This window comes from Nocardia terpenica, assembly GCF_013186535.1.
GTDB classification, from domain to species: Bacteria; Actinomycetota; Actinomycetes; order Mycobacteriales; family Mycobacteriaceae; genus Nocardia; species Nocardia terpenica.
Genome location: NZ_JABMCZ010000003.1, coordinates 502,737 through 618,079, shown reverse-complemented (window position 1 = coordinate 618,079; position 115,343 = coordinate 502,737). Strand labels below are relative to the sequence as shown.

At 68.4% G+C, this 115,343-nt stretch carries 97 protein-coding genes and 1 tRNA gene (2 of these 98 cut by a window edge); 32 read left to right on the top strand and 66 right to left on the bottom strand.

Features of this window, described 5'->3' with window-relative positions; genetic code table 11:
• A protein-coding gene (locus HPY32_RS24465; RefSeq protein ID WP_171983039.1) for a non-ribosomal peptide synthase/polyketide synthase crosses the window boundary here: on the bottom strand, positions 1-14,920 show its start. The gene continues 30,437 nt to the left of window position 1, outside the view; the window shows 14,920 of its 45,357 coding nt (coding positions 1-14,920); it begins with the start codon at positions 14,918-14,920; its stop codon lies beyond the left edge, outside the window.
• Positions 14,921-15,276: 356 nt separating this feature from the next.
• The gene (gene cobM, locus HPY32_RS24460) at positions 15,277-16,035 is read right to left on the bottom strand and encodes a precorrin-4 C(11)-methyltransferase (RefSeq protein WP_067593939.1); all 759 of its coding nucleotides are present in this window, start codon (positions 16,033-16,035) and stop codon (positions 15,277-15,279) included.
• A 333-nt stretch (positions 16,036-16,368) separates the two neighbouring features.
• On the opposite strand from cobM, the gene HPY32_RS24455 reads away from it, so the two are divergent.
• From HPY32_RS24455 to HPY32_RS24445, 3 genes are all read left to right on the top strand, one after another.
• Positions 16,369-17,235 carry a CE1 family esterase gene (locus HPY32_RS24455; protein WP_067593942.1) on the top strand — a complete coding sequence of 289 codons (867 nt, stop codon included), beginning with the start codon at positions 16,369-16,371 and terminating at the stop codon, positions 17,233-17,235.
• Between the two features lie 26 nt (positions 17,236-17,261).
• Positions 17,262-17,576, top strand: coding sequence for a YbhB/YbcL family Raf kinase inhibitor-like protein (locus HPY32_RS24450; RefSeq protein ID WP_067593945.1), 315 nt, complete (start codon positions 17,262-17,264; stop codon positions 17,574-17,576).
• A gap of 139 nt (positions 17,577-17,715) precedes the next feature.
• A complete protein-coding gene (locus tag HPY32_RS24445) occupies positions 17,716-19,044 on the top strand; it encodes an RNA-guided endonuclease InsQ/TnpB family protein (RefSeq protein WP_231951872.1) in 1,329 nt (442 codons plus the stop codon).
• Between the two features lie 26 nt (positions 19,045-19,070).
• Here HPY32_RS24445 and HPY32_RS24440 read toward each other — a convergent pair whose 3' ends face one another.
• Entirely contained in the window at positions 19,071-19,685 is a 615-nt protein-coding gene (locus HPY32_RS24440; protein ID WP_067593948.1) for a TetR/AcrR family transcriptional regulator C-terminal domain-containing protein, read from the bottom strand.
• A gap of 104 nt (positions 19,686-19,789) precedes the next feature.
• Between HPY32_RS24440 and HPY32_RS24435 the strand changes: the two genes are divergently transcribed.
• Both HPY32_RS24435 and HPY32_RS24430 read left to right on the top strand, forming a co-directional pair.
• Positions 19,790-20,761, top strand: a complete 972-nt coding sequence (locus HPY32_RS24435) for a PDR/VanB family oxidoreductase (protein WP_067596214.1) — start codon at positions 19,790-19,792, stop codon at positions 20,759-20,761.
• A gap of 10 nt (positions 20,762-20,771) precedes the next feature.
• Positions 20,772-21,431: an MSMEG_1061 family FMN-dependent PPOX-type flavoprotein gene (locus HPY32_RS24430; RefSeq protein ID WP_067593952.1), complete on the top strand. Its 660-nt coding sequence runs from the start codon at positions 20,772-20,774 to the stop codon at positions 21,429-21,431.
• Between the two features lie 4 nt (positions 21,432-21,435).
• Here HPY32_RS24430 and HPY32_RS24425 read toward each other — a convergent pair whose 3' ends face one another.
• Entirely contained in the window at positions 21,436-21,999 is a 564-nt protein-coding gene (locus HPY32_RS24425; protein ID WP_082871737.1) for a P-loop NTPase family protein, read from the bottom strand.
• 52 nt (positions 22,000-22,051) lie between these two features.
• On the opposite strand from HPY32_RS24425, the gene proS reads away from it, so the two are divergent.
• Both proS and HPY32_RS24415 read left to right on the top strand, forming a co-directional pair.
• Positions 22,052-23,491 carry a proline--tRNA ligase gene (gene proS, locus HPY32_RS24420; protein ID WP_067593954.1) on the top strand — a complete coding sequence of 480 codons (1,440 nt, stop codon included), beginning with the start codon at positions 22,052-22,054 and terminating at the stop codon, positions 23,489-23,491.
• A 100-nt stretch (positions 23,492-23,591) separates the two neighbouring features.
• Complete coding sequence (locus HPY32_RS24415; protein ID WP_067593957.1) at positions 23,592-24,065, top strand: flavodoxin family protein; 474 nt, start codon at positions 23,592-23,594, stop codon at positions 24,063-24,065.
• Here the strand turns inward: HPY32_RS24415 and HPY32_RS24410 are convergent.
• Complete coding sequence (locus HPY32_RS24410; protein ID WP_156674700.1) at positions 24,036-25,751, bottom strand: hypothetical protein; 1,716 nt, start codon at positions 25,749-25,751, stop codon at positions 24,036-24,038. The genes HPY32_RS24415 and HPY32_RS24410 overlap by 30 nt on opposite strands.
• Before the next feature lie 184 nt (positions 25,752-25,935).
• Between HPY32_RS24410 and HPY32_RS24405 the strand changes: the two genes are divergently transcribed.
• Both HPY32_RS24405 and HPY32_RS24400 read left to right on the top strand, forming a co-directional pair.
• Positions 25,936-26,892: a ribose-phosphate diphosphokinase gene (locus HPY32_RS24405; protein ID WP_216676366.1), complete on the top strand. Its 957-nt coding sequence runs from the start codon at positions 25,936-25,938 to the stop codon at positions 26,890-26,892.
• A complete protein-coding gene (locus HPY32_RS24400) occupies positions 26,889-27,485 on the top strand; it encodes a DinB family protein (RefSeq protein WP_067593963.1) in 597 nt (198 codons plus the stop codon). Before HPY32_RS24405 ends, HPY32_RS24400 begins: the two co-directional genes overlap by 4 nt.
• A 34-nt stretch (positions 27,486-27,519) precedes the next feature.
• On the opposite strand, the gene HPY32_RS24395 is transcribed toward HPY32_RS24400, so the two are convergent.
• The 3 genes from HPY32_RS24395 to HPY32_RS24385 form a co-directional block, all read right to left on the bottom strand.
• Positions 27,520-27,873 carry a nuclear transport factor 2 family protein gene (locus HPY32_RS24395; protein ID WP_197696596.1) on the bottom strand — a complete coding sequence of 118 codons (354 nt, stop codon included), beginning with the start codon at positions 27,871-27,873 and terminating at the stop codon, positions 27,520-27,522.
• 138 nt (positions 27,874-28,011) lie between these two features.
• On the bottom strand, positions 28,012-28,725 hold the full coding sequence (locus HPY32_RS24390; RefSeq protein ID WP_067593969.1) for a YqeB family protein: 714 nt from the start codon (positions 28,723-28,725) through the stop codon (positions 28,012-28,014).
• Positions 28,722-29,327 carry a TetR/AcrR family transcriptional regulator gene (locus HPY32_RS24385; protein ID WP_067593972.1) on the bottom strand — a complete coding sequence of 202 codons (606 nt, stop codon included), beginning with the start codon at positions 29,325-29,327 and terminating at the stop codon, positions 28,722-28,724. The genes HPY32_RS24390 and HPY32_RS24385 overlap by 4 nt, the downstream gene beginning before the upstream one ends.
• Before the next feature lie 163 nt (positions 29,328-29,490).
• Here HPY32_RS24385 and HPY32_RS24380 point away from each other — a divergent pair, with 163 nt between their 5' ends.
• The 3 genes from HPY32_RS24380 to HPY32_RS24370 all read left to right on the top strand — a co-directional run bounded on the left by HPY32_RS24380 (position 29,491) and on the right by HPY32_RS24370 (position 31,777).
• On the top strand, positions 29,491-30,807 hold the full coding sequence (locus tag HPY32_RS24380) for a S28 family serine protease (protein ID WP_067593976.1): 1,317 nt from the start codon (positions 29,491-29,493) through the stop codon (positions 30,805-30,807).
• Between the two features lie 221 nt (positions 30,808-31,028).
• A complete protein-coding gene (locus HPY32_RS24375) occupies positions 31,029-31,466 on the top strand; it encodes a GNAT family N-acetyltransferase (protein ID WP_067593979.1) in 438 nt (145 codons plus the stop codon).
• Between the two features lie 20 nt (positions 31,467-31,486).
• On the top strand, positions 31,487-31,777 hold the full coding sequence (locus HPY32_RS24370) for a DUF1330 domain-containing protein (RefSeq protein ID WP_067593982.1): 291 nt from the start codon (positions 31,487-31,489) through the stop codon (positions 31,775-31,777).
• A gap of 257 nt (positions 31,778-32,034) precedes the next feature.
• Here HPY32_RS24370 and HPY32_RS24365 read toward each other — a convergent pair whose 3' ends face one another.
• The 4 genes from HPY32_RS24365 to HPY32_RS24350 form a co-directional block, all read right to left on the bottom strand.
• On the bottom strand, positions 32,035-33,267 hold the full coding sequence (locus tag HPY32_RS24365; protein ID WP_067593985.1) for a PQQ-binding-like beta-propeller repeat protein: 1,233 nt from the start codon (positions 33,265-33,267) through the stop codon (positions 32,035-32,037).
• Positions 33,268-33,363: 96 nt separating this feature from the next.
• Entirely contained in the window at positions 33,364-33,789 is a 426-nt protein-coding gene (locus HPY32_RS24360) for a PPOX class F420-dependent oxidoreductase (RefSeq protein ID WP_067593988.1), read from the bottom strand.
• 116 nt (positions 33,790-33,905) lie between these two features.
• Positions 33,906-34,523: a response regulator transcription factor gene (locus tag HPY32_RS24355; protein ID WP_067593992.1), complete on the bottom strand. Its 618-nt coding sequence runs from the start codon at positions 34,521-34,523 to the stop codon at positions 33,906-33,908.
• Positions 34,520-35,668, bottom strand: coding sequence for a sensor histidine kinase (locus HPY32_RS24350; protein WP_067593996.1), 1,149 nt, complete (start codon positions 35,666-35,668; stop codon positions 34,520-34,522). The genes HPY32_RS24355 and HPY32_RS24350 overlap by 4 nt, the downstream gene beginning before the upstream one ends.
• Positions 35,669-35,798: 130 nt before the next feature.
• Between HPY32_RS24350 and HPY32_RS24345 the strand changes: the two genes are divergently transcribed.
• A complete protein-coding gene (locus tag HPY32_RS24345) occupies positions 35,799-36,848 on the top strand; it encodes an ABC transporter permease (RefSeq protein WP_067596217.1) in 1,050 nt (349 codons plus the stop codon).
• 26 nt (positions 36,849-36,874) lie between these two features.
• Positions 36,875-37,603: an ABC transporter ATP-binding protein gene (locus HPY32_RS24340; RefSeq protein WP_067593999.1), complete on the top strand. Its 729-nt coding sequence runs from the start codon at positions 36,875-36,877 to the stop codon at positions 37,601-37,603.
• A 77-nt stretch (positions 37,604-37,680) separates the two neighbouring features.
• On the opposite strand, the gene HPY32_RS24335 is transcribed toward HPY32_RS24340, so the two are convergent.
• From HPY32_RS24335 to HPY32_RS24310, 6 genes are all read right to left on the bottom strand, one after another.
• On the bottom strand, positions 37,681-39,651 hold the full coding sequence (locus HPY32_RS24335; RefSeq protein ID WP_067594002.1) for an acetoacetate--CoA ligase: 1,971 nt from the start codon (positions 39,649-39,651) through the stop codon (positions 37,681-37,683).
• A 61-nt stretch (positions 39,652-39,712) separates the two neighbouring features.
• Complete coding sequence (locus HPY32_RS24330; RefSeq protein WP_067594005.1) at positions 39,713-40,531, bottom strand: HpcH/HpaI aldolase/citrate lyase family protein; 819 nt, start codon at positions 40,529-40,531, stop codon at positions 39,713-39,715.
• The gene (locus HPY32_RS24325) at positions 40,528-41,016 is read right to left on the bottom strand and encodes a MaoC family dehydratase (protein ID WP_067594007.1); all 489 of its coding nucleotides are present in this window, start codon (positions 41,014-41,016) and stop codon (positions 40,528-40,530) included. Before HPY32_RS24325 ends, HPY32_RS24330 begins: the two co-directional genes overlap by 4 nt.
• Entirely contained in the window at positions 41,013-42,173 is a 1,161-nt protein-coding gene (locus HPY32_RS24320; RefSeq protein ID WP_067594010.1) for an acyl-CoA dehydrogenase family protein, read from the bottom strand. The genes HPY32_RS24325 and HPY32_RS24320 overlap by 4 nt, the downstream gene beginning before the upstream one ends.
• Entirely contained in the window at positions 42,170-44,209 is a 2,040-nt protein-coding gene (locus tag HPY32_RS24315; protein WP_067594012.1) for an acetyl-CoA carboxylase biotin carboxylase subunit, read from the bottom strand. The genes HPY32_RS24320 and HPY32_RS24315 overlap by 4 nt, the downstream gene beginning before the upstream one ends.
• Positions 44,210-44,215: 6 nt before the next feature.
• Entirely contained in the window at positions 44,216-45,793 is a 1,578-nt protein-coding gene (locus tag HPY32_RS24310; RefSeq protein WP_067594015.1) for a carboxyl transferase domain-containing protein, read from the bottom strand.
• A 94-nt stretch (positions 45,794-45,887) separates the two neighbouring features.
• Between HPY32_RS24310 and HPY32_RS24305 the strand changes: the two genes are divergently transcribed.
• Together HPY32_RS24305 and HPY32_RS24300 are read left to right on the top strand one after the other, a co-directional pair.
• Positions 45,888-46,481, top strand: a complete 594-nt coding sequence (locus HPY32_RS24305; RefSeq protein WP_067594018.1) for an SACE_7040 family transcriptional regulator — start codon at positions 45,888-45,890, stop codon at positions 46,479-46,481.
• Between the two features lie 245 nt (positions 46,482-46,726).
• The gene (locus tag HPY32_RS24300; RefSeq protein WP_253949912.1) at positions 46,727-48,736 is read left to right on the top strand and encodes a prolyl oligopeptidase family serine peptidase; all 2,010 of its coding nucleotides are present in this window, start codon (positions 46,727-46,729) and stop codon (positions 48,734-48,736) included.
• Here HPY32_RS24300 and HPY32_RS24295 read toward each other — a convergent pair whose 3' ends face one another.
• Positions 48,737-49,183, bottom strand: a complete 447-nt coding sequence (locus HPY32_RS24295) for an SRPBCC family protein (protein ID WP_067594021.1) — start codon at positions 49,181-49,183, stop codon at positions 48,737-48,739. It abuts the gene before it with no gap.
• Between the two features lie 197 nt (positions 49,184-49,380).
• On the bottom strand, positions 49,381-49,611 hold the full coding sequence (locus HPY32_RS24290) for a serine hydrolase (RefSeq protein ID WP_156674890.1): 231 nt from the start codon (positions 49,609-49,611) through the stop codon (positions 49,381-49,383).
• Positions 49,612-50,045: 434 nt separating this feature from the next.
• On the opposite strand from HPY32_RS24290, the gene HPY32_RS24285 reads away from it, so the two are divergent.
• A complete protein-coding gene (locus HPY32_RS24285) occupies positions 50,046-51,290 on the top strand; it encodes a TetR/AcrR family transcriptional regulator (RefSeq protein WP_067596218.1) in 1,245 nt (414 codons plus the stop codon).
• A 14-nt stretch (positions 51,291-51,304) separates the two neighbouring features.
• On the opposite strand, the gene HPY32_RS24280 is transcribed toward HPY32_RS24285, so the two are convergent.
• The 6 genes from HPY32_RS24280 to mftF all read right to left on the bottom strand — a co-directional run bounded on the left by HPY32_RS24280 (position 51,305) and on the right by mftF (position 59,068).
• Complete coding sequence (locus tag HPY32_RS24280) at positions 51,305-51,955, bottom strand: hypothetical protein (protein WP_067594025.1); 651 nt, start codon at positions 51,953-51,955, stop codon at positions 51,305-51,307.
• A gap of 156 nt (positions 51,956-52,111) precedes the next feature.
• Positions 52,112-54,256: a glycosyltransferase family 39 protein gene (locus tag HPY32_RS24275; protein WP_082871739.1), complete on the bottom strand. Its 2,145-nt coding sequence runs from the start codon at positions 54,254-54,256 to the stop codon at positions 52,112-52,114.
• Positions 54,257-54,572: 316 nt separating this feature from the next.
• Positions 54,573-55,283 carry an NUDIX hydrolase gene (locus HPY32_RS24270; RefSeq protein ID WP_067596219.1) on the bottom strand — a complete coding sequence of 237 codons (711 nt, stop codon included), beginning with the start codon at positions 55,281-55,283 and terminating at the stop codon, positions 54,573-54,575.
• 91 nt (positions 55,284-55,374) lie between these two features.
• A complete protein-coding gene (locus tag HPY32_RS24265) occupies positions 55,375-55,674 on the bottom strand; it encodes an antibiotic biosynthesis monooxygenase family protein (protein WP_231951875.1) in 300 nt (99 codons plus the stop codon).
• A gap of 489 nt (positions 55,675-56,163) precedes the next feature.
• Positions 56,164-57,528: a GAF domain-containing protein gene (locus HPY32_RS24260; RefSeq protein ID WP_067594033.1), complete on the bottom strand. Its 1,365-nt coding sequence runs from the start codon at positions 57,526-57,528 to the stop codon at positions 56,164-56,166.
• Between the two features lie 142 nt (positions 57,529-57,670).
• Positions 57,671-59,068 (bottom strand): mycofactocin biosynthesis glycosyltransferase MftF, encoded by a 1,398-nt coding sequence (gene mftF, locus HPY32_RS24255; protein WP_067594036.1) that lies wholly within the window; start codon positions 59,066-59,068, stop codon positions 57,671-57,673.
• A 383-nt stretch (positions 59,069-59,451) separates the two neighbouring features.
• Here mftF and mftR2 point away from each other — a divergent pair, with 383 nt between their 5' ends.
• The gene (mftR2, locus tag HPY32_RS24250) at positions 59,452-60,072 is read left to right on the top strand and encodes a mycofactocin system transcriptional regulator MftR2 (protein WP_082871740.1); all 621 of its coding nucleotides are present in this window, start codon (positions 59,452-59,454) and stop codon (positions 60,070-60,072) included.
• A gap of 38 nt (positions 60,073-60,110) precedes the next feature.
• Positions 60,111-61,166 carry a ferredoxin--NADP reductase gene (locus HPY32_RS24245; RefSeq protein WP_067594039.1) on the top strand — a complete coding sequence of 352 codons (1,056 nt, stop codon included), beginning with the start codon at positions 60,111-60,113 and terminating at the stop codon, positions 61,164-61,166.
• A 164-nt stretch (positions 61,167-61,330) separates the two neighbouring features.
• On the opposite strand, the gene HPY32_RS24240 is transcribed toward HPY32_RS24245, so the two are convergent.
• Both HPY32_RS24240 and HPY32_RS24235 read right to left on the bottom strand, forming a co-directional pair.
• A complete protein-coding gene (locus tag HPY32_RS24240) occupies positions 61,331-62,107 on the bottom strand; it encodes a glutamate racemase (protein ID WP_067594042.1) in 777 nt (258 codons plus the stop codon).
• A 33-nt stretch (positions 62,108-62,140) separates the two neighbouring features.
• Positions 62,141-63,328 carry an NAD(P)/FAD-dependent oxidoreductase gene (locus HPY32_RS24235; protein ID WP_231951877.1) on the bottom strand — a complete coding sequence of 396 codons (1,188 nt, stop codon included), beginning with the start codon at positions 63,326-63,328 and terminating at the stop codon, positions 62,141-62,143.
• Positions 63,329-63,491: 163 nt separating this feature from the next.
• Between HPY32_RS24235 and HPY32_RS24230 the strand changes: the two genes are divergently transcribed.
• Both HPY32_RS24230 and HPY32_RS24225 read left to right on the top strand, forming a co-directional pair.
• Positions 63,492-63,839, top strand: coding sequence for an SPW repeat protein (locus tag HPY32_RS24230; protein WP_067594045.1), 348 nt, complete (start codon positions 63,492-63,494; stop codon positions 63,837-63,839).
• Positions 63,839-64,468: a TetR/AcrR family transcriptional regulator gene (locus HPY32_RS24225; RefSeq protein ID WP_067594048.1), complete on the top strand. Its 630-nt coding sequence runs from the start codon at positions 63,839-63,841 to the stop codon at positions 64,466-64,468. The genes HPY32_RS24230 and HPY32_RS24225 overlap by 1 nt, the downstream gene beginning before the upstream one ends.
• A gap of 1 nt (position 64,469) precedes the next feature.
• Here HPY32_RS24225 and HPY32_RS24220 read toward each other — a convergent pair whose 3' ends face one another.
• Positions 64,470-65,954 carry an MFS transporter gene (locus tag HPY32_RS24220; RefSeq protein ID WP_231951879.1) on the bottom strand — a complete coding sequence of 495 codons (1,485 nt, stop codon included), beginning with the start codon at positions 65,952-65,954 and terminating at the stop codon, positions 64,470-64,472.
• A gap of 31 nt (positions 65,955-65,985) precedes the next feature.
• On the opposite strand from HPY32_RS24220, the gene HPY32_RS24215 reads away from it, so the two are divergent.
• Positions 65,986-67,020 carry an Lrp/AsnC family transcriptional regulator gene (locus tag HPY32_RS24215; protein WP_067594055.1) on the top strand — a complete coding sequence of 345 codons (1,035 nt, stop codon included), beginning with the start codon at positions 65,986-65,988 and terminating at the stop codon, positions 67,018-67,020.
• A 433-nt stretch (positions 67,021-67,453) separates the two neighbouring features.
• Entirely contained in the window at positions 67,454-69,316 is a 1,863-nt protein-coding gene (locus tag HPY32_RS24210) for a hypothetical protein (protein ID WP_067594058.1), read from the top strand.
• A 70-nt stretch (positions 69,317-69,386) separates the two neighbouring features.
• Here the strand turns inward: HPY32_RS24210 and tuf are convergent, their stop codons facing one another.
• The 7 genes from tuf to hppD form a co-directional block, all read right to left on the bottom strand.
• The gene (tuf, locus tag HPY32_RS24205; RefSeq protein WP_067594060.1) at positions 69,387-70,577 is read right to left on the bottom strand and encodes an elongation factor Tu; all 1,191 of its coding nucleotides are present in this window, start codon (positions 70,575-70,577) and stop codon (positions 69,387-69,389) included.
• Between the two features lie 97 nt (positions 70,578-70,674).
• Complete coding sequence (fusA, locus tag HPY32_RS24200) at positions 70,675-72,726, bottom strand: elongation factor G (RefSeq protein ID WP_216676454.1); 2,052 nt, start codon at positions 72,724-72,726, stop codon at positions 70,675-70,677.
• A 232-nt stretch (positions 72,727-72,958) separates the two neighbouring features.
• Positions 72,959-73,429 (bottom strand): 30S ribosomal protein S7, encoded by a 471-nt coding sequence (rpsG, locus tag HPY32_RS24195; RefSeq protein WP_067594068.1) that lies wholly within the window; start codon positions 73,427-73,429, stop codon positions 72,959-72,961.
• Positions 73,429-73,803 (bottom strand): 30S ribosomal protein S12, encoded by a 375-nt coding sequence (gene rpsL / locus HPY32_RS24190; RefSeq protein ID WP_014353064.1) that lies wholly within the window; start codon positions 73,801-73,803, stop codon positions 73,429-73,431. The genes rpsG and rpsL overlap by 1 nt, the downstream gene beginning before the upstream one ends.
• A 305-nt stretch (positions 73,804-74,108) precedes the next feature.
• Positions 74,109-74,639 (bottom strand): DUF3558 domain-containing protein, encoded by a 531-nt coding sequence (locus HPY32_RS24185; RefSeq protein ID WP_067594071.1) that lies wholly within the window; start codon positions 74,637-74,639, stop codon positions 74,109-74,111.
• 8 nt (positions 74,640-74,647) lie between these two features.
• Entirely contained in the window at positions 74,648-75,181 is a 534-nt protein-coding gene (locus HPY32_RS24180; RefSeq protein ID WP_067594074.1) for a DUF3558 domain-containing protein, read from the bottom strand.
• Positions 75,182-75,210: 29 nt separating this feature from the next.
• Positions 75,211-76,413: a 4-hydroxyphenylpyruvate dioxygenase gene (gene hppD, locus HPY32_RS24175; RefSeq protein WP_067594077.1), complete on the bottom strand. Its 1,203-nt coding sequence runs from the start codon at positions 76,411-76,413 to the stop codon at positions 75,211-75,213.
• Positions 76,414-76,549: 136 nt separating this feature from the next.
• Between hppD and HPY32_RS24170 the strand changes: the two genes are divergently transcribed.
• The gene (locus tag HPY32_RS24170; RefSeq protein ID WP_067594080.1) at positions 76,550-77,068 is read left to right on the top strand and encodes an Lrp/AsnC family transcriptional regulator; all 519 of its coding nucleotides are present in this window, start codon (positions 76,550-76,552) and stop codon (positions 77,066-77,068) included.
• Positions 77,069-77,238: 170 nt separating this feature from the next.
• On the opposite strand, the gene HPY32_RS24165 is transcribed toward HPY32_RS24170, so the two are convergent.
• Both HPY32_RS24165 and HPY32_RS24160 read right to left on the bottom strand, forming a co-directional pair.
• Complete coding sequence (locus tag HPY32_RS24165) at positions 77,239-78,198, bottom strand: phosphotransferase family protein (protein WP_082871742.1); 960 nt, start codon at positions 78,196-78,198, stop codon at positions 77,239-77,241.
• A 59-nt stretch (positions 78,199-78,257) separates the two neighbouring features.
• Entirely contained in the window at positions 78,258-79,232 is a 975-nt protein-coding gene (locus HPY32_RS24160; RefSeq protein WP_067594083.1) for an NADPH:quinone oxidoreductase family protein, read from the bottom strand.
• Between the two features lie 146 nt (positions 79,233-79,378).
• On the opposite strand from HPY32_RS24160, the gene HPY32_RS24155 reads away from it, so the two are divergent.
• The 3 genes from HPY32_RS24155 to HPY32_RS24145 all read left to right on the top strand — a co-directional run bounded on the left by HPY32_RS24155 (position 79,379) and on the right by HPY32_RS24145 (position 81,890).
• Positions 79,379-79,702, top strand: coding sequence for a hypothetical protein (locus HPY32_RS24155; protein WP_067594086.1), 324 nt, complete (start codon positions 79,379-79,381; stop codon positions 79,700-79,702).
• Complete coding sequence (locus HPY32_RS24150) at positions 79,699-80,955, top strand: transglycosylase SLT domain-containing protein (RefSeq protein ID WP_171983037.1); 1,257 nt, start codon at positions 79,699-79,701, stop codon at positions 80,953-80,955. The genes HPY32_RS24155 and HPY32_RS24150 overlap by 4 nt, the downstream gene beginning before the upstream one ends.
• Before the next feature lie 161 nt (positions 80,956-81,116).
• Positions 81,117-81,890: an acyl-[acyl-carrier-protein] thioesterase gene (locus HPY32_RS24145; RefSeq protein ID WP_067594095.1), complete on the top strand. Its 774-nt coding sequence runs from the start codon at positions 81,117-81,119 to the stop codon at positions 81,888-81,890.
• Between the two features lie 87 nt (positions 81,891-81,977).
• Here HPY32_RS24145 and HPY32_RS24140 read toward each other — a convergent pair whose 3' ends face one another.
• Positions 81,978-83,645: an FAD-dependent oxidoreductase gene (locus HPY32_RS24140; protein WP_067594098.1), complete on the bottom strand. Its 1,668-nt coding sequence runs from the start codon at positions 83,643-83,645 to the stop codon at positions 81,978-81,980.
• A gap of 116 nt (positions 83,646-83,761) precedes the next feature.
• Between HPY32_RS24140 and HPY32_RS24135 the strand changes: the two genes are divergently transcribed.
• The gene (locus HPY32_RS24135; RefSeq protein WP_067594101.1) at positions 83,762-84,253 is read left to right on the top strand and encodes a SixA phosphatase family protein; all 492 of its coding nucleotides are present in this window, start codon (positions 83,762-83,764) and stop codon (positions 84,251-84,253) included.
• Between the two features lie 50 nt (positions 84,254-84,303).
• Here HPY32_RS24135 and HPY32_RS24130 read toward each other — a convergent pair whose 3' ends face one another.
• Positions 84,304-84,504, bottom strand: coding sequence for a hypothetical protein (locus HPY32_RS24130; RefSeq protein ID WP_067594104.1), 201 nt, complete (start codon positions 84,502-84,504; stop codon positions 84,304-84,306).
• 103 nt (positions 84,505-84,607) lie between these two features.
• Here HPY32_RS24130 and HPY32_RS24125 point away from each other — a divergent pair, with 103 nt between their 5' ends.
• Positions 84,608-85,045, top strand: a complete 438-nt coding sequence (locus HPY32_RS24125; RefSeq protein ID WP_067594107.1) for a MerR family transcriptional regulator — start codon at positions 84,608-84,610, stop codon at positions 85,043-85,045.
• On the opposite strand, the gene HPY32_RS24120 is transcribed toward HPY32_RS24125, so the two are convergent.
• The 3 genes from HPY32_RS24120 to HPY32_RS24110 form a co-directional block, all read right to left on the bottom strand.
• A complete protein-coding gene (locus HPY32_RS24120) occupies positions 85,046-85,525 on the bottom strand; it encodes an NAD(P)-dependent oxidoreductase (protein WP_231951881.1) in 480 nt (159 codons plus the stop codon).
• Between the two features lie 100 nt (positions 85,526-85,625).
• Positions 85,626-86,384, bottom strand: coding sequence for a dioxygenase family protein (locus HPY32_RS24115; RefSeq protein ID WP_197696658.1), 759 nt, complete (start codon positions 86,382-86,384; stop codon positions 85,626-85,628).
• Positions 86,385-86,430: 46 nt separating this feature from the next.
• Complete coding sequence (locus HPY32_RS24110; protein WP_067594114.1) at positions 86,431-87,057, bottom strand: GTP cyclohydrolase II; 627 nt, start codon at positions 87,055-87,057, stop codon at positions 86,431-86,433.
• A 96-nt stretch (positions 87,058-87,153) separates the two neighbouring features.
• Between HPY32_RS24110 and HPY32_RS24105 the strand changes: the two genes are divergently transcribed.
• Both HPY32_RS24105 and HPY32_RS24100 read left to right on the top strand, forming a co-directional pair.
• Entirely contained in the window at positions 87,154-87,615 is a 462-nt protein-coding gene (locus HPY32_RS24105; protein WP_067594117.1) for a MarR family winged helix-turn-helix transcriptional regulator, read from the top strand.
• Between the two features lie 80 nt (positions 87,616-87,695).
• Positions 87,696-88,007, top strand: a complete 312-nt coding sequence (locus HPY32_RS24100) for a GNAT family N-acetyltransferase (RefSeq protein WP_067594120.1) — start codon at positions 87,696-87,698, stop codon at positions 88,005-88,007.
• Between the two features lie 22 nt (positions 88,008-88,029).
• On the opposite strand, the gene HPY32_RS24095 is transcribed toward HPY32_RS24100, so the two are convergent.
• The gene (locus HPY32_RS24095) at positions 88,030-88,905 is read right to left on the bottom strand and encodes a helix-turn-helix transcriptional regulator (RefSeq protein WP_067594123.1); all 876 of its coding nucleotides are present in this window, start codon (positions 88,903-88,905) and stop codon (positions 88,030-88,032) included.
• A 149-nt stretch (positions 88,906-89,054) separates the two neighbouring features.
• Between HPY32_RS24095 and HPY32_RS24090 the strand changes: the two genes are divergently transcribed.
• On the top strand, positions 89,055-89,711 hold the full coding sequence (locus tag HPY32_RS24090) for a DUF8020 domain-containing protein (protein ID WP_067594126.1): 657 nt from the start codon (positions 89,055-89,057) through the stop codon (positions 89,709-89,711).
• On the opposite strand, the gene HPY32_RS24085 is transcribed toward HPY32_RS24090, so the two are convergent.
• From HPY32_RS24085 to HPY32_RS23980, 22 genes are all read right to left on the bottom strand, one after another.
• Positions 89,671-90,861 carry a Cmx/CmrA family chloramphenicol efflux MFS transporter gene (locus tag HPY32_RS24085; protein WP_067594129.1) on the bottom strand — a complete coding sequence of 397 codons (1,191 nt, stop codon included), beginning with the start codon at positions 90,859-90,861 and terminating at the stop codon, positions 89,671-89,673. The two genes, HPY32_RS24090 and HPY32_RS24085, sit on opposite strands and share 41 nt — an antisense overlap.
• Positions 90,862-91,098: 237 nt before the next feature.
• Positions 91,099-95,052, bottom strand: a complete 3,954-nt coding sequence (locus HPY32_RS24080; protein ID WP_067594132.1) for a DNA-directed RNA polymerase subunit beta' — start codon at positions 95,050-95,052, stop codon at positions 91,099-91,101.
• Positions 95,053-95,162: 110 nt separating this feature from the next.
• A complete protein-coding gene (gene rpoB / locus HPY32_RS24075; protein WP_067594136.1) occupies positions 95,163-98,648 on the bottom strand; it encodes a DNA-directed RNA polymerase subunit beta in 3,486 nt (1,161 codons plus the stop codon).
• A 413-nt stretch (positions 98,649-99,061) separates the two neighbouring features.
• Positions 99,062-99,769: a hypothetical protein gene (locus HPY32_RS24070; RefSeq protein ID WP_231951883.1), complete on the bottom strand. Its 708-nt coding sequence runs from the start codon at positions 99,767-99,769 to the stop codon at positions 99,062-99,064.
• Positions 99,770-99,778: 9 nt separating this feature from the next.
• Entirely contained in the window at positions 99,779-100,471 is a 693-nt protein-coding gene (locus HPY32_RS24065; RefSeq protein ID WP_171983036.1) for a hypothetical protein, read from the bottom strand.
• A 51-nt stretch (positions 100,472-100,522) separates the two neighbouring features.
• Complete coding sequence (locus HPY32_RS24060; RefSeq protein ID WP_067594147.1) at positions 100,523-101,764, bottom strand: MlaD family protein; 1,242 nt, start codon at positions 101,762-101,764, stop codon at positions 100,523-100,525.
• Positions 101,761-102,984 carry an MCE family protein gene (locus HPY32_RS24055; RefSeq protein WP_067594151.1) on the bottom strand — a complete coding sequence of 408 codons (1,224 nt, stop codon included), beginning with the start codon at positions 102,982-102,984 and terminating at the stop codon, positions 101,761-101,763. Before HPY32_RS24055 ends, HPY32_RS24060 begins: the two co-directional genes overlap by 4 nt.
• Positions 102,981-104,252 carry an MCE family protein gene (locus HPY32_RS24050; protein WP_067594154.1) on the bottom strand — a complete coding sequence of 424 codons (1,272 nt, stop codon included), beginning with the start codon at positions 104,250-104,252 and terminating at the stop codon, positions 102,981-102,983. Before HPY32_RS24050 ends, HPY32_RS24055 begins: the two co-directional genes overlap by 4 nt.
• Complete coding sequence (locus tag HPY32_RS24045; protein ID WP_067594157.1) at positions 104,252-105,262, bottom strand: MCE family protein; 1,011 nt, start codon at positions 105,260-105,262, stop codon at positions 104,252-104,254. Before HPY32_RS24045 ends, HPY32_RS24050 begins: the two co-directional genes overlap by 1 nt.
• Positions 105,262-106,344, bottom strand: a complete 1,083-nt coding sequence (locus HPY32_RS24040) for an MCE family protein (protein ID WP_067594160.1) — start codon at positions 106,342-106,344, stop codon at positions 105,262-105,264. Before HPY32_RS24040 ends, HPY32_RS24045 begins: the two co-directional genes overlap by 1 nt.
• Complete coding sequence (locus HPY32_RS24035) at positions 106,341-107,693, bottom strand: MCE family protein (protein WP_067594163.1); 1,353 nt, start codon at positions 107,691-107,693, stop codon at positions 106,341-106,343. Before HPY32_RS24035 ends, HPY32_RS24040 begins: the two co-directional genes overlap by 4 nt.
• Positions 107,690-108,556: an MlaE family ABC transporter permease gene (locus tag HPY32_RS24030; protein WP_067594165.1), complete on the bottom strand. Its 867-nt coding sequence runs from the start codon at positions 108,554-108,556 to the stop codon at positions 107,690-107,692. The genes HPY32_RS24035 and HPY32_RS24030 overlap by 4 nt, the downstream gene beginning before the upstream one ends.
• A gap of 2 nt (positions 108,557-108,558) precedes the next feature.
• A complete protein-coding gene (locus tag HPY32_RS24025) occupies positions 108,559-109,353 on the bottom strand; it encodes an MlaE family ABC transporter permease (RefSeq protein WP_067594166.1) in 795 nt (264 codons plus the stop codon).
• 11 nt (positions 109,354-109,364) lie between these two features.
• Positions 109,365-110,441: an ABC transporter ATP-binding protein gene (locus HPY32_RS24020; RefSeq protein WP_195117221.1), complete on the bottom strand. Its 1,077-nt coding sequence runs from the start codon at positions 110,439-110,441 to the stop codon at positions 109,365-109,367.
• 225 nt (positions 110,442-110,666) lie between these two features.
• Positions 110,667-111,047 (bottom strand): 50S ribosomal protein L7/L12, encoded by a 381-nt coding sequence (gene rplL / locus HPY32_RS24015; protein ID WP_067594170.1) that lies wholly within the window; start codon positions 111,045-111,047, stop codon positions 110,667-110,669.
• Positions 111,048-111,110: 63 nt separating this feature from the next.
• Positions 111,111-111,665, bottom strand: coding sequence for a 50S ribosomal protein L10 (gene rplJ, locus HPY32_RS24010; RefSeq protein ID WP_067594172.1), 555 nt, complete (start codon positions 111,663-111,665; stop codon positions 111,111-111,113).
• Between the two features lie 450 nt (positions 111,666-112,115).
• Positions 112,116-112,832, bottom strand: a complete 717-nt coding sequence (gene rplA / locus HPY32_RS24005) for a 50S ribosomal protein L1 (protein WP_067594175.1) — start codon at positions 112,830-112,832, stop codon at positions 112,116-112,118.
• 133 nt (positions 112,833-112,965) lie between these two features.
• Positions 112,966-113,400, bottom strand: a complete 435-nt coding sequence (gene rplK, locus HPY32_RS24000; RefSeq protein ID WP_067594177.1) for a 50S ribosomal protein L11 — start codon at positions 113,398-113,400, stop codon at positions 112,966-112,968.
• Between the two features lie 160 nt (positions 113,401-113,560).
• A complete protein-coding gene (nusG, locus tag HPY32_RS23995; RefSeq protein WP_098697827.1) occupies positions 113,561-114,319 on the bottom strand; it encodes a transcription termination/antitermination protein NusG in 759 nt (252 codons plus the stop codon).
• Between the two features lie 109 nt (positions 114,320-114,428).
• Positions 114,429-114,827: a preprotein translocase subunit SecE gene (gene secE / locus HPY32_RS44800; protein ID WP_067594182.1), complete on the bottom strand. Its 399-nt coding sequence runs from the start codon at positions 114,825-114,827 to the stop codon at positions 114,429-114,431.
• A gap of 34 nt (positions 114,828-114,861) precedes the next feature.
• Positions 114,862-114,934 (bottom strand) — tRNA-Trp (locus HPY32_RS23985).
• 167 nt (positions 114,935-115,101) lie between these two features.
• Positions 115,102-115,343: the 3' end of a fused (3R)-hydroxyacyl-ACP dehydratase subunits HadA/HadB gene (locus HPY32_RS23980; RefSeq protein ID WP_067594184.1), read on the bottom strand. 823 nt of this gene lie beyond the right edge of the window; the window shows 242 of its 1,065 coding nt (coding positions 824-1,065); its start codon lies beyond the right edge, outside the window; it ends in the stop codon at positions 115,102-115,104.

Sequence of the window (115,343 nt, the reverse complement as noted above, 5' to 3'; positions counted from 1 at the left end):
GCGCCAACTGATTCGCGCGCTGGTCCAGGCTGGCGTAGGTGACCCGGTCCTCGCCGAACTTCACCGCGACCCGGTCGCCGTGCGCGAGCACCGCGGCGTCGAACAGGCTCGACAGCGTGACCGCACGATCGGCGAAAAGGCCGGTGCCGCGGTCGTTTCCGGACGACACCCAGCGCTGCGAGACATCCAGCCGCTCGGATTCGCCGAGCAGATCGATATCGCCGACCACGACGGCCGGATCCTCGGCGATGCTGCGCAGGATGCGCACCAGCCGGTCGGAGAACGCGGCGACGGTCTCGGGATCGAACAGATCGGTGGCGTAGTTCCACGACAGCGCCAGGCCGCCGTCGACGGCCTCGCCGACGGTCAGCTGCACATCGAACTTGGCCGTGCCCGGGTCGAATTCGACGACATCGAGGGCCAGGTCGGGCAGCGTCACGCGGGTGGCGTCGCGCTGTCCGGCGGCCTCGAAGGTCAGCGCCACCTGGAACAGCGGGTGGTGCGCCTGCGAGCGCACCGGGCTGATCACGTCGACCAGCCGCTCGAACGGCACGTCGGCGTGCGCGAACGCGGCCAGGTCGGTGCGCCGCACCTCGGTCAGCAGGTCGGTGAACACCGTGTCCGGGCGCACCGGGGTGCGCAGCACCAGGGTGTTGACGAACATGCCGACCAGATCGTCGAGCGCGCGCTCGCCGCGGCCCGCGATGGGGGTGCCGATGGCGATATCGGTGCCGCCCGACAACCGCGCCGCCCAGGTGGCCAGCGCCGCGTGCACAAGCATGAACAGGGTGACCCCGCGCGAGCGGGCGAGCTCGGTCAGCGCGGTGTGCAGCTCGGCGTCGATCGAGAAGCCATGCGTGCCACCGGCATTGGTCGCGATCTCCGGGCGCGGCCGATCGGCGGGCAGCTCGATCTGGTCGGGCAGATCGCGCAGCTGCTCGGTCCAGTACGCGATCTGCCGGGCGGCGATCGACTCCGGATCGTGCTCGGAGCCCAGCACCTCGCGCTGCCACAGCGCGTAGTCGGCGTACTGCACGGACAGCGGTGTCCACGCGGGGATTTCGCCGCGGCTGCGCTCACCGTAGGCGAGCACCACGTCGCGCAGCAGCGGGCGCAGCGAGAAGCCGTCGCCGCTGATGTGGTGCATGACCAGCACCACCACGTGGTCGTGCGGGCTCAGCTCCAGCACGGTCGCGCGGAACGGGACCTCGGCGGTGACGTCGAAGTGCACGCTCACCAATTCGGTGATGCGCGTGGGCAGTTCGGCCGCGGTGACCGGTTCGGGGGTGAGCGCGAACGGCACCTCGGCGGCGGTCAGTATCCGCTGGTGGCCGACGCCCTCCACCTCGGGGTAGACGGTGCGCAGCGTCTCGTGCCGCGCGATCACGTCGCGGATCGCGGCCTCGAGGGCGGCCCGGTCCAGCTCGCCAGTGAGCCGCAGCGCGACCGGGATGTTGTTGACCGCGGTGCGGTTGTCGAACCGGTTGAGGAACCACATCCGCTGCTGGGCGGGCGACAGCGGCACCAGTTCCGGGCGCGGCCGCGCGGTCAGCGAAACCCGGCCGCCCTGTCCCACATGGGATTCCAGGCGGGCGGCCAGCGCCCCCACCGTCGACGCCTCGAACAGCGCGCGCACCGGGACGTCGGTGTCCAGGGCCGCGCCGAGGCGGGCGGCGACCTGGGTGGCGATCAGCGAGTTGCCGCCGAGGGCGAAGAAGTCGTCGTCCAGGCCGACCCGGGCCACGCCGAGCACCTCGCCGATGGTGTCGGCCACCGCCTGCTCGGCGGAGGTGGTGGGGGCGCGGAACGCCGCGGCGGCGAAGGTCGGCTCGGGCAGTGCCCGGCGGTCCAGCTTGCCGGAGGCGTTGAGCGGGAAGGCGTCCAGCACCATCAGCGCGGTGGGCACCATGTAGGCCGGAAGCTGCTGGGACAGTTCGAATTTCACCGCGTCGATGGCGATCGACGCGCCGGGCTCGGCGACCAGGTAGCCCACCAGCTGGTCGCCGGTGCGCTCGTCGCCGCGGACCACCACGACCGCCTGGGCGACCTCGTCCAGCGCGGTGAGCGCCGCCTCGATCTCACCCAGTTCGATGCGCAGACCGCGCAGTTTCACCTGGAAGTCGGTGCGGCCCAGGTATTCCAGCTCCCCGTCCGGGGTCCAGACCACCAGGTCGCCGGTCCGGTACATGCGCGATCCGGCCCCTGCTTCGTCCTTCGCGTCAGCGCCGGTTCCGTCTACCCCGAAGGGGTTGGCCACGAACCGATCCGCGGACAGGTCGGGTCGCGCCACATACCCGCGGGCCAGCTGGGCGCCCGCCAGATACAGCTCTCCCGCGACACCCACCGGCACCGGCCGCAGCCGCGAATCCAGCACGTACACCCGGGTATTGAAGACGGGCGCGCCGATCGGCACCGACGCCCGATCCTCGGGGGTCACCTCGTGATAGGTGACGTCGACCGCGGCCTCGGTCGGACCGTACAGGTTGTGCAACCGCGCGCCGGTCAGCTCGACCAGGCGCTGCGCCGTCGTCGCGGGCAATGCCTCGCCCGAGGCGAAAACATTGGCCAGGCTGGTGCATTCGGCGGCCTTGGGCTCGGCCACGAACACCGCGAGCATGGACGGCACGAAGTGGGTGACCGTCACGCCCTCGCGGACGATGAGCTCGGCCAGGTAGGCGGGATCGCGATGCCCGTCGGGCTTGGCCACCACCAGCCGCGCGCCGACCTGCAAGGGCCAGAAGAACTCCCACACCGACACGTCGAACGTCGCCGGGGTCTTCTGCAACACCACGTCGTAGGCGGCCAGGCCGTACTGCGCGTGCATCCACACCAGGCGGTTGACGATCGCGGCATGTGTGACCGCCACGCCCTTCGGGCGACCGGTCGAACCCGAGGTGAAGATCACGTACGCGGTATTCGAATCCCGCAGCGGCGCAACCCGATCCGCGTCGGTGAGCGGCGTGCCCGCCAGGCCCGACACGTCCAGCCGGTCGATCCGCACCTGCGGCACGCCCGCGATTGGCGCCGGGTCGGCGTCGGCCGCCGTGTCGGCGTCGGCACCCGGGGCCTCGAAAAGGTCGGTGCCCGAGGTCAGTACGCACACCGGGCGCGCGGTCTCGAGGATGTACTCGATGCGCTCGGCCGGATGATCCGGATCCAGCGGCACGTACGCGCCGCCCGCGGCCGACACCGCGTACATGCCCACCACCAGATCGATGGAGCGCCGCATGCCCAGGGCCACCAGCGATTCCGGCCCCACGCCCTGCCCGACCAGCCACCGCGCCAGCCGCCGCACCCGCGCGGCGAACTCGGCATAGGACAGACTCGTCCCCTCGAACGTGACCGCGGCCGCCTCCGGGCTCCGCGCCACCTGCGCCTCGAACAGCGACACCAGCGTCGCCGCCGCATCCTCGGACACGGACGGCAGCGCCGCATCGATCGGAAACTCGGTGCCGTTCCAGTGCCGCAGCACCAGCATCCGCTCGGTCTCATCAAGCAACGGCAACTCACCGACCACAGTCCCGGGATCGCCCGCAACCGCCCCCAACACCCGCAAGAACCGCTCAGCAAACGCCACCGCGAACTGCGCATCGAAAAGATCCGTAGCAAAGACCAATTCGGCGTCCATGCCCCCGGCAGCGCTCTCCCGCTCCCCAGCAGCGCCCTCGCGCCCGTTGGCCTCGACAGCGCCCTCGTGTCCCCGCGCCCGGGCAGGACTCTCGTGCCCCTGGGCCCCGGGAGCGCTCTCGTTCTCGCGGCCCCCGGCAGCACTCGCGCCTTCCCGGCCTCCGGCGAAGCCGCTCTCGTCTCCCCGGCCCCCGGCGAAGCCGCTCTCGTCTCCCCGGCCCCCGGCGAAGCCGCTCTCGTCTCCCCGGCGAATGCCGGGGCCCTCGCTCAGTACCAGCTGCAGGTCGAATTTGGCTGTCTGCTGGTCGATCTGGAGTTGGGTGACGGTCAGGCCCGGGAGTTCCAGGCTGGTGTGGCCCAGGTTCTGGAAGGAGAGCATGACCTGGAACAGGGGGTGGCGGGACTGGGAGCGGGTCGGGTTGAGGACCTCGACCAGGCGCTCGAAGGGCACGTCGGCGTGGGCGAAGGCGGCCAGGTCGCGCTGGCGCACCTGGGCGAGCAGGTCGGTGAAGGGGGCGTCGCTCGGCACGGTGGCCCGCAGCACCAGCGTGTTGACGAACATGCCGACCAGATCGTCGAGCGCCCGCTCGCCGCGACCGGCGACCGGGATGCCGATCGCGATGTCGTCGGTGCCGCTCAGCCGCGCGAGCAGCGCGGCGAAAGCGCTGTGCACCACCATGAACAGCGTGCTGCCGTGCGCGTGCGCGACCCGGTTCAGGGCCGCGATGGTCTCGCCGGACACCCGGAACCGGTGCGTCCCGGCCCCGTACGAGGCGACGGCCGGGCGCGGGCGGGTCGACAGCCGCAGCTCGTCCGGCAGCCCGGCGAGCGCGTCGTGCCAGTAGTCGAGCTGCTGGGAGATCAGCGAGCGCCGATCCTCCTCGGAGCCCAGCGTCTCCCGCTGCCACAGCGCGTAATCGGCGTACTGCACCGGCAGCGGCGCCCAGCCGGGCTCGGAGCCCGCGGTGCGCGCGATGTAGGCGGTCATCAGGTCGCGCACCAGCGGCGTCATCGAGAAACCGTCGGTGGCGATGTGATGCACGACGACGACCAGCACGTGCTCGTCCGCGCCGACCCGGAACACCCGCAGGCGGGCGGGCGGCTCATGGGTGACGTCGAAGCCGCCGCCCACGAATGCGTAGACGGCCCCGAACAATTCGGCCTCGGTCACGTCGACGACGGCAAGCTCGGGAATGGCCCGGCTCGACGGCAGCACCTTCTGGTAGGCGACGCCCTCGTGCGACGGATACACGGTGCGCAGCGACTCGTGCCGCGCCACCACATCCGCGACCGCGCCGCGCAGCGCGTCCAGATCCAGTGCGCCGGTGAGCCGTACGGCCGCCGGGATGTTGTTCGCCGCCGAATCGGTGTCGAACCGGTTCAGGAACCACATCCGCTGCTGCGCCAGCGACAGCGGCGGGAATTCGGGCCGCGGGCGGACCGTGAGCGCCTGGCGCACACCGGTTCCCGCGTGCGACTCCACCCGCGCGGCCAGCGCCGCCACGGTCGGGGCCTCGAACAGCACGCGCACGCCGACATCGGTGTTCAGCGCGGCGCTCAGCCGCGCGACCGCCTGGGTGGCGACCAGCGAGTTGCCGCCCAGTTCGAAGAAGTCGTCGTCCACGCCGACGCGCTCGACGCCGAGCAGATCGCCGAAGATCTCGGCGACGATCTCCTCGATCGGTGTTGTGGGAGCACGGAATTCGCGCACCTCAAACACCGGCGCGGGCAACGCCTTACGATCCAGCTTGCCGGAGGCATTGAGCGGGAAGGCATCCAGCACCACCAGCGCCGCCGGGATCATGTACGCCGGAAGCGACCGCGACAGCGCCGATTTCACCGCATCGACGGCGACGACGGCATCGGACTCACGCACCACGTAACCCACGATCCGATCGCCCGCGTGCGCATCGGTACGCACCACGACCACCGACTGCGCCACGCCCGGCTGCGCCAGCAACGCCGCCTCGATCTCACCGAGCTCGATCCGCAGACCACGCAACTTCACCTGGAAATCGGTGCGGCCCAGGTAGTTCAGCTCCCCCGCCGCCGTCCAGGTGACCAGGTCACCGGTCCGGTACATGCGCTCACCCGGCTTCGGTCCCCCATTCCCTTCGCCGGAGGCGAACGGGTTGGCCACGAACCGATCCGCCGACAGGTCCGGCCGCCCCAAATATCCCCGCGCCAACTGATCGCCCGCGAGATACAACTCACCCGCGACACCCACCGGAACCGGCCGCAGCCGCGAATCCAGCACATACACCCGGGTATTCCACACCGGCCGCCCGATCGGCACCGACGCCGTATCGGCCGAAGTCACCTCGTGATAGGTGACATCCACCGCCGCCTCGGTCGGACCGTACAAATTGTGCAGCCGCGCCCCGGTCAGCTCCACCAACCGCTGCGCCGTCGGCCCCGGCAACGCCTCACCCGACGCAAACACCTGCCGCAGCCGCACCGCGTCGAGAACCTCGGCCCCCTCCGTTCCCTCGGCGCCGGAGGCGTCGAGGGCGGACACGAAGACCGACAGCATCGACGGCACGAAATGCGCCGTGGTAATGCCCTGCTCGGCGATGATCCGCGCCAGATACACCGGGTCCCGATGCCCGTCCGGCTTGGCGACCACCAACCGCGCGCCGGTCTGCAAGGGCCAGAAGAACTCCCACACCGACACATCGAACGTCGCCGGGGTCTTCTGCAGAACCGCGTCGGTGACGTCGATCGGATACTCGTGCTGCATCCACAACAGCCGGTTGACGATCGCGGCGTGCTCGACGGCGACACCCTTCGGGCGGCCCGTGGACCCGGAAGTGAAGATGACATACGCGGTGTGACCCGGCCGAATCGGCTGCACCCGTTCGACATCGGCGATCGGAGCCGCATCGAAACCGTCCAACGCCAGCGCGTCGACCTCCAGCACAGCCACATTCCGGCCGGTAACGAACCCGTCGCGCCCGGTAGTGAGAATCGCCGCCGGACGAGCGATGTCGAGCACATAGTCGATACGGTCGGCAGGCTGATCCGGATCCAACGGCACATACCCGGCACCCGCCTCGAGCACCGCATACATGGCCACAACCAGATCGATCGAACGCCGAATAGCCAGCGCGACAAGGGATTCCGCGCCAACACCATCGGCCATGAGACGACGGGCCAGACGATGCACCCGCGCCGCGAACTCGGCGTAGGTGAGCTGCTCGTCCTCGAAGACCAACGCGACCGCATCGGGAGTCGCAGCAGCCTGTGCTTCGAAGAGAGAGACGAGGTCCCGGCCAAAAGCATGCCGGGATGACGAAGGGGAAGCATGCCGGGATGACGAGGGGGAAACACCCCGGGATGACGAGGGGGAAGCGGGCCGGGATGACGAGGAGGGCGCGCCAGGAAGTTCGTGCGCGGTCGCGTTCCACTCGCCGAGGATTCGGCTCCGCTCCTCGACCGACATCAGGTCGATGTCACCGACCGGGGCGTCCGGGTCGGCGGTGACCGCGGACAGGATCAGGTCCAGTCGGCGGGCGAAGGCGGCGATCGTCGGCTCGTCGAAAAGGTCCAGGGCGTAGGAGAATTCGGCCGACATGCCCGCGGCGTCGCCGTGCGAGTCCTGCGCCTCCTGCAGGGTCAGCTGCAGGTCGAACTTGGCCAGGCGGGTGTCGTAGTCGATGCCGTTGACCCGCAGGCCGGGCAGCTCCAGGCTGGCCTGCCGGGTGTTCTGGAAGGTCAGCATGACCTGGAACAGCGGGTGCCGCGACTGCGAGCGCGCCGGGTTGAGCACCTCGACCAGCCGCTCGAACGGCACGTCGGCGTGCGCGAACGCGTGCAGGTCGGCATCGCGGGCCTGCGCCAGCAGATCGGTGAAGGTCGCCTCGCCCGCCACCGTCGTGCGCAGCACGAGCGTATTGACGAACATGCCGATCAGATCGTCCAGCGCGGCCTCGCCGCGCCCGGCGACCGGGGTGCCGACCGCGATGTCCGCGGTGCCCGACAGCCGCGCCAGCAGCACCGCCAGCGCGCTGTGCATGACCATGAACAGCGACGCATTGTGCTTGCGCCCCAGTTCGATCAGGCGGCGCTGGGTCTCGGCGGAGATCACGAACGGATAGGTGCCGCCGCGGTAGGTGGCCAGCGCGGGCCGCGGCCGATCCGCGGGCAGCACCAATTCGTCGGGCAGATCGGCGAGTCGATCGCCCCAGTACCGAATCTGGCTGGAGATCAACGAGTTCGGGTCGTCCTCCGAGCCGAGCACCTCGCGCTGCCACAGCGAGTAGTCGGCGTACTGCACCGGCAGCCGCGTCCACGCGGGCTGCTCCCAGGAGGTGCGCGCCGCGTAGGCCACCATCACGTCGCGCGCCAGCGGTCCCATCGACCAGCCGTCGGCGGAGATGTGGTGCACCACCATGCCGAGCACATACTCGGATTCGCTGATCTCGAACAGCCGCGCGTGCAGCGGCACCTCGCTGGTGACGTCGAACGCCATGGAGGCCAGCTCGATCAGATGATCGATGAGGTTGTCCTCGGTGACCGGTACCGGCGTCAGGTCCGGAACGATCTGTGCCGCATCGAGAATCACCTGCACCGGCCCGCTGCCGGTCTCCGGGAACACGGTGCGCAGCGACTCGTGCCGGTCGATCACGTCGATGACCGCGACCTGCAGCGCCGCCACGTCCAGCTCGCCGGACAGCCGGATGGCGACCGGAATATTGTTCACCGCCGAGGCGGTATCGAACCGGTTGAGGAACCACATGCGCTGCTGTGCCAGCGACAGCGGCACCTCCTCCGGCCGCTCCCGCGCCACCAGCGCCTTGCGGGCGCCGTCACCGGCGTGCGATTCGACGCGGGCGGCCAGCGCGGCCACCGTGCTGGCCTCGAACAGCATGCGCACCGGCACCCGGGTGTCGAGGGCGATGCCCAGCCGCGAGGCGACCTGGGTGGCGATCAGCGAGTTGCCGCCCAGCTCGAAGAAGTCGTCGTCGACGCCGACGCGGGCGACGCCCAGCACCTCGCCGAAGATCTGGGCGACGATCTCCTCGATAGGCGTTGTGGGAGCACGGAATTCGCGCACCTCGAACACCGGCGCGGGCAGCGCCCGGCGATCCAGCTTGCCGGAGGCGTTGAGCGGGAACGCCTCCAGCACCACGAACGCCGACGGCACCATGTACGCGGGCAGCGAGCGGTGCAGCGCCGCCTTGACGCTGTCCAGGTCGACCGGCCCCGGCGGGGTGACCAGATACGCCACGAGCTGATCGCCCGCGACGGTATCGATCACCAGCACCACGGCCTGATTAACGGCCGGATGCCCGAGCAGCGCGGTCTCGATCTCGCCCAGCTCGATGCGCTGACCACGGAACTTCACCTGGAAGTCGGTGCGACCGATGTATTCGATGACCCCGTCACCGGTCCACCGCACCAGGTCACCGGTGCGATACAGGCGCGAGCCCGGCTCCCCGAAGGGGTTCGCCACGAACCGCTCCGCGCTCAGGTCGGGTCGGCCGAAATAACCCCGCGCGACCTGTGCGCCACCCAGATACAGCTCACCCGGCACCCCCGTGGGCACCGGCCGCAGGCCCTCGTCGAGCACATACGCCTGCGCGTTCCACACCGGCCGCCCGATCGGCACCGAGGTGGGATGCGCGTCGGCGAGATGCCACGCGGTCGCGTGCACGGTGAACTCGGTGGGGCCGTACAGGTTGTGCACCGCGGCGGTGCTGAACTTGCGGAAGGCGCTCACCGTCGCGGGCGGCAGCGCCTCACCGGCGACGAGAACCGCACGCAGAGAGAGGCATTCGGCCGCCGACGCGCTCCCGGCGAACACCGACAGCATGGACGGCACGAACGAGGTCATGGTGACCCGGTGCCGCCCGATGATCTCCGACAGGTACATCGGATCGCGGTGCCCGTCCGGCGCGGCGATCACCATCTTGGCGCCCACGGTCAGGGTGCCGAACAGCTCCCACACCGACACGTCGAAGGTGACCGGCGTCTTCTGCAGCACCACATCGGTGTCGTCCATGCCGTATTCGGCGGTGATCCAGGAGATCTGGTTGAGCACCGAGGCGTGCGACACCGCCACGCCCTTCGGGCGGCCGGTCGAGCCGGAGGTGTAGAGCACGTAGGCGGTATTGGTCGCGGACAGCATGCCGCGCCGCTCCGCCGGATCGATCGGGGCGTCGGAGAATTCGCCCGGGTCGAGGTCGTCGATGTAGACGACCGGGCAGGCGTCGGCGTCGGTCGGTTCCACGTCGTCGGCGCGAGTGGTCAACAGGCACACCGGCTTCGAGCTGCTGAGCACGTAGTCGGTGCGCTCGGCCGGGTGGTCCGGGTCGATCGGCACGTAGCCGCCGCCGGCGGCCATCGTCGCGTAGAGCGCGACCAGCATGTCCACCGAGCGGCGAATACCCACCGCCACCAACGACTCCGGGCCCACGCCGTCGGCGATCAGCTTGCGCGCCAACCGATTCACACGCGCGGAGAACTCGGCGTAGGACAGCTCGGCGAGCGCGCCGAACTCGCCGCCGGACCGCTCGCCCGGATCGAAGATCAGCGCGGTGCCGTGCGGCCGCAGCCGCACCTGCTCGGCGAACAGGTCGAGCACGGTGGTGGCGGCGGGCAGCTCGTGCGCGGTCCGGTTCCACCGCTCCAGCACCACGGAACGCTCGGCGGCGTCGAGGATCTCGATCTCGCGCACCCGGGTCTCGGGGGCCTCGACGGCGGCCGCGAGCACCCGCAGGTACCGGCGGCCGAACTCGGCGACGGTCGCGGCGTCGAACAGATCGGTGGCGTAGGAGACCACGGCCGACACACCGGCCGGTTCCCCGTGCGCGCCGCGCTGTTCGGTCAGCGTCCACTGCAGGTCGAACTTGGCGATGTCGACCTCGAGCTCGTCGGCGGTCACCGACAGGCCCGCCATCTCCATGGTGGCGTGCGAGAGCTCCTGGAACGACAGCATCACCTGGAACAGCGGATGCCGGGCCTGCGAGCGGGTCGGGTTGAGCACCTCGACCAGCCGCTCGAACGGCACGTCGGCATGCGCGAACGCGGCCAGGTCGGTTTCGCGGGTGCGGCCCAGGAAGTCGGTGAACCGCTCCGCGCCGTCCACCTCCGACCGCAGCACCAGCGTATTGACGAACATGCCGATGAGGTCGTCCAGCGCCTGCTCGCCGCGCCCGGCGACGGGGGTGCCGATGGCGATGTCGGTGGTGCCCGACAGCCGCGCCAGCAGCACCGCGAGCGCGCCGTGCAGCACCATGAACAGCGAAACACCCTGGGCCCGAGCCAGATTCGACAACCGCACGTGCAGGTCGGCATCGATGTCGAAGGTGACGCGGCTACCGCGGAAGCTCTGCACCGGCGGCCGCTGCCGGTCGGCGGGCAGATCCAGCTGATCCGGCAGGCCCGCCAATGCGCCACGCCAGTAGGCGATCTCGCGGGCGGCCATGGACTCGGCGTCGTCCTCGGAGCCCAGCACCTGCCGCTGCCACAGGCTGAAGTCGGTGTACTGCACCGGCAGCGGCGTCCACGCCGGGGCCTGGCCCGCCGCGCGCGCCAGGTAGGCGGCGGTCACGTCGCGGGCCAGCGGGCCGAACGAGAAGCCGTCCGCCGCAATGTGATGCACGACGATGGCGACCGCGTAGTCGGCGGTCGCCGCGTCCTCGCCGACCCGGTAGATGCGCACCCGGATCGGCAGCTCGCGCGAGACGTCGAAGCCGGTGGAGGCGAATTCGGCCAGCACCGTGGGCAATTCGGCCTCGGTGATGGGCAGCACCCGGATGCCGGGATCGACCTCGTCGATCGGCACCACCTGCTGGTAGCCGCCGTCGCCGGACCCGGGGAAGATCGTGCGCAGCGACTCCTGCCGCTCCAGCACGTCCCGCAGCGCCGTGATCAGCGCGTCGATGTCGACCTCGCCGCGCAGCCGCACCACGAACGGCAGGTTGTAGGTGGGCACGGTGGGATCGAACTGGTTGATGAACCACATCCGCTGCTGCGCCAGCGACAGCGGCACCCGCTCGGGACGCTGCTGCGCCACCAGCGGCGGGCGGGTGTGCTCGGCGGGCCCGGCGGCCTCGGCGCGGGCCGCGAGACCGGCCACGGTCGGGGTCTCGAACAGCGCGCGCACGCCCAGCCGGATGCCGAACGCCGCGGAGATCCGGGACACGACCTGGGTGGCGACCAGCGAGTTGCCGCCCAGATCGAAGAAGTTGTCGTCGATGCCGACCCGTTCCTGGCTCAGCACGTCGGCGAAGACACCGGCGACGATCTCCTCGGCCTGGGTGCGCGGCGCGCGGTACCCGGCGACGTCGGCGCCGAAGACCGGCTCCGGCAGGGCCTTGCGGTCCAGCTTGCCGGAGGTGTTGAGCGGGAACGCGTCCAGCACCATGATGGCCGCCGGGACCATGTAGGACGGCAGCTTCTCGGCGACGAAGCGGGTCAGGTCGGCGGGGTCGGCCGAAAGGCCCGGCGCGGGAACCACATACGCGACCAGCTGCTGCCCGGTCGCGGTGTCGGTCACCAGCACGGCGGCCTGGCTCACCGCGGGATGCGCCAGCAGATCGGTCTCGATCTCGCCGAGCTCGATGCGCTGACCGCGGAACTTCACCTGAAAGTCGGTGCGGCCGATGTATTCCAGCGCCCCGTCCGCATTCCAGCGCACCAGGTCACCGGTGCGGTACATGCGAGAGCCCGCGGCTGCCCCGTCGTCCCCTTCGCCAGATCCTTCGTCGTCCCCTTCGCCGAAGGTGAAGGGGTTTGCGACGAAGCGGTCCGACGTCAGGTCGGGGCGGCCCCGGTACCCGCGCGCCAGCTGCCGACCGGCCAGATAGAGCTCACCCGGAGCCCCGATCGCGACCGGGCGCAGCCGCGAATCCAGCACGTACACTTCGACATTCCACTCGGGCACACCGATCGGCACGGTGGCCGTATCGGCCTCGGTCGCCTCCCACGAGGTGACCGAGACGGCGGCCTCGGTGGGCCCGTACAGGTTGTGCAGACCGGCCGGGGTGAGCGCCCGGAATCCGGCGGCGGTCTCCGGCGGCAGCGCCTCGCCGATCACGAAAACCGCACGCAGCGTGGCACATTGGGCCGCGGTGGCGCTGTGCACGAACACCGTCAGCATGGACGGCACGAAGTCGGTGACGGTGACGCCGTGCCGGGCGATGGTCTCCGCCACGTAGATCGGGTCGCGATGCCCGTCCGGGGTGGCGACGACCAGCTTCGCGCCCACCATGAGCGGCAGGAAGTACCCCCACAGCGACACGTCGAAGGTGGTCGCGGTCTTCTGCAGGTAGACGTCGGCGGCGGTGAGCCGGTACTCCTCCAGCATCCACAGCTGCTGGTTGACGATCGCGTGGTGGGTGACCGCGACGCCCTTGGGGCGGCCGGTCGAACCCGAGGTGTAGATGACGTAGGCGGTGTTCGACGGCCGCAGCGGCGCACGGCGATCCGCGTCGGTGATCGGCGCGTCGGAGTGCGCGCAGACGTCGAGGGTGTCGATCTCCCACCGCCGCACCGAATCCGGCAGCTCGAGGTCGTCGCCGGAGACGGTCAGCACGCAGACCGGCGCCGCGGAGTCGAGGATGTAGGCGGTGCGCTCGGCCGGGTGATCCGGGTCGATGGGCACGTACGCGCCACCGGCCTTCAGCACCGCGTGCATGCCGACGACGAGGTCCAGCGAGCGCCGCATGCCCAGGGCGACAAGCGATTCCGGTCCGACGCCGTCGGCGATCAGGTGCCGGGCCAGCCGGTTGACCCGCGCCCCGAATTCGGCGTAGGTGAGCGTGTGTCCCGCGAAGTCGAGTGCGGGTTCGTCCGGCGTCCGCGCGATCTGCGCGTCCAGCAGTTCGGCCAGCGTGGTGTCGGGGACGTCGTGCTCGGAGTCGTTCCACGCGGCCAGCGTGCGATCCAGCTCGGCCTCGGTGGTGATCGGCAGGCTCCACAGCGCCTGTTCGGCGTCCGCGGCCAGCACCCGGTCGAAGAACTCCAGGAAACGCGAATGATGTTGGCGCGCTTCGTCTTCGGTGTACAGGTTGGGGTTGGTCTCGAAGTCGATGCGGGCGCGGGCGCCGCCCTCGGTCTGGTAGAAGTTGACGCCCAGGTCCTCGATCGAGCCGGTGGACAGCACGTGCAGCCGACCGACATTGTCGCCCAACGCCAGCTGATCGTGGAACAACATGATGTTGACCCACGGACCGAAGAATTCCTTGGTGACCGCGTTACCGCCCGCGGTGTCGCGGCGAATGTCCTCGTGCCGGTAGCGCTGGTGCCGCAGCGCGCCCGACACCTCCACCGTCACCGCCTTCATCAGCTCGGCGAGCGTGGTCTCGTAGCCGACGTGCAGGCGCAGCGGCACGATATTGGACGAGGCGCCGCCGGAGCGGCGCATGACGGCGGTGGTGCGCGCGGTCACCGGCAGGGACAGGATCACGTCCTCGGTGCCGGTCCACTGCGCCAGGTAGGCGGCGAACGCCGCGATCAGCAGCCCGGCGGGCGACGAATCGTGCCGCCGCACAGCCGCTTCCAGCAGCGCGTTGCGCTCGTCGGACAGCGCGGCGGTGACCACGCCGTTCAGCGGGGCGGGCGGGGCGGAGCGGCCGGTGAGGCTGGAGCCCTCCTCCAGACCCGCGACCCGCTGCGCCCAGTACTGCTTGTCGGACCGGAAGCGGGTGCTGTCGCGGTAGGCGAATTCGGCTTCGACGAGGGTGCGCAGGTCGGCCGCCTTGGACGGCGTCGGCTCGGCGCCGGAGGCGTACGCGGTGTAGAGCTCCGCGATCCGGTTCATATTGGTCATCGCGCCGAAGCCGTCGAGCGCGATGTGGTGGGCGCGGGTGTACCAGAACCAGTGATCGTCGGCCAGCTGCAGGGCGGCCATCGTGATCAGGCGGTCGGTCACCAGGTTCAGCGGGCGGCTGTACTCGGCGCGCATCCACTCGTGCGCGGCCGCCTCCGGGTCCTCGGCGTCGCGCAGGTCGATGCGGGAGACCTTGTCGTAGTCGCCGATGCCGTGGTCGACGTACTGCAGCGGCTCACCGTCGCGCTCGACGATGCGCAGGAAGCCGGACCCGAGTTCGTGCGAGGCGTCGATACTGGCGCGCTCGAGCACCTCGACATCCAGCGCGCCGTGCAGGTCGACGTACTGGGCGATGGTGATCGGCACCTGCGGATCCAGGTGCTGGGCATACCAGATACCGAGCTGCGCCGGCGACAGCGGGAAGAGCTGCTCGCTCGAAACCGGCTGCCCTGAAACCGGCACTGGCGCTACCTCGCTGCCAGCTTCGCCGTTTCCGCCGAAATCCAGCCGGTCCAACCGTAACCTCGCTTCCGGAGCACCCTGCAGTGCTCCTCCCCGACGACACACCGACGTGGACGCTCACCTGTTCCTGGCGCGGCGTCCGAACGTACGGGGCTCACTTCGAATCTCAATCAGACAAAAATGTTCATAGGACCTAACCGTCCTTCGGGCCGATCTTGTTACATGGGCCCGACCACTCCCGGCGGCCACGGATCGGCCTCACTCCTGCTGATGAACACCGAACCAATCTACCGCCCACCCCGGTTCCACAACGAAGAAGGTTCATAGCTATATCACATCACCACAGGATGTTTCGCGGGAAGGCGCGAAAGCTTCCGTCCGGCAAGGCATGTACGTCATGTTCACCAGGCTTACCCGGGCGAACTGTGACGTTCTCGAGCCGGATCGTAGAGATGAGAGGGAGCGCAGTCGAGCGCCGGGGCGAGCGCCCGCCCGACGAGGATCACCGCCGCCTGCCGCAGCCCCGCCGCCTCGACCCGATCGGCGATATCGGACAGGGTGCCACGCAACACACGCTGCTCCGGCTGGCTCGCGCGGTACACCACGACGGCCGGGCAGTCGGGGCCGTACTCCCGCGCCAGCTCCGCCGCGAGAGTGCGAGCGCGGGTGATGGCCAGGTGCAGGGCCAGCGTCGCGCGGGTGCGAGCGAAGTTGACCAGCGCCTCGGATTCGGGCATGACGGTGGACCGAACCCGAGTCCGAGTGAGCACCACCGACTGCGTCACCTCCGGCACGGTCAACTCGGCCCCGAGCACCGCCGCCGCCGCGGCATAAGCGGGCACGCCGGGCGTGACATCCCACGGAATGCCGTGCCCATCGAGCCGCCGGGCCTGCTCGGTAAGCGCCGAATACAGCGACGGATCCCCGGAGCACAGCCGCACTACATCCTTACCCTCCCCGTGCGCCCGCACACAGTGCGCAATGATCCGATCAAGATCCAGATGCTGCGTATCGATCAACTCGGCCCCCGGCGCACAGTGCCCGAGCACCTCCGGATCGAGATAGGTACCCGCATACAAACAGACGGGAGCCGCCCGCAGCAGCGCCACCGCACGCACGGTCAACAGGTCGGCAGCCCCGGGTCCCGCCCCAATGAAGTGCACGGTCATAGGTGGAGTCTATGTATCGGGTTGCGTCGACAGCAGCCACCCACTCTCTTGCTCTTGGTCCCGGCGTGCTTTTGGCCGGGACCTCGCGAGATTCCGGCCAAAAGCACGCCGGAACCACAAGGGGCAGTTCAACTCAGCGCGAGGCTTCAAATTTATTGTCCGCCAATAATTTTCGTGTATCCATGACATCGAAGCTAGTAAATTTCGGCGATAATCACACCGCCGTTCGGCGAGCTCCGTGAGATGCCCGACAGCAAGATCTTTGCCGGGGCTCTTTACAGTAGGGTGAAATCGCGCAGGTGGGCTTCGTATCGGGCGAGGGGAGGATGCCGCATGGCCGACGAGTTGGTTTCGGGTGAGGTGGGCATTGGTGGCCTGGCCCGCACGTTTGCCGTGCGGGCGCCGCGGGATCGGGAGTCGCCGCTGGTGCTGTTGCTGCATGGTCATCATCCGGCCATCACCGGGCGGGTCATGGTCGATCTGACGACCTTCGGCAAGTATGCCGACGAGTGGGGGATCGCCGTCGGGTATCCCGACGGCTACCGGGGGTCGTGGGCCGACGGGCGCGGGGTGACGGCCGCCGATGCCGACGGCGTGGACGATGTCGCCTTCCTGCGCACCGTCATCGACTGGTGCGCCGACCGCTTCGACACCTCGCCGGATCGCACGCTGGTCGCGGGAATCTCCAACGGCGCGTTCATGTCTCATCGGCTGGCGCTGGAGGCGAGCGAGCTGGTACCGGTCTTCGCCGCGGTCGCGGGCGGCCTGCCCACCTCGCTGAGCGATCTGCGGCCCACCCACGCCGTCTCCGCACTGCTGATCAACGGCACCGACGACACCACCCAGCCCATCGAGGGCGGCTACTCGCGGTGGCGCGGCCCCAACGGCGAATTGCGCGGCCGCACACTGGGATTGACCGAATCCGCCGAGCACTGGCGCCGGATCGATCAGTGCGACGGCCCCGAGAACACCGCGGCCACCGACCAATCCAGCCGACACACCGTGACCGGCGGCGTCGGCGGAACCCAGGTGTCGGCCTGGACGGTGTTCGGCGGCGGCCACACCTGGCCCGGCACCCCGCTGCCCGGGGAGTGGGGCGAAGCCCCCGGCATGGCCACCACCATGGAATTCGATGCCGCCGTGGAGATTTACCGCTTCGCCGAGCCGCTGCTCACGGCGGCCGACACCCGCAAGATCTGAACAAGCACCCCCGGCAAGGAGTTTCGATGGCATTCCTCGGCAAGGTCCTCCGGAATCGGCGTGCGGGAGACCACCGCCTGGCCTGGAATCGCCCGAACCTGTCCGGCGGCAACACCTTCGAGCTCTCCAGCCCCGACTTCGCCCACGAGTCGACCCTCGACCTCATCCACGCCGCCGAGCGCGTCGGCGGCAGCGACCTGTCCCCCGCGCTGACCTGGTCCGGCGTCCCCGAGGGCACGGCCCAGCTGCTCCTGGTCCTGGAGGACCCCGACGCACCGACCCCCATCCCGGTCGTCCACTGCCTCGCCCCGGGAGGGCGGCCAGGGCCGAGCGTGCCCTGAACCGGACGATCCTGCTGCTCGATGTACGGCCGCAAAACCCCTGATCGGGCGCGCAACCAGCGAACTCGGCGAAGTACGAACCAAACTACAACCGCTTCGCCCGCCAGTGCTGGCGCAGCAGCTCCAATAGGGTTGTGGTGTGCAGCTGCGCTACAACTACCGCGTCTACCCGACACCGGGTCAGCGCATGGAGTTGGCGAAGGCGTTCGGATGCGCTCGGGTCGTGTTCAACGATGCGCTCACACTGCGTCGGCATGCATACGAGAACGGTCTACCGTTCATCACCGACGGGGAACTGTCCAAGCTTGTTGTGACCCAAGCGAAGAACACGCCCGGCCGGGCATGGCTCACCGAGGTATCGGCGGTCGTGCTACAGCAAGCGCTCGCCGACTGCTGTACGGCCTACCGCAACTTCTTCAACTCGCTAAGCGGGAAACGGAAGGGCCGCAAGGTCGCTGCGCCCCGATACCGGTCCCGCAAAGACAATCGGCAAGCCATCCGGTTCACCCGGAACGCACGATTCACGATCACCGGGACCGGACGGCTTCGTTTGCCGAAGATCGGAGACGTGAAGGTCGCGTGGTCTCGGAGACTCCCCTCCGATCCGTCGTCGGTGACAGTGATCCGGGATGCGGCGGGCCGGTACTTCGCGTCGTTCGTCGCCGACACCGAACCGGAACCACTACCGGAGTCGGACACCGAGACCGGAATCGACTTGGGCCTCACGCACCTCGCTGTCCTGTCGGACGGCCGGAAGGTCACCGCGCCGAAGTTCCTGCGGCGGGTGGAACGCAAGCTCGGGAAGCTGCAACAGGACCTGTCCCGCAAACAGAACGGCAGCAAGAACCGGGCGAAGGCTCGGGTGAGGGTGGCGCGGCAGCACGCGCGTGTCGCCGAGCGGCGGCGAGACTGGCATCACAAGGAATCCATCAGGATCATCCGCGAGAACCAAGCGGTGTACGTGGAAACCCTCGCAGTGAACGGCCTTACCCGCACGCGGTCGGCGAAGTCCGTACACGACGCAGGATGGTCCGCGTTCGTCGCCATGCTCGAGTACAAGGCCGTCAAGCATGGCCGGTACTTCGGTCGGATCGGCCGGTTCGAACCCACCAGCCAAGTGTGCTCGGCGTGTGGCGTGAAGGACGGCCCGAAACCCCTGCATGTTCGTGAGTGGACGTGTCAGGGGTGCGGGGTCGTCCATGATCGGGACGTGAATGCCGCGAACAACATCCTGGCGGCCGGACGGGCCGACAGGCTAAACGCCTGTGGAGGGAAGATAAGACCACACTCCGGTGTGGCGCGTCCCGGTGAAACAGGAAGCCATCGGAGTGCAGCATGCGCTGTACAGGAGAAAATCCCCCACCTTCAAATGGCGGAGCACGTCAAGACTTCCAATTGTTCGCTCCCCGAACAACTCACCACTGTCGACGGCAAATCCCGGCCTCCGTTAGACCCCGACCGCGCTTGATGACGCGCTCGGCATCACTTACCGGCTCAGCGCCGGATCCCGTGCTTGTCGGTCAAGGTCGTGAGCATGAGGTCGAGGCCGAAATCGAAGCGCTGGTCGAAGTCGCCGGGTAAGAGGTGGGGCATGGTGGCGGACAGGGCGGGATAGTCGCCGGGGGCGAGCGCGGCACCGATCCGGTCGGCGATATCCGGCGCCGCGGCCGCCTGCTCCTCCTGGGTGAGGCCGAGGGTGTAGTAGGCGATCGCCCATACCGACCAGGCCGCCGCGCGCGGCTCGATGCCCGCATCGAGCAGGGTGGCGACCATGGCGTCGGCGAGACGAAACGTGCACGGCTCGGCGGGATAGGTTCCGGCGACCACCCGGGCTCCGTCCCGCCGCGCGAGCAGGGCGCGGCGATAGCGGTGCGCCAGCTCGCGCAACCGGTCCACCCATGGCTCGGGCAGCGGTTCGTCGGTGCAGCCCAACAGCATTCGATCGGCCATCGCCTCGAGCAGCTGCGGCTTGCCGGACACGTGCCAGTACACCGTATTCAGCCGCACCCCGAGGCGTTCGGCCACCTTGCGCATGGTCAGCGCGTCCAGGCCGATCTCGTCCAGCAGATCCAGGGCCGCGTCCACCACCTGCTGTCGGTCCAATCCCACCGTGCCTCCCGATTCGCCTTGACGTCTTGATCCTGGATCAAGTGTAATGGGCGGGACGGGGTCTTGATCCTTGTTCAAGGGAGGTGGGAGCGATGTCCGGCACCATGATCGAACGAGCACACCGGGAGCCCGCGGCGAACGAGGCGCGGCCCGCGATCGTGCGGCAGCTGCGCCTGGAGGCCACGGGAGTGGTGTCGGTGTGGCTCGCCGCTCCGGACGGAAACCCGTGGCCCGCTTGGGAACCGGGCGCACACATCGACGTGCTGCTGCCGAACGGCCTGACGCGGCAGTACTCCCTGTGCGGCCCGCCGGACGATCGGGAGAACTACCGCATCGCGGTCCGGCGCGACCCGCGCAGCCGGGGTGGGTCGGAGTATGTGCACGCCTTCCTGCGCCCCGGCCAGCGGGTCCGAATTCGCGGTCCGCGCAACCACTTTCCACTCGGAGAACAGAGCCGCTACCTGTTCGTCGCGGGCGGTATCGGGATCACCCCGATCCTGGCGATGGTCCGCGCCACCGCCGCCGCGGGACGGCCGTGGCGGCTGGCCTACGGCGGGCACCGCGCGGATTCGATGGCATTCACCGGGGAGTTGGCGGCCTTCGGCCCGGCCGTCGGACTGTATGCGAGCGACCGCGCCGGACGCATCCCCCTCGGCGAGCTGCTGGCCGAGCCGCAACCCGGCACCGGGGTGTACGCGTGCGGGCCCGAACCGCTGCTGGCGGCCCTCGCCGAGGGTATGGCGCACTGGCCGGTAGGCTCCCTGCATACCGAGCGATTCGTGCCGCGCCCCAAGGAGATTCGTCCCGATACCGAGTTCGAGGTGGTCTGTGCCCGCTCGAACCGGACGCTGACGGTCCCGCCCGGGCGCAGCATTCTCGACGTCCTGGGCGCGGCCGGGCTGGCTACGTCCTCGTCCTGCCGTGCGGGCCTGTGCGGCACCTGCGAAACCCGTGTGCTGGAAGGCATTCCGGATCACCGCGACGACGTACTCGACGAGCACGAGCGCGCGGCGAACGACCGCATGTACGTGTGTGTATCCCGCGCGCTGGGGCCTCGGCTGGTCCTCGACGTGTAAGGAGCCGACCATGAATCGACGCACCGCGGCCGACGACTACCGGCCCATCGACATGACACGCATCCGCGAGATCATCGGCTACCCGACGAAATTCATCGAGGAGAAGAAGTCGCCCAGCATCGGCGACTTCGCCCGCCGCTTCATCGCGCACAGCACCTTCTACGTATTCGCCTCGGTCAACGCGGCGGGCCAGGTCGACGCCAGCCCCAAGGGCGACCCGCCGGGCTCGGTGAAGGTGCTCGATCCCTGGACGCTCGCCATCCCGGACCGCCCCGGCAACAAGGGCATCGACACGTTCCGCAATCTGGTCGAACGCCCCGGCGTCGGCCTGCTGTTCCTGGTCCCCGGCGTCCGGGAAACCCTGCGTATCAACGGGAATGCCTTCGTTACCGACGAGCCGGACCTGCTGCGGTCGCTCGCCGCCGACGGCAAACCGGCCCTGCTGGCCACCGTCGTCCGTGTCGAGGAGGTCTTCTACCAGTGCGGCAAGGCCCTCATCCGCTCGCACCTGTGGAATCCGGATCTCGAGCTCGCGGCGGCGTTGCTGCTCGACGGAAACTTCTACTGCGCCGCCGGAGCCGAAATGGGCGACAAGGCAGCGGCCATGGGGGTGAACCTGGGTGAAGTGGCCTCCACGGCCGAAGAACACTACGGGACGACGCTGTATTGACCTGTTACTCAGGTAGTTTCGCCCGCAGGGCAAGTTCGGCGAGCACCGCGTCGGCCTCGCGATGCGAGCGGAGCCGAATGAATTCGATGTGCCCGTATGCCGGATCGCTTCGGGCGGCGAGGAAGCGGGCGCGGTTCCCGGCGTGCGTGCGCCACGCCCACACGATCACCGAGCGTTCCGGGTTGAGCGAGAAGAAGTTTCGCCACTGTTCGCGGTTGCCGTTCCACAGCTCGCGCCCGGTGACGATCCGGCCCGCGGTCCGCCGGATGATCTGCCACATCACCCGGGCGCGCGGCAGATCGAACCAGAGCACGGCATCGACGCGCTCCCACACCAGATCGCCGAGCTTGCTGTGATAGTTGCCGTCGACCACCCAGGCGTCGGCGGCGATCCGCTCGGCGACGGCGGCGCGGAACTCGGCGACGGGCATGGGCGTCCAATTCTCTTGGTGGTGAATGGCATCGAGCTGGATGTGCGCGATCCCGAGCCGCCGGGAGATCCGCTCCGCGAGCGTGCTCTTCCCGGAGCCCGACGTGCCCTCCACCGCGATCCGTCGCACGGCAACCATCAGCGTAAATCCCATCGACTAGGCAACCCGGGACACAGTAGTGTCCCCAGCCATGGCACGCGACGAGCGCGGTGTGACCGCCCAGAGCGAGGACTTTGCCGCCTGGTACAACGAGGTGGTCTTCAAGGCCGCCCTCGTCGACCGCGGCCCGGCCAAGGGCACGATGGTCATCCGACCGTACGGGTATCGGCTGTGGGAACTGGTGCAGTCCGCGCTCGATCGCCGCATCCGCGACACCGGCCACGAGAATGCCTACTTCCCACTGCTTATCCCGGAGAGCTATCTCAACCGGGAGGCCGATCACGTCGAGGGGTTCTCCCCCGAACTGGCCGTGGTGACCCACGCCGGTGGCAAGCAGCTGGACGAGTCGCTGGTGGTGCGGCCGACCTCGGAGACGATCATCGGCGAGATGATGGCCCGGTGGATCGGCTCGCACCGGGATCTGCCGCTGCTGCTGAACCAGTGGGCCAATGCGGTGCGCTGGGAGTTGCGCCCGCGAATGCTGTTGCGCACCACCGAATTCCTCTGGCAGGAGGCGCACACCGCGCACGCGGACGAGGCCGATGCCCGCCGGGAGACCATGCTCGGGCTGCGCATCTACCAGGAGATCGCGCGCGATCTGGCCGCGATGCCGGTGATCGCCGGGGAGAAGACGCCGGGCGAACGGTTCGCGGGCGCGGTCGAGACCTACACCATCGAGGCCATGATGCGCGACGGCCGCGCGTTGCAGTCGGGCACCTCGCACTATATGGGCACCAATTTCGCCCGTGTCTTCGACATCCGCTTCACCGGCGAGACGGGCCGGGACGAGTTGTGCCACACCACATCCTGGGGCATGACCACCCGCATGATCGGCGCGGTCGTCATGACCCACGGCGACGATCGCGGCCTGGTCCTGCCGCCTCGGCTCGCGCCGTATCAGGTGGTGATCGTGCCGATCACCCGCGGCGGCGATACCGCGGTCGACGAGGCGGCCGAGCGGCTGGCCCGCCGCCTGCGCGCCGCCGGGGTGCGCACCCATGTCGATGCCCGCACCCAGGTGACCCCCGGATTCAAGTACAACGAGTGGGAGCTGCGCGGCGTCCCGATCCGGCTGGAGCTCGGCCCCCGCGATCTGGCGGCGGGCACGGTCGTCCTGGTCCCGCGCCTCGGCGACGACGGCAAACGGGCCGTGCCGATTGATTCCCTGCCGGAGGCCATGCCGGGCATCCTGGACGAGTTCCAGGCGTATCTGCTCACGCGCGCAACGGATTTCCGCGACGAGCACACCCGCACGGTCGACACCTGGGCCGACTTCGCCGACGCGGTCGCCACCGGCTGGGCCCTGGCCCTGCACTGCGGCGCTCCCGACTGCGAGCAGGACATCAAGTCGACCACGACCGCCACCCCGCGCTGCGTCCCCCTGGACGGCGAACCGGCCACCGGTTCGTGCGTGCGCTGCGGCGCGCCGTCGGCCTACGGCAAGCGGGTGGTCTTCGGCCGCGCCTACTGATCGCAGTGATCGGCGCCACACCCGCCCGGTGTCACGGTCGGGGTTCGGGCGGTGTCCCCAGGGGTGTCCGAATTATCGAGGAAGCGAAAGGACCGCCATCATGAAGGCCATCGTCGTGTGCACCTCCGTGTCCCATGGCAATACGCAGCGGATCGCCGAGATCATGGGCGAGGTCCTGCACGCCCGCGTCGTCTCCCCCGATCAGGTCGACGTCGCCGAGCTCGCCACCTACGACCTGGTGGGTTTCGGCTCGGGGATATTCCTGGGGGCATTCCACGCGCGGCTGCGCGAGTTCGTGGAGTCGCTTCCGCAGGCGCGGCGCGGCCGGGCATTCGTCTTCGCCACCAGCGGTTTCCCGGACACGGGGCGCACGGCCTTCTCCCGGCCCCTGGTGCAGCTGCTCGAGCGCAAGGGCTTCGACGTGGTCGACACCTTCTCCTGCCGCGCCCTCGATACCTTCGGCCCGTTCAAGATCGTCGGTGGCATCCGGAAGGACCGCCCGAACGGCGCCGACCTGGCGGCCGCGCGCACCTTCGCCGAGGGCCTACGAGCCCGCGTCGGCGCCGCGTCCTGACCGGTGCATGGTCAGGGTGTGGTCGCCGTGCAGCACCATCCGGTCGATGGTGACGGTGACCGACCGGCCGTGCCCGGCCAGGTCGGCCGGTCCGGCTCCCTGCCCGTAGTCGGTGAATTCCCTTCCGCCGGTGAGGTATTCGACGGCCTGCCGCAGTGATTCCGGCAGGCCGGGCAGGGCGCCGCGCACCGAGTCGGGCAGTTCGAGAACGCCGTAGAACTTGCGGTCGGTGCCGTCGAGGTCGGCCGAGCGCTTCCCGAAGGTGGTGTGGTCGCGCAGGGCCCGGGTGAGCTCGTCCAGGCTCAGTTCGGGCCGCAGCCCGTCGACCGTGTGCAGGACGAGGGTGGCCGTCGCGCCGGTGGCGGGATCGCGCAGGATTAGATCGTTGTCCGCGACCGCGGTGTCGAAATCGTGGAGTTCCGCCTCCGCGCCGAACAGCTTCGCGGAGTAGGAGATACCGGACGGAGCCGCGAGATCGTAGGCATTGCTGTTCTGCGCCAAGGTATTACCGCGCAGCGGATCGCCCGTCCCGACGAACGTCCAGGCATTCGCGGTGATCGGCTTCTCCCAGTACCCGGTCTCGCCATTCCTCTCGCCTTCGACGCGCAGTATCCGGGCCGCGCTTCCGGTCTGCCCGTCGATCTTCTGAATGGAGATCCGATCGGTGATGGTGCCGTCGATGGCGGGCTGTTCGACCCAGCCGGACGCGGGCAGTTGATAGGCGGCGAAGCCGTGGACCGGTGCGAGATTGTCGGCCACGAGCACGGTGGCATCGGGGGCGGTCGGCTTACCACGCTGATCCTCGTAGGAATACCGGAAGAAGATCTGATCCGCCCCCGACTGATCGAAATCCCAGTTCCGCGTGAACAAATGGCCGTACCGATCGACAATGAACGTCACCGACCCCGCCGAGCCGAGCGCCTGCGCACGCAACCGCCCACCCATCGGCGTCGCCATCCGATAGCTGTAGTCGTCCCCACCCGTCAGCCAGGGATCCAGAATCGTAATCCGATTCCCCTCATCGTTCAGCACGAAGGCGGTCGTACAATCCGCGCCCCCGGCAGGCTGCGCATTCCCGGCGGAATCGGTCCACGTCCGGTCCCGAAACTTCGACAGCACCGATAAACTCCACGCCTTGGTATCGGCAGGCAGGTGCGTTCCGCCCCCACCCCACAGCGGCGCCCCGAACCGGCCCGTCCAAAACCACGGTCGCGCTACGTCCTCCGGCCGATACAGCGCATTGACCATCACATAGACATTGCGCTGATCGTCACTGGCCCACAACTGATTGTCGTCGGCCGAAACCTGCATCACATGCCCATCCAGACACGCAGGCACCGGCACGGCCCGCCAAACATCGTGCCCCGAGTGCGGATCGGCGGGCTTCACATAGACCCGCCCACCCCGCACCGCGAAATCCCATTGCAGATTGAAGGTTTCGGTATCGCCCCGGAAGGCGACCCGCTCGGGCAGCGAGACACCGGAAGCCGCGGGCAACCGATCGAACCCGTCATAACCCCGGACCCCCGGCGAATCAATGAGCGGCGTCGGAACCCTACTGGTCGCCCAATCCCGCAATTCCGCACACCGCTCCGCCCCCACCGGGCCCGCGTCACCGAGCGCCGGGACCGGGCACAGCATGACCGCGACCACACCCAGAGCCCCCGCAATCCGCCCTACCCGCACACCCAGTCCTCTCCATCCACACATCCGGCGGGAACCAGTCTTACCGAGTGGATCGAATAGGCAACGCGCGGGTCCGTGTGACGACCGGACTGGTCACGGCCCACGGCGGTGATTTCATGCTTCACTTCGTAGCGCATCTACCGCTAAACTGTTGCCCGACATACGAATCAATGGTGGGAGGCACATGCGGGGGTACATCGGCGAGAGCGTGGTTTTCAGCGGGAGCGCACATCCCGAACTCGCGCAGGAGATCTGTACCGATCTAGAGGTCCCACTCAGCCCCACCGAAATTCGACGCTTCGCCAACGACTGCCTCGAGGTCCAGCTCGGCGCGAATTGCCGCGAACGCGACGTATTCATCGTCCAGCCCGTCGTTCGCCCCGTTCAAGAGCATCTGGTGGAGTTGTTCATGATGCTGGATGCCGCACGGGGAGCCTCCGCCGCTCGCACTACGGTCGTCATGCCGCATTATGCCTATGCGCGATCGGACAAGAAGGATGCTCCGCGCATATCGATCGGCGGTCGGCTGGTGGCGGATCTCCTCGTCTCCGCCGGTGCGAGTCGCGTGCTCACCATGACACTGCATTCTCCGCAGGTGCACGGGTTTTTCAGCGTTCCGGTCGATCATCTGCACGCGCTGCGGGAGCTCGCGGCGCACTTCCGATCCTATGACCTGTCGAATACGACGATCGTGTCTCCGGATCTCGGCAATGCCAAAGAGGCCGCCCATTTCGCGCGGAGGCTGGGCGTTCCGGTCGCGGCGGGAGCAAAGCAGCGATTCGCCGACGACAGGGTCGTCATCAACTCGATCATCGGTGACGTCGCCGGACGAGACATCATTATTCTGGATGACGAGATCGCCAAGGGCAGCACCATTCTCGAGTTGCTCGATCGTCTTCGGGAAATCGGGGTTCGATCGATTCGGGTGGCGTGCACGCACGGCCTCTTTTCATTCGGCGCACTCAAGCGATTGGGCGATCAGACGGATGTCCTCGAAATAGTCTGCACGAACACGGTTCCCATTCCACGCGGAGACAGGGTTCCGAAACTCACAGTGATCTCGGTAGCGCCCGCTTTCGCAGAGGCGATCCGCAGGATCCACACCGGCCATTCGGTCAGCGCCCTCTTCGAGGCACAGTGACCGCCTCCGACCCGAAAGCGCACCTGCACCGCTACCTGCGCTCGGCCCGCGAGGCCGTGCTGTGGAAGCTCGACGGCACCTCCGAATACGCCGCGCGCCGACCCATGACCCCCACCGGCACCAACCTGCTCGGCCTGGTCAAACACCTCGGCGTCGTCGAGTTCGGCTACTTCGGCGACACCTTCGCCCGCCCCTACGACGAACCCATCGCCCAACAGGATTTCGTGGCCGATCCCACCGCCGACCTGTGGGCCACCGCCGACGAGTCACGCGCGGACATCGTCGCGTTCTACCGCCGAGCCTGGGCCCACGCCGACGCCACGATCGACGCGCTCGACCTCACCGCCGAAGGCTCGGTCCCGTGGTGGTCCGAGGACCACCGCACCGTCACGCTGCACCAAATCCTGGTGCACGTCACCGCCGAAACCAACCGGCACGCCGGACACGCCGACATCATCCGTGAGCTCATCGACGGCACCGCGGGCCTACTCGCCGACAACGACAACATGCCCACCAACGATCCGGACCAATGGAAGACCCACCGAGCCAAGCTGGAGGAAACCGCGAAACAGGCGGCGCGGCTCCGCAAGTGAACGCTCCCGGCGAGGCCAATAGGATTCCGCAGTCTTACGACACAGTGGGATCGACGTCCATGAATTGGTAATCGGTCACGATCGCGCCGTCGGCATTGACGACGATGAACTCCGTCCCCACGGCCAGGACCTCACCGCCACCGGCCGGGACCATATGCCACGTGATCCGCACGGCATCGTGGTTGGTTTGATACGCGTGCACGGTGAACTCGAAGCCATTCGCGACGAAGTCGTCATGAGCCTCGGTGACAGCCGCGGCGATCCGTTCATAGCCGCGGTATTCCACCGAGGCGTTGGCGTAGTGACCGTCCGGCTCCCACAATTCCCGGATCTGCTTCGACCGAAGCCGGGGGTCGGTCTCGTTCCAGACAGCGGTGTAGCGTTCCACGAAATCGGCAATCGTACTCACAGACACTCCTTCTCGGCTCGAACTTTCGACCTGATCCAGGTTTGCAGGCGGCCAGGCGCGTGTCGATTACCCGGCAGGTAAGCACGGCATTCGAAGGAGCCGATCTGCTCGCGCTCGTCAGTCGTGCGCCGAATCGAGGCCGGTAGGTTCGACGACTCTGATGTGCTGTTTTCCGTTGCGGTCCCGCACATCTACGCCGCGATCGGCGAGTTTTTCGTCGAGTTCCTCGACATCGTGGTCACGTTCGTCGGCGAGAGCGCGGCGACGGGCACGCAAGAGCTGATGGACTTCGTCGTCGATTCCGGGCATGCCGTCGACCCAGCGGGTGAATTCGGCGCCGTAGGGGTCGTTTTCGTCGAGCCACGGATAGCCGTGGGCACGAAAAGCGGAGCCGACCGCGCCGCGATTCAGGTCGTATGCGTCGAAACGGGCCAGCCGCGCGCCGTGTCGATCGGTGAGCACCAGATCCCTGTCCTCCCGGTAGACCGCGGCAATCCGTTCGCGCGGAACGAACTGTTCACGGCCCTTGTGGGCCAGCTCGACATGCGACTCGGCGACGGTGAGGATCAGGCTCTCCTGATGGCCCTGGTAGAACACGAACAGGCCACCGAGCGTGCCGAGGACCGCGGCGATCGGAACCAGCCAGACCGGCGGCAGGGACAACGCGATCCGAACCCAGTCGGGCACATGGCCGAAGGTGCCGAGCACCCAGTGGCCCCCCGGCGGCAGCGCGAATCCGGCGCCGACGCCCAGGACGAGCCCGCCGAGTCCGAGAGCCCAAGCCCAGAGCAGAGAGAGCCGCAGCGTGATCGGTGCGGATGTGGTCGTCATCGATTCTCCGTTTCGATCGGACGTAGCAGACGGGACACGGTCGCGCGCACCAGCGGGCGCGGATCGTGCGGACGACCGGTGTCGGCGTTGAGGAAAGCGGCGTCGACTATCGCGAGAATCCAGCGCGCCGTCTCGTCGGGAGGAAACCCGGGCTCGAATTCGCCACGCTCCACGCCGCGGCGGAGCAGGGTCGTCAGAGCCTCGACAATGCGGTGGCTGTCCTCCGTGATCACCGCCAAGAGCTCTTCGTCGTGGTCCATCCGGCGCAGTAGCTCGATCATCAACCCCGGCGCCGCCGGATCCATCACCTCCGCCGCCAATGCCCCGACAATGTCGAGAATCGCTGCGGCACAGTCGTTTCTGTCGATGTGGCTGGAAATCAGTTCGGTGTGCGCGGGGAGCGACGACTCGAAGATCGCCCGGAAAACGGCCGCCTTGTCCTGGAAGTAGTAGAAAACGCTGCCCGATGTCAGCCCCGCCGCCTTGGCGATCTGCGCCGCCGAGGTGCGCTCGTAGCCGTGGTTCGCGAACAGTTCGGCGGCGGCGCGAATGATCGCACGCCGCCGCTCGGCGACGCGATTCGGATCGACGGTACGGGCCATGACGCCGACTCTATCATTAACTAACCCAACAGTTAATTTTTAGTCGCCGGCCAGGATCACCGCCTGGGTCGCGGCCGGGCATGATCATACGATGCCAGGGACACACCGCCTCCTTCGTAATGTGCAGTACCCCAGCGCTCTTCGCCGCGACGCATCCGGAGCCATGCGTACCGCCGCGCGTCTGCTGCTGATCGTGACGGTCGTGCTCGGATCGCTGATCCCGATCCTGTCGGGCTGCTCCGCAAAGACCGACATCCGCGCTGCGCTGCAAGGGATTCCGGGCCTGCGGATCGTCCGGGAACAGGCCGCGCCGGACGGCCGTTTCTTCGAACTCACCTACCGTCAGCCCACCGATCACGAACACCCCGAACGAGGCGTCTTCGATCAGCGAATGACGCTGCTGCACAGGGCGACCGATCGCCCCATGGTGCTGTATACCGGTGGCTACGACCTGAACCCCGACCCGAGCTTCCGCGCCGAACCCACCGATCTCGCCGACGGCAACCAGATCGTCACCGAGCAACGGTATTTCGGCTCCTCCCGCCCCTCGACCGTCGACTGGTCCACCCTCGACATCCGACAGGCCGCCGCCGACCATCATCGGATCATCGAGGCGTTGCGACCGATCTACCGCGGCGCCTGGATCTCCGCCGGAGCGAGCAAGGGCGGGATGGCATCGATCTATCACCGCCGCTTCTACCCCGATGACGTGGCGGGCACGATCGCCTACAGCGCACCGAACATCACCGATGATGCCGACAGCACGGCCTTCGACGGCTTCCTCGCCGAGGTCGGCACGCCCGAATGCCGCCGCGCCCTGTCGACGGTACAACGCGAAATACTCTTGCGCCGCAACGAATTCGGCGACCGCCTCACCGCTTGGGCGCGGCAGAATGGCTACACCTTCGACACCGTCGGCAGCGCGGACCGCATCGTCGAACTGATCACCGTGCAAGTGCCCCTGTATTTCTGGATGCACGGCGGACCGGCCGACTGCGCCGCCATTCCCGCAGCCACGGCCACCACCGACGCGCTCTACTCCTGGCTCGACGCCCTCGTTCAACCGGCGTCCTACGTCGACCAGGGCCTGGCCATTGCCCTACCGTCGTTCTACCAGTTGGGCACCCAACTCGGAACGACCCGCTTCTCCTTCCCCCAATTGGACGGGCTACTGCGCTATCCCGATATCCAGAACATGCGCACCTACGTACCCCGGCAGATCCCGCTGCACTTCGACCCCACCGCGATGCCCGACATAGACCGCTGGGTCCGCGAAAACGGCACCAACCTCATCTTCATCTACGGCGAAAACGACCCCACCCGAGCCAAACCGTTCCGGCCCGGACCCGCTGCCCGCACCGCCGCCGTCTACCTGGCTCCGAACTCGAACCATCTCGCCCGCATCGCCAACCTCACGGCCGCCGACCGCTCCTCCGCCACCGCGGCCCTCGCCCGCTGGGTCCATACGCGAGGGTCATGAAAAGGACCGGCGATGCGAAGGGAAGGCAAGCCGACGTACAGGCAACCCCTTCCGACAGACAGTAATTCACGTAAACGAGAGGGCGCACCGGGCGGCTTTTATCAATAGACTGCGATGTCGGCAACGCCACGAAAAAAGGCGACGGATCTCCCATTCGGGTGCTCCTCATGCCCTCCTGAACGTGACAAGGGCCGCTGTCATCGATGCGCTAGGCTGATCGCATGTCCAAGATCGTTTTCCGCGCGGCCGCGAGTAGCGAGGCCCGGTCAGTTCTCGATTTCTGGAGTACCGCGGCGGAAGATGCGCATCGGCCGAGCGATTCGACCGCCGCGATCGAGGCGCTGATTCGGCGCGATCCCGAGGCGCTGATCCTTGCTTTCGATGAAGATACGGCAGGCGATCCCGAACTCGTCGGCACCGTGATCGCAGGGTGGGATGGTTGGCGTTGCCATATCTACCGTCTCGCCGTCGCTCCCGATCGTCGCCGCGGCGGCATCGGACGGGGCCTCATCCAAGCGGCCGAGAATCGGTTCGCTCGGCTCGGCGGCACCCGCGCCGATGCCATGGTGCTCGACGAAAACGACCTCGCGCACAGCGCATGGAAGGCCAACGGTTATGCACCGCAACCGGAATGGTCACGGTGGATCAAGCCGCTGTGAACGATCGACAGGAGTAACGCATGCCCGCATACGTCATCGTCGAGGCGGAGGTTCAGGACGAAGCGATCGGCCTGGCGTATTGGAAACTGGCCGAGCCGTCGATTCGTCAGTATGGCGGTCATTACCTAGTAGCGACGAAGCCGGAGGTACAGGAGGGCGACTGGCCGGGCCGGGCCATCGTGCTCGAATTCCCGAACCTCGATCAGGCCAGGACCTGGTACGACTCCCCGGAATATCGTGCGGCACGGGAGATTCGGAAGACCGGTGTGAAGGTTCGGTTGATTTTCGCCGAGGGGATGACTGCCGCTTAGCCGAGGGGCAACAGACAGATCGTGCCCCTCGCAAATGCATACAAAGAAGCCCTCGGCATTGCCGAGGGCTTCTGTTGTCCCGGAAGCTATTACGACCGGTCGAACTCGCCGTCCTGCATATCAGCGGTGAAGGCTGTGCAACCGCCGAACACCACCACCAGCGCCCCGAAGACGCCGAGCAGAACCCATGGCCATACTCGGCGTTTCCGCCGCTGAGGAGGGGTTGGATAGGGCCTACCGTACGAATCGGGGGTCGCTCAGGCTCCGTAGCCGACCAGTTGGGAGTTTTTGAGGCCCAGGCAGGAGACGACTACCGCGCCGGGGGCGGCGACTATGCGGGTGGAGCAGTAGGTTTCGGTGGGGACGTGGCGGTGGGTGGCGGTGGGGCGGCCGTCGGCGCGGCTCCAGGCGCGGATTTCTCGGTACGTCTGTTTCCAGGAGGGTTCCGATGCTTCGACGATTTCTTCGGCGAGGGCGATTCGATATCGGGAGTGTTTCTTCGCGGAGTGCGCGATCCGGGTGTAATCCTCTATCTGCCACAGGGTTTTACCGGTCATGGCGTCCAGGGCGATCCAGCCGACGTTCTTCCATTCCGCGACAACGGTCTTGCCGTCATCGATCGCGTGCAGGGAACCCGAACTGTAAGCGGGGCCGTGGTATCGGTCGGCGGGGCGGTGGGTGCGCAGGAGATGCCAGCGCGGTGTGCCGGTCGCGCCGTCGTATGCCGTCAGTCCGGTGACGGTGGCGACCACGAAACCCGCTCCCGCGGCAACGATGTCGGAGCTGTCGTGCGGAATGTCGAAGTGGTAGATCTCGTCTCCGAGCCGTGCCGGTACCGGCGGCACGTCCACGGGTGCGGCGGTGGTGTGGTCCCATCGGGTGCTGTCGTCCCCGGCGTAGACGGCGGCGGTCGATACGGTGGCCGCGGCCAGGACGCCCACCAGCGCGGCGGCTCCCGCGGCCCGTCGGGACAGGGCGCGCATGCGCTCCGGGCGCCAGGCGATGTCGGCGAGCAGGACGGAGCCGAGGACGACCAGGGTCGCCGCGGCCACCGCCGTCGGGAGTTGCGCGAAAAGACCGAATTGCCAGCGTATTTGGAGGAACAGTCCCGGAAGGTGGTCGCGGACGGCCATGGTCGGGATGACGACGATGCCCGCGCCGAATGCCAGCAGGATGTACAGCTCCACAAGGATATTGAGCCGCCAGCGCCCGGCGCGCACGCCCGCGGCGGCCATCGCGGCGATCAGCACCAGCACCCCGAGGACGAATGGCAGTGTGGCGTAGCGGTTTACGAGGTCCGAGGCGTCGGTGGTGGTGAACGAGCCGAACAGATCGTGCCCGGCCACCGTGCCGTCGAGGGATCTGGTCGACGCGAAGAAGCGGCTGTAGGCCGCGAGACCGACACCGACGGACAGTAATCCGAACCCGAGCCCACCGGCGACGCCCGCGACCACGGGCCGACGATCCGATCGCACTGCGCCGACCACCATCCGTCACTCCCACGCACACCGTCTCCGACAAACCGACCAATTCAACCTAACATTCGGTCGAATCGGACAAACGGGAAACGGTGGGCGCGGCTGACGCTAGGCCGTCATATCCGCCCCGCCGAGGATCTTGGTGGGCCGGACCCGGACGACCAGCTCGCCCGGGACGCCGTTGCGCTTGCCGAATTCCTCGGCGCGGTCGGGTCCCATGTAGCGGGCGGCGATGGCGGTGGCGGTACGCAGCAGTTCGGCGGGGTCCTCGGACACGGTGGCGGTGCCTTGGACCTGGAAGTAGCCGTAGGGGGGTTGCTCGAGATCGACGCACAGGGCCACCCGCGGGTCGCGCCGGATGGCCCGCCCCTTGGCCGTGTCCTTGCCGGTGTTGAAGACCAGCTCGTCGCCCTCGAGGATGAACCAGACCGGGTTGATGACCGGCCGACCGTCGGTGGCCACGAACGCGAGCTTGCCGGTACGCGTGCCGTGGGAAAGAAATTCGCGCACCTGGGGATCGGAGAGGGAGGCCATGCGGCCAGCCTAGAGGTGGTCGGCGACAATTCGCGGGAACCGCGGCCTCGCGCACCTCCGCGCGCGCCCTGCCCAGCGCCGCCGCGATCCCCGCCTACCCCGGCTGGAGCTGACCCTCAAATCGCCCCCCGTTCCCGCGCCCGCGCCACCGCCGATGTCCGCGACTTCACCCCCAGCTTCGAATAGATGTGTACGAGATGGGATTTCACCGTCGTCTCGCTCAGGAAGAGTTGTTTGCCGATTTCGCGGTTGGAGTGGCCGTCGGCTACCAGGCGGAGGACCTCGATTTCTCGGGGGCTCAGTGTGGTGTCCGGTTTGCGGACTCGGGTCATGAGTTTGGAGGCGACCGAGGGGGACAGGACGCTTTCGCCCGCGGCGGCGGCGCGGACGGCGGCCAGGAGGTCGGCGGGTGGGGTGTCTTTGAGGATGTAGCCGCAGGCGCCCGCCTCGATGGCGCCGAGAATGTCGGCGTCGGTGTCGTAGTTGGTGACCACCAGGACGTTGGGGGGATTCGGCAAGGCGCGCAGGGCGATTGTGGCGTCCACGCCCGACTTGCCGGGGCCGAAGCGGAGATCCATCAGTACCAGGTCGACTTCGGTTGTGGCGCAGAAGGCTACGGCCTCCTCGGCGGTGGCGGCCTCGCCCGCGACCGTGATGTCCTCGCCGGAGTCCAGGAGGGCGCGCAGTCCCGCGCGGACGATGGCGTGGTCGTCGGCGAGCAGCAGGCGGATCATGACTCCTCCAGCGGGAACGTGACGGTCACCGCGGTGTGCCCGGGCTCGGATTCGACGTTCATGCTGCCGCCCTGCTGCTCCACCCGGCTGCGCATCGCGTTCAGGCCGAAGGTGCCGCGCGCGAAAACCTCGGGGTCGATGCCGATTCCGTCGTCCACCACGTCCAGGTGCACGGCGTCGTCGGCGTAGGTGAGGGTGATCCGCATCCGATCGGCGCGGGCGTGCCGCACCACATTCGACACCGCGCCCTGCGCCACCCGCAGCAGCGCCGCCTCGATCGGCATCGGTAATCGCTCGGGAGTGCCCTCCACCAGCATCCGGGCGTCGAGTCCGGGAGTGCCTGCGCGCCGGGCGATCCGGTCCAGTGCCTCGGTCAGCGACTGGCCCTCCAGCGCCGCGGGGGTGAGTTCCGCGATGAGCTGCCGGGTTTCGGCGAGGCTGTCGGCCGCGGTATCGCGGGCGAGCCGAATCTGTTGCAGCGCCGGATGATCCGGTGCCGATCGCTCGGCGGCGTGCAGCAGCAGCTGGATGCTGGACAGGCCCTGGGCAACGGTGTCGTGGATCTCCTGCGCCAGTCGTTCCCGCTCGGCCAGCTTGCCCGCGGTGCGCTCGCGTTCGGCGAGAGTGGCTCGGGTGGTGAGCAATTCATCGATCAGCTGCTGACGATCGGCGGCCTCCCGGAACAGCGCCCGGTAGCCGAGGCCGATCGCGACCGCGACCAGCGCCCCGAGCACCGGGCCGACCACCCCGGCCACCGACCAGCCCCTGTCCAGGCCGTAGCCGACCACCGACACCGCGGTGGCGGCGGCGACCGCGAGCATGCTCCAGACCCGCGGCAGCAGATGCAGATACAGGAAGAACAGCCCGAAGACCAGGTACATCGCGTCGACCGCGATCGGCATCAGACCCAGCCACAGCACGGTGAGCACGGCCAGCCACACCCGGGCCGCCCGCGGCCGCCCGCGCAGCAGCCCGCCGCCGAAGTAGGTGATCAGAAACAGCGCGGCCAGCGTGATCGTCGCCACCGGATGCTGTCCCCCGGGCACCAGCGCCCGCACCACCACCGCCGCGGTCAGGGCCACCATCAGCGCGTGCAGCCCGAGTTGGAGCGCGGCGAAGACGGGGGTGAGCGGTGAGCGGTGCACGCTGCCAGCTTATGCGCGGTTACCCGGGCGGCATCCATCGAAAGGCGTAATCGCGCGCCCATCGTTGGCTGGTCGGCGATTGGTTCGGTCTCGCGATGGCGGCGGGGCCGATCGCGGCGAGAGTGTGATCATGTTCGTCGCCTTCCGAGATCTGCGCGCCGCCCGGGGCCGCTTCCTGCTCATCACGCTGGTCGTCGTCATGGTCGCCCTGCTGGTGAGCTTTCTGAGCGGGCTCACGGCCGGGCTCGCCCACCAGAACATCTCCGCCCTCGAGAAGATGCGCGGTGACGCGGTCGTGTTCGCCGACACCGGGGCGACGCCGTCCTACGATTCGTCGGCGCTGAGCGCCGAGCAGGTGCGGGCGTGGCAGCGCACCGGCGGCACCGTCGACCCGGTCGGCATCGGTCGTGCGCAGGCCGCGCACGACGGGGGTGCGCCGGTTCAGGTGGCGCTGTTCGGGACGAGCGGAACGGCATTCGGCAATCAGGTGGCTACCCAACCGGGGACGGTGGTGCTGAGCAAGCCCGCCGCGAAGAAGCTCTCCGCCGGGGTGGGCGGCACGGTGACGCTCGGCGCGGGGACGTTCACGGTGGCCGCGGTCGGCGACGACGACTGGTACAGCCACACCCCGGTGGTGTGGCTGACGCTGGCGGACTGGCAGGCGCTGAATCCGCGCGGCGGGGCCGCGACGGTGCTGGTGGTGTCGGGTGTGGCCGATCGGTCGGCGGTCGACGCGACCGCGCACACCACGTCCACGACCGTATCGGGTTCGCTGTCGGCGCTGCCGTCCTATCAGGCCGAGAACGGGTCGCTGACGTTGATGACGGTGATGCTGTTCGCCATCTCGGCGCTGGTGATCGGGGCGTTCTTCACGGTGTGGACGATTCAGCGCACGCCCGATATCGCGACGCTGAAGGCGTTGGGCGCCACCACCGGATCGCTGGTGCGCGATGCGCTGGGGCAGGCGCTGCTGGTGCTGCTCGTGGGCGTGGGCATCGGCGTGGGCGGTACCGCGCTCGCCGGCGCGCTCATGGGTGACGCGCTGCCGTTCGTCCTCGGTGTCGGCACCACGCTGCTGCCCGCGGCCGCGCTGATCGGCCTGGGCCTGCTGGGTGCGGCCTTCGCGCTGCGCTTCCTCGTCACCGCCGACCCGCTCACCGCACTCAATCAAGCCCGCTGAATACCTCGGACACACAGGAGCTTTCGATGACCACCTCGCTGACGGTCGCCGACGTCACCCTCACCTACCCCGACGGGGCCGACCGCATCACCGCCCTCGATTCGGTGCATCTCCGGGTGGAGGGCGGCCGCATCGCCGCCATCACCGGCCCCTCCGGATCCGGCAAATCCAGTCTGCTGGCGGTGGTTTCGACCCTGATCCGCCCCGACTCGGGCCGCATCCTCCTCGAAACCGATTCCAGCACCACCGATCTCGCCACCGTATCCCGCCGCGAGGCGGCCGCCCTGCGCCGCGACACCATCGGCATCGTCTTCCAACAGCCGAACCTCATCCCCGCCCTCACCGCCCTGGAACAACTCGAGGCCATGACCCACCTGGGCCAGCACCGATTCATCTCCCCCCGCCTCCGCCGCGAAACCCGCGCCAGGGCAATGGATCTCCTATCCACAGTCGGCCTCTCCGGCCACGAACACAAACGCCCGGCCCAACTCTCCGGCGGCCAACGCCAACGCATCAACATCGCCCGCGCCCTGATGAACACCCCCTCCCTCCTCGTCATAGACGAACCCACCAGCGCCCTCGACCGGGAACGCGGCGCCGCGATCATCGACCTGATCCTCCACGTAGTCCGCACCCACACCGCCCCCACCCTCCTGGTCACCCACGACCACACCCACCTCCACCGAATGGACGCCACCTACCACATGCTCGACGGCCACCTCTCCCCCACCGAACCCACCAATTTGGCCGCTTGACCAGGAGATTCCCTGTCGGTGGGCGCCGCTACCCTCGCTTCGAACCCTGCCTTATCGAGCAAGGTGCACTGAAGCAGCTACTCGCTTCCCGGCCGCTGCACCGCCGAATACCAATCCAGGAGAGCCGGGTTGTCGACCGCGCTTCGCTCCACAACCCGGCTCGGGTCCGCCCCCTGGAACAGTCTCTTGATCGGGACCTCGAGCTTCTTCCCAGTGCGAGTGTGCGGCACCCCAGGCGCGGCGATGATCTCATCGGGCACATGGCGCGGAGAGACCTCCGTGCGAATCGCCCCCTTGATCCGGTCCACCAGTTCATCGGTGAGGTCCGCGCCATCGGCCAGCACCACGAACAACGGCATCCAATACCCCCCGTCGGGTTGTTCAGTGCCGACCACCAACGCCTCCGCGATCTCCGGAAGTGCCTCCACTGCCTGGTAGATGTCGGCGCTGCCCATGCGGATGCCGTGGCGGTTGAGGGTGGAGTCGGAGCGGCCGTGGACGATGATGCTGCCGTGGGCGGTGATCGTGATCCAGTCGCCGTGGCGCCAGGTGCCGGGGAACATGTCGAAATAGGCGTCGCGGTAGCGGGATCCGTCGGGGTCGTTCCAGAAACGGACCGGCATGGAGGGCATGGGGGCGGTGATCACCAGTTCGCCGACCTCGTCGCGGACGGGGTGACCGGTGGGGTCCCAGGCGTCGACCGCCGCGCCGAGGAAGGGGACCGACAGTTCGCCCGGCCATACCGGGACCGTCCGCGCGCCGCCCAGGAACGCCGAGACCACGTCGGTGCCGCCGCTGATGGAGGACACCTGCACGTGCTCGCCGACGTTCTCCCCCAGCCACAGCGACGAGGATGCGGGCAGCGCGGAGCCGGTGATGCCGACCGAGCGCAGGGCGGACAGGTCGTGGTCGCGGCGCGGGACCGCCTCGGCCTTGATGCAGCCCAGCACGTAGCCGGGGCTGGTGCCGAGGACCGAGGTTCGGGTGCGAGCGGCCATGTCCCACAGCGCATCCGGCGTGGGCGCGGCGGGGCTGCCGTCGTAGCAGACGATGGTGGCGCCTACCAGCAGACCGGCGACCTGGAAGTTCCACATCATCCAGCTGGGGCTGGTGTACCAGAAGAACACGTCGTCGCTGCCGATATCCGCCTGCAGCGCAACGGCTTTCAAATGCTCGAGCAGGACGCCGCCGTGCCCGTGCACGATACCCTTCGGCAGGCCGGTGGTGCCGGAGGAGTACACGATCCACAGCGGATGATCGAAAGCGACCTGCTCGGTACCGATTTCGGTGTCGCCCGGCTCGGCGACCCGCGCCCAGTCGAGCGCGTCCGGCACCTCGGCACCGATCCGGGACACCACCACCGTGGCCCGCAGCGTCGGCAATCCCGCACGCAGCGCGGCGATCTCGACGGTCTTGTCGTGTTCCTTGCCGCCGTAACGGTAGCCGTCGGCGGTGACCAGCACCGTGGGTTCCAACTGCCCCAGGCGATCCAGCGCGGCCTTCGCCGAATAGTCCTGGCCGCAGGCGCTCCAGACCGCGCCGATGCTCGCCGTCGCCAGGAAGGCGATCACGGCCTCGGGGATATTGGGCAGATAGCCCGCCACCCGATCGCCGGGCCGGACGCCCTGCGCGCGCAGCACATCGGCGAATGCCGCGGTGCGGCCGAGCAGTTCGGCCCAGGAGATCTCGGTGAGGCCGCCGCCCTCGCTCGCGTACACGATGGCCGGGCGATCGGCGCGCGCCTGCCGCACCACCTGATCGACATAGTTCAGCCGCGTCCCCGGAAACCATTGCGCGCCGGGCATTTCGGTACTCCCCAGCACCGTCTCGGGCGCATCGCCGAGGCCGAAATACTCCCACACCCCGCCCCAGAACCCGGACAGGTCCTCGACCGACCATCGCCACAGCGCGTGGTAGTCCGCGAATTCACGCCCGGTCCGCTTCCCCACGAACCGCGCGAAATCGGTCACCCGCGCCCGCGCCATGTCCTGTTCGCTCGGCACCCACTGTGGCTCCACGACAATCCTCTCTACGAACCCGTCCGGCATACCGAGTATCCGGCAGCGCGCCCGAATACGGCGGCACACCGGTCCGAATCGCGCGCCGCGGTCACGAGGCCCCCGACCCCGCACGCCGCACGATGCGCTCCGCGTGCCGGACGACCGGCCCGTCGACCATCCGCCCCTCGAACGCGAACACCCCGCGATTATTCGGCACCTCCGCGAGAACCCTTCGCGCCCAGTCGATCTCCTCCTCCGATGGCGCATAGGCCGCCCGGATCACCGGAACCTGGCTCGGGTGGATCGCCACCTTGGCGTCGAATCCGACCGCCACCGCGTCGTCGGCCTCCGCGCGCAGCCCGTCCAGGTCGCGAATGTTCAGATACACCGAGTCCAGCGCGAACCGCCCGTATGCCTTGGCCGCCAGCAGCGCCGAGGACCGCACGTGCCGGGCCACATCCCGGTAGGTCCCGTCCGCGTGCCGACTGGCGTTGCCGCCGAGCGCCGCCACCAGATCCTCGGCGCCCCACATCACGCCCACCGCATTGGCCGCCCGCACCGCCGCGCCGATATGCAGTGCGCCGAGCGGTGATTCGACCAGCACGATCACCTCGTACCCGGACAGCGCCGAAACCTGCTCCGCGGATTCGCATTTGGGCAGCATCAGGCGCCGATAGGCGGTGTGCTCCAGCGCCTCCAGATCCCGCGCCAGCTCCTCGGTTCCGGCGGCGTTGACCCGCACCACGGTCCGCTCCGGATCCAGCGGCGTCGCGCCGAGGGCGGCTCGCGCGGCGGCCTTGTCCGCGGGCCCCACCCCGTCCTCGAGGTCGAGGATCACGACATCCGCTGCGGCGGCGGCCTTTCCGTACCGTTCCGGTCGATCGGCCGGGCAGAACAGCCACGCCGGGCCGGGCAGCTCCCACGTCATGCGGGCCGCTTCCGCACCAGGGTCTTGCGCACCGCGGTGGCCACCACGTCGCCGTGCTGGTTGCGCGCGGTGTGGGCGAAGGTGACGATGCCCTCACCGGGGCGGCTCTTGGATTCCCGCTTCTCGGTGACCACGGTCTCGGCGTACATGGTGTCGCCGTGGAACAGCGGCTTGGGGAAGGCGATATCGGAGAAACCGAGATTGGCCACGATGGTGCCCTGCGTCAGCTGCGCCACCGACAGGCCCACCAGCGTCGACGCCGTGAACATGGAGTTGACCAGGCGCTGCCTGAACGGCGGCAGCTCGTCGGCGAACGCCGCGTCCAGGTGCAGCGCCTGGGTGTTCATGGTGAGGGTGGTGAACAGGACGTTGTCGGCCTCGGTGATGGTGCGCCCGGGCCGGTGCTCGTACACCACGCCGATCTCGAACTCCTCGAACCACAACCCGCGCTGCACGATTCGCTTCCCCTCATCCGGTTCGCTCACAGCCCCAGCTCCCGTCCGATCAGCATCAGCTGCACCTCCGTGGTGCCCTCGCCGATCTCCAGAATCTTGCTGTCGCGGTAGTGCCGGGCGACGGCGTACTCGTTCATGAACCCGTAACCGCCGAATATCTGGGTGGCGTCGCGGGCATTGTCCATGGCGGCCTCGCTGGCGACCAGCTTGGCGATCGCCGCCTGCTTCTTGAACGGCTTGCCCGCGAGCATGAGCGCGGCGGCGTCGTAGTAGGCGGTGCGGGCGGCGTGGGCGCGCGCCTCCATCCGCGCGATCTTGAAGGCGACGGCCTGATTGCGGCCGATGGTCCGCCCGAACGCCTCGCGCTCCCCGGCGTAGCGCACGCTCTCGTCGACGCAGCCCTGCGCCGCACCGACCGCCAGCGCCGCGATGGCGATCCGGCCCTCGTCCAGGATGCGCAGGAAGTTGGCGTAGCCGCGACCGCGCTCGCCGAGCAGATTCTCCTGCGGCACACGGACATCGGTGAAGCTGAGCGGATGGGTGTCGGAGGCGTTCCAGCCGACCTTGCTGTAGGCGGGCTCGGCGACGAAACCCGGGGTGTCGGTCGGCACCAGGATGGTGGAGATCTCCTTCTTGCCGTCCGTCGTCCCGGTCACCGCGGTCACGGTGACCAGCCGGGTGATGTCGGTACCGGAGTTGGTGATGAACTGCTTGCTGCCGTTGATCACCCAGTCGCCGCCGTCGAGCACGGCCGTCGTGCGGGTGCCGCCCGCGTCGCTGCCCGCGCCGGGTTCGGTGAGCCCGAAGGCGGCCAGCGCGCGGCCGGAGGTCAACTGCGGCAACCACTCTCGCTTCTGCCTGTCGTCGCCGAACCGGTAGATCGGCATCGCGCCCAGCGACACCCCGGCCTCCAGCGTGATGGCGACGCTCTGGTCGACCTTGCCCAGCTCCTCGAGCGCCAGGCACAGCGCGAAATAGTCGCCGCCCATGCCGCCGAACTCCTCCGGGAACGGCAGCCCGAACAGGCCCATCTCGGCCATCCCGGACACGACCTCGTACGGGAAGCTGTGGTCGGCATCGTGTTTGGCGGCGACGGGCGCCACCACCTGGCGCGCGAAATCGCGGACGGTGAGCGCCAACTCGCGGTACTCGTCGGGCAGCGTGCCCGTGGACAGGAAGTCGGTCATGCGCGGGATTCCTTCTCGTCGTGTCGATCGAGCTCAATCGGTTCCGGTTCGGGGACGATCCGGGCCAGCAGCTGGTCGACCTGCACCTGGGTGCCCGAATCCACCAGCAGCTCAACGGTTCCGGCCAGCGGCGCGGTGAGCGTGTGCTCCATCTTCATCGCCTCGACTACGACGACCGGCGCCCCCGCGGCCACCGTCGCACCCGGGGCGGCGGGCACGGCGATCACCGAACCCGGCATGGGACTGCGGATCTCGGCCTCACCCACCTGCTCGGCGCCCGCACGCGGATCGATCTCGACGGTCTCGCGCAGCGTGACGATGCCGGTCGCGTCGGCCACCCACAGCTGCCCGTCGCTGTCGGCGACCCGGTAGCGGCCGCGCACACCGTCGAGCGTCACGGTGAGTTCGGCGTCGGCGAGCGCCGCCGTCATCGCGCGGGGCTCGGCGTCGTCCACCCACACCCGGCCGTCGCCCGGCGTGCCGGTCACCCGCACATGCACGGTGCGCTCACCGCCGGTGAGCCGCAGCACCGTGGGCGCGGCGTCGCCGAGCCGCCATCCGTTCGGAATCTCCCACGGCCCCTGCGGATTCGCGGGCCAGCGCCGCAGCCAGTGGTAGACGGCGGCGGCGATGAACTGCTCGTCGGACACGGTGGCCGCGCGGAAGTCGACGGCCCGCCGGTCCAGCAGGCCGGTGTCCAAGCGGCCCGCGACCACATCCGGGTCGGCGAGCAGGAAGCGCAGGAAGTCGGTATTGGTCCGCACGCCGAGCACCAGCGTATCGGCAAGGGCCTGATCGAGTTTCGCGATGGCCTCGGCCCGGTCGGGCGCGAAGGCGATGACCTTGGACAGCATAGGGTCGTAATCGCTGCCGATCACCGATCCGGTGCGCAAGCCCGAATCCACCCGCACGCCGGGGCCTTCCGGCTCCGACAGCGCCAGCACCCGCCCGCCCGTGGGCAGGAAGTCGCGGCCCGGGTCCTCGGCGTAGACGCGGGCCTCGACGGCGTGCCCGGTCAGCCGGATGTCGTCCTGCGCGACCGCCAGTTTCTGGCCCGCGGCCACCCGCACCTGGCATTCGACCAGGTCGACGCCGGTGATCAGCTCGGTCACCGGGTGCTCCACCTGCAGCCGGGTGTTCATCTCCATGAAGAAGAACTCCTCGGGCCGGTCCGCGGACACGATGAACTCGACGGTGCCCGCGCCCACATAGTCGACGCTGCGCGCCGTATTGCACGCCGCCGCACCGATTCTGGCCCGCGTCTGCGGATCCAGCAGCGGCGACGGGGCCTCCTCGATCACCTTCTGATGCCGCCGCTGCAGGCTGCATTCGCGCTCGCCCAGATGCAGGACGTGACCGAACTGGTCGGCCAGGATCTGCACCTCGATATGCCGGGGGCGGGCGACGAACCGCTCCAGGAACAGCGTGTCGTCACCGAACGAGGCGGCCGCCTCACGCCGCGCGCCGGCCAGCGCGCCGGGCAGCTGCTCGGGCGCCTCCACCAGGCGCATGCCCTTGCCGCCGCCCCCGGCCGACGGCTTCACCAGCACCGGGAAGCCGATATCCGGTGCGGCGGCGATCAATTCGGCATCGGTGAGGCCGGGGCGGGCGATGCCGGGCACCACCGGCACCCCGAACACGGCGACCGCGTTCTTGGCCGCGATCTTGTCGCCCATGACCTCGATCGCGGTGGCGGGCGGCCCCAGAAAGACGATGCCCGCCTTGGCCAGTGCCGCCGCGAACGCCGGATTCTCCGACAGGAAGCCGTAACCCGGGTGCACCGCCTGCGCGCCGGTGCGCACCGCCGCGTCCACCACGCGGTCGATATCGAGATAGCTCTCCCGCGCCGGGGCCGGGCCCAGCCGCACCGCGACGTCGGCCTCGCGCACGTGCCGGGCCTCCGCGTCGGCGTCGCTGTAGACCGCGACCGAGCGAATTCCCATGGCGCGCAACGTCCGCATGACGCGGACGGCGATCTCACCGCGATTGGCGACCAGGATGGTGTCGAACGGGACGGGGTGCGATTTGTGCATCATCATCGATCACATCCGGAAGACGCCGTAGGAGACGGGTTCGAGCGGCGCCTGCGCACACACCGCCAGCGCGAGGCCGAGGACGGTGCGCGTATCGGCCGGATCGATCACGCCGTCGTCCCACAGGCGCGCGGTCGAGTAGTACGGATTGCCCTGCCGTTCATATTGTTCCCGCACGGAGGCCTTGAACGCCTCCTGTTCCGCCGGACTCCAGGAATCGCCCACCTGATCGCCGCGCACGGTGGCCAGCACCGACGCCGCCTGCTCGCCGCCCATCACCGAGATCCGCGCGTTCGGCCACATCCACAGGAAGCGCGGCGAATACGCGCGCCCGCACATCGAGTAGTTGCCCGCGCCGTACGAACCGCCGATCACCACCGTCAGTTTCGGTACCCGCGCGCAGGCCACCGCGGTGACCATCTTGGCGCCGTGCTTGGCGATGCCGCCGGCCTCGTAGTCGCGGCCGACCATGAAACCGGTGATGTTCTGCAGGAACACCAGCGGGATGGAGCGTTTGTCGCACAGCTCGATGAAATGCGCACCCTTGAGCGCGGATTCGGCGAACAGCACGCCGTTGTTGGCGACGATACCGACCGGATGCCCGTGGATGCGGGCGAAGCCGGTGACCAGGGTGCGCCCGTACTCGGCCTTGAATTCCCCGAACTCGCCGCCGTCGACGACGCGGGTGATCACCTCGCGCACGTCGTAGGGGGTGCGCAGGTCCACCGGCACCACATCGTAGAGATCGGTTTGCGGCGCAACGGGTTCCACCGTCGGCGCGACCTCCCACGGACTGGGTTGCCTCGGCCCGAGCGTGCTCACGATGCGGCGCACGATGCCGAGCGCGTCCTGATCGCTGTCGGCCAGATGGTCGGTGACACCCGATGTGCGCGAATGCAATTCGCCGCCGCCCAGCTCCTCGGCGGTGACCACCTCGCCGGTGGCCGCCCGCACCAGCGGCGGGCCGCCCAGAAAGATCGTGCCCTGATTCCGCACGATCACCGCCTCGTCGCTCATGGCGGGCACGTAGGCGCCACCGGCCGTGCACGAGCCGAGTACCGCGGCGATCTGCGCGATTCCCTGCGCGCTCATGGTCGCCTGGTTGTAGAAGATGCGGCCGAAGTGCTCGCGGTCGGGGAAGACGTCGTCCTGATGCGGCAGGTGCGCGCCGCCGGAGTCGACCAGATAGATGCAGGGCAGCCGGTTCTGCAGCGCGATCTCCTGGGCGCGCAGATGCTTCTTGACGGTCATCGGGTAGTAGGTGCCGCCCTTGACCGTGGCGTCGTTGGCGACGATCACGCATTCGCGCCCGGACACCCGGCCGATGCCGCTGATCATGCCCGCGCCGGGGCAGTCGCCGTCGTACATGCCGGTGGCCGCCAGCGGCGACAGTTCCAGGAAGGGGCTGCCGGGGTCCAGCAGCCGGTCCACCCGCTGCCGCGGCAGCAGTTTGCCGCGCGCCACATGACGTTCGCGCGCCCGCTCCGGACCGCCGAGCGCGGTCACCGCCAGCCGGGCGCGCAGGTCCTCGACAAGCGCCAGATGCGCCGATCGATTCTCCGAGCGCGTGTCCTGCGTAACCGTCATCACGCCATCCTGCCCGATCGGTTAATCGCCAATAACTGAAATCTAAGATAATCTGCATTAACCGAGTTGTCCAGGTCACAGGATGGGAGGCGCGATGACCAGCAGCGATTCCGTCGCGCCGACGCGCCGCGAGCAGATGAAGGCACAGCGGCGGCAGCAGTTGCTGGAGGCGGGTGCGCGGCTGATCGCCGATCGCGGATTCCCGGGCGTGCGGCTGGACGACCTGGGCGCGGCGGTGGGCATCAGCGGCCCGGCGGTGTACCGGCACTTCCCCAACAAGGAGGCGCTGCTGGTCGAGTTGCTGGTGGGGGTGAGTCAGCGACTGCTCGACGGCGGGAAAGCCGTTGTGGCGCGGTCGGATTCGGCGCAGGACGCATTGGACGGGTTGATCGAGTTCCATCTCGACTTCGCGCTGGGCGAGCCGGAACTCATCCGCATTCAGGACCGCGACCTGGAAAACCTGCCCGATGCCGCGCGCCGCCAGGTGCGACGCACCCAGCGGCAATACGTCGAACTGTGGGTGGCCGTCCTGCGCGAACTGCACCCCGACCTCCCGGAACCGGCCGCGCGCGTTCAAGCGCACGCCACCTTCGGCCTGATCAACTCCACTCCGCACAGCGCCTCTGCCGCCCTCGCGACTCGCGCCCGCCCCATCCTGCGCCGCATGGCCCTCGCCGCACTGGGCTGATCCGGCGCACCCCTGGTCCGGCGCGCTTTCGGCCGGAATCCACTATCGCCGGATCGGCCGCATCCGTTCTCGGTCCCATCCTGTCGGTCGGTCGTGGTTTACTCGGTGCGTCGGAATGATCTCGGGGAGGCACCGTGGGTCGAGTACGGAAGCGTTGGCAGGCCGCGCTGGTCATGGCGGTCGCACTGGCCCTGGCCGCGTGCGGCAACAGCTCGCCCTCGGCCCCTGCCGATCAGTTCCAGTAGCTGGAGCAGACCGACAGCCCCCGCGTGCAGCAGTGGGTCTCCGCCGAGAATGCCAAGACAACCGGTGTGCTGCAACAGGATCCGCGCTACGCCGGAAACCTGGCCGCGGCCCGGGAGGTGGGCAACTCGCCCGACCGGCTGGCCACGCCGATGATCATCGGCGGCGAGATCTACAACTTCTGGCAGGACGCCGGGCACGTCCGCGGCATCCTGCGCAAGACGTCGGAGCCCGATTACGAGTCGCCGCAACCACATTGGACCACGGTGCTGGATCTGGACGCGCTCGCCGCCCACGAGGGCAGGAACTGGGTGTGGAAGGGCGTCGACTGCTCGCCGGTCACCGCCACCCACTGCCTGGTCGAGCTGTCCGAGGGCGGCGAGGACGCGGTCACGGTCCGCGAATTCGACCTGGCCACACCGGGTTTCGTCGCGACCGGCTTCATCCTGCCGCGCGGTAAACAGGACGTCGCCTGGCTCGACGACGACACGCTGCTGGTCAGCCGGGAATGGCAGCCCGGCGACCTGACCACCTCCGGCTACGCCTTCATCGTCAAACAGTGGCGGCGCGGCCAACCCCTCGACGCCGCCGTGGAACTCGGCCGCGGCGAGCACACCGATGTGAGCGCGGCGCCGCAGGTGCTCGCCGACGGCGCGGGCCATCGGCTGGCCCTGCTCGACCGCAGCCCATCGTTCTTCGAGAATCAGTACCGGCTGGTCACCGCGAACGGAACCCCGCAGCTCGCCCTGCCGCCCAAGGCCGTCGTCCAGGATCTGATCGCGAATCGCATTCTGGTCTCGCTGAATCAGGAGTGGGCCGTCGGCGGCACCACCTTCCCCACCGGGACACTGGTGTCGCTCGATGCCGACGCGGTGGCCCGCGACCCGCAGCAGCTGCATCCGACCGCCGTCTACACGCCGGGTCCGACGGACGCCTATCAGGGCGTGTTCACCACCCGCGACCAGGCGGTGGTGCTCTCGCTGCACGATGTGCGCGGCCGCGCCACGGCCTACGCCCCGCGTCCGGACGGTTCGTGGGCGGCGACGCCACTGCCGTTGCCGGACAATGCCGCTCTCGCCGCCGCGGCCAGCGACGCGCACGGCAGCCTGGCCTACCTCACCGTCACCTCGTTCCTGCAACCCACCGCGCTCTGGCGGCTGGACACCGCGTCCGACGCCGTGCATTCGGTGAAAACGGTTCCGCCGCAATTCGATTCGGCGAATCTGACGGTCGATCAGCAGAAGGTGGCCTCCGCCGACGGCACCCAGGTGCCGTACTTCGTCGTGCACCGGGCCGATATGCCGCTCGACGGCAGCAATCCGACCATCCTCAATGCCTACGGCGGCTTCGGGACGGCCATGACGCCGCGCTACGACGGCGTGCTGGGGCGGCTATGGCTGGCGCGCGGCGGGGCCTTCGTGCTGGCCAATATTCGGGGCGGCGGCGAATTCGGCCCGGCGTGGCACGAGGCCGCGCTGACCACGCACCGGCAGCGCGCCTTCGACGACTTCGCCGCCGTGGGAAGAGATCTCGTCGCCCGCAAGATCACCACGCCGGAACATCTCGGTATCACCGGCGCGTCGAACGGCGGCCTGCTCATGGGGGTCGAGTTCACACAGCATCCGGACATGTGGAACGCGGTCGACATCGGCGTGCCGCTGCTGGACATGCTGCGCTACCAGCAGATCGCCGCGGGGGCGTCCTGGGTCGGCGAATACGGCAGCGTCGACGATCCCGCCCAGCGCGCGTTCCTGGCCTCGATCTCGCCCTATCAGCAACTGAAACCGGGGGTGCGGTATCCGGAGCCGTTCGTCTGGACCACCACCAAGGACGACCGGGTGGGGCCGCAGCATGCGCGCAAGTTCGCCGCCAAGCTGGCCTCGCTGCAGGTCCCGTATCTGTTCTACGAGGGCGCGGAGGGCGGTCACGGCGCGGGGGCCAATATCGACGAGTCGGCCGTCACCACGGCGCTGCGCTACACGTACTTCATGCGACAGCTCATGCCGAAGTGATCAACCGCGGTTCAGCTCGCGGGCCGCGGTGAGCAGCACCCCGTGGATGCCCAGCACCACCAGCGGCCACACCAGCAGGGTCCAGGCGTCGGCGAACATCGGTGCCGCGACCTCGAATTCGGAATGCCAGCGCACCCGGGTGGCCTGCTCGCCGATCGGCTCGAAGAGCATGCAGCCGTCCTGATTGCGCAGTGCCGGAAACGAACTGAGGATCTTGTAGCGCATCATCCGCGGCGGGTCGTAGGCCACGATCTCCTCGGTGACCCGCAGCAGCGGCGTCACCAGTAATCGCACCGCGCCGATCCCGTGCTCGGCGATATCGCCCGGTCGGACGAGGGTGACGCGGCGAATGAACGGCGCCCGCTGATAGTTCGTCGCATCGGTGAGCCAGTCGAAGACATCGGCGACGGGCGCCTGGATCGTGCGCTCCAGGTCCACCGTGCGCATGGTGTCTCCGTTCCGGGCAAATGGGGAGTAAAGAGTCGCTGCGCAGCCTACGGGCCGTGGAGCATCCGGAACCAGAGGTTGCATACGAAACGATGCGATTTCGAGACCACGCCGAAAACCGGTCGGTCGATTAAACTTTCAGCCACATTTCCCCGTGCGTCCCAGGACATTTCGGACCATGGTCCGGATATAGGCCCCTAGACGAGTGCCGCGCACAGTACCGGTGATCCACGGCCGCCAGCGCGGAGCGATCCAGTGTCGTCACGCACGCCGACCCCCTCGGTCAGTTCCGTGACGCCGATGCCGGAGTCCGGGTCGAGGCTGGACAGACCGGCCCGGGGCGACAGCAGCTCGACCACGGTGACCTCGGCCTTTCCGGTGGTCGCGAATTCGGGCCAGTACTTCCGGACCGGGGCCGAGAGCGCGATTTGCCCGCGCTAGAGGGTGTCGCCGCGACACTCGGCGTCCCGCAGCTTGCCGGAAACCGGGTCATGCCCCGTCCACAGGTCGATGACGGCGCGGCCGCGGCGATAGACGCACGGCTGGTCCCCTCGTGCGCCCGCGCGAACGCAGCGCGAACATCCCGAAACCGAGGTCACACCCGCCACCACCGCCGCAATGCCCTACCGCGACGAAAATAGCTGGGGCACAACATATTCGACGAAAACATCGGCGTCGAGAACGAGCCCGGCGACCAGCCCACGGAAGCGCGCCGCGGCGGCGGGTCACCCGAAACCGCCGGTAACACAGAACCGTGCCAAATTGCCTGGTAGTTACGATGGCGGACATGAATGTCGAGGAGCGCCACAACGCACGCGCTCGCCGCGAGGGCGCCCCGCAATCCGAACGACAGGTCGCAACCATGAGCCGAGGATCGCGCGCCGCGCATTCAGCAGACCAGCCGACGGCGCCGCAGGAGCGGGTGATCCGGCGGCGCCCGAAGAACCGGCGGGCGCAGATCGCGGCCGCGTCGGCGGCGGCCTTCGGTTCGCTGGGCTACCACGGAGTGAGCATGGAGGACATCGCCTCCCGGCTCGGCATCTCCTCCGCCGCGCTCTACCGGCACTACCCGAGCAAATACGCGCTGTTCCGCGAGGAGCTACTACGCCTGGGCGCGGTCATCGTGACGGCGGTCGCCCTCCCGGAGCGGGCCGCGGACTGGGCCCCCGAGCGGCGGATCGGCCACGTGCTCGACGCCCTGATCGCCGAGACCATCGCCAATCGCTCGACCGTGACGCTGATCCGCTGGGAGGGCCGCTACCTCGACGAGACCGACCGCAAGACGCTCGGCGACGAATTCCGCACGGCCGTCACGGCGCTGCGCGACCTCATCGGTGAGCTCCGCCCGGAACTGTCGCGCCGCGACCGGATGATCCGCTCGGTCGCCGTGTTCAGCGTGATCACCAGCATCGGCGACCACCACGCCGCGCTCCCGGCGAAATCCCTGACCGCCGTGTTGAATTCGGCCGCGTGGGCACTGATCCGCGCCGATCTGCCGCCGGTGGAGTCGGGGCCGCGCCCGCCGCGCGCGGTGGAGATCCCGCAGTCGTTCAAGCACGAGCTGCTGCTGAAGCGGGCCGTGGAGCTGTTCCATCGGCGCGGCTATCCGAATGTGAGCGTCGAGGACATCGCGACGGCGGCGGACCTGTCGGCGGCCTCGGCGGTGTACCGGTACTACCGCAGCAAGAGCGACCTGCTGGCCGCGGCGTTCCGGCGGGCCGCCGACCGGGTGTCGGGCGCGATCGGTCCGGCCACCGCGTCCTCGGCCACGCCCGCGGAGGCGCTGTCGAAGCTGATCGACCTGTATGTCGCGGGCTCGTTCGCCGACCGGGAACTGACCTTCGTGTACTACGCGGAGTTCGGCCATGTCCCGGCCGAGGAGCGGACCGTGCTGCGCAATATCCAGCGGCTCATCGTGGCCGAGTGGGTGCGGCTGCTGGTCGCGGTGCGCCCGGAGCTGCCCGAGGCGCAGGCCCGCATCCTGGTGCACGCGGCCTTCGGGCTGGTGGTCGACCTCGGCCGGGTGTTCGGCGAGGATCCGCGCCGGTGCCCGAAGGACCGGGTGATCAGCCTGATGGAGACCATCCTGTTCGGCGGTCCGCGATAATCCGTTGCCGCGCTTCAGGATTGGATGCGCGGCCAGGGATACAGGGCGAGGTGCACCACCAGCACCGCCAGCAGCCCGAGCAGCACCGCCGCGACCGGGGTGGCCCGCCGCTCCAGATAGCCGACGGTGCGGAACAACGTGGGGAAGGGCACCTCGCGGGCGAAGAACATTGCCAGGATGCTGGGCACGATCACCCACATCAGCGCGATCAGCCCGTACATCACGTAGGCACCGACGAAGGTGCCCGGGTGCAGGTGCCGCGCGCTCGCCGCGAAGGCCACACCCACCACGTACGCGGCGAGGGCGGCCACCAGATATCCGCCCATGCCCTCGTACCGCACCGCCTCGACGTCGGCGGTGAGGCGGCCGTTGGCGGTGAGCCGCCGGGTGCCGAGCACGGCCGCCCGCATGGGAACGGTGGTCAGCTGCGGGACCGCGTAGTAGCCGATCACCGTGATCACGAAGACCACGATCAGCCGCACCCAGGAGTGCCGGTCCTCGAGGTGGCCGATGGTCGCGGAGATGGTCGGCCAATCGGCCAGCCGGAAAACCGCGGACAACTCGGGCACGGCGATCGCCAGCGTCGCCAGCCCCCACATGACATATCCCCAGAACTCGGCGGACCGCCCTCTCGTCGTCGGCGCCGCTGCCGCAACCTCGGTCATATCCCTGGTTTACCACCGCGCAGCGTTCGTATACCGCATTTGCCGGACTCGATGCGGCACCGTCACGTCCCCGAAACGTCGCAGTTCCGAGCCGTTTTACTTCCGGTCCGAAGGATTCGCTCGGATCCGCCGCCCGCCTCGTGGAATACGCGGGGCTCAAGGGCGCTGCGGGACTGTCAGGTCGTAGACGGTGATTCCGTCGATTTCGGTCCCGGTGTAATGGGCCTGTACCCACGACGTGATCTGCAATCCGGCCGTATTCGACCCCGTGCCACCGTGATTCGCGTACCGCGAGACACTCGACGCACTTCCACCCGAAGAGTCGGGTGTCGAATTACCTTCGCCCACAGCAGTTCCGGTCGTTCCACTCGCAGTCCCATCGCTCGAGGCAGGCATGCTCACCATGCCGCGGCCCGGTGTACCCGCGCCGGAACGGCCGCCGCCGTGCCCGTGCTGTGAATCGTCGGGCTGTGCTCGACCGGATCGCTGGTTGGAGCGGTCGCTGAGCAGGAAGTAGTGCACATCCCCGGCGGCCACGTACCGCTGGAACTGCGCGAGGGTCGGTGAGTCGTCGCGGCCGCTGAAGCCGCCGATGGCCAGTAGCGATGCGCCCGTGTTCAATTCGATCGAGCTGACCAGCCGGGAACCGACAATCGCTGCGGCCCAGCGATTGTCGGCGCCGCGCAGTAGCGAGTCGAGCCGCGGGGTCGCGGCGGTGGCGCCGCCCCAGCCGGATCGGCCGCCGGTCGCGCGCGCCGGGCCGCTGGCGGGGCTGCCGCCGCTATGCGGCAGCGCGACCGTCTCCACCGCGTACGCGGCCGGTCCGGCAATGCCGGAAATCAGTGCCACGGCGGCGATTACGGCCCCGACGCGGCGGGCGCGATGCGCGCCGAGCACCAGCAGCGCCGCCGCGACGAATCCGCCGACCAGCAGGGTCCAGCGCAGCCACGGCAGCCAGTTCGGCGTGTGATCGAGCAGGGTGAACACCCAGATCCCGGTGACCGCCGACATCGCGGCCAGGGTGAGCCGGGACCGCCGGTGCTCGCGCCGCCGCCACAGCAGCACGATGCCGATGCCACACAGCGCCGCGATGGGCGGGGCCAGTTCGATCGTGTAGTAGGTGTGGAACGAGCGGCTCATGGCGGCCAGCACCGCGAAGGTGCTCACCAGCCAGCCGCCCCACAGGATCAGCGCCGCCCGATCCGGGTCGGTGCGCGGGCGGCGGCGCGTAATCCACAGCCCGGCAACGAGACCCAGCACCGCGACCGGCAGCAGCCAGGCGAATTCGGTGGCCAGCGAGTCCTGGAACAACCGCAGCACCCCGGGCTGGCCGCCCGCCATGCCGCCGAAGTGCGGACCGGCCGCGTGGGCGGCGGTCGCGGCGTGCGCGGCCGGTGGGTGGCTCGGCGCACCGCCGCCGTGCCCGGAGTGACTGCCGAATACGCGACCGAGGCCGTTGTAGTCGACGGCCAGTTCCCAGAGGCTGTTGGTGGTGGAGCCGCCGATATAGGGGCGCGAGCCCGCGGGCCACAGCTGCACCAGCGCGACGTACCACCCGGCCGAGACCACAATCGCTACTCCGGCCGTCACCAATCCAGTTATCCGGGAACGGATTCCACCCGGAGCGGCGATGAGCACCACCAGCGCCGGGCCGGGTAGCACCAGAAACGCCTGCATCATCTTGGCGAGGAAGGCGAATCCGATCGCGGCACCGGCCAGCGCCAGCCAGCCATTGCTCGCGGAAAGCACACGGCCGCCGGTGGTTTGGATGGCCCGCACGACACCGTAGGCGGCGGCCACCACCAGCAGCGTCATCAGCGCGTCGGGGTTGTTGTAGCGAAACATCAAGGCCGCCACCGGAGTCAGGGCCAGCACGGTACCCGCGATCAGGCCCGCGGCGGGTCCGCTGCACCGACGCACCGCCCCGTACAGCAGCGCGACCGCGGCGACGCCCATCATCGCCTGCGGCATCAGCATCGACCACGAGCTGAATCCGAACACCCGCCCCGACAGCCCCATCACCCACATGGCGGCGGGCGGCTTGTCGACGGTGATCGCATTCCCCGGATCCAGCGAGGCGAACAGCAGCGCCTTCCAGCTCTTGGTCCCCGACTGCACGGCCGCCGCGTAATACGGATTCCCCCACCCCGCCGACCGCAGCCCCCACAAATACAACACGGCCGTAGCGACCAGCAACATCCCCACCCCCGGCCGAGCCCACCGCTGCTGATCCGCCACCACCCGCCACCGAGCAGTACCACCATCGAACACCCGGGCGCCGCCCACGACGCTCGAAACCATGCCGCCGCCTTCCTTCCACTCTCCCGTCCCGCCGACCGTAAGAACCCACCCGTCACCCCCCTCCAGCTCCCCTGGGAACTTCCTGTGCCCGAACAGTAGATCCCGACCGAGAACGCACGGGAATGACAAGACAACATCCCAGTGCCAATCCAGTAAGCACAACAGAATTGCCGCCACCACCCCGACAGAAGCCTCGCCGTCATCCCGACAGAAATCCCGTCATCATCCCGACACAATCCCCGCCGCCACCCGACAGAAGTCCCGTTGTCATCCCGACGCAACTCCAATCGTCATCCCGGCGCGCTTTTTGGCGGGATCAGTTGGGCCGCAGCATGGGTGGGCGGAGGGATTGGGCGGGGCCCGCGCGGTAGAGGCGGGCGGGGCGGCCGCCGTCGCGGGTGGTGGTACGGCCGGTGGGTTCTACGAAGCCGGGGGTGGTGGTGACCTTGCGGTGGAAGTTGCGGGGGTCGATGGTGGTGCCCCACATGACCTCGTAGACGCGGCGGAGGTCGGCGACGGTGAATTCGCGGCCGCAGAAGGCGGTGGCCAAGGGGGTGTATTCGAGTTTGGCGCGGGCGCGTTCGACGCCGTCGGCGAGAATGCGGCGGTGGTCGAAGGCTAATCGGCCGCGGTCGGCGAGGACCTGATCCACGGACCATATTGCGGCGGCGACGGCGTCGCCGCCCGCATTGGGGGCGGGCAGATTGGGTACCAGCGCCAGGTAGGCGGTGCTGATCACGCGGCCGCGCGGATCGCGGCCGGGCTCGCCGTAGGTGGCCAGCTGCTCCAAATGCAGGCGGTCGGCGCGAATTCCGGTCTCCTCGCGTAACTCTCGCACCGCTGCCGCGGACAGGCTCTCCTCGTTCTGCACGAATCCGCCCGGCAACGCCCACCTACCCCGATAGGGCGCCAGCAGCCGCTGCACCAGCAATGCGCACAAGGTGTCGTTCGGTGCGCTGCGAGCCCCCAGCGTGAGTACCACCAATTCGACGGCGACCGCGGCATTCAGGCGAAAAGCATTGCCCATGATCGCGATTGTAATCGTCAGTTTGACGATAAAATCCGATCCGCGGCACACCCCCGCGAATCGGTTTGCCCCCCAGCCCCGTTCGCACAGGTCAGCCCCTCGGAAATCCCCCGCGGTGCCGCTCCTCACAGACCGAGATCGAATACTCGCTGTAGAACTCCTCGCGCCCACGCCGCTGCGCCTCCCGATGTTCCGGGTCCTGCCCCCAGGCGCGCTGGTGCTCGGCATTGTCGAAGGTGACCACGGTGACCCGTTCCCCGTCGGCCGCGGTGAAAGTCTTGGCGTCCACGAACCCCGGCATGGCCCGCGCCCGAGCATCGAGCTTTTCCGTCAGCTCGTAATACCCATTGGCCCCGGCATCCTCGCGCAACCGCGATCGAAAAACAGTCACCACCCGAGCCGAATCATCAGTCACCCCAGCAGCTTGCAATGCCGTGCCCTGTTCCGCCAATGGATTTCGCGTGGACGGCACCGGCTCGGGTTGTCCCTCCGCCCGCGGACGGGTCGCTCGTCCGCGGGCGGTGGGGCGCTGCGGCGTGCCGGTGCAGGGGGTTCGGGGCAGGCCGTGGCGCGTATTCGGGTGGCATTGCTTGCCCGAGGGGGAACCGGGGCGGGGGGTGGTGAGAAGCGGACCGGAGAACCCCCGCCGGTGCCGGACCTTCCCCGGGACCGGCACCGGCGAAGCTTTGCGGTGACGCTGGGCGTGAAACTCGCTCGGCCACCTCGACGATCAGACTACTCGCCTCCACCGACAATCCGGGCGGTTCGATCATGATGGCGCGGTAGTAGCACCCTGGCGAGCTGAACCCCCGACAGATACAGCTCACCCGGGACACCACTTCATAACGTTCCGGAACAACCGACTTTCAGTTTCGGAAGCCTAGGAGCCGAAACGTTGCATCTGCGTTGCATTCACGCCCATGCGCCGGTCGAGCACCCGAATCTTGGCCTCTATCTGGGTATACAGCGCGGAGTCGCGATCCACGGTGGACCGGTAGACCGCCCACGCCGCGGCGTCGTCGCGGCCCTCGGCGCACGCGGTCCAGCGGCCGAGCACCACCGCGTCCTCGGACCGCAGCACCGCGCTGCGCAGCCGCACCCGCAACTCGTCGCGAATGTCCATGACTCCCGGCGCGATCGAGCGCGGCAGCACCGGCCCGGCGTACAGCCGCACCGCGGTCTCCACATCGCCGGAGTCCAGTGCCGCCCGCAGCGCCTCGATATCGGTGGCGAGCGGCACCAGCAGCCGATACGGCCGCGAGCCGACCACCGCCGCCCCGATCACCCCGCGCAGCCGCGACATCGCGGCCCGCACGGTGGCATTGTCCAGGTCGGTGTCGTCGAGCAGCAGCGCCAGATGGTCCGCGGACAGCCCCTCGGGATGTTCGGCCAGCAGCAGCAGGATCTCGGCGTGCCGCTGCGACAACGGAATACGCTCCCCGGCCACGGTCAGCTGCGGCTGGCCCAGGCCCAGCACCTCGAGCCCGAGCCGGTCCGGCGACCGCGCCGGGCTCGACCGTGCCGCCGCGCCGGGGCCTTCCGCGCCGCGCCGCGCGAATCGCGCCGCGGTCAGCGCGAGATCCATCTCGGCGGCGGTCGCCGCGGCCTTGACCAGGGCCAGCACCTCCGGCTGCGCCACCCGCGCCCCACCGGCGATCATCAACACCCCGACCAGGCGTCCGTCCGGATCGTGCACGGGCGCAGCGGCTCCCGTGAGCCGATGCATGCGGCGCAGGAAATGCTCGGGCCCGTGGATCCAGGCCGCGCGCCCGGTGCGCACCACCAGCCCGATCGCATTGGTCCCCACGCGCCGCTCGCTCAGATCGTCGCCCTCGCGCACACCGGCCGCGGTCACCGCCGCCACCCGATCGGGATTGCCGTGCACCGACAACACCCGGCCGAACTGGTCGGCGACCACCACGATCAGCCCGGAACCGGTGGCGTCCTGCAGCAGCAGCCGATCCACCAGCGGCATCACCGCCGCGATCGGATGGCTCTCGCGATAGCGTTGCAGATCCGTGCCGCGCAGGCCGCGCCCGTCGACGGCATCGAGCGGATCGACCCCGCCGCGCATGCTGCGCAGCCACGATTGCAGCACCATGGGCCGCAGCAGACCCGGGAGTTGATCGGTGCCCGCGCCGAGATGGTCGTGGGCCTGGGCGGCATAGGTTTCCAGCGCACCCAGGCGCGTGTCGGGCTCCGCTCCGGGTTCCACCACGCCGCCACCTGCGAGATTGCTGACCATTCGCCTTCTTTCCGCCCCAGCACTGTACCGGCGGACAATCGGCACGGCCTATCGAGCCCGGCGTTTGTCCGTCAGGTCACAGTCTGTCGGTCGGAGGGCCGAAAGTCGGGGGGACGGCGGAATTTCCGCGGCGCTCGGGCGATCAGTGCCGGGGCACCACGGGCCGCAGCGCGGCGACATTGCGGGCCCGCACGGCGCCCCACCACAATCCGGTTCCGTAGGCGAGATCGTCGAGCCGTTTGCAGAATAAATAGCGCAGCGGGTCCAGCCCGCCCGTCTCGCGATGGGTGAACCAATCGGCGAGCCCGTCGGCCACCGCCAGGGTGAACGCGATCCGGCGAATGCGCCGCGAGGCCACCATCGCCAGCACCGTCACCGGCCAATAATGGCGGCACAGCGCGGATACGATCCGCCACACCCCCGCGGAAAAGCCCCGGGCCAGTTGAATTGCCGCGACCCGGGTCGGATTGTCGAGTTCGGCGAATACCCGCCGCAGCCGGGCCAATGCCGCGGCGAGCGTGAGCACCCCGATCAGCACGCCCCGGCGCGAGCCGCTCGCCAGCAGGGCCGTGGCCACCACCGTCCAGAACGGCACCGACAGCGGCGTCGCCATCCCGGCGTGCCGACCCGCCAGCGGGGCCGCGCTCGCCCCGTGGGAGACCTTGCGCCCGAACCACTTCCCCACCGAGACCGGATGATCGCACGCCACGTGCGCGGCGGGCTCGTAGCGCAGCCGCCAGCCCGCCTGCTCCAGCCGCCAGCACAGATCGATGTCGGCGGCCGAGCGCATCCCCTCGTCGAAACCGCCCTCGGCCAGCAGCGCCCGCCGCCGCACCAGTAACGCCGCGCCCGGCACATAGGACACCGCGCCGCGGGAGGTCACCGCGGCCTCGCGCCGCCCGCGATCCAGCGACGAGCGGGCCTGCTCGTAGCGGCCGAGCACGGTGGTGTCCTGCTCGCGCGCCACGATCCGCGGCGCGACCAGCGCGACCTCCGGATCGCTGAAGTGCCCGAGCATCACCTCGAGCCACCCGGCGCGCGGCACCACGTCGGAGTCCAGGAAGGCCACGAATTCGGTTGTCGCGGCCCGTAAACCGGCATTGCGGGCGGCCGCGGCCCCGTGGCGCCGGTCGTGCCGCAGCACCGTCACCCGGCAGCGGCCGCGGGTGCGCGGAATCGGCACCGGCCGGTCCGAGCCGTCGTCGACCACCACGACGCTGTGCCCGCGCAGGGTGCCGAGCAGCCGCTCCAGCCCGGCCGCGTCGTTGTAATGCGGCACCACCACGGTGACGTCCTCGGGCGAGGGCAGCAGCCGGGGGCGCGGGTTGCCCACCCCGGAATCGAGCAGCCGTCTGGCAACCACCGCCGATGTCGGATCGGTCACCTCCAGGTACCCGTCACCGATCAGGGCGGCCGCCTCCGGCGCGAGCCGCAGCAACCTCGTCGGAGAACCGCCGACCAGGAATCGCCCGCCGGAGTAGGTGCGCACCCGGGGATCGATCCGGACCCCGAACCCGTCGGGCAGTCGATCATGGCGCATTCCTGGGATGCTATGCGGTGATTGCCGTTCCGGCAGCCCGTGTCGAAAAAAACGCATTGAAATCGATGCGAATACCCGACCCGGCTCCGGCGCGTCCCGCAGCGGACCGGCGCGCAATTCGCCACGATTGCTGGCAATCGAATGGCAACCATCACTTCGGAGGGGCGCAGATCACATTGCGCCGCCGCCTGGTTCACCATTGGCAAATACCGCGGTGAGCCGTTGCTCACAGACCGGCCCGGTCGGGGCGACGCACGCGAACCCGCTGCCCGAGGGGTTCTCTAGACTGCGGAGGGAAAAAGCATGTTGAACAGCAGATGACGAATCGGCCGCCGTACGGGTGGGCTGCGGCACGGTCTCGAGGTGGCATGGGAGTCGGACGGATGCAGACGAGCGGGGGCGGCAATACATTGTCGGAATCCGAGATCGTCGAGGCGGCGCTGCGGGTGGTGCGCGAGGACGGCGTGGAGAAGCTGTCCATGCGGCGCCTGTCGCGCGAACTCGGCGTCTCGCCGATGGCCCCGTATTACTACGTCGCCGACAAACGCGAACTACTCGACCTGGTCGCCAGCGCGGCGCTGACCGGGGTCCGCAAGCCGCCGCCGGATTCGGGGCCGTGGCAGCACCGGCTGCGCGACCTCATCGATCAGATCGATGAGAAGCTGCGCAAGCACCCCGGTCTCGGCGACGTGCTCATCGAACAGATGCTGGGCAAGCAGCTCGACCTGATCGCCGCGGTGATGGAGATCCTGTTCGACGCGGGCTTCAGCGACCGCAATGTGCTGGCGGCCTACGCCACCATTCACACCTACCTGTTCGGCCGGGCCCGGGTGAATCCCCGCGACCGCGCCCCGCTCACGGACGTGACGCTTCCGGAGGCGGTCGAGCGCGCCGTCGCGCACATGGCCGACCTGCGCGGTAGGTACTCCTACGACTTCGGCATGGACGTGCTGGTCGCGGGCCTGGAGGCCCAGCTTGTCCGCCAGGAGAACGGCCACGTATAGTGAAACTAGAACACGTTCTAGTTTCCCGAGAGGACACCATGACCACCGTCGACGTACCGCACGGCTCGCGATCCGCCGTGCTGCGAATCTCCGCGGTCATCGCCGAGACCGCCGATGCGTGCTCGCTGGTCTTCGAGGTGCCGGAGGAACTGGGCGAGCGGTTCGCCTATCAGCCGGGCCAGTTTCTCACCCTGCGCATCCCGAGCGAGCGGACCGGCTCGGTGGCGCGCTGCTACTCGCTGGCCTCCTCGCCGCACACCGACGACCGGCCCAAGGTCACCGTCAAGCGCACGGCCGACGGCTACGCCTCGAATTGGGTGTGCGACAACGTGAAAGCGGGCGACGAGCTCGAAGTGCTGCCGCCCTCAGGGGTTTTCACGCCCAAGGATCTCGACGAGGATCTGCTGCTGTTCGCGGCGGGCAGCGGGATCACGCCGGTGATGTCGATCCTGAAGTCGGCGCTGGCCCGCGGCGGCGGTCGGCTGGTGCTGGTCTACGCCAACCGCGATGCCGAATCCGTCATCTTCGCAGCGGAATTGCGCGAACTGGCCGAGAAGCATCCGCAGCGGCTGGTGGTGGTGCACTGGCTCGAGACGCTGCAGGGCCTGCCCAGCGCCGAGGCGCTGGCCGCCCTCGCCGCCCCCTACACCGGCCATCGCGCCTTCCTGTGCGGCCCGAAGGCGTTCATGGATCGGGTGCACGACGCGCTGGCCCAGCTCGGCATGCCCCGAAACCGTACGCACGCCGAGGTTTTCACGTCCCTGTCGGGCGACCCGTTCGCCGAGAGCGCCCCCGCGGAGGTATCGGAGCAGGAGGCCGCCGACGCGGCCACCGTCGAGGTCGAGCTCGACGGTCAGGTGCACAACCTGCGCTGGCCGCGACGGCAGACGCTGGTGGACATCATGCTGGCCAAGGGAATCGACGTGCCGTACTCCTGTCAGGAGGGCGAATGCGGCTCGTGCGCCTGCACCATCCTCGAGGGCAAGGTCGAGATGGACAACTGCGAGATCCTCGACCCGGAGGACATCGAGTCCGGATACATCCTGGGCTGCCAGGCACATCCGGTGACCGATCACCTCAAGATCCAGTTCTGACGGCCCATTTGGCCGGAATCACAAGAGGATCCCGGCCAAAAGCATGCCGGGATCGACGGGACGGCATGCCGGGATCGACGAGATGGCACGCCGGGATCGACGAGATGGCACGCCGGGATCGGGGAGGCGCCGGGATCGGGGAGGCGCCGGGATCGGCTGGGGCGCTAGAGCGAGGCGGCTGCACCCACCGCGCCGAGGATGCGGCCGGACTCGAAGGCGGCCGCGCTCGAGGGCAGGGTGCCCGGGCGGCCGCTGTTGAGCACGGTCACCGTGCCGGATCCGGCCGAGTCGCGGCCGAGGGCGTCGATGCGCCGAAGGGTTTGGGCCGCAACGGCTTCGGCGCTGTCGAAGAGGCGGATGTCGGCGGGGAGGGCGGCCACGATGGCGTCCAGCACCAGCGGATAGTGGGTGCAGCCGAGCACGATGCCCTCGGTGCCGGGCGGGGTCTGCGCGACGGCGGCCTCGATGGCCTTCTCGATCGCGGGCAGATCGCCCCGGTCGATGGCGTCGGCGAGGCCGTGGCAGGCCACCCCGACCACATCGGCGTCGCCGCCGAAGCGGGCGATCAGATCGGCCTGATAGCTGCTGGCCGTGGTCGCCGCGGTCGCCCAGACCGCGACCGTGCGGCACGCGGCCGCCGCGGGCTTGATCGCCGGAACCGTGCCGATCACCGGCACCTCGGGCCCGACCTCGGCGCGCACATATTCGAGCGCGGTGACACTGGCCGTATTGCACGGGATCACGACCACCTCGGCGCCCCGCTCGCGTGCGCGCCGGGTCGCCGCGAGCACCCGTTCGGTCACCCAGTCGTCGGGCTTCGGTCCCCAGGGCGCGCCGTCGGGATCGGTCTGCAGCAGCAGATCCAGATCCGGCCGCAGGCGGCGCAGCCACGCGCTCGTGGGTAGCAGACCCAGTCCGGAATCGATCAGCGTGACGATCACGATCCCACTGTATTAGCGGCCGTCGACCGTCGCTCAGCCGACCTGCGCCCCGCTCATGGCCGCGACGAGCGCGGCGCGCATCTTCATCACCTGCGCGGTGCGCCCGGCGCCGACGACCGCGGTCAGCGCGCCGTCGGCGAAGTAGTGGGCGACGAACCTACGGCCGTCGTCGTCGAGCACCCGCACCTCGTCGGCCCCGCCCGGGGTGCCCAGCACCTGGAGTTTCAGGTCGTACTGATCGCTCCAGACGTAGGGCACCCGGACCGCGGCCGGCGGCGTCGTACCCAGCAGCGCGCAGGCGAGCAGCTTGGCCTGCTCACCCGCGCTGGTCCAGTGCTCGACCCGACGCGCGCGCCCGGTCTCGTGCCGCCAGGCGGCGACATCGCCCACCGCCCAGACGCCCGCGATCGCGGTCCGGCCCACCTCGTCCGCCAGTACTCCGCCGCCCGCACGCGGCTCGGCCACCGGGATGCCGGTATCGGCAAGCCATTCGGTGACCGGTACCGAGCCGACGCCGACCACCACCAGGTCGGCCGCCACCTCGGCACCGTCGGACAATACCGCACCGCGCACCGAATCCGACTCGACGACAAGAGATTCCACACCGACTTCACAGCGGACGTCGACACCCTCGTCGCGGTGCAGGCGCGCCAGCAGCCCGCCGACCCGCTCGCCGAGCGCGGCGGCCAGCGGTGTCGGCTGCGGTTCCACCAATACCACCGCCAGGCCGCGGGCGCGGCAGCTCGCCGCCAGCTCGCAGCCGATGAATCCGGCGCCTACCACGAGTACCCTTGCCGCACTTTCCAATTCGTCGCGCAATGCGGTGGCGTCGGCGTGGCTGCGCAGTACGTGCACGCCGGAGGCCGCCGCCAGGCCCGCAATCCGCCTGGGGCGCAGGCCCGTTGCGATGATCAGCTGGTCGTAGTCGATGCCCGATCCGTCGGCCAGCAGCAGCCGCCGGGCCGCGGTGTCGACGCCCGCCGCGGGCACACCCAGGCGCAGCTCGATGTCCTTCTCGGCGAAGAATTCGGCGGGCCGCAGCGTGGTGTCGTCGATCTCGCCGCGCACGAACTGCTTGGACAGCGGCGGCCGGTCGTACGGCAGCCGCGGCTCGTCCCCGACCAGGATCAGCCCGCCGGTATGCCCGGCCCGCCGCAGCTCCTCCGCGGTGCGCAGGCCCGCCAAGCCCGCGCCGACGATCACGATCGGACGTTCGCTCACCTGCACGACAACCACCTTATTCTAGAACTTGTTCTATTTTCCATCGTGATCGGCGGCACAGCCGACGGGGGTCCCGAATTGTATCCGCACAGATATTGATCGGGCGGTCAATCAGAGTTATACCGGGAGGAGAACACAATCCACTGCCCCGAGGAGGCACATCATGTTCAGCGAGAGTCGCGCGCAGGACTTCGTAGCCCTGGTACTCGGTGTTTTCACCGCCCTGTCGCCCATCTGGGTCGACCACAGCACACGGGCGATGTGGACGATGATCGTGCTGGGTGTGCTCATCGCGCTCAGCGCCCTGGCGCAAATGGCACGGCCGGGCCTGGCGGGCCTGGACTACGGCATGGGCCTGTTCGGCGTCCTGCTGTTCATCTCCCCGTGGGTGATGAACTTCCACGCCTACAATGGCGCCTCGTGGACGGCGTGGATCGTGGGCGTACTGACCGTGGTGATCGCGGTCGCGGCGCTGCCACAGGTGGCGGGCCGTCTGCACACGGCACATTGATGCCGGGGCCGATATCCCGTAGGGCGCGGCGTCGCCGCAACCGTGAGGTCGACGGCGACGCCCGCCAGCTCATCCTGGATGCGGCCGAAAATCTCTTCGCGACACGAGGATTCGATGCCACCCCGACGGCCGCCATCGCGACGGCCGCCGGGGTGCCGAAGGGCTTGGTCTTCTACTACTTCCCCACCAAGGATTCGATCCTGTCGGCGCTGGTGTCCGAGCGAGTGCCCGCCCACCCCATCGAGGACATCGAAACCGTCGTCGCACCCGGCGATCCGGCCCGCAGCCTGGTGAATCTCGATGCGGCACTGAATCTTCGCGATCACCACTCCTCGGTGCTGCGGGTCATCATGTGGCGCGAGGCCGACACCCATCCGGATGTACGCAAACAGTTGCGGCGCATGCGCGATCAGCTGCTCGACATCACCGCCCGGGTATTGCAGGCCAGTGCCCCGGCACCCGTCCGGCTCGACACCGTGCGGGCCTGTGCGGGCGCGTGGGTCTCGGCCATGCTGGCCATCGCGACCACCGACCGCCTGCACGCCCTCGACGGGCTCACCCTTCCCACGACCGAGGAAATCCTCAATATCTCGCAGGTCGTCGCGGCCGGAATGACCCATCTGGGCTGAGTCAGCGCGCGATCGGCGCGGACGCCACCGGTTCGTCCGGCACCGGGGTTTCCCGGCCGCGCCGCAGCATCAGGAACACGACCGCGCCGCCGAGCAGTCCGGCGACTCCGCTGATCGCCAGCGTGAGCTGCACCCCCGCCGCGGTCGGGAGTCCGTGCTCGGACGCCGAGCCCTGCGCCCCGCCGGTGAAAACGCCGCCCAGCGCGGCGATCCCGAGGGCATAACCCAGCTGCTGCACGGTATTGACCGCGCCGGTGGCCATTCCGGCCCGCTCCGGCGACACCGTGGCCACCGCGGCCGATCCCAGCGTCGCCGTGGTGAGCCCGACGCCCGCCCCCACCACGACGAAGCCGGGAAGCAGTGCCCACCAGGCGGATTCGCCGCTCAGCAGGAGCGCGCCGAGCACGCCGCCCGCTCCGATGACGATCAGCCCACCACCGAGCACCCGGTCCAGCGGCGCACCGTGCAGGCGGCGTCCGACCGTCCCGGAAACCAGAAAGGCCGTGGCGGACAGCGGCAGTCCCACCAGCCCGGCCCCGATCGGGCTCATCCCGAGCACCGACTGCATCCAGATCTGGGTGTACATGAGGGCGGCGAAGGCCGCGAAGTACAGGCAGATCGCGGCGATCAGCACACCGGCGAACGCGCGCTCGCGCAGCAGGGCGAGGTCCAGCATCGGCTCGGCCGAAAGCCGCTCCCGCACAACGAAGATCAGCAGCAGCGCGGCGGCCGCCGACAGTGTCGCACCGACCACCGGATCCGACCAGTCCCGCTCGTTCGCCCGGATCAGCGCGTAGGTCAGGGTCCCGGCGAACGCGCTGAACGCCAGCATGCCCGGCGCATCGATGCGGCCGCCCCGCCCGATCCGCCCGGCGGGCAGCACCGCGACGCACAGCGCCATGGCCGCCACCCCGATCGGGCCGTTGACGAAGAAGATCCACCGCCACGACGCCACCTCGGTCAGCAGGCCGCCCACCACCGGGCCGATCGCCGAGGACGCGCCCGCGACCGCGCCCCACAGGCCGTAGGCGACGGCCCGGTCCCGGCCCGCGTACGAGTCGTTCAGCAGCGCGAAGGTGGTGCAGGACATGGCGGCCGCGCCGACGCCCTGCACGATCCGCGCGGCGACGAGCACGGTCGGCGTCGGCGCCAGGCCGCAGAGCAGGGAGGCCCCGACGAACAACCCGATGCTCACCAGATAGGTCCGCCGGTGCCCGGCCCGGTCGGCGATCGATCCCGCGCCGAGCAGCAGCGCCGCCATGGCCAGCGCGTACCCGTCGACCACCCATTGCAGCGCGCCGACGGAGGCGCCGAGCGAGTGCCGCATATCCGGCAGCGCCACGTTCACGATGGTGACGTCCACCAGCAGCATGAAGGTGCCGAGGCAGATCGTCAGCAGCGGCAGCCATTTCCGCACGATCGTTGTCCTTTCCCGATAGTCGACGAAGCGGCGTCGAGTATCGACGCAGGCGCGCGATTCGTTCACCGGCAAGGGATTTCGGCGTAGATTTCCGGCTGTGACAGCCTCGTCGGTGCGCGGAATCGTCTTCTCGGATCCGCTGGATGCGCAGATCGTGCACGCCCTGCAGCTCGACCCGCGGGCGCCGTTCAGCCGGATCGCCGCGGAGGTGGGCGTGGCGGAGCAGACCGTCGCCCGCCGCTATCGGCGGCTGCGGCGCGACGGCGTGGTGCGGGTGATCGGCGCGGTCGACCCCCGCGCGCTGGGCGAGAACGACTGGATGATTCGGGTGCGCTGTCGCCCGGACGGGGCCGCGGCCGTGGCCGAGGCCCTCGCCGGGCGCGAGGACGCCTCGTGGATCAGCATCTGCGCCGCGGGCGCGGAGGTCGCCTTCTCGCTGCACCCGCGCAGCGCGCACGAGCGCGACGATCTGCTGGTGCAGCGGTTACGGCGCAGCGCGCCGGTGCACGACGTGCAGGCGGCGATGATTCTGCAGCGGTTCGTGCGCCACGATGTCCGCGATTGGCGCGGGCGCCGATATGCGAGCGGGACACGGGATTCGATCCTCGCCGACGGTGATTCCGATTCGGCGCTGCACGAGACCGATCGGACGCTGCTGGAACTGCTCGCCCGCGACGGCCGGACCAGCTATTCCGCGCTCGCGCGCGCGACCGGGACGAGCATCGGGCGCGTCACCCGGCGGATCGCCGCGCTACAGGACGGCGGAATTCTCTATTTCGATCTCGATATCGCCCCGGCGGCAACGGATTACGGCTGTGCGGCATTCCTCTGGCTACGGGTCGCGCCGCCGCACTGGCAATCGGTGGGGCAGGCGCTGGCCGACCACGAGGAGACGAGCTATGTCGCGGCGATCAGCGGCTCGTTCAATATCATGGCCTGCCTCGACACCGCCGGCGCCGCGGATCTGTTCCCGTACGTGAACACGAGAATCGCGGCGCTCGCGGGTATTCACGGCTTCGAGCTGGTGCCGGTGCTGCAGCGGGTGAAGCAGGCGGGGGCCCGCACGGTGAACGGCCGGCTGGCCCCGCCGCTACCGGCTCCCGCGCGCCCAGGGCCGCGCCGCCGCCGGTGAGCCCGCCACCGGAAAAGCGATCGATCGAATTCGTCGAACGGCCACCGCTTTGTTTCAGCTACAACTTTCCGGTTTTCCGATTTGGGGCTATCGGACTATTGGACTTAATTGTGCAGTATTCAAGCAAATTTCCAGCCGAGATGCGGTTGTGATTGGCCCGCGCGAAAGGATTGCGCGCGTCGTGCTGGATCACGGTCCGGTCAACGTGCAAGGATCTCGGCGAGCTCCGAGGGTTCGCCGCCCGCGTCCAACGCGACATCGGCCGGTCGGCGGGCACGAATCCGATCGCCGCCTCCGGCGGCCGGATCGGGCCCGAAAAACCGGGCGGGCCAGCGAAAATGCGGAGCGCGGGGCGGATCCGCGCAATGCGACGAATACAAGAAGATACCCCGCGGGGTCGCAGACCACCGATACGGAGGTAAGAATGGCGACTATGACCGATGCCGACTTCGCCAGTCTCGGGGAACCCCATCGTGCCCGGCCGGAGGGTTATCGACTCACCCATCCGGGCAACGACTCGGGCCCGGCACTGACCGGTGTCGACATACCCTCCACCACCGGACGCACCTCGCTGGGCCGGTCCGACGGCGGCGTCGCGTGGTCCACACCGGAATTCGCCACGCTGTGGCAGACCAGCGGCACACAGCCCACCCCGGCCCGGCCGGAGCCCGCGCGGCCCGAATCGCTGACCGCCGCGCCGGATTCGGTCCCCATTCGGCACGAATCGGGCGGCTACTCGCTCGAATCGCGCGCGGACGTCGACCCGGCCCGCTCCGCCCTCGACTCCCCGCGCACCGACTCCACCGCCGCGCCCACGGGCGCCGAGTCGCCGTTCCCCGCGAGCTCCGGGCTGCCGCAGCGCGCGGAGGGCGCGGCCCGGCGTATCAATATCGATGAAGAGGTCGCCCGCATTGCCGCGGAGGCGACCCGGCAGATCAATGCGGAGGCCGCCCTGCGAGCGAACGCCGAAGCGGCACAACGAGCCAACGCGGAGGCCATACAGCGGGCGAACGCGGAAGCCGCCCAACGCACCAATGCCGAGGCAGCACAACGAGCCAACGCCGAGGCAGCGCAGCGGGCGAATGCCGAAGCAGCACAACGGGCCAACCCGGAAGCCTCACAGCGGACGAACGCGGAAGCCACACCACGCACGAATGCCGAGGCAACACAGCGAACGAACGCCGGAGCGACACAATGGACTAACGCCGAAACCGCACAACGGACGAACACCGGAGCGGCACGATGGGCCAACACCGAAGCTGCGCAACAGACGAACACCGGGGCGACACAATGGCCCAACACCGAAATTGCACAACGGACGAACACCGGAGCGACACAATGGGCCAACACCGAAGCTGCGCAACAGACGAACACCGGGGCAACACAATGGCCCAACACCGAAATTGCACAACGGACGAACACCGGAGCGACACAATGGCCCAACACCGAAGCTGCGCAACAGACGAACACCGGGGCAACACAATGGCCCAACACCGAAATTGCACAGCGGGCGAGCACCGAGGCGGCGCAATGGGTTAACGCCGAGACCGCACAGCGGGCCGATGTCGAGGCGGCTCGGCGCGCCGATGCCGAGGCCGTGCAGCGGGCGAATATCGAAGCGGCGCAACGTGTCATCGCCGACTCCGGGAAGCGCACCGGCGCCAATGCGGGACAGCATCCCGATATCGAATTCTCTCGCCTGGCCAATACCGGCGCGACACAACGCATTACGAGCGAGCCGACGCCGTACGGCACTGCCGAGGGCACGCAGCGGCCCGGCACCGATGCCGTCCCGCGGGTCAATGCCGTCAATGCCGATGCGGCGCAACGCGTCGCCGCCGAGCCCGCCCGCACCAACTCCGTCCGGCACCCCGGGGCGACGACACGGCACACCAATGCCCAGCCCGATCGGCACGGCGAGGCCGACGCTCAGCACACCGAGGAGTTCGCCGCCCATCGACTCGGCGGGGCGGCACACCGGAGCAACTCGGTGCTCGGATCCCGGCCGAATACCGACGCGGCGTCGGGTCGGCGCGCCAATCGGCACTCGCAGCCGCTGGACGACACCCCGGCCAGCGTCGATGTGCATCTGGTGATGCACCTGCTGCTAGCCAGCCACAACCTCGAATCCGTTGCCAAGAAGGCCGAATCGGGCGCCATCGACCTGGACGAGTTCGTGCGGGCGGCGTACCGGACCCGGACCGCGGCCGTGGATCTGGTCGCGGCGTGGTTCGGCGGGCCCACGCAGATGCGGGAATTCGCGGAGGCACTGCTGGCGGCGACCGAATCCGCGTGACCGAGTCATAACAACCAAAAGGGCCGCTCCCCAAGGGGAGCGGCCCTTTCTGGTCACTTGCTACGCAAGATCACTTCACGATCTTCGTGACCCGACCGGCGCCGACGGTGCGGCCACCCTCACGGATCGCGAAGCGCAGGCCCTCTTCCATGGCGACCGGCTGGATCAGCTTGACGCTCATCTCGGTGTTGTCGCCCGGCATGACCATCTCGGTGCCCTCGGGGAGGGTCACGACGCCGGTCACGTCGGTGGTGCGGAAGTAGAACTGCGGGCGGTAGTTGTTGAAGAACGGGGTGTGACGGCCGCCCTCGTCCTTCGACAGGATGTACGCCTGGCCCTCGAACTCGGTGTGCGGGGTCGTGGTGCCCGGCTTGATGACGACCTGACCACGCTCGACATCGTCGCGCTTCAGACCGCGAACCAGCAGACCGACGTTGTCACCGGCCTGGCCCTGATCCAGCAGCTTGCGGAACATCTCGATGCCGGTGATGGTGGTCTTCTGGGTCTTCTCGCGGATGCCGACGATCTCGACTTCCTCGTTCACGTTGATCACGCCACGCTCGACGCGACCGGTGACGACGGTGCCACGACCGGTGATCGTGAAGACGTCCTCGATCGGCATCAGGAACGGCTTCTCGGTCTCACGGACCGGGTCCGGGATCGACTCGTCGACCGCGTTCATCAGCTCGAGCACCGAGTCGACCCACTTCTGGTCGCCCTCCAGGGCCTTCAGGCCGGAGACGCGGACGACCGGAGCCTCCTCGTCGAACTCCTGGGCGGCCAGCAGCTCGCGGACCTCCATCTCGACGAGCTCGAGGATCTCCTCGTCGTCGACCATGTCCGACTTGTTCAGCGCGACCAGGATGTAGGGCACGCCGACCTGACGGGCGAGCAGCACGTGCTCACGGGTCTGCGGCATCGGGCCGTCGGTGGCGGCGACCACGAGGATGGCGCCGTCCATCTGGGCCGCACCGGTGATCATGTTCTTGATGTAGTCGGCGTGGCCCGGCGCGTCGACGTGGGCGTAGTGCCGCTTCTCCGTCTGGTACTCGACGTGGGAGATGTTGATCGTGATACCACGAGCCTTCTCCTCCGGCGCCTTGTCGATCTGATCGAACGCGAACGCCGCATTCAGATCCGGGTACTTGTCGGCCAGAACCTTGGTGATAGCCGCCGTCAGCGTGGTCTTGCCGTGGTCGACGTGACCGATGGTGCCGATGTTGACGTGGGGCTTCGTCCGCTCGAACTTCGCCTTCGCCACTTGATGTCCTCCTGGACTTGTTGGTGCTTGCTAAGCAGCAGTGCGGTTTTGGGATCGCCCCCGCATACGCGGGGATCGGGTCGTGCTGACGCTCGGCTTACTCGCCGGTCGCCTTGGCGATGATCTCCTTCGACACGTTGGCCGGAACCTCCGCGTACGAATCGAACACCATGGAGAAGTTCGCCCGGCCCTGGGTCTTCGACCGCAGGTCACCGATGTAACCGAACATCTCCGAGAGCGGAACCAGCGCCTTGACGACACGGGCACCACTGCGTTCCTCCATGGCCTGGATCTGACCACGGCGGGAGTTCAGGTCGCCGATCACGTCGCCCATGTAATCCTCGGGCGTGGTGACCTCGACAGCCATCAGCGGCTCGAGGATCACCGGACCGGCCTTGCGGGCCGCTTCCTTGAGGGCCTGCGCACCCGCGATCTTGAACGCCATTTCCGAGGAGTCGACCTCGTGGTAGGCGCCGTCGAGCAGTGCGGCCTTCACGTTGACCAGCGGGTAACCGGCGAGGACACCGTACTGCATGGCGTCCTGGATACCGGCGTCCACCGACGGAATGTACTCCTTCGGCACGCGGCCACCGGTGACCTTGTTCTCGAACTCGTAGGTCGCGCCGTCCTCGCCGGTGAACGGCTCGACGGCGATGATCACGCGCGCGAACTGACCCGAACCACCGGTCTGCTTCTTGTGCGTGTACTCGAGCTTCTCGACCTTCTTGGTGATGGTCTCGCGGTAGGCCACCTGCGGCTTACCGATGTTGGCCTCGACCTTGAACTCACGCTTCATGCGGTCGACGTAGATGTCGAGCTGGAGCTCGCCCATGCCGCCGATGACGGTCTGGCCGGTCTCCTGATCCAGCTTCACGTTGAAGGTGGGGTCCTCCTCCGCGAACTTCTGGATGGCGGTGCCCAGCTTCTCCTGGTCGGCCTTGGTCTTCGGCTCGATGGCCACCTCGATGACCGGATCCGGGAAGGTCATGGACTCCAGCACGATCTGGCTCTGCGGATCGCACAGGGTGTCGCCGGTGGTGGTGTCCTTCAGACCGATGACCGCGTAGATGTGGCCGGCCTGGGCCTCGGTGACCGGGTTCTCCTTGTTGGAGTGCATCTGGAACAGCTTGCCCAGGCGCTCCTTCTTGCCCTTGGTCGAGTTGATGACCTGGGCGCCGGAGTCGACCTTGCCCGAGTACACGCGGATGTAGGTCAGCTTGCCGAAGAACGGGTGGGTCGCGACCTTGAACGCCAGCGCCGCGAACGGCGCGGTGACGTCGGCATCGCGATGGATGATCTCGTCTTCCTTGTTCGGGACGTGACCATCGGTGCCGCCGTCGTCCAGCGGGTTCGGCAGGTAGTCGATCACGGCGTCGAGCATGGGCTGCACGCCCTTGTTCTTGAACGCCGAACCACAGAGCACGGGGTAGAGCTCGGAGTTGACGGTCAGCTTGCGGATGGCGCCCTTGATCTCCTCGATCGAGAGCTCCTCGCCGCCGAGGAACTTCTCGAGCAGCTCCTCGTCCGACTCGGCGACGGCCTCGAGCAGCTCCTGGCGGTACTGCTCGGCGCGCTCGGCCAGATCGGCGGGGATCTCGACGGTCTCGTAGGACTCGCCGAGCTTGGTCTCGCCCTTCCAGACCTTGGCGTTCATCTCGACCAGGTCGACGATGCCCTCGAAGTCGTTCTCGGCGCCGATCGGCAGCTGAATGACCAGCGGCTTGGCACCCAGACGGTCCTTGATGGTCTGCACGGTGAAGTAGAAGTCCGCACCCAGCTTGTCCATCTTGTTGACGAAGCAGATGCGCGGGACGTCGTACTTGTCGGCCTGCCGCCAGACCTGCTCGGACTGCGGCTCAACGCCCTCTTTGCCGTCGAAGACCGCGACCGCGCCGTCGAGCACGCGCAGCGACCGCTCCACCTCGACCGTGAAGTCGACGTGGCCGGGCGTGTCGATGATGTTGATCTGGTTGTCTTTCCAGAAGCAGGTCGTCGCGGCGGACGTGATCGTGATGCCGCGCTCCTGCTCCTGGGCCATCCAGTCCATCGTGGCCGCGCCGTCGTGAACCTCACCGATCTTGTAGGTGATACCGGTGTAGAAGAGGATACGTTCGGTTGTCGTGGTCTTACCGGCATCGATGTGCGCCATGATGCCGATGTTGCGGACCTTGTTGAGGTCGGTGAGCACGTCCTGTGCCACTGAAATCTTCCCCGCTCTGTCTTGTGTAGACGCTCAGGCTTGTTGGATCTACGGGAACGGCCCTGGCCCCTGGGTGGGGGCCCGAGGCCCATCACTTGTTCAACGTCGGGCGCGGCGCTATAGTGCCGCGCCCGACTGTGACTCGCCTCCCGGCGCCGTCACCGGCGATCCGGGAGCCGAGTCACCAGCGGTAGTGCGCGAACGCCCGGTTGGACTCGGCCATCTTGTGGGTGTCCTCGCGACGCTTCACCGACGCGCCCAGGCCGTTGCTGGCATCCATGAGCTCGTTGGCCAGGCGCTCGACCATCGTCTTCTCGCGACGCTGCCGGGAGAAGTTGACGAGCCAACGCAGGGCCAGCGTGTTGGCGCGACCCGGGCGAACCTCGACCGGAACCTGGTAGGTGGCGCCACCGACACGACGCGGCTTGACCTCGAGCGACGGCTTGACGTTGTCCAGCGCGCGCTTGAGGGTCACGACCGGGTCGGTGCCCGTCTTCTCGCGAGCCTGCTCGAGGGCGCCGTACACGATGCGCTCGGCGGTGGACTTCTTGCCGTCCAGCAGAATCTTGTTGACCAGCTGCGTCACCAGAGGCGAGCCGTAGACCGGGTCGTTGATCAGGGGGCGCTTGGGAGCGGGACCCTTACGCGGCATTAGCTCTTCTCCTTCTTGGCGCCGTAGCGGCTGCGGGCCTGCTTGCGGTTCTTCACACCCTGGGTGTCGAGCGAGCCGCGGATGATCTTGTAGCGCACACCCGGGAGGTCCTTCACACGACCGCCGCGCACGAGCACCATCGAGTGCTCCTGCAGGTTGTGGCCCTCACCGGGGATGTAGGCCGTGACCTCGACCGCGCTGGTCAGGCGAACACGCGCGACCTTACGCAGCGCGGAGTTCGGCTTCTTCGGGGTCGTGGTGTACACGCGGGTGCACACGCCACGACGCTGCGGGCTCCCCTTCAGGGCCGCGGTCTTCGTCTTCGCGACCTTGTCGCGGCGACCCTTGCGGACCAGCTGGTTGATGGTTGGCATAGACCGGCTTTCCTCGTTGGTAACCAGGGTGTCTGGAACTTCATGTCTTTGTCATCGAGCTTTCACCCGCTCGCCGGACCGCGTTCCTCGCGTCCCGAGGTCGGGCGTGTCGCGCGCAGCGTATACCCCTTTTTCAGAGCACACTGAAACGGTCGGCCGCTCTCGCTGGCTTACGTCCTGCACACAAGCTGCCCGCACGCTTCCGGGCACAGCGATCCACGATACCCGTCGGCGCGGCGAGGGGCAAAAGTGGGCCCCCCGTGGTAGTCGCGAGGACGCGTTGGCCGGGGCGGACGCTGTGGGGTTTATCGGGCCAGGTTCAGGGTCAACTCTGCCAGCTTCTTCGCTCCCTCGCACGGGTCGGGGTGACCGCCGGGTAGATAGTTGAGCCACCAGCCGATGATTCCGGTGTCGGCCGCGGGCGCCATCACGCCGCAGGAGTCCGGATCGTTGGGTCTGCGCACCTGTAGCGCGCGGCGGCTCTGGATGCTCACCTCGGTGGTGACGTAGCCGAGGCGGTCGTTGTTCTGCTTCTCGTTGGTGAGCGAGCCCATCTCGTACCAGTTCAGCGTGGCCATGCCGTCGGTCGGCGCGCCGGACAGGCTCCACATGCACACCGCGCCGTTGAACGAGGAGAAGATGCCCTGCGCGCCGGTCGCCTTGGCGATCTCGTCCTGCTTGACCACCTCGCACTCGCGCAGCAGCTTGTCGAAGTTGGTGTTGACGCCGCCGCTGCCCGCGGGCTGGGGATTGCCGGGGATGGTGCGGCCGCAGCCGGAGAGCGTCGCGGCGAGGGCGAGCGCGGCGAGCGCGGCCGTGGCCAGTCGTGTCCTCATCCCGGCCCTCATTTCAGTCGCTGCACGGTCAGCTCGGCCAGCTTGCGGTTCTTGTCGCACGGATTGCCGCCGGGCGCGGGGCCGATCGCGCCGGCGGCCGTGGACCATTCGAAGAAGTCGTCGCCCAGCTGCACGGCCAGATCGCAGATGGTGCCGTCGGCGGTGGCGTCCTGAAAACCCTTGTGCCCGCCCACATCGATGTTCTCCGGATTGCGGCCCTGCGCGCTGACCCAGGCCCGCTCGCGATCGATCGGGCTGCCCCGGTAGGACGCGAAAGTGACGGTCGCCGCGGCCAATCCGGGCCCCTGCCAGTTGCAGCCGACCGAGTTCTTGAACGAGACCGAGACCTGGCCGAGCCCGCCGATGTCGCGCACCTCGTCGTCGGTCACATGGCCGCACTCCCCCACGAACGGACCGAGTGCGGCCACCTTGGCAGGTGGCCGCACCGCGGGTGTATCCGTATTCGATTTACCGTCCGACCCGCAGCCCGCCAGCAGCGCGGCGAGTGCCGTCGCAGTACCGATCGCCGCCGTGATCCGCATGCAGGTGACTCTACCGAGCCGAGCCGAATTCAGAGATTGCCGCGGGCGTCCTGCTCGCGCTCGATGGCCTGGAACAGGGCCTTGAAGTTGCCCTTGCCGAAGCCCAGCGAACCGTGCCGCTCGATGAGCTCGAAGAACACCGTGGGGCGGTCGGTCAGCGGCTTGCAGAAGATCTGCAGCAGGTAGCCGTCCTCGTCGCGGTCGACCAGGATGCCGCGGGACTTCAACTCCTCCACCGGAACCCGGACCTTGCCGATGCGGGCGCGCAGCTCCGGATCCTCGTAGTAGGCGTCGGGGGTGTCGAGGAATTCGACGCCCTCGCGGCGCAGCGCGTCGACGGTGGTGAGGATGTCGCCGGTGGCCAGCGCGATGTGCTGTACGCCCGGGCCGCGGTAGAACTCCAGGTACTCGTCGATCTGGGACTTCTTGCGCGCCACGGCCGGTTCGTTGAGCGGGAACTTCACGCGGTGGTTGCCGTTGGCCACCACCTTGCTCATCAGCGCCGAGTAGTCGGTGGCGATGTCGTCGCCGACGAATTCGGCCATGTTCTGGAAACCCATGACGCGGTTGTAGAACTGGACCCAGGTGTCCATCTGGCCGAGTTCGACATTGCCGACCACGTGGTCGATGGCCTGGAACAGCCGCTTGGGCGCGCCCTCGCGCGGGACGAACGCCGACTTGCGAGCGATATAGCCGGGCAGATACGGCCCGTCGTAGCGGGAGCGGTCCACCAGGGTGTGCCGGGTGTCGCCGTAGGCGGCCAGGGTGGCGGAGCGGACGGTGCCGAATTCGTCGGCGTCGTCGTGCGGTTCGACCAGGACGGTGGCGCCGTGCAGTCGCGCCCACTTGACGCACTTGTCGACGTCGGGCACCTCCAGCGAGATGTCGAGAACGCCGTCGCCGTGCCGGTCGTGGTGGTCGACGAACGCGCTCTCGGGATCGACCGCGCCCTTGACCACGAATCGCGCGCTGCCGCTGCGCAGCACGTAGGACTTGTGGTCGCGGTTTCCGGTCTCCGGCCCGGCGTACGCCTCCAGCCGCATGCCGAACGCGGATTCGAGGTAGTGCGCGAACTGGGTGGCGTTGCCCACGACCCAGACCAGCGCGTCCCAGCCGAGGACCGGGAACGGATCTTTCTCCGGGTCATGGTCGACCAGTCCGACGAGACGACGGAGTTCGTCGTCACTCGGCACCGCGGACCGGGTATCCCTGGGAAGGTGCTCGGTAGTCATGCCCCTAGGTAATAGCCGTAGCGCTGCACTGAGCAATATCGCCGAAATTCGGTAGACACCCTGGTGAATTACGTCACCAAACCGGCCCATGTGCTGGACAATTTGAATAGAACAGTAGGGCGTAGGAAGAGGACCGATGGGACGTACCGCCGCGAAGCTGGACGAACTGGATCTGGCGATCCTGACCGCCATGCACGAATACCAGAAGGCGGGCATCCTCGAGCTGTCGCGCCGCACCCGAGTCGCACGTGCCACCGTACAGTCACGGATCGCACGGATGGAGGAATCGGGGGTCATCGCATCCTACGATCCCCAGATCGACGTCACCGCGGCCGGTTTCGACGTGCAGGCGTTCGTGACACTCGAGATCGCCCAGGGCGCGCTCGAGGCCGTCGCCACCGACCTCGAGGGCATTCCGGGAGTGCTGGAGGCGTATGCCACCACCGGCTCCGGCGACGTGCTGTGCCGCATCGGCGCGGACTCGCACGCGGGCCTGCAATCGGTGCTGCTGAGCATCGACCGCAGCCACGCGGTGGTCCGCTCGCACAGCGTGATCGTGCTGTCGACGGTGGTCGATCGGCGTGCCTTACCGCTGCTGCGCACCCTCACCCCCGCCGGAACGAGCAAGGCCCCGGCCTACAGGCACGCGCAGTAGGTCTCGGGCTCGCACCACCTTGGTCCCGGCGTGCCTCGCACCACCTTGGTCCCGGCCTGCCTCGCACCACCTTGGTCCCGGCCTGCCTCGCATCACCTTGGTCCCGGCGTGCTTTTGGCCGGGACCTCACCGAGGATTCCGGCCAAAAGCACGCCGGAATCAAGGTCGGGTCAGGGCAGGTCGGCGAGCTGAGAGATCAGCTCCCGCAGGTTCTTCCAGGACTTGACGTCGTCCGCCGAGCCGGTGTGCGGCCACCGGAAGCGGTGCACGTACTCGGCCGTGTCGGTGAGATCCCAACGCAGGCGGTACAAATCGAGCAGCGCGGGTTCGAGTGCCACACCGGTGGCGGCCGTGTAGGCGGCGAGCACCGAGCCGTCGCCGGGGTCCAGGTCCCACAGGTCGCGTTCGGGCGGGGCGAGTAGCGCGGTGTCCCAGTCGATGAGCCGCCAGCCGTCCGGGGCGTGAATGGTGTTGCCCGCGTGCGGTTCGCCGTGGGTGACGACGGCGCGGTCCGCGTGCGCGCGCGCCGCGGCGACGAGCGCGTCGTAGCGGGCCAGGCCCCGGCGCAGCGCGGTCGCGGTGTCGCGCAGCAGGTCTCGCATCGGTTCGGCGTAGGGCCCGGTGGCGGGGATCGGGGCGCCGGACAGCAGCGACTCGACCTCCTCGCGATGCGCGATGGTGTAGTCGTCGGGCCGCACGACCGCCGGGGGCGCGGCCCGGTGCACCGCGACGAGCATGTCCAGGACCGCGCGGCGATGCTCCTCCTCGCGGAACTCGCCGAAGTCGAAATGCCGTCCGGCCACGTGCGGATAGCACGCGACGGCGAACCGCTCGGCCACCCGCACCGCCACCGCGCCCTCGGCCGCGGGCAGCGGCGCCACGACGAAATCCAGGCCGTCGGCGCGCAGGGCCGCGGCCGTGCCGAGCGCGGCCAGCAGCCGCTCGAACGCCGCCGGGACGACCTCGTCCACCGTGACGAACCAGCGCCGATCGCCGACGCCGGTGACCGCCCAGTGGTGGCTGCCGAAACCCACCGGCAGGTACTCCAGGCCGACCGCCTCGATCGCCCAGTGCCGCGCCAGCGTGGCGGTGAGCAGGTCGTCCGGCAGGTCGGGGGGCGGAGTCAGCATGCGTCGCAGCTTAAGTCGCGGCCCTGCCCGACACGATCCGTTATTCGCCGGTCGTTCGCTCAGCGCAGGGTCACCACGACCTTGCCGGTGGCGGTGCGATTGTCCAGCGAGGCAACGGCTTCGGCGGCGCGATCGAGCGGGTACACCACCGGCCGCGGGGCCTCGATCGCCCCGCTCGCCAGCAGCGGCTCCACCTCGGCCCACTGCCGCTGCAGGTACCCGGGATTGGTCATGACCCACTCGCCCCAGGCCGCGCCGACGACCTCGACATTGTTGAGCAGCAGGCGATTCACCTTCACGGTCGGGATCTCGCCCGCGGTGAAGCCGACCACCAGCAACCGTCCGGCAGGCGCCAGCGAGCGAATGCTGTCGGTGAAGCGGTCGCCGCCGACCGGGTCCAGGACGATGTCGACGCCGCGCCCGCCGGTGAGCTCCTTGACCGCGGCGAGCCAGCCGTCGGTGCGCACCACGTCGGTGGCGCCGTTGTCGCGGGCCACGCGCTCCTTCTCCGCGGTGCTGACCACCGCGATCACCCGGCCCGCGCCGAGCGCCGCCGCCATCCGCAGCGTGGACGTGCCGATCCCGCCCGCCGCGCCGTGCACCAGCACCGTCTCGCCGGGCGCCAGCCGACCGCGGTTGCGCAGGCAGAAGTGGACGGTCAAGTCGTTGAACAGGATTCCCGCGCCCGCCTGGAGCGAGACGTTGTCCGGCAACCGGAACACCATCTGCGCCGGGACCACCGCGACCTCGGCCAGGGCATTGCCCAGCAGCGTCAATCCCACCACCCGGTCGCCCGCGCGCACGTGCGCGCCGTCCGGCGCCGTACGCACGATTCCGGCGATCTCGCCGCCGACGACGAACGGCAGTTCCGGCTTCATCTGATAAAGGCCGCGGGTCATCAGCACATCGGGAAACGCCACCCCGGCGGCGTGTACGTCGATGACGACACCGTCCGGATACGCTGCCGGTTCCGGGATGTCGACGATCTCGATGGCCTCGGGTCCCTCGAGCCTGCTCACCTGGGCTGCGCGCATGATCGACCTCTCTGTCCGCGGATGCTGCGACCAAGTTAATCGGTATTCGCATCCGGCCGTCGACGGGGGTATACCGCGCACTCTCCCTGTCCGGGGCAGCGGATTTTGTTACGCTGAGCGCGCTGAACAGAGCAAAGGGGGATTGCATGGCCGGCCCGAACGACTCCGCCGCACCCTCCGCCGTGCGCGTCGATCCGGGGGCGCTGGTGTCCTTCGCGGGCACGCTGCGCTCCGAGGCGGGCGCGGTCGGCGGCCTGGACTCCGGTCTCGCCACCGCGACCGGCGCGCTGCCCGGCACCGCCTGGGACCAGACCTGCGGTCAGGCAAAGGATTCCGTCGACAAGGCGCTGCACCGCATCGGCGACCGCTTCACCGCCGTCGCGGACGGCATCGAAAAGTCGGGCAAGGCATTCGAACTCACCGACCAGCAGTTCGGTGACGCCCTGAGCCGGATCGGCCTGCACTCATGACCCTCACCATTCCCGATGTCGAGCAATGGAAACCGGACGAGCTGACCACCGCCGGCACCGCGGTCGGCAAGCTGTCCGGAAGCCTGGACCAGGCGGTCCTCGGCGCGGTGAACGGCACCCGCGACCTGGGCACCGCCCACACCTGGAGCGGCGCCGCCGCGCAGGCCGCCGACGCCCGCATGCACACCGAGCAGACCCGCGCCTCGGCGGTCAGCCAGGCGCTGCTGCACCTGCAGACCGCGCTGGGCCAGCAGGTGACCAATCTGAACAACACCAAGCAGAACCTGCTTCGGTTGCGCGACAACGCCGAACACCCGCCCGCCCCCAACGGCGCGCCCAGCGATCTGCCGGGTTTCGAGGTCGGCCCGAACGGCCACGTCGACGCCACCAAGCGCATGGCCTTCCTCCGGGAACACCGCGGCAATCTGTCCGATGCCCAGTTCTGGGGCCTGATCGGCGATATCCTGCTGGACGCCTCGCAGCGCGAGGTGGACATCACCAATGCCCTGAAACAGGCGGAAAGCGTTGCCGAACAGGCGATCACGGCGGTGAACCAGGCCAAGACCGAGATCGACAACGCCTACACCGGCCTCGGCGACCCCGTCACCGGCGCGGGCACGGCGCCCCCGGCTCCGCCCGCCGCGACCGTCCCCTCCGCCGCCGCCCCACCGGCCGCCGCCCCGCCACCCGCCTCCGGCATTCCGCTTGCGGGAGCCCCGATCTCGGTCGCCCCCGCTCCCGCCCTGAGCGGCATCGCCTCCGGCGGCGGCCATTCGGCCCACGGCGGTTCGTTCCACGCCGGTGGCGGGAGTTATCACGGCGGCGGCGGATACGCCACGACGTCCTACACCGGGTCCGGCTCGATCGACGATTCCATCCCCACCGCCATGCCCTCCGGCGATGTCGCGCAGTGGATCGCCCAGGCGAAGCAGGTCCTGATCCAGATGGGCTATCCGCCGGACGCGATCGACGAGAACGCGATAGCCCTGATCATCCAGCACGAATCGGGCGGCGATCCGCTCATCGTCAACACCACCGACAGCAATGCCGCCGCAGGGCACCCCTCGAAGGGACTGATGCAGACCATCGATGGCACCTTCAACGCCTACGCGGCCGACGGGCATCGCAGCATCTTCAACCCGGTCGACAATATCGTGGCGGCCAGCCGGTACGCGATCGCCAGATACGGCTCGCTGGACAATGTTCCGGGCGTGATCGCCGTCCGGCACGGCGGAAGTTACGTGGGGTACTGAGCAGGCCGCACAGCGGGACGGGGTAGCCGTCGAGCAAACTGGATGTTCGCTACGTGTGAGTAGATACGTCTGGGCGTAACAGTGTGACGTGCGCCCCGTAAAGTCATGTCACAACAGCACCGCACGAGAACGCGGCACACCGTGCAGCGCGAGGAGCACCAGTGTCACTCGATGAGCCACTCGCCCCGCTTCCCCAGGAGGGCTTGGGCTTCGCATCTGCGTGGCCCGTCCGGGGTGGGGATGTGGATCCGTACAGCCGGCTGCGGTTCGATGCCGTGGCGCGATACCTGCAGGACATCGCGGAGGAGGAGCTGCAGGCCGGGTTCTTCCATCGCACCGACCCGAGTTGGATCGTCCGCCGCACGGTCATCGACGTGATCCGGCCGATCCTGTGGCCGGACCGGGTCCAGCTGCGGCGCTGGTGTTCGGCGATGTCGACGCGGTGGACGAACATGCGGGTGCGGATCACGAGCGAGAAGGGCGGTCTCATCGAGACCGAGGGCTTCTGGATCAATATCGACGAGTCGACCAACCGGCCGACCCGGATCAGCGACGAGGGGCTCGCGCACTTGGCCCGCACCGCGACCGAACAGCGGCTGCGCTGGCGGCCGTGGCTGACCGACGCCATCCCGCCGGAGTCCGATACCGACCTGCCGTTCCCGGTGCGCGCCACCGACATCGACCAGTACAACCATGTCAACAACGCCGTCTACTGGCAGGCGGTGGAGCAGTTCCTGGTGGACTTCCCGAAGCTGGTGGCGGGCCCGCACCGCGCGGTCGTGGAGTACGTCGCGCCGGTGCTGGCCCGGCAACACATCAGCGTGCGCAGCCGCTACGAGCCGGGCGACCGCACCGGGCATCCCGGGTTGCGGCTGTGGTTCGTGGTGGGCGGCGCCATCACCACGACGGTCCGAATCGGTCCGTTACCCACGTGATTCCGGCCGAAAGCACGCCGGAATGACGGGACCGCACGGCGGAACGACGGGATCGCACGCCGGGCCGTCGGCCTCGAGGCCGGACCGTCAGCCGCGGGCGGCCTTCAGCAAATCCTCGACAGTAGTGAACTTGACCCGCGGCCGACCGCTGGAACGCCCGGCGGTGCGTTCGGCGGCGTCGATGGCCTTCCAGCCGTCGCGGTCGACCCGGTCGGGCTGGCGGCGGGTGAGCAGGTCCTTCAGTGCCTGGCGATCGCCCTGGGGCACAGCGAGTTTCCCGGCGGTGAAGTCGTCGAGCAGGCGCTCCACCGTTTCCTGCGCGTCGGCGCGGTTGGAGCCGATGACGCCGCGGGGGCCGCGCTTGATCCAGCCCGACACGTAGACGCCGGGCACCGGCGCGCCGTCGGCGAAGACCCGGCCGTGCTCGTTGGGGACGATGCCCGCGCGCTCGTCGAACGGCAGGTCCGGGACCGGCCGCCCGCGATAGCCGACCGACCGCAGCACCAGCGCGGCGGGCAGCGTCTCGGTGTCGCCGGTGGCGCGGGCCACCAGAACGCCGTTCTCCGAGACCAGTTCGTTGCGCGCGTACTCGACCCCCTCGACCCGGTCGCCGCCGGTGATCGCGGTCGGCGAGGCCAGGTAGCGGAAGACGATGCGCCGGTGGGCGGGATCGTGCGGCTTGGCCGCATACTCCTGCGCCAGCTGGTATTTCAGCCGCAGCGAGGGCTCGATCTCCGGATCGTCCAGCAGCGCCCGGCTTTCCGGATCCAGCTCCAGATCGGCGGGATCGATGACGACGTCCACACCCTTCAGATAGCCCAGGGCCAGGAACTCCGAGGAGGTGTAGGCCGCCTGTAGCGGACCGCGCCGCCCCAGCACCACGACCTCGCGAACGGCGCTCTGCCGCAGCGCGTCCAGGGCGTGATCGGCGATATCGGTCTTGGCCAGCTCGTCGTGATCGAGGGTCAGCACCCGCGCCACGTCCAGGGCCACATTGCCGTTGCCGACGATGACCACCCGCTCACCGGACAGGTCGAAGGTGCGGTCGGCGTAGTCGGGATGGCCGTTGTACCAGGCCACGAACTCGGTCGCGGAGTGGCTGCCGGGCAGGTCCTCGCCGGGCACGCCCAGCCGCCGATCGGTGGAGGCGCCGACCGCGTAGATCACCGCGTGGTGGTGCGCCAGCAGCTCCTCGTGCGAAATGTGCTTACCCACCTCGACATTCAGGTGGTACTGCAGGGTGTCGCGGCGGAACGCGCTGTCGAACATGCCCGAGACCCCCTTGGTCCCCGGATGGTCGGGCGCGACACCGGCGCGCACCAGCCCCCACGGCGTCGGCAGCCGGTCGAACATCTCCACCTCGACATCGGAGCGCCGCAGCAGCTCCTCGGCCGCGTAGCAGGCGGCCGGGCCCGCCCCCACGACGGCGACCCGCAGCGTGCCCAGCTCCTTCGGCGGCCGGGCGGGCGTCACCAGCGGTTCGAAATTCGACTCCAGCGGGTGCCGCTCGTAGTAGGCGGCATTGATGTCGCGGAATCGGGCCAGCGAGGCGGTCAGATCGTCCTCGGAGAAGATGGCCTCCACCGGGCAGGCATCCACGCACGCACCGCAGTCGATGCAGGTGTCGGGGTCGATGTAGAGCTGTTCGGTCGTCGCGAACTCGGGTTGCTCCGGGGTGGGACGAATGCAATCGACCGGGCACTCGGGTACGCAGCTGGCGTCGTTGCAACAACGCTGCGTGATCACATAGGCCATATCTCGCAGATCCTCGAAACATCATGGGCTGACACCGCCCCGGGGTTCGGAGCGAAGGTACCTTCAGTGTGCCTCGAGAGTGAGATGCGTCTCCCCCAGGGCCTACGGTGGTTGCCATGGTGCGCACCCTGATCCTGATGCGGCACGGCAAGTCCGCCTATCCACCCGGCGTGGCCGACCACGAGCGGCCGCTGGCCCCGCGCGGGCGCCGCGAGGCGGGCCTGGCCGGCGCCTGGCTGCGCGCCAATCAACCCCCGATCGACACGGTGCGCTGCTCGACCGCGGTCCGCACGCGGGAGACCTTGGCCGCGACCGGCCTCACCGCGCCGGTGGAGTACGAGGCGTCGATCTACGACGCGTCACCGCGCGCCCTGATCGAGCTGATCCAGCTCACCGACGACGACGTGGACACGCTGCTGCTGATCGGGCACGCGCCGGGCATGCCGTGGACGGCATGGGAACTCGCGGCCAACCGCGACTGCGAACCCGCGGTGGAACTGAGCCGCAAGTTCCCCACCTCGGCGCTGGCGATCCTGGAGTTCGATCGGCCGTGGGCCGCCGCCGATCCCGGAACCGGAGAGTTGGTGGGGTTCCACGTCCCCAGGTGAGGGACCACTCGGTCCCCACCCCGGACCGGTCCCGGGCCGAAGGACCGGGATCAGCGCACGAACCTGCCGCGGACCACGACGACCGCGCCGAGCGCGATCAGCACCAGCAGCGCCACGAACCAGTTGGTGAGCCACCAGACCACACCGAGGACGACGACCGCGGGCGCGAGCGCCACGGCCGCGATGAGCGGGCTTTCCTTGACCGTCTCCAGTGCGGAACGCGCCCGGATGCGATCGATCTCTTTAGCCATGGGTCCCAGAGTAGGCCGAATTCGGACATCGGGCCGCCGGAACTTGCTTGGAGCGCACTCCAGGTGGGTAGCGTCGGGGAGGGGACCGAGAGAGGGATGCCGAATGGGTGCGATCGCGCAGGATGTGACGGATATCGAGTACAACCGGCCGCGGTATTCGATCGGCGAGGTGGCCGATCGGTCGGGGCTCAGCCGGGACACCCTGCGCTGGTACGAGCGCATCGGGCTGATGAACTACGTGGGCCGCGACCACGCGGGCAAGCGCCGCTTCAGCGATCGCGACCTGAACTGGCTGGACCTGATCGGGAAGCTGCGGACCACCGGCATGACGGTCGCGGACATGCTCCACTACGCGGAACTGGTGCGCCAGGGCGAGTCCACGGTCCGCGAGCGACTCGGCATGTTCCGCAACACCCGCGCCGACGTCCTGGCCCGCATCGACGAACTACAGCAGACCCTGGCCGCCCTGGACCACAAGATCGCGATCTACGAAACGAGAGCGGCCGCGATGGACCGGCTCTCGTGCGACGCGGCCGTCTGATCACCGCTTCGCGAACGCCTCGCGCCGAATCAGTTGCAGCACGGTCGGATTCGCGACCGTAGTCATCACCCCGACCGTCCGGTGCACGAACCGGTCGTCGTCGAGCAGCCGCAGCAGGCTCGCGGCGAGATCGGCCCGCGCCGTGAACCGCCCCTCGGCCCGCCCCTCGACGAGGGTGTAATCGGTGGCCTCCGGCAGGTCGTACAGCCCGCCCGGGCGCACGATCGTCCAGTCCACCTCGCTCGCGACGATCGCCCGCTCCATCCGCCGCATGTCGTCGTAGGTGGTGCGGCCGAGCACCTTGACCACATACGGCCGCAGCACCCGGTTGAACAGGAATCCGGCGTCCGGGTACGGACGCGGATCCAGCGCGCTGGAGCTGACCGCGACCAGCCGCCGCACCCCGTGTCGCCGCATCGCCGCGACGATCACCGCCACCCCGTCCGAATACGTGGCGATCGGCTCCTTCCCGTAGGGCACCCCGAGCACGAGTCCGCGAGTGAACTCGCCAACTGACGCCCGGCCCGCCGTTCGCCTCCGGCACACTCCGTTCGTGATTCCGGCATGCTTTTGGCCGGAATCAGCCCAGTTGGATCGATCGTTTGGCCAGTCCGTGCCAGAAGCCGTCGATTGCCGTGCGGGGCTCGGTCAGGTCGGCCTCGCCTGCGCCGAGGGTGACGAACAGGGGGGCGAAATGTTCGATGCGGGGATGGGCGTGGGCGGCGGCGGGGGCGGTGTGGCGGAAGTTCAGCAGCGCGTCGACATCGCCTGCGGCCAGGGTCTCTCGGCCCCAGTCGTCGAACTCTCGCGACCAGGTGGGGGCCTCGGCGTCGGCCGCGCCGGGGATCATCTCGCGCAGATTGTGGGTGAAGAAGCCGCTGCCGATGATCAGTACGCCCTCGTCGCGCAGGGGCGCGAGCCCGCGGCCGAGCTCGTAGAGGGCGGCCGGGTCCAGCGTCGGCATGGACAGCTGGAGGACCGGGACGTCGGCCCGCGGATACATCTCCACCAGCGGCACGTACGCGCCGTGATCGAGGCCGCGGTCGGGGGCGTCGTGGACCGAATTCCCCAGCAGCGCACGCACCTTCGCGGCGAGGTCGGGCGCGCCCGGGGCGGGGTAGCGCACCCGGTAGTAGCGCTCCGGGAAGCCCCCGAAGTCGTAGACCAGCGGCACCGTCTCGGTGGCGCCCAGGGGGACCGGCGCGTCCTCCCAGTGCGCGGACACCACGAGAATCGCGGTGGGCGTGGGCAATTCGGCCGACCACGCGGCGAGTTGCCGGGGCCAGTGCGGATCGTCGGCCAGCGGCGGCGCGCCATGGCTCAGGTACACCGCGGGCATGCGGCGAATATCGCTGTCGGACATGGTGTTTCCTTCGTAGCGGCGCTCAGCCGATCAGGCGGATGGTGTGGCCGGTGCGCTCGACCTTGGCGCGCAGGTAGCGCATATTGGTCGCGGTGGCGTGCACACCCGTCGGGACCGTGGTGCGCACGGCGATCCCCAATTCGCGCAGTTGCCGCGGCTTGTCCGGGTTGTTGGTCAACAGATCCACGGCGGCGATGCCGAGGGCGGACAGCATCTGGGCCGCCGCGGTGTAGTCGCGGCCGTCCTCGGGCAGCCCCAGGGCGGCATTGGCCTGGTAGGTGTCCAGGCCCCCGTCCTGCAGCGCGTAGGCGTCCAGCTTGTTGTACAGGCCGATATCGCGCCCCTCCTGCCGCAGGTACAGCAGCACCCCGCCGGCCTCGGCGATGCGCTGCGCGGACTCGCGCAGCTGCGGGCCGCAATCGCAACGCGCGGAACCGAATACGTCGCCGGTCAGGCACTCCGAGTGCAGCCGCACCAGCGGGGTGCCCTGCGGCCGGAATTCGCCGAGAATCAGGGCGAGATGTTCCCTGCCGTCGCCGAGCCCGTCGAAGGTGACCGCCTCCGCGGCGGTCGAATAGCCGTCGCCGAAGGTGAGCGGGATGCGCACGCGGGTGCGCACGGTGGCGCCGACGCCGGGAGTGGAGTTCATGTCTGCTCCGAGGTCCGAAGGGACGTATCGTTCAAATTTGAACGGAGAGCGTCGAGAAGTTATTCCGACTGGAACCCTAGGCGGTAACCTCTGATCATGGGTGGTCCGCGTTGGCTGAACGAGCAGGAGCGGCGCGCATGGCTCGCCTTCCTGACCGCCGCCGGTCTGCTGCACCGGCGCCTGGATCAGCAGCTCGAGCGCGATTCCGGGCTCTCCCACCTGCAATACGAGATCCTGGTCCGGCTGGCCGACGCCCCCGATCACGAATTACGCATGAGCGAACTGGCCCACGCCCTGCTCAATTCCAAGAGCAAGCTCACCTATCAGATCGACCGGCTGGAACAGACGGGCCTGGTCCGGCGCCGGTCGTGCCCGACCGACATGCGCGCGGTCTACGCCGTGCTCACCGACGCCGGGCGGCGCAAGCTCGAACAGGCCGCGCCGGGCCACGTGGCCGCGGTGCGGGAGCTGTTCGTCGACGTGCTGACCCCCGGCCAGCTCACCGCCCTCGCCGACGGCCTGGGCGAGGTGGGCCGCCGGTTGACCCCGGAGCCCTGAACAGATCCTCGACCGTGAGTATGCTCTTGCGCGATCGCGACGCAGGCATCCGGTCCGTGCGCGGAGGGAGAACTGAACAAATGACCGATCAAGCGGTGACGACCAGTGTCGTCCGCAACGACACGCAACATCGCTACGAGGTGTGGTACGGCGACACGCTGGCCGGATTCGCCGAATACCGGGAGCACGACAACGACACGACATTCATCCACACCGAGATCGACGGCAGGTTCGGCGGCAAGGGCCTGGGCGGCGCCCTGGCGCGCGACGCGATCGAGGACGTGATCGCGCGCGAACGTGCCGTGGTGGCCCGCTGCTCGTTCATCAAGTCCTGGCTGGACAAGCATCCCGAATACGATGAGCACGTGGTGGGCAAGGGCATTCGGCGCTGAGCCCCGAGGCGCGCCCCCGGGCTCAGCCTCGGTCGGACAGCGTTGCGCGCGAGCCGGTTTCGGAGCCCATCGACTGAGTTCCGATGACGCGCAACAGGTCCAGCTTCTCCTGCGCGTCGGTGCCCGGGCGCGGGTAGTAGACCAGTAGGTTCTGCGTGGCGTTCGGGGTGACCAGGGTTTCGCACACCAGGTCCAGCATCCCGACCTGCGGGTGGATCATGCGTTTGGCGTCGGCGACCCGCACCGCCACCTCGTGCTCGGTCCACAATCGCTCGAAGTCGGGGCTGACGGCCCGCAGCCGGGTCACCAGCTCGGTGACGTCCGGGTCGCCGGCGCGGCGGGCGGCGGTGGCGCGCAGATCGGCGACGTGCTTGCGCGCCAGCCGATCCCAGTCCTCCTCGGGAAATCCGCCGCGCTCGGTCGGTTCGGCGAACCAGCGCCACAGCAGGTAGCGGCCCAGCCCGGTGCGCCCGGTGCGCTCGCCCACCAGGACGATGTGCATCCGGTTCTGCACCAGGACCTCGCCCAGATCGGAGACCACGCAGGCGGGCGTGTCCTCGAGCTTGCCGAGCAGATACAGCAGGCCGGGCCCGACGTGCCGGTCGCCGCCGGTGCGCAGCGGCGCGGGATGCCCGCACAGGTGGAACACGTGGTCGCGCTCGTCGTCGGTGAGGCGCAGCGCGCGGGCCAGCGCGCCGAGCACCTGCACCGAGGGCCGCGGGCCGCGCGACTGCTCGAGCCGGGTGTAGTAGTCGGTCGACATGCCCGCGAGCAGGGCCACCTCGTCGCGCCGCAGGCCGGGGGTGCGGCGGCGCAGGCCCGGCAGCACACCCACATCGGCGGGCTGCAACTGCTCCCGGCGGCGGCGCAGGAAATCGGCAAGCTCGTCGCGATCCATGACCTCGAGTGTCCTCCCTTCCCGGGCCAGCAGCCAGGGATCGCCGGTCCCCCGATCGCGCCCGCTTCTCAATTGCGCCGCCGCGCAAGCCTTCTGATCTCGCGCCGAGAACGGTACGTTGGCCGGGATCGAAAGCGAGAGAAGTTCGGATGAGGATCACCAGAAGCATTGCGGCGGCGCTACTCTGCCTGACCACGACCGCCGTCGCCACCGGCGTGGCCGCGGCCGACCCGGCCCCCGCCGAGCCCCGGCCCGCCCTCGAGGTGGCGGGGTCGGACCACGGCGTGGGCTACCGGGTGGCGCTGTCGCAGGATCGGCACGCGGCGGTGAGCACCCTGCGGGCCGGGCGCTTCCTGGCCACCTGGGACGCGGAAACGGTTGCGGTAACCGATGATTCGGGGCGACTGGTGGCGAGCCTGCCGCTGCGCTACGACATCGCGGGCAAGCGGGTCGACCTCGAACCGGTCATCGACCAGGCCGGGCGGCGGCTCACCCTGACCCCGGCCGCGCAGGAGCCGGCCCCGCTGCGCGACGTCGAGGCACAGCAGCGCCTGTTCGACGTCGTGCAGCAGAACCTGCCCGCGGTCGCCACCGGCGCGGCCCTCGGAGCCGCCGTCGGCTTCGTCGTCGGCTTCCCCGCCGGGCTTTTCATCCTCGACTTCATCACCGTCCCGATCACCACGGTCCTCGGCGGCCTCATCGGCGGCGCGGCCGGGCTGTACGCCAGCGGGGGCCAGCCCGCCCTGGACGTGGCCCTGGATGCCGCTAGCGCCGTAGTGCCCGGTCTGGACGCGCTGCCGCGCTGAAACGAACGGCCGCCACCACGGCGACGACGGACAGGACCGTGCTGGTCCAGACGGCCGCGGTGGCGGTTCCGGTGTGCCCGATGGCAATTCCGGCGATGGCCGGGCCCAGGGCCGCGCCGATATTGAGCGCCGTCGTCGCCAGCGCGCCACCCAACCGGGGTGCGGCGGGAGTGGCGGCCCGGACGATGAGGCCGATCACCGTGGAACCGACCCCGAATGCGGTGGCTCCGGCGATCGGCGTCAGCACCAGCAGGGCCGCAAGCACCGCGGCGACCGACGATGTCGCGCCCCAGATGATGACGAGCACCACCGTGCCGATCGAGACGATGCGGCGGGCCTGACGGTCGGCGTATCGGCCCGCCGCGGTCACACCGACGAACGATCCGATGCCGAACAGCGCCAGTGCGATCGGAATCCACCGCGGCGCACCCCCGCTCACCTCGGTGATCAGGACGCCGAGGTAGGTGAACGCGGCGAAGGTGGCGGCATTGACCAGCGCCCCGATCAGCAGCGGAACGCGGACGAGCGGGTCGAGCACGACCCGCCACTCCCGCCGGATCGCGGCGCTGTCCGGTTGTGCGACATCGTCTTTCGCCCCCGGCCGCAGCGATCCCGGGACCAGCCACACCGTGGCGAGCAGCGCGGGCAGCGCGACGAGCGCGACACCCCACAGTGCCGACTGCCAACCCCAGCGCTGCCCGAGCATCGCCCCGGCGGGGACGCCCACCACGCAGGCCAGCGTCACGCCGGACAGCACCGTCGAGGTGGCCCGGCCGATCCGATCCGGCCCGGCCAGCGCGGGCAGCACCGCCAGGGTCACCGCCAGAAATCCGGCGTTCGCCACGGCGGCCACCGCCCGGGTCACCAGCAGCACACCGAATATCGTTGTGGTCGCGCCGATTACGTGCGCGAGCAGGAATATCAGCAGGAATCCGGCCAGCGACCGGCGCGCGGGCCACCGCCCCGCCGACATCGCCATCCCCGGCGCGCCGACGATCATCCCGACCGCGAACAGCGAGGTCAGCAGCCCCGCCGTCCCGATGGACACCCCGGTGCCGACGGCGATCGGCCCCAACAGTCCCGAAAACATGAACTCCGACGTCCCCTGCGCGAACACCGCGGCAGCCAGGACGAATACCACCAAGGGCATGGTTCTCCAAAGGCTTTGTGCACGAAGCGATCACACGAGCTGCGATCGCAGGACGGCCCGAACGGGCACGAGCGGCACGGAGAACCGAGCGTTGACGCCGAAAGGCTCACGCCGCCTGGTTACACCGCACCAGACGGCCGAAGTCTGGAAGCCTCGGGGGAGAACATGATCGACACCATAACATCGGCCCCCGCTCCGGATCGGAGCGGGGGCCGAATGTCGTTGCCTACCTACCGATTACCGGTAGTCGCTGAAGCCGTAGTCGTCCAGCGGCACCGCGGCACCCGTGGTCTGGCCGAAGCCGTCCGGGGTGTAGTAGGTGTCGTCGTAGGACGGCACGGCGTAGGCGGCCGCGCGGGCCTCCTCGGTCGGCTGCACCTGGATGTTGCGGTAGCGATTGATACCGGTACCGGCCGGGATCAGCTTGCCGATGATCACGTTCTCCTTCAGGCCGATCAGCTTGTCGGAGCGGCAGTTGATCGCGGCGTCGGTGAGCACGCGGGTGGTCTCCTGGAAGGAGGCCGCCGACAGCCACGAATCCGTCGCGAGCGACGCCTTGGTGATACCCATCAGCACCGGGCGACCCGAGGCGGGCTCGCCGCCCTCGGCCACCACGCGACGGTTCGAGGCCTCGAACTCGGCGCGCTCGACCAGCGAACCGGGCAGGAACTCAGTCGCGCCCGAGTCGATGATCGTGACGCGGCGCAGCATCTGCCGGACGATGACCTCGATGTGCTTGTCGTGGATGGACACACCCTGCGACCGGTACACCTCCTGGACCTCGTGGACCAGGTGGACCTGCACCTGACGCGGGCCCATCACGCGCAGCACCTCGTGCGGATCCGCCGAGCCCTCCAGCAGCTGCTGGCCGACCTCGACGTGGTCGCCGTCGGAGAGCAGACGCTCGGTGCCGTCGTCGTGCTTGTACACCCGCAGCCGCTGACGCTTCGACAGCTTGTCGTAGAGCACCTCGTCCGAACCGTCGTCCGGAATGATGGTGATCTTGTAGAAGCGGTCGTCGTCTTCCAGCCGCACCCGGCCGGAGACCTCCGCGATCGGCGCCTTGCCCTTGGGCACGCGCGCCTCGAACAGCTCCTGCACGCGGGGCAGACCACCCGTGATGTCGTCACCGGCGACACCACCCTGGTGGAAGGTACGCATGGTCAGCTGGGTACCGGGCTCACCGATGGACTGGGCGGCGACGATACCGACGGCCTCGCCGATGTCGACCAGCTTGCCGGTCGCCATCGAACGGCCGTAGCAGACCGCGCAGACACCGGTACCGGTGGTGCAGGTCAGCACCGAACGCACCTTGACGTCGGTGATACCGGCCTCCAGCAGCGCGTCGATGGCCGGGTCGCCGAGGTCGTGACCCTTCTCCACGATGACGTTGCCCTTGGCGTCGACCGCGTCGGTGGCCAGCGTGCGGGCGTAGGTGCTGGTCTCCACGTGCGCGTCCCGGATGAGCGTGCCGTCGGCCTGCTTCTCCGCGATCGCGACCATGATGCCGCGCTCGGTGCCACAGTCGGTCTCGCGCACGATGACGTCCTGCGACACGTCCACCAGACGACGGGTCAGGTAACCCGAGTCGGCGGTGCGAAGCGCGGTGTCGGCCAGACCCTTTCGCGCACCGTGGGTGTTGATGAAGTACTCCAGAACCGTCAGGCCCTCGCGGAAGGAGGACTTGATCGGCCGCGGGATGAACTCACCCTTCGGGTTGGTCACCAGACCCTTCATGCCCGCGAGAGTACGGGTCTGGGTGAAGTTACCCGTGGCGCCCGAATCGACGATCGTGATGATCGGGTTGTCGGCCGGGTAGTGCGCGCGCAGCGCCTTACCGACCTCTTCGGTGGCCTCCTGCCAGATCTTGACCAGGGCGTTGTTGCGCTCCTGGTGATCGAGCGCACCACGCTGGTACTTCTTCTCGATCTGATCCGACTGCGCCTCGTAGCGCTCCATGATCTCGGTCTTCTCCGGCGGAACCAGAACGTCCGACATGGAGACGGTGACACCGGACCGGGTGGCCCAGTAGAAACCGGCGTCCTTGAGCTTGTCGACGGTCTGCGCGACCACGATCATCGGGTAGCGCTCGGCGAGATCGTTGATGATCGCCGCCTGCCGCTTCTTCGGCATCTGCTCGTCGATGAACGCGTAGTCCGCCGGGAGCAGATCGTTGAACAGCACCCGGCCCAGCGTGGTCTTGGTGGTCCACGCGTCGCCACGGGTCCAGCCGTCGGGGAACAGCTCGGCCTCGACGTCGCGGGGCGGGCGCTGATCGGTCAGGCGCACCTTGATCAGCGAACGCACGGTCAGCTCACCGCGATCCACGGCCATCTGGGCCTCGGCGGGCGAGGAGTACACGCCGTACTCCGGCTCGTCCTTGGTGGCGGCCCGGTACTCGCCCTTCGCGCCCTCTTCCAGGCGGGTCAGGTAGTACAGGCCGGTCACCATGTCCAGACGGGGCATGGCCAGCGGGCGGCCGGACGCCGGGGACAGGATGTTGTTCGAGGACAGCATCAGGATGCGGGCCTCGGCCTGCGCCTCCGCCGACAGCGGCAGGTGCACGGCCATCTGGTCACCGTCGAAGTCGGCGTTGAACGCCTCACAGACCAGCGGGTGCAGCTGAATGGCCTTGCCTTCCACCAGAAGTGGTTCGAAGGCCTGGATACCCAGCCGGTGCAGGGTGGGCGCGCGGTTCAGCAGCACGGGGTGCTCGGCGATGACCTCTTCGAGGACGTCCCACACCTGCGGCCGCTGCCGCTCCACCATCCGCTTGGCGGACTTGATGTTCTGCGCGTGGTTCAGGTCGACCAGCCGCTTCATGACGAACGGCTTGAACAGCTCCAGCGCCATCAGCTTCGGCAGACCGCACTGGTGCAGCTTCAGCTGCGGGCCGACGACGATGACCGAACGGCCCGAGTAGTCGACGCGCTTGCCGAGCAGGTTCTGACGGAAACGACCCTGCTTGCCCTTGAGCAGATCCGACAGCGACTTCAGCGGGCGGTTGCCCGGTCCGGTGACCGGGCGGCCGCGGCGGCCGTTGTCGAACAGGGCGTCGACCGACTCCTGCAGCATCCGCTTCTCGTTGTTGACGATGATCTCGGGCGCGCCCAGATCGATCAGTCGCTTGAGGCGGTTGTTGCGGTTGATGACGCGGCGGTACAGGTCGTTGAGGTCGGAGGTCGCGAAGCGGCCACCGTCGAGCTGCACCATCGGGCGCAGCTCCGGCGGGATCACCGGAACGGCGTCGAGCACCATGCCCATCGGCGAGTTGCCGTTGGCCTGGAACGCGGCGACGACCTTCAGGCGCTTGAGCGCACGCAGCTTCTTCTGGCCCTTGCCGGTCCGGATGACCTCGCGAAGGTTCTCCGCCTCGGCCTCGATATCGAAGCTCTCCATCAGCTTCTGGATCGCCTCGGCGCCCATCGCGCCGGTGAAGTACTCGCCGAAGCGGTCCTGCAGCTCGCGGTAGAGGACCTCGTCCACGATCAGCTGCTTGGTGGACAACTTGGTGAAGGTGGTCCAGATCTCGTCGAGCCGGTCCAGCTCACGCTGGGCGCGGTCGCGCAGCTGACGCATCTCGCGCTCGCCGCCATCCTTGACCTTACGGCGGACGTCGGACTTGGCACCCTCGGCCTCCAGCTCGGCCATGTCGGCCTCGAGCTTCTGCGCGCGGGCCTCGAGATCGGCGTCGCGCTGATCGGCGACGGCCTTCTTCTCGACCTCCATCTCCGCCTCGAGCGTGGACAGCTCGTTGTGGCGCAGCTCTTCGTCGACGGCCACGATGACGTAGGCGGCGAAGTAGATGATCTTCTCGAGATCCTTCGGCGCCAGGTCCAGCAGGTAGCCCAGGCGCGAGGGCACGCCCTTGAAGTACCAGATGTGGGTGACCGGAGCGGCCAGCTCGATGTGGCCCATCCGCTCGCGGCGCACCTTGGCGCGGGTCACCTCGACGCCACAGCGCTCACAGATGATGCCCTTGAAGCGGACGCGCTTGTACTTGCCGCAGTAGCACTCCCAGTCCCGGGTGGGACCGAAGATCTTCTCGCAGAACAAGCCGTCCTTCTCCGGCTTGAGCGTGCGGTAGTTGATGGTCTCCGGCTTCTTCACCTCGCCGAAGGACCACTGGCGGATGTCTTCGGCGGTGGCCAAGCCGATCCGGAGTTCATCGAAGAAGTTGACGTCTAGCACGTAACTTCCTTTCCCCTGTTCGGGTTGAGTATCGAGCAAATGTCGCTAGTTCCCGTGATGTGGGAGTTGTTGCCCCCGAGGGCATTTCCGCCCTCGGGGACCGAATCGGCTCACTGCGCCAGGTCGTCGACCGTCGCAGCCTCGTTGCGGGACAGGTTGATGCCGAGATTCGCCGCGGCACGCTCGAGGTCCTCGTCATCGCCGTCGCGCATCTCGATCGCGGCGCCGTCGGAGGACAGCACCTCGACGTTGAGGCACAGCGACTGGAGTTCCTTGAGCAGCACCTTGAACGACTCGGGGATGCCCGGCTCGGGGATGTTCTCGCCCTTGACGATCGCCTCGTACACCTTCACGCGGCCCACCACGTCGTCGGACTTGATGGTGAGCAGTTCCTGCAGGGTGTAGGCGGCGCCGTAGGCCTGCATGGCCCAGCACTCCATCTCACCGAAGCGCTGACCACCGAACTGCGCCTTACCGCCCAGCGGCTGCTGGGTGATCATCGAGTACGGGCCGGTCGAGCGCGCGTGGATCTTGTCGTCCACCAGGTGGTGCAGCTTCAGGATGTACATGTAGCCCACCGCCACCGGATACGGGAACGGCTCGCCGGAGCGGCCGTCCAGCAGGACCGCCTTGCCGTCGGCGTTGACCATGGTCTCGCCGTCGCGGTTGGGCAGGGTCGAGCCGAGCAGACCGGTCAGCTCCTCCTCGCGGGCGCCGTCGAACACCGGGGTGGCGATATTGGTGTCGGCCTCCTGGCCCCACATCTCCTCCGGCAGGTTCGCGGCCCACTCGGGAGTGCCTTCGACCTTCCAGCCCGCCTTGGCAATCCAGCCCAGATGCGTCTCCAGCACCTGGCCGATGTTCATACGACGGGGCACACCGTGGGTGTTGAGGATGATGTCGACCGGGGTGCCGTCGGGCAGAAACGGCATGTCCTCCTTGGGGAGGATCTTGCCGATGACGCCCTTGTTGCCGTGGCGACCGGCGAGCTTGTCACCGTCCTGAATCTTGCGCTTCTGCGCCACATACACGCGCACCAACTCGTTCACACCCGGCGGCAGATCATCGTCGTCCTCCCGGGAGAACACCCGAATACCGATCACCTTGCCCGACTCACCGTGAGGCACCTTCAGCGACGTGTCACGCACCTCGCGCGCCTTCTCACCGAAGATCGCCCGCAGCAACCGCTCCTCCGGCGTCAGCTCGGTCTCACCCTTCGGCGTCACCTTGCCCACCAGAATGTCACCATCACGCACCTCGGCACCGATGCGCACGATGCCGCGCTCGTCGAGATCGGCCAGGACCTCGTCGGAGACGTTCGGGATGTCGCGGGTGATCTCCTCGGCGCCGAGTTTGGTGTCGCGGGCGTCGATTTCGTGCTCCTCGATATGGATCGAGGTGAGCACGTCCTCCTCCACGAGGCGCTGCGACAGGATGATCGCGTCCTCGTAGTTGTGACCCTCCCACGGCATGATCGCCACCAACAGGTTCTTACCCAGCGCCATCTCACCGTTCTCGGTGCACGGGCCGTCGGCCAGAACCTGGCCCTTCTCGACCCGCTGGCCCTCGTCCACGATGGGACGCTGGTTGGCGCAGGTGCCCTGGTTGGACCGGGCGAACTTGCGCATGCGGTAGCTGCGGCGGGTGCCGTCGTCGTGCATGACGGTGATGTAGTCGGCCGAAACCTCTTCCACCACACCGGGCTTCTCGTTCACGACCACGTCGCCCGCGTCGACGGCGGCGCGCAGCTCCATGCCGGTGCCGACCAGCGGCGACTCGGAACGGATCAGCGGCACGGCCTGACGCTGCATGTTCGCGCCCATGAGGGCACGGTTGGCGTCGTCGTGCTCGAGGAACGGGATCATGGCGGTCGCCACCGACACCATCTGGCGCGGCGAGACATCCATGTAGGTGACCTCGGTCGGGTCGACGTACTCCATCTCCTCGTTGCCGCGGCGCGCGAGCACCCGCTCCTCGAGGAAGTTGCCGTTCGCGTCGACCGGTGAGTTCGCCTGGGCGCGGACCTCGCGGTCCTCCTCGTCGGCGGTGAGGTAGCGGACCTCGTCGGTGACGCGGCCGTTCTCGACCCTGCGGTACGGGGTCTCGATGAAGCCGAACGGATTGACCCGCGCGTACACCGACAGCGAACCGATCAGGCCGATGTTCGGGCCTTCCGGGGTCTCGATCGGGCACATGCGGCCGTAGTGCGAGGGGTGCACGTCGCGGACTTCCAGACCGGCGCGCTCACGGGACAGACCGCCCGGGCCCAGCGCCGACAGGCGGCGCTTGTGAGTCAGGCCCGACAGCGGGTTGTTCTGGTCCATGAACTGCGACAGCTGCGAGGTGCCGAAGAACTCCCGGATCGCCGCCGTGATCGGGCGGATGTTGATCAGGGTCTGCGGCGTGATGGCCTCGACGTCCTGGGTGGTCATGCGCTCGCGCACGACCCGCTCCATGCGGGACAGGCCGACGCGGAGCTGGTTCTGGATCAACTCGCCGACGGTGCGCAGGCGACGGTTGCCGAAGTGGTCGATGTCGTCGACGTCGACGGGAACCTCGGTGCCGCCGGGCACGGTCATGACCTTCTCGCCCTGGTGCAGGCGGACCAGGTACTCGATGGTGGCGACGATGTCCTCGCGGGTCAGCACCGAGCCCACGACCGGCTCACCGGAGTGCAGGCCCAGCTTCTTGTTGACCTTGTAGCGGCCGACGCGGGCCAGGTCGTAGCGCTTCTCCTTGAAGAACAGGCCCTCGAGCAGGTTCTGCGCGGACTCCTTGGTCGGCGGCTCGCCCGGGCGCAGCTTGCGGTAGATGTCCAGCAGCGCCTCGTCCTGACCGGCGGTGTTGTCCTTCTCCAGGGTGGAGATCATGATCTCGGAGAAGCCGAACCGGTCGACGATCTCCTCGGTGGTCATGCCGAGCGCCTTGAGCAGGACCGTGACCGGCTGACGGCGCTTGCGGTCGATGCGCACGCCGACGGTATCGCGCTTGTCGACGTCGAATTCCAGCCAGGCGCCGCGGCTCGGGATCACGCGGACGCTGTGCAGCAGCTTCTCGGTGCCCTTGTCGATGGACTCGTCGAAATACACGCCGGGCGAACGGACCAGCTGCGACACGACAACGCGCTCGGTGCCGTTGATGATGAACGTGCCCTTGTCGGTCATCATCGGGAAGTCGCCCATGAAGACCGTCTGCGACTTGATCTCACCGGTGTTGTTGTTGATGAACTCCGCGGTGACGAACAGCGGCGCCGCGTAGGTCATGTCCTTGTCCTTGCACTCCTCGATGGAGGCCTTGACCTCCTCGAAGCGCGGGCCGGAGAAGGACAGGGACATGGCACCGGAGAAGTCCTCGATCGGCGAGAGTTCCTCGAGCACCTCCTCGATCCCACCGAACGGGTCGACGTCGCCACGGGCGATCGCCCGCTCACGCCAATCCGGGGAACCGATCAGCCAGGCGAACGATTCGGTTTGTAGATCGAGAAGACCCGGAACCTCGAGAGGCTCACGGATCTTCGCGAAAGACACCCGCTTCGGGGCTCCGGGGATACCGGCCTTGGTCTGGGTGGAGACTGCCAAGATGCGTCCTTCCAGCACCTCACGCGCGTCGCGTGGTGGTCCGCGACCGTCGCTTGTCTGCTACAGATTCCGCTGGTCACACCCCGAACGAAACCCGAACAGCAAAAAACGGAAGTAACACCGAGGTGGTGGAACTTTCGTAGTGCGATCAAGGTATGGACAGGAGGCAGCCAGCGCAACGTCCAAACCTACACCCATACAGAGTGGGTGTCAAAGTACCACCGGGGGCGAGTTCCTGATGTTCGGCGCGCCGACCCGTCTTCGCTGGCTGCGTTGAGGGCCGTCGGCTGCGTCGCGAACCCGGGCACTCGACCCTGTGACAGCTGCCGCTGTTGTGAATAGCGTGACGGCTCGGACGGGACTCGTCAAGTGGCGAGGCCGCGCAACGCCCCGCGAGATCGCCTGTGGCGCTGGTAAATCACCCGCTGACCTCAGCGATCGGGCAGGTCACTGGCCAACCAGCGGCCATCGACCCGATCCAGGCGGATCAAGATCGGACCGGTCATGCTCTGCTGCGCCACGCCGTCCTTGGTGACCCCAACGGTCATATTGACCAATAATTCGGCGTGATCCTTGGTGAGCAACGTCACACCGATCGGGTCGTTGCGCACCGTGGCCTTGGTGTCGGTCTGCTGCACGGCCTGGGCCACGGTGTCCAGGTATTTGTCCGAATCGGCGAGCGCCTTGCCGGTCAGCACCTTCTTCGCGGCGTCCTTGTATCCGGCCAGGTTCTTGGCGTCGGTGCCGTAGACGGTGGACAGGATCTGCGAGGCCGCGTTCTTGACCTGTTCGGTCTCGGCGTTGTCGACGAAGGCGCGGTTGTTGTAGTCGACGCCGGGGCGCAGCGCGGCGATCCCGGCGAAGATCGCCAGCAGGACCACGGCCACGATGCCGAGAACCAGCGATCGGCGCGGCGAGGACCAGCGCAGTGCGCGCGGGCGCGGTAAGCGCGGCCGCCGGGACGCGGCGGGCGGCGTGTCGGCGATGCTCGCGCGGCGGGCGTCGGCGGCGGTGGCGCGCCCGGCCACGCGGCGGGCCGGCGTCTTCTTCGCGGGATTCTTGGCGGCCGTGGCCCTGGTGGACCCGGCGGGGCGGCGGCGGGAGGTGACCCGATTGACCGGTCGGCGCGACTCCATCATCGATACCTCCTACGATCCCGGCTGCGGCGCGGGCGCGGCCGGGGCGGGCGCGGGGGGCGGCGGCGGGGCCAGCTGGCCCTGCCCGTCCAGCGGGACCGGGTCGCCGACCGACTGCACCTGCTCGGCCTTCCACACGCCACCGGCCTTGGCCATGTCGACCGCCCAGGTGAAGCGCAGCTTGTCCGCGGGTTTGCCCGGTCCGGCCGAATCGACCTCCAGCACGATCAGCGTCGAGGCGTGGTCGCGTTCGCTGTTGAGCTCGGTGACCGACGCGCCGATCACCTTCGAGGTCACATCGACCCCGGCCGCGACCGCGCGCTGCTTCATCTGGTCCTTGTTCTTGTCGGCGGTGTCGAGCAGGGTGCCGGTCATCGAGGACCGGGCCAGCGCCAGCGAACCGTCGACATCGCTCATCTTCATCGAGGTGATGTTGAGCGCGGCCTGCCGGGCGCCGTCCAGGGCGGCATCGCGGGCCGCGGCCCGCGGACCGTCGGTGAAGAACGCGGCCCGCACCCAGCCGACGCCGAACCAGACGGCCGCGGCGAACACCGCCACGACCACGATCACGGCCAGGACCGTCCGGACCCGCTCGCCGATGCGTGGCAATCGGCCGGCGCGCGGGGCGTCGGCGGCCGATCGTTCGGCGTCCGCGGACATTTCGGACACGGGCGGTGGTACCTCGGTGATGCTGTCAGAGCTCACAGCGACACCCTAGCGTCGTCGAATTTCCGGTCACTTGCGCCCACGTCGTCCTCACCGCTTCGGAGTCACTCCCATCAGCGTGGCCAGCTGCACGGCCACGGGGGCCATGTCCAGCTTGTCCGGGTCGGTCTTCGGGGTGTTGTCCCACGGCTGCGGAATGCTCGGGTCGGCCAGCTCGGCCCGCTCACCGCCGCGCACCGCGGTCGGATTACCAAACGGCACAGTGCATTTCGCGGCCGTATTGAACGGGAAATCGTCGCGGGTGTCGTCGAAGTTCGGGTTCTGCGCCTTCATCCGCGCCAGGATCTGCTGGGTGCCCTCGTAGCCCTGGGTGCAGGCGGGCGGATTGTTGGTCTCGAGCACCAGGCCGAAGTGGCTGGTGCCGTCGGCGTTCGCGCTCACCGAGCCGCCCCACGACAGAATCGGCAGCATCTGCAGCAGCGGCTTGAGCGCGTAGTACTTCGGCGAGACCGACAGCAGCAGCAGGCGCAGATTCGCCAGGTCCTTGGTCAGCGGGTCCGCGCTCTGCTTCAGCAGCGCATCGATCGAGCGGCCCGCGTCGGTGCCCGTCCCGATCAATCGGCGCAGGTCCGGATCGTTGGCCTTCAGCTGCACCGACAGCTTGTCGAGGCCGTCGCTGAACTCCCGGATCGAACTGGACTGATCGACCTGGGTGCCCAGTACCGTCTGCGCGTCGTGGATCAGGTCCACGGTCTGCCGGATCGAGTCCACGCCGGTCTGGGAGAATTTGTTCAGCGAGTCGACCAGCACCCGCAGGTTGTCGCCCTGCCCGTCGAACGCCTTGCCCAGCTCGGTCACCGTGCTGCTCAACGCCTTCAGATCGGTGGTGCTCGCGAAGTGGTTCACGCTGGCCAGCAGGTCCTCGACGTGGATCGGGGTCTGGGCGCCGTCGATCACCGAGCCGTCGTGCAGGTAGGGCCCGCCCGACGAGGTCGGCTGCAGGTCGACGTACTGCTCGCCGATGGCGGATCGGTTGGCCACCACGGCCTTCGCGCTCGACGGGACCTTCGGCTTGCCCGAATCCAGCTCCAGCACGATCACCACGCCGTCGGGCGTGATGTCCTGGCTGTCGACCCGGCCGACCGGGACGCCGCGATAGGTCACCTCGGCGCCCTTGGACAGGTTGCCGGTCTCCTTCGCCTTCACCCGCACCTGATACTGGCCGAAGCCGAGCATGTGGTCCAGGTGAATGTACCTGGCGCCCACGAAGACCACGCCGAGCACGGCGATCAGCGCGAACGCGATCAACTGGGTGCGTACCAACCGACTCATCGCGGACCACCCACTCCCAGTTGCTGCAGAATCGCCCCGAGCGGATCGTTCGGGTGTGCGGCCGTCGGCGCGGCGACGGCCGGGGGCAGCGGCAGCAGCGAGATCGTCGGCCAGCCCGGACGCGGGCCGTTGCCGTTGTAGTACGGGTTCGACGGATTGACGGTGATCGGGCCGTCCGGCGGCACGTACACCGGATCCGGTTTGCCCACACCGAGATTCGACAGCGTGGTGCCGATCTGCAGGTCCACCGACAGCCAGGTGTTGACCTGACCGCCGAACGCGGACTTGATCGACTCGTCCGGGAACGGATAGGTCGGGATGAGCGGGAACGCCGTCACCAGATCCGGTGCGGCCCGGCCCAGTTCCTGCAGCGTCGGGCGCAGCGCCCGCAGGTCGCGGATCAGGTTGTCCTTGGACCTGTCGAGAATGTCGAAACCGGCCTGGCCCACCCGGTCCAGCTGCTTCAGCAGCCCGATCAGCTGCGGGCGCTGCTCGTCGAGAATCTTGATGCCCGCGGGCAATTCGTCGAGGATCTTGCCGATCTGGTCGGTCTGCTGACCCACCCGGCTCGACAGCGTGCCCAGCCCGTCCAGGGCGTGGTCGATGTCGTCGACCTGCTTGTTCAGCCCGTCGATCAGGCGGTTGGCCTGATCCAGCAGCGAGCGCACCTTGTCCTCGCGGCCGCCCAGCGCCTTGTTCAGCTCCACCACGATCGGCTGCAGCTGCGCGACGCCGCCGCCGTTGAGCAGCAGCGACAGCGCACCGAGCACCTGCTCGACCTCGGTGGCGTGCCGGGTCCGGTCGACGGGGATCACCGCGCCGTCGCGCAGCCGATCCGACGAGGCGTCCTGCGGGGGCGCGCTCAGCTCGATGAACTTCTCGCCCAGCAGATTCGACTGCTTCACCTGCGCGAGCGCGTTGGCGGGTAACCGCACCGAGTTGTTCACCAGCGTGTGCACGCTGGCCGTCCAGCCGTCGGGCGCGACATCGATCTTGTCGACCCGACCCACCGGCACACCGTCCACCTTGACCGCGGACTGCGGGACCAGATCCAGCACGTCGTCGAAGCGCACGTCGATATGCAGCGGATGGTCACCGACATTCGCGCCACCGGGCAGCGGGACGCTGTAGATGCCGTCGGCGGCGCAGGACGAGATCAGCAGCGTGGACACGCCCACTACCGTCGCCGCGCCGAAAGCTCTTGCGACCCTTCGCCTCATCGCTGTCCACCTTCCTGCTGGGACGGCGGCTGCTGGTTGGACGGCGTGCCCGGAACCGTGCCCGGCACCGGCGCGCGCTGCTCGTTGTCGCCGGACATGATGCCGAAGGGCAGGATCAGCGTCGGGCTCTTCACCCCGGCCGTGATCTGGTCGGTGATCGCCTTGCAGTGGTCCAGGATCGGCCGCATCTGACGGCCGATCGCGTCGAACTTCGGATCGCCGGGCCGCAGCTTGCTCAGGTCCAGCATCTTGCACACCACACCGAACGGGTCCTGCAGGTCGGGGAAGTTGGGCCGCATGTCCAGCGTGCCGGACTCGGCGTTGTGGACGTTGATCAGGTTGCTCAGCGCCAGCGGCAGCACCGGCAGCGCCTTGGCCAGGTCGTCGCGCTGATTCGCCAGCGTCGCGGTCAGCTTGGTGAGCGCATCGGCGTTGCCCGCCACCAGATCCCGGTTGTTGTCGATGAACCGGGCGACGTCGCCGAGCGCGACCGACAGCAGATTCAGCGCCTGCCCCAGGTCCTGCCGCTCCCCCGCCAGGAATCCGGCCAGATCGCCCAGCTGCGTATTGAACTGCCGCACCTGCTGATCGTTGTCGGCCAGCGTGCGCACGAAGACCTGCAGGTTCTTGATGGTGTCGAAGATGTCGCCGCGCGCGTCGGACAGATACTGCGCCGCGTGCGACAGCTGCGTGAGGCTGTTGGCCAGGGCGTCGCCGTTGCCGGAGAAGTTGGCCGAACTGGTCCGCAGCAGTTCGTTGAGCGAGCCGTCCTTGTTGGCGCCATTGGGGCCCAACGCATCCGAGAGCTGCGTGATGCTCTTGTACAGCCGGTCGACCTCCACCGGGGTGGCGGTGTGATCCCGCGCGATGGTGGCGTCGCGCCCCATCTTCGGGCCGCCCTTGTAGACCGGCGTGAGCTGAATGAACCGGTCCGACACCACCGACGGCGTGATCTGCGCGGCCCGCGCGTCGGCCGGGATGTTGTACTTCCGGTCCACGTGCATGGTGACCTTCACCTGATCACCCTGCGGCACGACCGAATCCACCGAGCCCACCGGCACACCCAGGATGCGCACGTCCGAACCCTGGTAGATGCCGATCGACTTGTCGAAGTACGCGGTGATCTTCGTGGTGTTGAACTGATCGAACAGCCACCACAGCACGCCCGCGAGCACGACGGCCGCGGCCGTGCCGAGCGCGATGAGAACCTTGGTGCCGCGGCTGGATTCGCGCAGCGCGGTCAGTGGATCCCGGCGAGCGGCCTGCATCAGTTGCCTCCCAGGGTCCGGATCGGCGGACGATTACCCGGAACGTCCGGCAGTGCGGGCGGGATGAGGTTGGTGATCACCGCGTCGAACCAGCGCCCGGTGCCGAGCACGTTGGCGTACAGGCCGTAGAACGGGGCGGCCAGCGTCAGCGTCTTGGAGATGTTCTGCTGGTTGTCGTTGAGCATCTCGATCGACTTCTTCAGGTTGGTCAGCGCCGGGCCGATCTGCTGCTCGTTGTCGTGCACCAGGGTCGACAGCTGCGCCGCAACGGATTTGGCGCCGGTCAGCAGCTGCTGTATGGCCTGCTGGCGCACGTTCAACTCGGTCAGCAGCTGACCGCCGTTGGCCAGCAGCCGCTCGAATTCGGCGTTGCGGTCGGCCAGCACCTTGGTGGTCTGGTTGGTGGCGGCGAACAGCTTCTTCAGCTGCTGGTCGCGCTTGGCCAGGGTCTCCGACAGCCGCGCCACGCCGTCGATCGAGCCGCGGATCTCCGGCGGCGTGCCGGAGAACGCGTCCGACAGCACCCGCATGCTGGTGGCCAGCTGGGCGGTGTCGGTCTGCTCGATGTCCTTGGCGGCGTCGCTGAAGGCGTCCACCACGTCGTACGGGGATACCGTGCGCGACAGCGGGATTCGCCGCGACGGATCGGCGGCGTGCGCGCCCTTGGGGTCCAGCGCCAGATACTTCTGCCCGAGCAGGGTCTTGATCTGGATGGAGGCGGTGGTCTCGTCGCCGACCCAGGCGTCCTTGGTGCGGAAGTCGACCAGCACCCGGTCACCGTCGAGGCGCACGTCCGAGACGTCGCCGACCTTCACCCCGGCGATGCGGACCTCGTTGCCCTTGCGCAGCCCCGCGGCCTCGGAGAACTCCGCGGTGTATTTGGTGCCCGCGCCGATGATCGGCAGGCGGTCCAGGAAGAACGACGACACCGCGATCAGCAGCACCAGGAACAGGCCCAGCGCGCCCATGAAGGCCGGACTGCGCTTACCCAAGACGAGCCGCTCGTCCATCAGCGACCACCCTTCCCATGGCACCGCGGCGCGGGGTTGGTGTACACGGGCTGGTTCACCGTGGGCATCCCGGTCGGCAGGTTCAGCGTCGGCGTCGACTGCGGATCACCGGGCCCGGCGACGACGTCGATGCCGCACAGATAGAACTGGAACCAGGAGCCGTAGCTGGCCGCGCGGCCCAGCTTCTCCATCTTGATCGGCAGGTTCTTCAGCGCGTCGTTCACCTCGTCGGACCGCGAATTCAGTTCGCCGGTCAGCTGATTGAGGCCCGCGATCGAGCCCTGCAGGGTCGGCACGGTGGGCACGAGCAGGTCGCTGGTCGCCGAGGCCAGATTGCCCAGCGACTGCACGGCCGAACCGATCGTGCCGCGCTCGGCGTTGAGCCCGGTCACCAGCGCCTCGGTGTTGACGATCAGGTCGTTGAGCTGGCCGTCGCGCGAATTGACCGCGTCCAGAACGGCATTCAGGTTGTTCACGATCTGCCCGATCACCGCGTCCTTGTCGGCGATCCTGTTCGTCAGGCTCGCGGTATTGGATACCAGGTCCTTGATGGTGCCGGACTCGCCCTGGAAGACCTGGATGATCTCGTAGGAGAGCTTGTTCACGTCGTCGGCGGTGAGGGTCTGGAACAGCGGGCGGAACCCGTTGAACAGCGTGGTCAGATTGAGCGCCGGGCGGGTGTGGTCGAGCGGAATCGTGCCCCCCGCGTTGAGCTTGCGGCCCTGCTGCCCGGCGCCCTGCTCCAGCGCGATGTAGCGCTGCCCGACCAGGTTGCGGTAGCGGATGGTGGCGATGGTGGAGGCGGGCAGCCAATTGCGGTCGCTGAGTTCGAAACTCACCTCGGCCTGGTCGCGGTCGACGACCGACACCTTGGTCACCTTGCCGACCCGCACCCCGGCGATGCGCACCTCGTCCCCCGGATTCAGCGAGGTCACATCGCTGAACCGGGCCTTGAACGCGTTGCCGCCGCCGGAGTAGTTGGCGATGGTCAGGCCCAGCAGCGCGGTCGCGACCAGCGTCACCGCCACGAACAGCAGCAGCTTGGTCAGCGGCCCGCCCAGGCCCCGAAGCCATCCGTTCATCGCACACTCACCTCGCTTCCCCGTAGTGACGGCGCCGCGATCCGGCTGATCCAGCCGGGCACCTGCTCCGGGTTCACCCCGTGGGCCGCGCCGATCACCGCGCCGACGGCGTTCTGCTCGGCCGGGGATCCGGCCAGGGTCGGCGTGTTCTTGCCGTACACCGAGAACTGCGCGGGCGGCAGCTGACCGGCGTTCTGGTCACCCGGATTGCGGCTGGGCACCGGGTAGGAGCCGTCGTCGAACGGCTTGGCCGGGTACTGGCCCGCGTCCACGCCCAGCGGCGGTTCCGGGAAGCACACCGGGCCGCGGGTGTCGAGCCAGCGCGGCTCGTCCTGATTGGGCAGGTACCGGCCGCGGGTGTTGACGATCTGGACCGTGACCCGCGAACCCGGCGTGTCGGTGCCCTTGCCGAAGATCCGGTCGATGCGCGGCTTGATCTGGGCGAAGTTCCGCATCGCGCAGGCATAGCTGGGCGAGTAGGTGGCCAGCAGGGTCAGCGCCTCCCGGGAGTCGGCGGCCACGTCGATGATGTTGTCGTGGTTGGCCAGCAGGAAGTCGGCCGTGTGCGAGGAGGTCGGGGTCAGCACCGAGTACAGCGTGTCCAGCTGCGAGCGCTTCTGCACGATCGTCGCGTTGGTGGTGCGCAGGTTGTCGAAGGTGTCGACCAGCTGCGGCAGCGCGTCCGAGTACAGGTCGGCCACCTGCGCGAAGCTGCGAATGTCGTCCTGCAACACGGGCATCACGCCGTTGAGGTCGCGGAAGATCGTGTCCAGCCGATCGATGGTGTGGCCCAGTTCGGCGCCCTGGCCGCCGAGCGCCTGCGACAGCGCGCCCAGGGTGGAGGCCAGGTACTGCGGCGGAATCGCCTGCAGCAGCGGCATCACCGAGTCCAGCAGCTGGCTCACCTCGACGGCGTTGCCGCTGGCGTCCTGCTGCAGGGTCATGCCCGCCCGCAGCCGCTGCGCGCTGGGCTGCTGCGGCCACACCAGATCCACGTAGCGCTCGCCGAACAGCGTCTTGGGCAGCAGCCGCGCGGTCACGTTGGACGGAATCTCGCCCGCCTTCTCGGGATCCAGCGCCAGGTGCAGGGTCACCTTGCCGCCCGCGGACTCGCTGGAGCGGACCTCGCCCACGGTGACGCCGCGCACCTTCACATCCGCGTCGCGCGTCAACGCGTTCCCGACGGTGTCGGTGATCAGATCGACCCGAACGACTTTCGTGAAAACCTTGTTGTAGATCATCACCGTGGTGCTGAGGAACAACGCCATCACCACGAAGAACAGCACGCCCAGGGTTCGTTTGCGCAGCGTTTCCGTGGACCGCCAGAACTGCACACCGCTCGCGCTCATCCGGCCACCCGCACGGTCGTCGTCGTCCCCCAGATAGCAAGGCTGAGAAAGAAATCGAGAATATTGATGAGCACGATGGAGGCGCGCACCGCGCGGCCGACGGCCACGCCGACACCGGCCGGGCCACCGGTCGCGGTGTAACCGTAATAGCAGTGGATCAGGATGATCACGAATGCGAAGACGAGCACCTTGAGGAACGAATACAACACGTCCTCGGGTGGCAGGAAAAGACTGAAATAGTGGTCGTAGGAACCGGTGGACTGCCCGTTGAACCACACGCTGATCTGCCGGGATGCCAGGAAGGTGCCGAGCAGGCCGACGATGTAGAGCGGGATCACCGCGACGAAGCCCGCGATCACCCGGCTGGTCACCAGGAACGGGATGCCGGGCACGGCCATCACCTCGAGCGCGTCGATCTCCTCCGAGATCCGCATCGCGCCCAGCTGCGCGGTGAATCCACAGCCGACCGTCGCCGACAGCGCCAGCGCCGCCACCAGCGGGGCCAGCTCACGGGTGTTGATGTAGCCGGTGAGGAAGCCGGTCAGCACCGAACTGCCCAGGGCGTCCAGGGCTTTGAAGCCCTGCAGGCCCACGACCACGCCGACCGAGGCCGACATCATCACCACCACGCCGATGGTGCCGCCGATCACCGCCAGCGCGCCGGAGCCGAAGGTCACCTCGGCCAGCAGCCGCATGACCTCCTTGCGGAAGTGGACGACGGTGCGCGGAATCCAGGCGATGGCCTTGGAGTAGAACGCCATCTGATCGCCGGCGCGATCGATCACGTTCACCGGGGCCCGCAGCGCGGAACCGATCCGGCGCAACTGCTTGGACAGGACCGGGGGACGTTGTGCGACAACCATGCTCAGGATCCCTTGGCCGGGACGACCTGCAGGTACACCAACGTCAGCACCAGATTGACGAAGAAGAGCACCAGGAAGGTGATCACCACGGACTGGTTCACCGCGTCACCCACTCCTTTCGGTCCCCCCTTCGGATTCAAACCCTTGTAGGCGGCGATCACGCCCGCGATCAGGCCGAAGAGGAGGGCCTTGAGCTCGCCGATCCACAGGTCCGGCAGCTGCGCCAGCGCCGAGAACGAGGATAGGTAGGCGCCCGGCGTACCGCCCTGCAGCAGCACGTTGAAGAAGTAGCCGCCGCAGATGCCGACCACCGACACCAGGCCGTTGAGCAGCAGGGCGACCAGCATCATGCCCAGCACGCGCGGCACCACCAGCCGCTGCACCGGGTCGATGCCGAGCACCTCCATCGCGTCGATCTCCTCGCGGATGGTGCGCGAGCCCAGATCCGCGGCCACCGCCGAACCGGCGGCGCCGGCGATGATGAGCGCGGTCACGACCGGGGCCGCCTGCTGGACGGTTGCCAGCACGCTCGTAGCGCCGGTGAAAGCCTCGGCGCCGAGCTGTTTGATGAGTGAACCGGTCTGCAACGCCACCACGGCGCCGAACGGGATTGCCACCAGCGCCGCGGGGAGGATCGACACACTCGCGATGAACCACGACTGTTCGACGAACTCACGCCACTGGAATGGCCGACGAATTGTCTTGCGGCCTACGTCGAGTAATAGCGCAAAGATATTGCCGGCCTGTGCAAAACCCGACTCGACCGGGGTGCGCAGCCGTGCCAGGGTTTGATTCACGGTCGCGTATGTTACCCGTTGGTTGTGTTGTGGCGCACGGTGGAGTCGTATGTGCCGCCCTGATATTCCGGAGCGTTGCCGGTATAGACGGGAAGGACTTGTGTATCGCCGTTCTGATCCATGGATTCACCGATGGCGACCTGCGCCGCATGCGGCAGCGTGTGCATGATTTCCATCACCCGCGCACGGCGGCGTTCGACCGCCTGGCGCACCGGCATTCCGGGCTGGGCCTTCATCTGCGGTGGGATACCTTCGATCTCGTCGACACCGTTGTCGTAGTGGCCGGCGTCGGCGAGCGCCTGCTCGCGCGCCATCTGGGCCTCGTCCTTCTCCTCGGACATGCCGATCGGGCCGATCATGCGGCCGTTGAGGAACTGCTTGACCACCGGCTCCTCCGAGGTGAGCAGCACCTCGCGCGGGCCGAACATCACCAGCTGGCGGCGGAACAGCATGCCGATGTTGTCCGGAACCGTCCGGGCCAGGTTGATGTTGTGGGTGACGATCAGGATCGTCGCGTCGATCTGGGCGTTGATATCGATCAGCAGCTGCGACAGATACGTGGTGCGGACCGGGTCCAGACCCGAGTCGGGCTCGTCGACGAGGATGATCTGCGGGTCGAGCACCAGGGCGCGGGCCAGACCGGCGCGCTTGCGCATACCGCCCGAGATCTCGCCCGGCAGTTTGCTTTCCGCGCCGAGCAGACCGGTCAGCTCGAGCTTCTCCATGACGATCTTCTTGATCTCGGATTCGCTCTTCTTGGTGTGCTCGCGCAGCGGGAAGGCCACGTTGTCGAACAGATTCATCGAGCCGAACAGCGCGCCGTCCTGGAACAGCACGCCGAACAGTTTGCGAATCTCGTAGAGCTGCTTGTTGGTACAGGTGGTGATGTCGGTGCCGTCGACATAGATGGAACCGCGCTCGGGACGCAGCAGGCCGATGAGCGACTTCAGGAAAACGGACTTACCCGTGCCGGAGGGGCCGAGCAGGGCGCTCACCTCTCCCTGCGGCAGCGTGAGAGTCACGTCCTGCCAGATTCGCTGCGAACCGAAAGACTTGGTGACCCCTTCGGTCCTGACCTCGACGCCCACGCCAACCTCCACAATTTCTTCGACGAGCGCCCACCGACCCGCGCCACCGAAACCTGGGGCTGGTGTGACGCGTCGCACTGGGGTGCGGCCACTGTATCGCATGCCGCTGGCGCAGCACACCCTACCTGACTCATCGGTAGAAAACTCACCGCACCATCCCCGAATAACGAAAAAAGGGCGGCCCCACATGGGACCACCCTTTTTCGAGCAGTAAATTACTGCAAATTACTTGACCGAGACCTTGGCGCCGGCCTCTTCCAGCTTCGCCTTGGCAGCCTCGGCGGCCTCCTTGGCGACCTTCTCCAGCAGCGGCTTCGGCGCGCCCTCGACGAGGTCCTTGGCCTCCTTCAGGCCCAGGCCGGACACGATCTCACGGACGACCTTGATGACCTGGATCTTCTTGTCGCCGGCACCCTCGAGGATGACGTCGAACTCGTCCTGCTCCTCGGCGGCCTCGGCCGGGGCGGCAGCGCCGGGGGCGGCGGCGACGGCGACCGGAGCGGCGGCGGTGACCTCGAACTTCTCCTCGAACTTCTTGACGAAGTCCGACAGCTCGAGCAGGGTCATGTTGCCGATGGTCTCGAGCAGCTCGTCAACGTTGGCCATGGTGTTTCCTTTCGGTGATGCTTGGCTCCCCGGTTCGGCGGGGAAAAGCGTTGGGGGGTGGACTTATTCGGCGTCGGCGGCCGGAGCAGCCTCGGCGCCGCCTTCGGCGCGCTTCTTGTCCTCGAGCGCGGCGAACAGCCGAGCGACCTGGCCGGCGGGCGCGGCGAACAGCCCGGCCGCCTTGTACAGGTTGCCCTTCATGGCGCCGGCCAGCTTGGCCAGCAGCACCTCGCGGGACTCCAGGTCGGCGATGCGCTCGACCTCGGCCACGGACAGCGCGGCGCCGTCCATGTACCCGCCCTTGATGACAAGGGCCTTGTTGTCCTTCGCGAAGGTCTTCAGCGCCTTCGCGGCCTCGACCGGCTCACCGGTGATGAAGGTGATCGCGGTCGGACCGACGAACAAGTCATCCAGGCCAGCGACGCCCGCCTCGGCGGCCGCGAGCTTGACCAGGGTGTTCTTGGCGACGGAGTACGTGGCGTTCGCACCCAGGTTGCGGCGCAGCTCGGTGAGCTTGCCGACCGACAGGCCACGGTATTCCGTGACCACGGCGGCGGTCGAGCCCTTGAACTGCTCGGCGATCTCCGCAACCGCGGCGATCTTCTCGGAGTTTGCCATACTTCGCCTCCTCTCTGGATGTTCGGTTCGTGGTGCGCTACCGACTCCGGAGGACGAGCCCGGCGACAAAGCAAACGCCCCGGACGCAGGGCGTCCCGGGGCGTAGAAGAAACTCGTGGCAGGCGCGGCCGTGGGCCATGCTCTGCGGTTGTCTCCCGACCTCGGCTCTCCCTGCGTGGGCCGCCGGCAATATCGCCGGACCTTCGACTGCCTCGCGGCAGCGACCAACGGTCTTCGGTAGAACGATGGGGGTGATCGCCGAACTGGCCGACGACCGTTGTCCAGAATAGCGGAGGCCCGCCTATCTGCCAAAACGGGGTGGATTCCGGCCAAAAGCATGCCGGAATCAGGACGGTCACCACTCTCCTGTTCCCGGCATGCTTTTGGCCGGGAACTCCACCAAATACGAAGGGCCGGTACGAATTTCGTACCGGCCCCTCGAAGGCTCTGCTACGCCTCAGCCTCTTCGGTGAAGTTGCGGGTGCGGTTCGGGTCCACCGGGATGCCCGGGCCGGTGTTCGTCGAAATCGTCACCTTCTTGAGGTAGCGGCCCTTCGCGGTCGAGGGCTTCACACGCAGGATCTCGTCCAGCGCGGCGCCGTAGTTCGCCGCCAGCTTCTTCTCGTCGAAGGAGGCCTTGCCGATCACGAAGTGCAGGTTGGCCTGCTTGTCGACGCGGAAGTTGATCTTGCCGCCCTTGATGTCGTTGACCGCCTTGGTCACATCGGGGGTGACGGTGCCGGTCTTCGGGTTCGGCATGAGCCCACGCGGGCCCAGCACGCGCGCGATGCGACCCACCTTGGCCATCTGGTCCGGGGTGGCGATCGCGGCGTCGAAGTCCAGCCAGCCGCCCTGGATGCGCTCGATCAGGTCCTCGGCGCCCACGGCGTCCGCACCGGCGGCCTCGGCCTCGATGGCCTTGTCGCCGACCGCGAACACGATGACGCGGGCGGTCTTACCGGTGCCGTACGGCAGGTTCACGGTGCCGCGCACCATCTGATCGGCCTTGCGGGGATCGACACCGAGACGGATCGCGACCTCGACGGTGGCGTCGGTCTTGGTGGTGGCGGTCTCCTTCGCCAGCTTGGCGGCCTCCAGCGGGGAGTACAGCTGCGACTGGTCGACCTTGGCGGCCGCCTCGAGATAAGCCTTGCTTCGTTTTGCCATGATTCTCTGTCCTTGTCTCAGTTCAGAAGTGGTACGGGACTGGCCGTCCCTCCCACGGATCCCGGCACACCCGAAACTCATGTTCCCGGCGTGACACCCGAAACTCATGTTCCCGGCATGCTTTTGGCCGGGATCACTCGGTGACGGTGATACCCATCGAGCGGGCGGTGCCCGCGATGATCTTCGCCGCCGCGTCGATGTCGTTGGCGTTCAGGTCTTCCTGCTTGGTCTTGGCGATCTCGCGGACCTGGTCCATGGAGACCGTGGCGACCTTGTTGCGGTGCGGCTCCGGCGAGCCCTTCTGCACACCGGCGGCCTTGAGCAGCAGCTTGGCGGCGGGCGGGGTCTTCAGCTTGAAGCTGAACGAGCGGTCTTCGAAGACCGTGATCTCGACCGGGATGACGTTGCCGCGCTGCGACTCGGTCGCGGCGTTGTACGCCTTGCAGAACTCCATGATGTTGACGCCGTGCTGACCCAGCGCCGGGCCGACCGGCGGAGCCGGGTTGGCCTGGCCGGCCTGGATCTGGAGCTTGATGAGCCCAGCGACCTTCTTCTTCTTCGGGGGCATCTTTCTTCCTTGGTTAGGTTCCTTACGGACTTCCGTAAGCCTTCTCCGGGACGCGCGCGAAGGGAGGGGCCGATCGCAGGGATCGCCGCCGAAAACCTAAGCGCAACCCGGCAAGTCTAGTAGCAGGTCGTCCGGGGGCCACGAGCGCCCCCGGAGTCGATCAGATCTTGGCGACCTGAGTGAACGCGAGTTCGACCGGGGTCTCGCGGCCGAAGATGGAGACCAGCACCTTCAGCTTCTGCTGCTCGGCATTGACCTCGGAGATGCTGGCCGGCAGCGTGGCGAACGGACCGTCCATGACGGTGACCGACTCGCCGACCTCGAAGTCGACCTCGATGGTCGGCTTGGGGGCGATATCGACGGCGGCCTCGCCCGCGGCACCGGAGGCGGCGGCCGCGGCGGCGGGCTTCTTCTGCTGCTGCTCGGCGGGGACCAGGAACTTCACCACGTCGTCGATGGTCAGCGGCGAGGGCCGGGAGGTGGCGCCGACGAAACCGGTGACGCCCGGGGTGTTGCGCACCGCGCCCCACGACTCGTCGTTGAGGTCCATGCGGACCAGGATGTAGCCCGGCAGCACCTTGCGCTGCACGTTCTTGCGCTGGCCGTTCTTGATCTCGGTGACCTGCTCGGTCGGCACCTCGACCTGGAAGATGTAGTCCTCGAGGCCCAGGTTCTGCACGCGGGTCTCGAGATTGGCCTTCACCTTGTTCTCGTAACCGGCGTAGGAGTGGATGACGTACCAGTCGCCGGGGGCGCGCCGCAGCGCGGACTTCATCTCCGCGACCGGATCGGAAGGGGCGTCGTCAGCGACGGGCTCCGCAGCCGGCGCGGAGTCCTCGACGGTCTCCTCGGCGATGGGCTCGGCCACCGCGTCGTCGACCGGGAACTCGTCGTGTGTGCCGTTCTCCGGGGTGCTCACTGGGCACTCGCTTCCTGTGTCGTCAACTAACATCCTCTGCGCGCCGGAGGTGAATCCGGCGGGTGGTGCCGCCTCCTTGTTCGGGACGGTGACCGGCGCCGATGGTCAGCTAGCCGAACAGCCAGTTGACACCCTTGATCAACGCCAGATCCAGTCCGGCGATGAACGCGACCGTGAAGACCACGAACACCAAGACCACGCTCGTATAGGTGACCATCTGCTTGCGGTTGGGCCAGATCACCTTGCGCAGTTCCGCGATCACCTCTCGCAGGAACCTCACCAGGCGCTTGAACGGATTACCGCCGCGCCCGGCCTTCTTCTTGTCGGCCGTCCGGTCCGTCTTGCGCGCGACCTGGGGCCGATCGATGGTGGCGACCGCACCGGTATCGGCCTCGGACGAGGTACGAGCCCGTCGAGCCGAGCGCTTACCGCTCGGTCGGACGCTCACGGCGGTGCCATCGTCCTCGGCGTCGTGTGCGCCGTGGCGAGTGTCTCGCTCGTCGCTCACGTCGATCCTCTTCTCTCGTCGCTGGCATCCAGTGCAGGGGCGACAGGACTTGAACCTGCAACCTGCGGTTTTGGAGACCGCTGCTCTGCCAATTGAGCTACGCCCCTTTGGCTGGACGTCTGTGGGTTATCCAGCACCATATTCTGTTCAGTTGTATGGGGACCACATAACATGCGCGCCGCCCATTCAGAGCAGCGCGCAGCGGCTGGTGACCCCAGATTCCCGAGTGTACGTTACCGCCCCATCCGACCGCCAATCGGGGATGTTTTCGCTGTCAGGCGAGTTGCACTGTGGCCGTGGCACGCCCGAAGATGCGGCGCCCCTCGGACTTCGCCGTGATGGCGACGACGGCGGTGCGGGTCTGCGGGTCCATCGACTTCACCTTGCCGGTGTATTCGATCTCCGCGGGCGCGTCGGCGGGCACGTACACCATGGAGGTGAAGCGAACGTTGTACTCCTTGACCGCGCCCGGATCGCCCAGCCACGAGGTGACGAAGCCGCCGCCCAGGCCCATGG

Excerpts from the sequence above, each read along its gene's own strand:
- HPY32_RS24365 (WP_067593985.1), bottom strand. The coding sequence starts at position 33,267 with ATGGTGGTCGGCGCAGTGCGATCGGATCGTCGGCCCGTGGTCGCGGGC.
- HPY32_RS24340 (WP_067593999.1), top strand. The coding sequence starts at position 36,875 with ATGACCACCTCGCTGACGGTCGCCGACGTCACCCTCACCTACCCCGAC.
- HPY32_RS24170 (WP_067594080.1), top strand. The coding sequence starts at position 76,550 with ATGGGACGTACCGCCGCGAAGCTGGACGAACTGGATCTGGCGATCCTG.
- mftR2 (WP_082871740.1), top strand. The coding sequence starts at position 59,452 with ATGCAGACGAGCGGGGGCGGCAATACATTGTCGGAATCCGAGATCGTC.
- HPY32_RS24320 (WP_067594010.1), bottom strand. The coding sequence starts at position 42,173 with ATGACCGACTTCCTGTCCACGGGCACGCTGCCCGACGAGTACCGCGAG.
- HPY32_RS24115 (WP_197696658.1), bottom strand. The coding sequence starts at position 86,384 with ATGCCCGCGGTGTACCTGAGCCATGGCGCGCCGCCGCTGGCCGACGAT.
- HPY32_RS24285 (WP_067596218.1), top strand. The coding sequence starts at position 50,046 with ATGAGCCGAGGATCGCGCGCCGCGCATTCAGCAGACCAGCCGACGGCG.
- HPY32_RS24070 (WP_231951883.1), bottom strand. The coding sequence starts at position 99,769 with ATGATGGAGTCGCGCCGACCGGTCAATCGGGTCACCTCCCGCCGCCGC.
- HPY32_RS24110 (WP_067594114.1), bottom strand. The coding sequence starts at position 87,057 with ATGAACTCCACTCCCGGCGTCGGCGCCACCGTGCGCACCCGCGTGCGC.
- HPY32_RS24105 (WP_067594117.1), top strand. The coding sequence starts at position 87,154 with ATGGGTGGTCCGCGTTGGCTGAACGAGCAGGAGCGGCGCGCATGGCTC.
- HPY32_RS24385 (WP_067593972.1), bottom strand. The coding sequence starts at position 29,327 with ATGGCCCGTACCGTCGATCCGAATCGCGTCGCCGAGCGGCGGCGTGCG.
- HPY32_RS24040 (WP_067594160.1), bottom strand. The coding sequence starts at position 106,344 with ATGAACGGATGGCTTCGGGGCCTGGGCGGGCCGCTGACCAAGCTGCTG.
- cobM (WP_067593939.1), bottom strand. The coding sequence starts at position 16,035 with ATGACCGTGCACTTCATTGGGGCGGGACCCGGGGCTGCCGACCTGTTG.
- HPY32_RS24405 (WP_216676366.1), top strand. The coding sequence starts at position 25,936 with ATGCGGGGGTACATCGGCGAGAGCGTGGTTTTCAGCGGGAGCGCACAT.
- HPY32_RS24165 (WP_082871742.1), bottom strand. The coding sequence starts at position 78,198 with ATGCTGACTCCGCCCCCCGACCTGCCGGACGACCTGCTCACCGCCACG.
- HPY32_RS24060 (WP_067594147.1), bottom strand. The coding sequence starts at position 101,764 with ATGAGTCGGTTGGTACGCACCCAGTTGATCGCGTTCGCGCTGATCGCC.
- HPY32_RS24305 (WP_067594018.1), top strand. The coding sequence starts at position 45,888 with ATGACCAGCAGCGATTCCGTCGCGCCGACGCGCCGCGAGCAGATGAAG.
- HPY32_RS24185 (WP_067594071.1), bottom strand. The coding sequence starts at position 74,639 with ATGAGGACACGACTGGCCACGGCCGCGCTCGCCGCGCTCGCCCTCGCC.
- HPY32_RS24095 (WP_067594123.1), bottom strand. The coding sequence starts at position 88,905 with ATGGATCGCGACGAGCTTGCCGATTTCCTGCGCCGCCGCCGGGAGCAG.
- HPY32_RS24380 (WP_067593976.1), top strand. The coding sequence starts at position 29,491 with ATGCGTACCGCCGCGCGTCTGCTGCTGATCGTGACGGTCGTGCTCGGA.
- HPY32_RS24335 (WP_067594002.1), bottom strand. The coding sequence starts at position 39,651 with ATGCCGGACGGGTTCGTAGAGAGGATTGTCGTGGAGCCACAGTGGGTG.
- HPY32_RS24210 (WP_067594058.1), top strand. The coding sequence starts at position 67,454 with ATGACCGATGCCGACTTCGCCAGTCTCGGGGAACCCCATCGTGCCCGG.
- HPY32_RS24100 (WP_067594120.1), top strand. The coding sequence starts at position 87,696 with ATGACCGATCAAGCGGTGACGACCAGTGTCGTCCGCAACGACACGCAA.
- HPY32_RS24225 (WP_067594048.1), top strand. The coding sequence starts at position 63,839 with ATGCCGGGGCCGATATCCCGTAGGGCGCGGCGTCGCCGCAACCGTGAG.
- HPY32_RS24030 (WP_067594165.1), bottom strand. The coding sequence starts at position 108,556 with ATGGTTGTCGCACAACGTCCCCCGGTCCTGTCCAAGCAGTTGCGCCGG.
- HPY32_RS24180 (WP_067594074.1), bottom strand. The coding sequence starts at position 75,181 with ATGCGGATCACGGCGGCGATCGGTACTGCGACGGCACTCGCCGCGCTG.
- rplJ (WP_067594172.1), bottom strand. The coding sequence starts at position 111,665 with ATGGCAAACTCCGAGAAGATCGCCGCGGTTGCGGAGATCGCCGAGCAG.
- mftF (WP_067594036.1), bottom strand. The coding sequence starts at position 59,068 with ATGCGCCATGATCGACTGCCCGACGGGTTCGGGGTCCGGATCGATCCC.
- HPY32_RS24330 (WP_067594005.1), bottom strand. The coding sequence starts at position 40,531 with ATGACGTGGGAGCTGCCCGGCCCGGCGTGGCTGTTCTGCCCGGCCGAT.
- HPY32_RS24280 (WP_067594025.1), bottom strand. The coding sequence starts at position 51,955 with ATGACCGAGGTTGCGGCAGCGGCGCCGACGACGAGAGGGCGGTCCGCC.
- HPY32_RS24315 (WP_067594012.1), bottom strand. The coding sequence starts at position 44,209 with ATGATGCACAAATCGCACCCCGTCCCGTTCGACACCATCCTGGTCGCC.
- HPY32_RS24050 (WP_067594154.1), bottom strand. The coding sequence starts at position 104,252 with ATGCAGGCCGCTCGCCGGGATCCACTGACCGCGCTGCGCGAATCCAGC.
- HPY32_RS24415 (WP_067593957.1), top strand. The coding sequence starts at position 23,592 with ATGAAGGCCATCGTCGTGTGCACCTCCGTGTCCCATGGCAATACGCAG.
- HPY32_RS24245 (WP_067594039.1), top strand. The coding sequence starts at position 60,111 with ATGACCACCGTCGACGTACCGCACGGCTCGCGATCCGCCGTGCTGCGA.
- HPY32_RS24035 (WP_067594163.1), bottom strand. The coding sequence starts at position 107,693 with ATGAGCGCGAGCGGTGTGCAGTTCTGGCGGTCCACGGAAACGCTGCGC.
- HPY32_RS24090 (WP_067594126.1), top strand. The coding sequence starts at position 89,055 with ATGAGGATCACCAGAAGCATTGCGGCGGCGCTACTCTGCCTGACCACG.
- HPY32_RS24085 (WP_067594129.1), bottom strand. The coding sequence starts at position 90,861 with ATGCCCTTGGTGGTATTCGTCCTGGCTGCCGCGGTGTTCGCGCAGGGG.
- HPY32_RS24355 (WP_067593992.1), bottom strand. The coding sequence starts at position 34,523 with ATGATCCGCCTGCTGCTCGCCGACGACCACGCCATCGTCCGCGCGGGA.
- rpsG (WP_067594068.1), bottom strand. The coding sequence starts at position 73,429 with ATGCCGCGTAAGGGTCCCGCTCCCAAGCGCCCCCTGATCAACGACCCG.
- HPY32_RS24140 (WP_067594098.1), bottom strand. The coding sequence starts at position 83,645 with ATGGCCTATGTGATCACGCAGCGTTGTTGCAACGACGCCAGCTGCGTA.
- rplK (WP_067594177.1), bottom strand. The coding sequence starts at position 113,400 with ATGCCCCCGAAGAAGAAGAAGGTCGCTGGGCTCATCAAGCTCCAGATC.
- HPY32_RS24430 (WP_067593952.1), top strand. The coding sequence starts at position 20,772 with ATGAATCGACGCACCGCGGCCGACGACTACCGGCCCATCGACATGACA.
- HPY32_RS24270 (WP_067596219.1), bottom strand. The coding sequence starts at position 55,283 with ATGGGCAATGCTTTTCGCCTGAATGCCGCGGTCGCCGTCGAATTGGTG.
- HPY32_RS24295 (WP_067594021.1), bottom strand. The coding sequence starts at position 49,183 with ATGCGCACGGTGGACCTGGAGCGCACGATCCAGGCGCCCGTCGCCGAT.
- HPY32_RS24045 (WP_067594157.1), bottom strand. The coding sequence starts at position 105,262 with ATGGACGAGCGGCTCGTCTTGGGTAAGCGCAGTCCGGCCTTCATGGGC.
- HPY32_RS24130 (WP_067594104.1), bottom strand. The coding sequence starts at position 84,504 with ATGGCTAAAGAGATCGATCGCATCCGGGCGCGTTCCGCACTGGAGACG.
- rpsL (WP_014353064.1), bottom strand. The coding sequence starts at position 73,803 with ATGCCAACCATCAACCAGCTGGTCCGCAAGGGTCGCCGCGACAAGGTC.
- HPY32_RS24390 (WP_067593969.1), bottom strand. The coding sequence starts at position 28,725 with ATGACGACCACATCCGCACCGATCACGCTGCGGCTCTCTCTGCTCTGG.
- HPY32_RS24370 (WP_067593982.1), top strand. The coding sequence starts at position 31,487 with ATGCCCGCATACGTCATCGTCGAGGCGGAGGTTCAGGACGAAGCGATC.
- HPY32_RS24425 (WP_082871737.1), bottom strand. The coding sequence starts at position 21,999 with ATGGTTGCCGTGCGACGGATCGCGGTGGAGGGCACGTCGGGCTCCGGG.
- HPY32_RS24455 (WP_067593942.1), top strand. The coding sequence starts at position 16,369 with ATGGCCGACGAGTTGGTTTCGGGTGAGGTGGGCATTGGTGGCCTGGCC.
- HPY32_RS24275 (WP_082871739.1), bottom strand. The coding sequence starts at position 54,256 with ATGGTTTCGAGCGTCGTGGGCGGCGCCCGGGTGTTCGATGGTGGTACT.
- HPY32_RS24360 (WP_067593988.1), bottom strand. The coding sequence starts at position 33,789 with ATGGCCTCCCTCTCCGATCCCCAGGTGCGCGAATTTCTTTCCCACGGC.
- HPY32_RS24435 (WP_067596214.1), top strand. The coding sequence starts at position 19,790 with ATGATCGAACGAGCACACCGGGAGCCCGCGGCGAACGAGGCGCGGCCC.
- hppD (WP_067594077.1), bottom strand. The coding sequence starts at position 76,413 with ATGACTACCGAGCACCTTCCCAGGGATACCCGGTCCGCGGTGCCGAGT.
- HPY32_RS24150 (WP_171983037.1), top strand. The coding sequence starts at position 79,699 with ATGACCCTCACCATTCCCGATGTCGAGCAATGGAAACCGGACGAGCTG.
- rplA (WP_067594175.1), bottom strand. The coding sequence starts at position 112,832 with ATGGCAAAACGAAGCAAGGCTTATCTCGAGGCGGCCGCCAAGGTCGAC.
- HPY32_RS24135 (WP_067594101.1), top strand. The coding sequence starts at position 83,762 with ATGGTGCGCACCCTGATCCTGATGCGGCACGGCAAGTCCGCCTATCCA.
- HPY32_RS24125 (WP_067594107.1), top strand. The coding sequence starts at position 84,608 with ATGGGTGCGATCGCGCAGGATGTGACGGATATCGAGTACAACCGGCCG.
- HPY32_RS24155 (WP_067594086.1), top strand. The coding sequence starts at position 79,379 with ATGGCCGGCCCGAACGACTCCGCCGCACCCTCCGCCGTGCGCGTCGAT.
- HPY32_RS24260 (WP_067594033.1), bottom strand. The coding sequence starts at position 57,528 with ATGGTCAGCAATCTCGCAGGTGGCGGCGTGGTGGAACCCGGAGCGGAG.
- proS (WP_067593954.1), top strand. The coding sequence starts at position 22,052 with ATGGCACGCGACGAGCGCGGTGTGACCGCCCAGAGCGAGGACTTTGCC.
- HPY32_RS24345 (WP_067596217.1), top strand. The coding sequence starts at position 35,799 with ATGTTCGTCGCCTTCCGAGATCTGCGCGCCGCCCGGGGCCGCTTCCTG.
- HPY32_RS24310 (WP_067594015.1), bottom strand. The coding sequence starts at position 45,793 with ATGACGGTTACGCAGGACACGCGCTCGGAGAATCGATCGGCGCATCTG.
- HPY32_RS24230 (WP_067594045.1), top strand. The coding sequence starts at position 63,492 with ATGTTCAGCGAGAGTCGCGCGCAGGACTTCGTAGCCCTGGTACTCGGT.
- HPY32_RS24375 (WP_067593979.1), top strand. The coding sequence starts at position 31,029 with ATGTCCAAGATCGTTTTCCGCGCGGCCGCGAGTAGCGAGGCCCGGTCA.
- rplL (WP_067594170.1), bottom strand. The coding sequence starts at position 111,047 with ATGGCCAACGTTGACGAGCTGCTCGAGACCATCGGCAACATGACCCTG.
- HPY32_RS24450 (WP_067593945.1), top strand. The coding sequence starts at position 17,262 with ATGGCATTCCTCGGCAAGGTCCTCCGGAATCGGCGTGCGGGAGACCAC.
- fusA (WP_216676454.1), bottom strand. The coding sequence starts at position 72,726 with ATGGCGCACATCGATGCCGGTAAGACCACGACAACCGAACGTATCCTC.
- HPY32_RS24160 (WP_067594083.1), bottom strand. The coding sequence starts at position 79,232 with ATGCGCGCAGCCCAGGTGAGCAGGCTCGAGGGACCCGAGGCCATCGAG.
- HPY32_RS24055 (WP_067594151.1), bottom strand. The coding sequence starts at position 102,984 with ATGAGGCGAAGGGTCGCAAGAGCTTTCGGCGCGGCGACGGTAGTGGGC.